Origin of the sequence: Rhodanobacter sp. C06, assembly GCF_002001105.1 — a bacterium.
GTDB lineage: Bacteria > Pseudomonadota > Gammaproteobacteria > Xanthomonadales > Rhodanobacteraceae > Rhodanobacter_A.
The window spans coordinates 56524-169284 of the sequence record NZ_MUNP01000043.1; the positions used below are offsets into that span (position 1 = coordinate 56524).

104 protein-coding genes (2 of these 104 cut by a window edge) are annotated in these 112761 nt (G+C 68.5%); 50 read left to right on the plus strand and 54 right to left on the minus strand.

Annotation, left to right across the window (positions count from 1 at the left end):
- Positions 1-230, plus strand: partial view of a hypothetical protein gene (locus tag B0E52_RS07775; protein WP_077483256.1) — the 3' end only. Its footprint begins 544 nt before the window's first position; only the last 230 of its 774 coding nucleotides appear in the window; the start codon falls outside the window, past its left edge; it ends in the stop codon at positions 228-230.
- A gap of 9 nt (positions 231-239) precedes the next feature.
- Here the strand turns inward: B0E52_RS07775 and B0E52_RS07780 are convergent, their stop codons facing one another.
- Positions 240-1319 (minus strand): polysaccharide deacetylase family protein, encoded by a 1080-nt coding sequence (locus B0E52_RS07780; protein WP_168174159.1) that lies wholly within the window; start codon positions 1317-1319, stop codon positions 240-242.
- Between the two features lie 476 nt (positions 1320-1795).
- Between B0E52_RS07780 and asnB the strand changes: the two genes are divergently transcribed.
- The 6 genes from asnB to B0E52_RS07815 are packed head-to-tail and all read left to right on the plus strand — an operon-like array spanning position 1796 to position 8534.
- Entirely contained in the window at positions 1796-3736 is a 1941-nt protein-coding gene (gene asnB / locus B0E52_RS07790; protein WP_077483258.1) for an asparagine synthase (glutamine-hydrolyzing), read from the plus strand.
- 18 nt (positions 3737-3754) lie between these two features.
- Positions 3755-4021: an acyl carrier protein gene (locus B0E52_RS07795; protein WP_077483259.1), complete on the plus strand. Its 267-nt coding sequence runs from the start codon at positions 3755-3757 to the stop codon at positions 4019-4021.
- A complete protein-coding gene (locus B0E52_RS07800; protein WP_254426739.1) occupies positions 4018-5583 on the plus strand; it encodes a class I adenylate-forming enzyme family protein in 1566 nt (521 codons plus the stop codon). Before B0E52_RS07795 ends, B0E52_RS07800 begins: the two co-directional genes overlap by 4 nt.
- Before the next feature lie 9 nt (positions 5584-5592).
- Positions 5593-6480: a HemK family protein methyltransferase gene (locus tag B0E52_RS07805; RefSeq protein ID WP_077483260.1), complete on the plus strand. Its 888-nt coding sequence runs from the start codon at positions 5593-5595 to the stop codon at positions 6478-6480.
- A 24-nt stretch (positions 6481-6504) separates the two neighbouring features.
- Entirely contained in the window at positions 6505-7482 is a 978-nt protein-coding gene (gene nadE, locus B0E52_RS07810) for an NAD(+) synthase (protein WP_077483261.1), read from the plus strand.
- Entirely contained in the window at positions 7479-8534 is a 1056-nt protein-coding gene (locus B0E52_RS07815) for a hypothetical protein (RefSeq protein WP_077483262.1), read from the plus strand. Before nadE ends, B0E52_RS07815 begins: the two co-directional genes overlap by 4 nt.
- A gap of 56 nt (positions 8535-8590) precedes the next feature.
- On the opposite strand, the gene B0E52_RS07820 is transcribed toward B0E52_RS07815, so the two are convergent.
- From B0E52_RS07820 to B0E52_RS07845, 6 genes are all read right to left on the minus strand, one after another.
- Complete coding sequence (locus tag B0E52_RS07820) at positions 8591-9190, minus strand: nitroreductase family protein (RefSeq protein WP_077483263.1); 600 nt, start codon at positions 9188-9190, stop codon at positions 8591-8593.
- 157 nt (positions 9191-9347) lie between these two features.
- Positions 9348-10175, minus strand: coding sequence for a bifunctional DNA-formamidopyrimidine glycosylase/DNA-(apurinic or apyrimidinic site) lyase (gene mutM, locus B0E52_RS07825; RefSeq protein WP_077483264.1), 828 nt, complete (start codon positions 10173-10175; stop codon positions 9348-9350).
- Positions 10175-10669: a hypothetical protein gene (locus tag B0E52_RS07830; RefSeq protein ID WP_077483385.1), complete on the minus strand. Its 495-nt coding sequence runs from the start codon at positions 10667-10669 to the stop codon at positions 10175-10177. The genes mutM and B0E52_RS07830 overlap by 1 nt, the downstream gene beginning before the upstream one ends.
- A complete protein-coding gene (locus tag B0E52_RS07835) occupies positions 10666-12021 on the minus strand; it encodes a GldG family protein (protein ID WP_077483265.1) in 1356 nt (451 codons plus the stop codon). Before B0E52_RS07835 ends, B0E52_RS07830 begins: the two co-directional genes overlap by 4 nt.
- Positions 12021-12776: an ABC transporter permease gene (locus B0E52_RS07840; RefSeq protein WP_077483266.1), complete on the minus strand. Its 756-nt coding sequence runs from the start codon at positions 12774-12776 to the stop codon at positions 12021-12023. The genes B0E52_RS07835 and B0E52_RS07840 overlap by 1 nt, the downstream gene beginning before the upstream one ends.
- Positions 12773-13534, minus strand: coding sequence for an ABC transporter ATP-binding protein (locus B0E52_RS07845; RefSeq protein ID WP_077483267.1), 762 nt, complete (start codon positions 13532-13534; stop codon positions 12773-12775). Before B0E52_RS07845 ends, B0E52_RS07840 begins: the two co-directional genes overlap by 4 nt.
- A 175-nt stretch (positions 13535-13709) precedes the next feature.
- Between B0E52_RS07845 and B0E52_RS07850 the strand changes: the two genes are divergently transcribed.
- A complete protein-coding gene (locus tag B0E52_RS07850; RefSeq protein ID WP_077483268.1) occupies positions 13710-14900 on the plus strand; it encodes a fatty acid desaturase in 1191 nt (396 codons plus the stop codon).
- 70 nt (positions 14901-14970) lie between these two features.
- Here the strand turns inward: B0E52_RS07850 and B0E52_RS07855 are convergent, their stop codons facing one another.
- The 3 genes from B0E52_RS07855 to rpmB form a co-directional block, all read right to left on the minus strand.
- Entirely contained in the window at positions 14971-15504 is a 534-nt protein-coding gene (locus B0E52_RS07855; RefSeq protein WP_077483269.1) for a DUF3016 domain-containing protein, read from the minus strand.
- Between the two features lie 193 nt (positions 15505-15697).
- The gene (gene rpmG, locus B0E52_RS07860) at positions 15698-15865 is read right to left on the minus strand and encodes a 50S ribosomal protein L33 (protein WP_008211962.1); all 168 of its coding nucleotides are present in this window, start codon (positions 15863-15865) and stop codon (positions 15698-15700) included.
- 10 nt (positions 15866-15875) lie between these two features.
- Positions 15876-16112 (minus strand): 50S ribosomal protein L28, encoded by a 237-nt coding sequence (rpmB, locus tag B0E52_RS07865; protein ID WP_077483270.1) that lies wholly within the window; start codon positions 16110-16112, stop codon positions 15876-15878.
- A gap of 290 nt (positions 16113-16402) precedes the next feature.
- On the opposite strand from rpmB, the gene secB reads away from it, so the two are divergent.
- The 3 genes from secB (at position 16403) to B0E52_RS07880 (ending at position 21091) form a co-directional block, all read left to right on the plus strand.
- The gene (gene secB / locus B0E52_RS07870; protein ID WP_077483271.1) at positions 16403-16915 is read left to right on the plus strand and encodes a protein-export chaperone SecB; all 513 of its coding nucleotides are present in this window, start codon (positions 16403-16405) and stop codon (positions 16913-16915) included.
- 8 nt (positions 16916-16923) lie between these two features.
- Positions 16924-17949 carry an NAD(P)H-dependent glycerol-3-phosphate dehydrogenase gene (locus B0E52_RS07875; RefSeq protein WP_077483272.1) on the plus strand — a complete coding sequence of 342 codons (1026 nt, stop codon included), beginning with the start codon at positions 16924-16926 and terminating at the stop codon, positions 17947-17949.
- Between the two features lie 127 nt (positions 17950-18076).
- Positions 18077-21091, plus strand: a complete 3015-nt coding sequence (locus B0E52_RS07880) for a DEAD/DEAH box helicase (RefSeq protein WP_077483273.1) — start codon at positions 18077-18079, stop codon at positions 21089-21091.
- A gap of 61 nt (positions 21092-21152) precedes the next feature.
- Here B0E52_RS07880 and B0E52_RS07885 read toward each other — a convergent pair whose 3' ends face one another.
- From B0E52_RS07885 to B0E52_RS07930, 10 genes are all read right to left on the minus strand, one after another.
- Entirely contained in the window at positions 21153-21887 is a 735-nt protein-coding gene (locus B0E52_RS07885) for a sel1 repeat family protein (RefSeq protein ID WP_139351619.1), read from the minus strand.
- 123 nt (positions 21888-22010) lie between these two features.
- Positions 22011-22208, minus strand: coding sequence for a hypothetical protein (locus B0E52_RS07890; RefSeq protein ID WP_077483275.1), 198 nt, complete (start codon positions 22206-22208; stop codon positions 22011-22013).
- 99 nt (positions 22209-22307) lie between these two features.
- Entirely contained in the window at positions 22308-23897 is a 1590-nt protein-coding gene (locus tag B0E52_RS07895) for a tryptophan halogenase family protein (RefSeq protein ID WP_077483276.1), read from the minus strand.
- Positions 23898-24051: 154 nt separating this feature from the next.
- Positions 24052-26484: a TonB-dependent receptor gene (locus B0E52_RS07900; RefSeq protein ID WP_077483277.1), complete on the minus strand. Its 2433-nt coding sequence runs from the start codon at positions 26482-26484 to the stop codon at positions 24052-24054.
- A gap of 251 nt (positions 26485-26735) precedes the next feature.
- Entirely contained in the window at positions 26736-28127 is a 1392-nt protein-coding gene (locus B0E52_RS07905; protein ID WP_077483278.1) for a sugar porter family MFS transporter, read from the minus strand.
- Positions 28128-28160: 33 nt separating this feature from the next.
- Complete coding sequence (locus B0E52_RS07910) at positions 28161-30665, minus strand: glycoside hydrolase family 3 N-terminal domain-containing protein (RefSeq protein WP_077483279.1); 2505 nt, start codon at positions 30663-30665, stop codon at positions 28161-28163.
- A 191-nt stretch (positions 30666-30856) separates the two neighbouring features.
- Complete coding sequence (locus B0E52_RS07915) at positions 30857-31873, minus strand: LacI family DNA-binding transcriptional regulator (RefSeq protein ID WP_077483280.1); 1017 nt, start codon at positions 31871-31873, stop codon at positions 30857-30859.
- A gap of 190 nt (positions 31874-32063) precedes the next feature.
- Positions 32064-32747 (minus strand): HAD family hydrolase, encoded by a 684-nt coding sequence (locus B0E52_RS07920; RefSeq protein ID WP_077483386.1) that lies wholly within the window; start codon positions 32745-32747, stop codon positions 32064-32066.
- Positions 32748-32952: 205 nt separating this feature from the next.
- The gene (gene glk / locus B0E52_RS07925; RefSeq protein ID WP_077483281.1) at positions 32953-33972 is read right to left on the minus strand and encodes a glucokinase; all 1020 of its coding nucleotides are present in this window, start codon (positions 33970-33972) and stop codon (positions 32953-32955) included.
- A gap of 168 nt (positions 33973-34140) precedes the next feature.
- A complete protein-coding gene (locus B0E52_RS07930; protein ID WP_077483282.1) occupies positions 34141-35739 on the minus strand; it encodes a S53 family peptidase in 1599 nt (532 codons plus the stop codon).
- A 167-nt stretch (positions 35740-35906) separates the two neighbouring features.
- Between B0E52_RS07930 and hemB the strand changes: the two genes are divergently transcribed.
- Positions 35907-36899, plus strand: coding sequence for a porphobilinogen synthase (gene hemB / locus B0E52_RS07935; RefSeq protein WP_077483283.1), 993 nt, complete (start codon positions 35907-35909; stop codon positions 36897-36899).
- A gap of 139 nt (positions 36900-37038) precedes the next feature.
- Positions 37039-37977 carry an alpha/beta hydrolase gene (locus B0E52_RS07940; RefSeq protein WP_077483284.1) on the plus strand — a complete coding sequence of 313 codons (939 nt, stop codon included), beginning with the start codon at positions 37039-37041 and terminating at the stop codon, positions 37975-37977.
- 6 nt (positions 37978-37983) lie between these two features.
- On the opposite strand, the gene B0E52_RS07945 is transcribed toward B0E52_RS07940, so the two are convergent.
- From B0E52_RS07945 to B0E52_RS07955, 3 genes are read right to left on the minus strand one after another with little or no spacing between them, the layout of a single operon-like run.
- Positions 37984-38364 carry a tautomerase family protein gene (locus tag B0E52_RS07945; protein WP_077483285.1) on the minus strand — a complete coding sequence of 127 codons (381 nt, stop codon included), beginning with the start codon at positions 38362-38364 and terminating at the stop codon, positions 37984-37986.
- 23 nt (positions 38365-38387) lie between these two features.
- A complete protein-coding gene (locus B0E52_RS07950) occupies positions 38388-38951 on the minus strand; it encodes a DUF4865 family protein (protein ID WP_077483286.1) in 564 nt (187 codons plus the stop codon).
- On the minus strand, positions 38948-39265 hold the full coding sequence (locus B0E52_RS07955; protein ID WP_077483287.1) for a carboxymuconolactone decarboxylase family protein: 318 nt from the start codon (positions 39263-39265) through the stop codon (positions 38948-38950). The genes B0E52_RS07950 and B0E52_RS07955 overlap by 4 nt, the downstream gene beginning before the upstream one ends.
- Positions 39266-39371: 106 nt before the next feature.
- Here B0E52_RS07955 and B0E52_RS07960 point away from each other — a divergent pair, with 106 nt between their 5' ends.
- Positions 39372-40250 (plus strand): LysR substrate-binding domain-containing protein, encoded by an 879-nt coding sequence (locus B0E52_RS07960; protein ID WP_077483288.1) that lies wholly within the window; start codon positions 39372-39374, stop codon positions 40248-40250.
- Positions 40251-40269: 19 nt separating this feature from the next.
- Here the strand turns inward: B0E52_RS07960 and B0E52_RS07965 are convergent, their stop codons facing one another.
- A complete protein-coding gene (locus B0E52_RS07965; protein ID WP_077483289.1) occupies positions 40270-41058 on the minus strand; it encodes a glutaminyl-peptide cyclotransferase in 789 nt (262 codons plus the stop codon).
- Positions 41059-41156: 98 nt separating this feature from the next.
- Between B0E52_RS07965 and B0E52_RS07970 the strand changes: the two genes are divergently transcribed.
- Both B0E52_RS07970 and B0E52_RS07975 read left to right on the plus strand, forming a co-directional pair.
- Positions 41157-42995, plus strand: a complete 1839-nt coding sequence (locus B0E52_RS07970; RefSeq protein ID WP_077483387.1) for a monovalent cation:proton antiporter-2 (CPA2) family protein — start codon at positions 41157-41159, stop codon at positions 42993-42995.
- A gap of 104 nt (positions 42996-43099) precedes the next feature.
- The gene (locus B0E52_RS07975) at positions 43100-44173 is read left to right on the plus strand and encodes a glycosyltransferase family 9 protein (protein ID WP_077483290.1); all 1074 of its coding nucleotides are present in this window, start codon (positions 43100-43102) and stop codon (positions 44171-44173) included.
- A gap of 42 nt (positions 44174-44215) precedes the next feature.
- On the opposite strand, the gene B0E52_RS07980 is transcribed toward B0E52_RS07975, so the two are convergent.
- On the minus strand, positions 44216-47698 hold the full coding sequence (locus tag B0E52_RS07980; protein WP_077483291.1) for an ankyrin repeat domain-containing protein: 3483 nt from the start codon (positions 47696-47698) through the stop codon (positions 44216-44218).
- A gap of 88 nt (positions 47699-47786) precedes the next feature.
- Positions 47787-48080: a YcgL domain-containing protein gene (locus B0E52_RS07985; protein WP_077483292.1), complete on the minus strand. Its 294-nt coding sequence runs from the start codon at positions 48078-48080 to the stop codon at positions 47787-47789.
- Between the two features lie 190 nt (positions 48081-48270).
- Here B0E52_RS07985 and B0E52_RS07990 point away from each other — a divergent pair, with 190 nt between their 5' ends.
- On the plus strand, positions 48271-49815 hold the full coding sequence (locus B0E52_RS07990) for an outer membrane protein transport protein (RefSeq protein WP_077483293.1): 1545 nt from the start codon (positions 48271-48273) through the stop codon (positions 49813-49815).
- A 230-nt stretch (positions 49816-50045) separates the two neighbouring features.
- Here B0E52_RS07990 and B0E52_RS07995 read toward each other — a convergent pair whose 3' ends face one another.
- The 6 genes from B0E52_RS07995 to B0E52_RS08020 all read right to left on the minus strand — a co-directional run bounded on the left by B0E52_RS07995 (position 50046) and on the right by B0E52_RS08020 (position 58589).
- Positions 50046-51461, minus strand: a complete 1416-nt coding sequence (locus B0E52_RS07995) for a coniferyl aldehyde dehydrogenase (protein ID WP_077483294.1) — start codon at positions 51459-51461, stop codon at positions 50046-50048.
- Between the two features lie 3 nt (positions 51462-51464).
- Positions 51465-53933 carry a TonB-dependent receptor gene (locus tag B0E52_RS08000; RefSeq protein ID WP_077483295.1) on the minus strand — a complete coding sequence of 823 codons (2469 nt, stop codon included), beginning with the start codon at positions 53931-53933 and terminating at the stop codon, positions 51465-51467.
- Between the two features lie 78 nt (positions 53934-54011).
- Complete coding sequence (locus B0E52_RS08005; protein ID WP_077483296.1) at positions 54012-55157, minus strand: SO2930 family diheme c-type cytochrome; 1146 nt, start codon at positions 55155-55157, stop codon at positions 54012-54014.
- Between the two features lie 4 nt (positions 55158-55161).
- Positions 55162-56397 carry a parallel beta-helix domain-containing protein gene (locus tag B0E52_RS08010; protein ID WP_077483297.1) on the minus strand — a complete coding sequence of 412 codons (1236 nt, stop codon included), beginning with the start codon at positions 56395-56397 and terminating at the stop codon, positions 55162-55164.
- A gap of 207 nt (positions 56398-56604) precedes the next feature.
- On the minus strand, positions 56605-57699 hold the full coding sequence (locus B0E52_RS08015; RefSeq protein ID WP_077483298.1) for an AraC family transcriptional regulator: 1095 nt from the start codon (positions 57697-57699) through the stop codon (positions 56605-56607).
- Between the two features lie 143 nt (positions 57700-57842).
- On the minus strand, positions 57843-58589 hold the full coding sequence (locus B0E52_RS08020; RefSeq protein WP_077483299.1) for a glucose 1-dehydrogenase: 747 nt from the start codon (positions 58587-58589) through the stop codon (positions 57843-57845).
- A gap of 104 nt (positions 58590-58693) precedes the next feature.
- Between B0E52_RS08020 and B0E52_RS08025 the strand changes: the two genes are divergently transcribed.
- Positions 58694-59095 (plus strand): helix-turn-helix domain-containing protein, encoded by a 402-nt coding sequence (locus B0E52_RS08025; RefSeq protein WP_077483300.1) that lies wholly within the window; start codon positions 58694-58696, stop codon positions 59093-59095.
- Positions 59096-59144: 49 nt separating this feature from the next.
- On the opposite strand, the gene B0E52_RS08030 is transcribed toward B0E52_RS08025, so the two are convergent.
- Both B0E52_RS08030 and putA read right to left on the minus strand, forming a co-directional pair.
- Positions 59145-60050 (minus strand): restriction endonuclease, encoded by a 906-nt coding sequence (locus tag B0E52_RS08030; RefSeq protein ID WP_254426740.1) that lies wholly within the window; start codon positions 60048-60050, stop codon positions 59145-59147.
- Positions 60051-60213: 163 nt separating this feature from the next.
- The gene (gene putA, locus B0E52_RS08035) at positions 60214-63375 is read right to left on the minus strand and encodes a bifunctional proline dehydrogenase/L-glutamate gamma-semialdehyde dehydrogenase PutA (RefSeq protein ID WP_077483302.1); all 3162 of its coding nucleotides are present in this window, start codon (positions 63373-63375) and stop codon (positions 60214-60216) included.
- Between the two features lie 210 nt (positions 63376-63585).
- Between putA and B0E52_RS08040 the strand changes: the two genes are divergently transcribed.
- From B0E52_RS08040 to B0E52_RS08060, 6 genes are all read left to right on the plus strand, one after another.
- Complete coding sequence (locus B0E52_RS08040) at positions 63586-64074, plus strand: DUF2244 domain-containing protein (RefSeq protein WP_174575547.1); 489 nt, start codon at positions 63586-63588, stop codon at positions 64072-64074.
- Between the two features lie 101 nt (positions 64075-64175).
- Positions 64176-65108 (plus strand): cytochrome c oxidase subunit II, encoded by a 933-nt coding sequence (gene coxB / locus B0E52_RS08045; RefSeq protein WP_139351620.1) that lies wholly within the window; start codon positions 64176-64178, stop codon positions 65106-65108.
- A gap of 97 nt (positions 65109-65205) precedes the next feature.
- Positions 65206-66822 carry a cytochrome c oxidase subunit I gene (gene ctaD / locus B0E52_RS08050; protein ID WP_077483304.1) on the plus strand — a complete coding sequence of 539 codons (1617 nt, stop codon included), beginning with the start codon at positions 65206-65208 and terminating at the stop codon, positions 66820-66822.
- 73 nt (positions 66823-66895) lie between these two features.
- Entirely contained in the window at positions 66896-67060 is a 165-nt protein-coding gene (locus B0E52_RS18535; RefSeq protein ID WP_168174156.1) for a hypothetical protein, read from the plus strand.
- A 109-nt stretch (positions 67061-67169) separates the two neighbouring features.
- Positions 67170-68057 carry a cytochrome c oxidase subunit 3 gene (locus B0E52_RS08055; protein WP_077483305.1) on the plus strand — a complete coding sequence of 296 codons (888 nt, stop codon included), beginning with the start codon at positions 67170-67172 and terminating at the stop codon, positions 68055-68057.
- Between the two features lie 90 nt (positions 68058-68147).
- The gene (locus tag B0E52_RS08060) at positions 68148-69968 is read left to right on the plus strand and encodes an aspartyl protease family protein (RefSeq protein ID WP_254426741.1); all 1821 of its coding nucleotides are present in this window, start codon (positions 68148-68150) and stop codon (positions 69966-69968) included.
- Positions 69969-70086: 118 nt separating this feature from the next.
- Here the strand turns inward: B0E52_RS08060 and B0E52_RS08065 are convergent, their stop codons facing one another.
- The gene (locus tag B0E52_RS08065; protein WP_139351621.1) at positions 70087-70302 is read right to left on the minus strand and encodes a twin transmembrane helix small protein; all 216 of its coding nucleotides are present in this window, start codon (positions 70300-70302) and stop codon (positions 70087-70089) included.
- 56 nt (positions 70303-70358) lie between these two features.
- On the opposite strand from B0E52_RS08065, the gene B0E52_RS08070 reads away from it, so the two are divergent.
- From B0E52_RS08070 to B0E52_RS08105, 8 genes are all read left to right on the plus strand, one after another.
- On the plus strand, positions 70359-71111 hold the full coding sequence (locus B0E52_RS08070; protein ID WP_077483307.1) for an SURF1 family protein: 753 nt from the start codon (positions 70359-70361) through the stop codon (positions 71109-71111).
- Positions 71108-71677: a hypothetical protein gene (locus B0E52_RS08075; protein ID WP_077483308.1), complete on the plus strand. Its 570-nt coding sequence runs from the start codon at positions 71108-71110 to the stop codon at positions 71675-71677. The genes B0E52_RS08070 and B0E52_RS08075 overlap by 4 nt, the downstream gene beginning before the upstream one ends.
- A complete protein-coding gene (locus tag B0E52_RS08080; protein WP_077483309.1) occupies positions 71677-72831 on the plus strand; it encodes a COX15/CtaA family protein in 1155 nt (384 codons plus the stop codon). Before B0E52_RS08075 ends, B0E52_RS08080 begins: the two co-directional genes overlap by 1 nt.
- 38 nt (positions 72832-72869) lie before the next feature.
- Positions 72870-73328: an EF-hand domain-containing protein gene (locus B0E52_RS08085; protein ID WP_077483310.1), complete on the plus strand. Its 459-nt coding sequence runs from the start codon at positions 72870-72872 to the stop codon at positions 73326-73328.
- A gap of 27 nt (positions 73329-73355) precedes the next feature.
- A complete protein-coding gene (cyoE, locus tag B0E52_RS08090; RefSeq protein WP_077483311.1) occupies positions 73356-74261 on the plus strand; it encodes a heme o synthase in 906 nt (301 codons plus the stop codon).
- 293 nt (positions 74262-74554) lie between these two features.
- Positions 74555-74761, plus strand: coding sequence for a hypothetical protein (locus B0E52_RS08095; protein WP_077483312.1), 207 nt, complete (start codon positions 74555-74557; stop codon positions 74759-74761).
- Between the two features lie 174 nt (positions 74762-74935).
- Positions 74936-77572, plus strand: coding sequence for a magnesium-translocating P-type ATPase (gene mgtA, locus B0E52_RS08100; protein ID WP_077483313.1), 2637 nt, complete (start codon positions 74936-74938; stop codon positions 77570-77572).
- A gap of 87 nt (positions 77573-77659) precedes the next feature.
- Positions 77660-79327, plus strand: a complete 1668-nt coding sequence (locus B0E52_RS08105) for a Na/Pi cotransporter family protein (protein WP_077483314.1) — start codon at positions 77660-77662, stop codon at positions 79325-79327.
- Positions 79328-79555: 228 nt separating this feature from the next.
- Here the strand turns inward: B0E52_RS08105 and B0E52_RS08110 are convergent, their stop codons facing one another.
- The 3 genes from B0E52_RS08110 to dnaG all read right to left on the minus strand — a co-directional run bounded on the left by B0E52_RS08110 (position 79556) and on the right by dnaG (position 83054).
- Positions 79556-80470: a hypothetical protein gene (locus B0E52_RS08110; RefSeq protein WP_077483315.1), complete on the minus strand. Its 915-nt coding sequence runs from the start codon at positions 80468-80470 to the stop codon at positions 79556-79558.
- Between the two features lie 116 nt (positions 80471-80586).
- Positions 80587-81207, minus strand: coding sequence for a DedA family protein (locus B0E52_RS08115; RefSeq protein WP_077483316.1), 621 nt, complete (start codon positions 81205-81207; stop codon positions 80587-80589).
- 62 nt (positions 81208-81269) lie between these two features.
- Positions 81270-83054: a DNA primase gene (gene dnaG, locus B0E52_RS08120; protein ID WP_077483317.1), complete on the minus strand. Its 1785-nt coding sequence runs from the start codon at positions 83052-83054 to the stop codon at positions 81270-81272.
- Between the two features lie 161 nt (positions 83055-83215).
- Here dnaG and B0E52_RS08125 point away from each other — a divergent pair, with 161 nt between their 5' ends.
- A complete protein-coding gene (locus tag B0E52_RS08125; RefSeq protein ID WP_077483318.1) occupies positions 83216-83833 on the plus strand; it encodes a GNAT family N-acetyltransferase in 618 nt (205 codons plus the stop codon).
- A 240-nt stretch (positions 83834-84073) separates the two neighbouring features.
- Here the strand turns inward: B0E52_RS08125 and B0E52_RS08130 are convergent, their stop codons facing one another.
- On the minus strand, positions 84074-84244 hold the full coding sequence (locus B0E52_RS08130) for a DUF1328 domain-containing protein (RefSeq protein WP_077483319.1): 171 nt from the start codon (positions 84242-84244) through the stop codon (positions 84074-84076).
- A gap of 190 nt (positions 84245-84434) precedes the next feature.
- Here B0E52_RS08130 and B0E52_RS08135 point away from each other — a divergent pair, with 190 nt between their 5' ends.
- Positions 84435-84704 carry a hypothetical protein gene (locus B0E52_RS08135; protein ID WP_254426742.1) on the plus strand — a complete coding sequence of 90 codons (270 nt, stop codon included), beginning with the start codon at positions 84435-84437 and terminating at the stop codon, positions 84702-84704.
- Between the two features lie 152 nt (positions 84705-84856).
- On the opposite strand, the gene B0E52_RS08140 is transcribed toward B0E52_RS08135, so the two are convergent.
- Both B0E52_RS08140 and rpsU read right to left on the minus strand, forming a co-directional pair.
- A complete protein-coding gene (locus tag B0E52_RS08140) occupies positions 84857-85303 on the minus strand; it encodes a GatB/YqeY domain-containing protein (protein WP_077483321.1) in 447 nt (148 codons plus the stop codon).
- 182 nt (positions 85304-85485) lie between these two features.
- Positions 85486-85701, minus strand: coding sequence for a 30S ribosomal protein S21 (gene rpsU, locus B0E52_RS08145; protein ID WP_077483322.1), 216 nt, complete (start codon positions 85699-85701; stop codon positions 85486-85488).
- A 130-nt stretch (positions 85702-85831) separates the two neighbouring features.
- On the opposite strand from rpsU, the gene tsaD reads away from it, so the two are divergent.
- The gene (gene tsaD / locus B0E52_RS08150; protein WP_077483323.1) at positions 85832-86854 is read left to right on the plus strand and encodes a tRNA (adenosine(37)-N6)-threonylcarbamoyltransferase complex transferase subunit TsaD; all 1023 of its coding nucleotides are present in this window, start codon (positions 85832-85834) and stop codon (positions 86852-86854) included.
- Between the two features lie 91 nt (positions 86855-86945).
- On the opposite strand, the gene B0E52_RS08155 is transcribed toward tsaD, so the two are convergent.
- The 3 genes from B0E52_RS08155 to B0E52_RS08165 form a co-directional block, all read right to left on the minus strand.
- Positions 86946-87665, minus strand: coding sequence for a pseudouridine synthase (locus tag B0E52_RS08155; RefSeq protein WP_077483324.1), 720 nt, complete (start codon positions 87663-87665; stop codon positions 86946-86948).
- A gap of 104 nt (positions 87666-87769) precedes the next feature.
- On the minus strand, positions 87770-88549 hold the full coding sequence (locus B0E52_RS08160; RefSeq protein WP_077483325.1) for an ABC transporter permease: 780 nt from the start codon (positions 88547-88549) through the stop codon (positions 87770-87772).
- A 56-nt stretch (positions 88550-88605) separates the two neighbouring features.
- Positions 88606-89550: an ABC transporter ATP-binding protein gene (locus B0E52_RS08165; RefSeq protein WP_077483326.1), complete on the minus strand. Its 945-nt coding sequence runs from the start codon at positions 89548-89550 to the stop codon at positions 88606-88608.
- 95 nt (positions 89551-89645) lie between these two features.
- On the opposite strand from B0E52_RS08165, the gene B0E52_RS08170 reads away from it, so the two are divergent.
- Positions 89646-90392: an FAD-binding oxidoreductase gene (locus B0E52_RS08170; RefSeq protein ID WP_077483327.1), complete on the plus strand. Its 747-nt coding sequence runs from the start codon at positions 89646-89648 to the stop codon at positions 90390-90392.
- 393 nt (positions 90393-90785) lie between these two features.
- Positions 90786-91238, plus strand: coding sequence for a spore coat protein U domain-containing protein (locus tag B0E52_RS08175; RefSeq protein WP_077483328.1), 453 nt, complete (start codon positions 90786-90788; stop codon positions 91236-91238).
- Between the two features lie 7 nt (positions 91239-91245).
- Here the strand turns inward: B0E52_RS08175 and B0E52_RS08180 are convergent, their stop codons facing one another.
- From B0E52_RS08180 to B0E52_RS08200, 5 genes are all read right to left on the minus strand, one after another.
- Positions 91246-92217 carry a spore coat protein U domain-containing protein gene (locus B0E52_RS08180; RefSeq protein WP_077483329.1) on the minus strand — a complete coding sequence of 324 codons (972 nt, stop codon included), beginning with the start codon at positions 92215-92217 and terminating at the stop codon, positions 91246-91248.
- Positions 92218-92226: 9 nt separating this feature from the next.
- On the minus strand, positions 92227-93228 hold the full coding sequence (locus B0E52_RS08185) for a spore coat U domain-containing protein (RefSeq protein ID WP_168174160.1): 1002 nt from the start codon (positions 93226-93228) through the stop codon (positions 92227-92229).
- Positions 93225-95519 carry a fimbria/pilus outer membrane usher protein gene (locus tag B0E52_RS08190; protein ID WP_254426743.1) on the minus strand — a complete coding sequence of 765 codons (2295 nt, stop codon included), beginning with the start codon at positions 95517-95519 and terminating at the stop codon, positions 93225-93227. The genes B0E52_RS08185 and B0E52_RS08190 overlap by 4 nt, the downstream gene beginning before the upstream one ends.
- Positions 95520-95565: 46 nt before the next feature.
- Positions 95566-96264, minus strand: coding sequence for a molecular chaperone (locus B0E52_RS08195; RefSeq protein WP_217316671.1), 699 nt, complete (start codon positions 96262-96264; stop codon positions 95566-95568).
- A gap of 64 nt (positions 96265-96328) precedes the next feature.
- Positions 96329-96856, minus strand: a complete 528-nt coding sequence (locus B0E52_RS08200) for a spore coat protein U domain-containing protein (protein ID WP_077483333.1) — start codon at positions 96854-96856, stop codon at positions 96329-96331.
- A 338-nt stretch (positions 96857-97194) separates the two neighbouring features.
- Here B0E52_RS08200 and B0E52_RS08205 point away from each other — a divergent pair, with 338 nt between their 5' ends.
- From B0E52_RS08205 to B0E52_RS08235, 8 genes are read left to right on the plus strand one after another with little or no spacing between them, the layout of a single operon-like run.
- Positions 97195-98130: an alpha/beta hydrolase gene (locus B0E52_RS08205; RefSeq protein WP_077483334.1), complete on the plus strand. Its 936-nt coding sequence runs from the start codon at positions 97195-97197 to the stop codon at positions 98128-98130.
- 10 nt (positions 98131-98140) lie between these two features.
- Positions 98141-98764, plus strand: coding sequence for a hypothetical protein (locus B0E52_RS08210; protein WP_077483335.1), 624 nt, complete (start codon positions 98141-98143; stop codon positions 98762-98764).
- A complete protein-coding gene (locus B0E52_RS08215; protein ID WP_077483336.1) occupies positions 98761-99171 on the plus strand; it encodes a hypothetical protein in 411 nt (136 codons plus the stop codon). The genes B0E52_RS08210 and B0E52_RS08215 overlap by 4 nt, the downstream gene beginning before the upstream one ends.
- The gene (locus tag B0E52_RS08220) at positions 99168-99368 is read left to right on the plus strand and encodes a helix-turn-helix transcriptional regulator (protein WP_174575548.1); all 201 of its coding nucleotides are present in this window, start codon (positions 99168-99170) and stop codon (positions 99366-99368) included. Before B0E52_RS08215 ends, B0E52_RS08220 begins: the two co-directional genes overlap by 4 nt.
- Complete coding sequence (locus B0E52_RS08225) at positions 99365-100936, plus strand: alpha/beta hydrolase (protein ID WP_168174161.1); 1572 nt, start codon at positions 99365-99367, stop codon at positions 100934-100936. The genes B0E52_RS08220 and B0E52_RS08225 overlap by 4 nt, the downstream gene beginning before the upstream one ends.
- Entirely contained in the window at positions 100933-101106 is a 174-nt protein-coding gene (locus B0E52_RS18540; RefSeq protein ID WP_168174162.1) for a hypothetical protein, read from the plus strand. The genes B0E52_RS08225 and B0E52_RS18540 overlap by 4 nt, the downstream gene beginning before the upstream one ends.
- On the plus strand, positions 101103-101837 hold the full coding sequence (locus B0E52_RS08230) for an ATP-binding cassette domain-containing protein (RefSeq protein ID WP_077483338.1): 735 nt from the start codon (positions 101103-101105) through the stop codon (positions 101835-101837). Before B0E52_RS18540 ends, B0E52_RS08230 begins: the two co-directional genes overlap by 4 nt.
- Positions 101834-103039: an ABC transporter permease gene (locus B0E52_RS08235; protein WP_077483339.1), complete on the plus strand. Its 1206-nt coding sequence runs from the start codon at positions 101834-101836 to the stop codon at positions 103037-103039. Before B0E52_RS08230 ends, B0E52_RS08235 begins: the two co-directional genes overlap by 4 nt.
- Positions 103040-103133: 94 nt before the next feature.
- On the opposite strand, the gene B0E52_RS08240 is transcribed toward B0E52_RS08235, so the two are convergent.
- Both B0E52_RS08240 and hemH read right to left on the minus strand, forming a co-directional pair.
- On the minus strand, positions 103134-104003 hold the full coding sequence (locus B0E52_RS08240; RefSeq protein ID WP_077483340.1) for an alpha/beta hydrolase: 870 nt from the start codon (positions 104001-104003) through the stop codon (positions 103134-103136).
- The gene (gene hemH, locus B0E52_RS08245; protein ID WP_077483391.1) at positions 104000-105034 is read right to left on the minus strand and encodes a ferrochelatase; all 1035 of its coding nucleotides are present in this window, start codon (positions 105032-105034) and stop codon (positions 104000-104002) included. The genes B0E52_RS08240 and hemH overlap by 4 nt, the downstream gene beginning before the upstream one ends.
- An 80-nt stretch (positions 105035-105114) precedes the next feature.
- Here hemH and B0E52_RS08250 point away from each other — a divergent pair, with 80 nt between their 5' ends.
- The 4 genes from B0E52_RS08250 (at position 105115) to tatC (ending at position 107332) form a co-directional block, all read left to right on the plus strand.
- Positions 105115-105807: a lipid-binding SYLF domain-containing protein gene (locus B0E52_RS08250; protein WP_077483341.1), complete on the plus strand. Its 693-nt coding sequence runs from the start codon at positions 105115-105117 to the stop codon at positions 105805-105807.
- A 69-nt stretch (positions 105808-105876) separates the two neighbouring features.
- Positions 105877-106137, plus strand: coding sequence for a Sec-independent protein translocase subunit TatA (tatA, locus tag B0E52_RS08255; protein WP_077483342.1), 261 nt, complete (start codon positions 105877-105879; stop codon positions 106135-106137).
- A gap of 21 nt (positions 106138-106158) precedes the next feature.
- Complete coding sequence (gene tatB / locus B0E52_RS08260) at positions 106159-106590, plus strand: Sec-independent protein translocase protein TatB (protein ID WP_077483343.1); 432 nt, start codon at positions 106159-106161, stop codon at positions 106588-106590.
- The gene (gene tatC / locus B0E52_RS08265; protein WP_077483344.1) at positions 106577-107332 is read left to right on the plus strand and encodes a twin-arginine translocase subunit TatC; all 756 of its coding nucleotides are present in this window, start codon (positions 106577-106579) and stop codon (positions 107330-107332) included. The genes tatB and tatC overlap by 14 nt, the downstream gene beginning before the upstream one ends.
- A gap of 96 nt (positions 107333-107428) precedes the next feature.
- Here the strand turns inward: tatC and B0E52_RS08270 are convergent, their stop codons facing one another.
- Both B0E52_RS08270 and B0E52_RS08275 read right to left on the minus strand, forming a co-directional pair.
- Positions 107429-109621 carry an LTA synthase family protein gene (locus B0E52_RS08270; RefSeq protein WP_254426744.1) on the minus strand — a complete coding sequence of 731 codons (2193 nt, stop codon included), beginning with the start codon at positions 109619-109621 and terminating at the stop codon, positions 107429-107431.
- A 101-nt stretch (positions 109622-109722) separates the two neighbouring features.
- Entirely contained in the window at positions 109723-110943 is a 1221-nt protein-coding gene (locus B0E52_RS08275) for a multifunctional CCA addition/repair protein (protein ID WP_077483345.1), read from the minus strand.
- 187 nt (positions 110944-111130) lie between these two features.
- Between B0E52_RS08275 and B0E52_RS08280 the strand changes: the two genes are divergently transcribed.
- Complete coding sequence (locus B0E52_RS08280) at positions 111131-111712, plus strand: hypothetical protein (protein ID WP_077483346.1); 582 nt, start codon at positions 111131-111133, stop codon at positions 111710-111712.
- A gap of 89 nt (positions 111713-111801) precedes the next feature.
- On the opposite strand, the gene B0E52_RS08285 is transcribed toward B0E52_RS08280, so the two are convergent.
- Positions 111802-112761, minus strand: partial view of a transglycosylase SLT domain-containing protein gene (locus tag B0E52_RS08285; protein ID WP_077483347.1) — the end only. The gene runs 1143 nt beyond the window's last position; 960 of the gene's 2103 nt are visible here — the last part of the coding sequence; the start codon falls outside the window, past its right edge; the stop codon is at positions 111802-111804.

Genomic DNA, 112761 nt, shown 5'->3' on the forward strand with positions numbered 1-112761 from the left:
AGTTCGGCCGCCCCGACCTCAGCTTCCGCCAGATCCCCGCGCACGAGCTGGATCGCGCCGGCGTGCTGTGCGAGAAGCTGGTGGAGATGCAGGCACTGGGCACCCGCTTCGCGGCGGGCCAGGCGCTGGAAGTGGAGGGCATGCCGCAGGCGCTGGTCGCGCAGCCGGGCGGCCGCCTCGACGATCCGGAGTTCAACAACCGGCACGTGGAATTCCGCTGGCCGTTCTGAACGGATGCTTCAGGAAATCCGGCTGACGGTGGGGTAGCTCACCAGTTTGGGCAGCGTCAGCATGGCCGCGAACCAGCCGCCGTCCATCTCGCGTTCGACCGGCAGGCGGCGCAATGCGTAGCGATCGATCGCGTGCGCCGGGTTGGTGCCGCAGATGTAGCTGCATGCCGCGCGGTAGCCGGCCGCCATGGCTGCCTCGACCACCCGCGCGTCGAACGAGGCATCGCCGCCGACCGGGTAGGAGAGCAGCGTGACGGGCGCGCCGAGTTCGCGTTCCAGCGTGGCCCGGGAGTCGCGCAGTTCCGCGTCCAGCGCGGGCTGGGGCAGCTTGGCCAGCATGCGGTGATGCACGCCATGCGAGCCGATCTCGCAACCGCCCGCGTGCATTTCTCGCAGCTGCGCCCAGCTCATCGGGCGGCAGTCGGCATGGCCGGCTGCAGAGGGCAAGTTCCAGGCCTGTTCCAGACGTGCGATCAGCGCCATCTGGTGGTCGTCGTCGAGATCCTTCAGCCGATCCAGCACGTCGTGCGCCAGGCCCCGGCGCGCCGTGCGGTCCGCCGGCATGGACCGCATCAGGTCCAGTTCGGGCAGCGCCAGCTCGCCGGCCGGCGCGCGCAGGATCATGTGCACCAGCCAGTCGTAGGCATAGGGGCGGCCGCTGTCGATGTGCCCGGTGGAGACGAAGAAGGCGGCCGGTATCTCCAGTTCGCGCAGGACGGGAAAGGCCTGGTGGTAGTTGTCGTCGTAGCCGTCGTCGAAGGTCACCACCACCGCGTCGGGTGGCAGCCGCTCGCCGGCGTCGATCGCCGCCACCACCTGTCCCAGCGACATCGGCCGGAAGCGCCGCTTGAGCAGCTGCATCTGCTGCCGGAAGCACTCTGTCGACGCACTGACCAGGCCAAGGTCGAAATCGAAGCGATCCGGCGCGTTCACGGTCAGCACGCGGTGATAGGCCAGCAGCCGCAGGTCCCGGTACAGGCAACTGCGTGCCTGTTGCAGCAAGCGCAGCAAGCCGGCGTGGTGGCACAGCCGGCCCAGGCGCCCGCGCAGGCCGAACGGCGTTTCGCCATGCCCGGCGTGATTCAGCACGGCGACTGTGCCGGGCGATCGGCCCGGTCGGGCGCCGCCGACCGGTTCCGGACGTGCCAGCTTCGGTCGATGGCACGGCACGGGCCCGCACGCCGGCCCGCCGGCGAGGCGCCGTGGCCCGACATGGCGATGAGCGCCTCCTGCATCACATCGTGTGACACGTCGACGAACCCCCTGGCCGACTGCCGCCTGCCTGCCGGCAAGCGGGCTACCCCTGTCCAAAGTGTGATGTAAATCACGCTTTCTTGATGCATTCTATAAGCACAAGCACGTGTCCGGGGAAGCACCTGCGCAACCGGCCGCGGCACATGGGGTAGGGGGCCACCATGCCGACCAGGTCATCGATCGCATCGCTTCCCCATGGCCGGCTGGCGCCGACCATGGGTGGCGAGCGCGTGGCCGCATCGGCCGGACTCGGGCGTGCGCTACCGCCGTCACCCGCGATCGGTCGGGCGCGGCCCTGAGGAAACGAAGCGATGTGCGGCATAGCCGGTTTCCTTGGTCCCCCCGATGCACCCGCCGCGGCGCAGGCCACGCTGCAGCGGATGATTCGCACCCTGCACCACCGCGGGCCGGACGGCTACGGCTTCCATGTCGACGGCGGCGCCGGGCTCGCGCACGCGCGGCTGGCGGTAATCGACCTGGCCACCGGGGCGCAGCCAATCGCGAACGAACGGCGCAACGTGTGGACGGTGTTCAACGGCGAGATCTTCAACTACCGCAGCCTGCGCGCGGAGCTGCAGCGCCGCGGCCACCGCTTCGCCACGGCGTCGGACACCGAGGTGATCGTGCACCTGTACGAGGAGCACGGCGACCGCTTCGTCGAGCACCTCAACGGCCAGTTCGCGATCGCACTGTGGGACGCCGAGCGGCAGCGTCTGCTGTTGGCGCGCGACCGCTGCGGCGTGCGGCCGCTGTACCACGTGCGTGCGGGCGGCCGGCACTGGTTCGCCTCGGAGATCAAGGCGCTGCTCGCCGTGCGCCCGGAGCTGGCGCGGCTGGATCCGCAGGGGCTGGCGCAGGCCTTCACGTTCTGGGGGCCGATCGAGCCGGGCAGCGTGTTCGCCGGCGTCGAGTGCCTGCCGCCGGGGCATCTGCTGGCGATCGAGCGCGACGGCCGCGAGACGCTGAGCCGCTACTGGGACTGGTCGTTTCCGGAGCAAGGCGCGCCGCAGCGTCGCTGGCAGTCGGTGGAGCAGGCCGCCGGCGAACTGCGTGAACTGCTCTCCGATGCCGTGCGCCTGCGCCTGCAAGCCGACGTACCGCTGGGCGCCTACCTCAGCGGCGGCCTGGATTCCTCCGCCGTGGTGGCGCTGATGCGCGAGGCTGGCGCGGCTTCGGTGCGCACGTTCTCGATCGCCTTCGACGAGGCCGAGTTCGACGAGAGCGCGCACCAGCAGGCGATGGTGCGCCACCTGGGCTGCGAGCACACCACGTTGCAGTGCACGCGGCGGGCGATCGGCGAGGCGTTCCCCCAGCTGATCCGGCATGTCGAGTCGCCGGTGCTGCGCACCGCCGGCGTGCCCCTGATGCTGCTGGCGCAACAGGTGCGCCAAGCCGGCTACACGGTGGTGCTCACCGGCGAGGGCGCGGACGAGGTGTTTGGCGGCTACGACCTGTTCAAGGAGGCCAAGGTGCGGCGCTTCTGGGCGCGCCAGCCGGATTCGCGTTTCCGCCCGCTCCTGCTCGGGCGGCTGTACGGGTACCTGGGGAATTCGCCGGTGCGGCACGCGGCGCTGGCGCAATCCTTCTTCGGCCGCGGCATGGAGGGCCTCGATCGGCCGGTTTTCGCGCACGTGCCGCGCTGGACGAGTTCGCGGCATGCGCTGCGCTTCCTCGCGCCCGAGCTGCGCGCCGGCATCGACGGCTGGGATCCGCTGGCCTGGTACGAGCAGCGCCTGCCGCCGGCGATCGCGCGCTGGAGCCCGTTGGCGCGCGACCAGTACGTGGAGGCCAAGACCCTGCTGGCCGCCTACCTGCTGCCGTCGCAGGGCGACCGCCCCGCGATGGCGCATTCGATCGAGGGGCGCTTTCCCTTCCTCGACCATCGCGTGGTCGAGTTCGCGAACGCGCTGCCCGCGCACTGGAAGATCCGCGGCATGACCGAGAAATACCTGTTGCGCAAGGCGCTCGCCGGCCTGCTGCCGGCGGACATCCTCGCGCGCACCAAGCAGCCGTACCGCGCGCCCGACCAGTCCAGCTTCTTCGTCGACGGCGAACCGCTGGACTACGTGGCCGACCTGCTGAGCGGCGAACGCATCCGCGCCGCGGGCTGGTTCGACGCGCCCGCGGTGGGGCGCCTGTTCGAGAAATGCCGGCATGGACGCGCGATCGGCTTCGCCGACAACCAGGCCTTCGTCGGCATCCTCTCGACCATGCTGATCGACGAGTTTTTCCTGCGGCGGGCCGCCGCATGACCTTGACCGGAGCACGTGATGTCGACTGAAGCCGCGAGCGTGGAAGCGCGCGTCCGCCACTACATTCTGGAGAACCTGCTGTTCAGCGACGACGGCAGCGAGTTGCCGAACGACGCCTCGCTGCTGGACCGCGGCATCATCGACTCGACCGGCGTGCTGGAGGTGGTGATGTTCCTCGAAGAGGCGTTCGGCATCCGGGTCAAGGCCAGCGAGATGCTGCCGGAGAACTTCGACTCGGTGGACAACATCGTGCGTTTCGTCGAGCGCCAGCGGAGCGTGGCGTGAAAGACCGGATCGCGCCGCGCCGCCTGCTGCACGAGGCGCTGCTGGAACACGGCGCCGACCCGTTGCGTGCGCGGCGCACGGCGGTGGTGGTCGAGGGCAGGGCGTACAGCTACGCCGAATTGCTCGACCGCGCCCTGCGCCTCGCGGGCGCGCTGCGGGAACGCGGCGTGCAGCGCGGCGACCGCGTGGCGATCTACATGGACAACACCTGGCCCTGCGTGGTGGCGATCTTCGCGGTGCTGCTGGCCGGTGGCGCCTTCATGGTAGTCAACCCGCTGACCAAATCGGACAAGCTCGGCTACATGCTCGACGACAGCGGTGCGCGCGTACTGCTCAGCGATGGGCATATCGCGCAGGAGTTCCTGCCGCTGCTGGCCACGCGGCCCGCCTTGCGCGTCATCGCCTCGGGCAAGCTGCCTGCGGGCCACGCCATCGAGGCGTTCGACGTGGTGATCGCCGCGAGCGCGCCGCTGGCCGCGCCACCCGCCACCATCGCGCCGGACCTCGCCGCGCTGATCTACACCTCGGGTTCCACCGGGCAGCCCAAGGGCGTGATGCACACGCACCAGTCCATGCTGTTCGCGGCTGGCAGCCTGATCGAATACCTGCGCCTCGGCCCCGACGAACGCATCCTCTGCGCGTTGCCGCTGGCGTTCGACTACGGCCTGTACCAGTGGCTGATGACGGTGCAGCTGGGCGCCACCCTGGTGCTGGAACGTTCCTTCGCGTTCCCCGCCCAGGTGTTCGCGCGCATGCGCGAGTTCGAGGTGACGGTGTTCCCCGGCGTGCCCACCATCTTCGCGATGCTGCTGTCCGCGCATCGCGGCGAGCCGCTGTGCTTTCCCGCCGTGACGCGGGTGACCAACACCGCCGCCGCGCTGCCCGACGAGCAGGCGCTGCGGTTGCGCGAGATCTTCCCGCACGCGTTGATCTACAAGATGTACGGGCTCACCGAGTGCAAACGCGTGTGCTACCTCGAGCCGGAGTTGCTGGAAGCGAAGCCCGGCTCGGTGGGCAAGGCGATTCCCGGCACCGAGGTGTACCTGCGTTCGCCTGCGGGCGAGCCGGTGCTGCCGGGCGAGGCGGGCATCCTGCACGTGCGCGGCCCGCACGTGATGCTGGGTTACTGGAACCGCCCCGACCTCGGCGCGCAAATGCTGCGGCCCGGTCCGCTGCCCGGCGAGCGCGTGCTGTGCACGCACGACTGGTTCCGCATGGACGCGGAGGGCTTCCTCTACTTCGTGGGCCGCAGCGACGACATCATCAAGACCCGTGGCGAGAAGGTGAGCCCGGTCGAGGTGGAGAACGCCTTGCACGCCATCGACGGCGTGCGCGAGGCGGCCGTGGCGGGCGTGCCGGACGAGTTGCTGGGCCAGGCCATCCGCGCCTGGGTGGTGCTGCAGCCGGGGGCGACGCTGAGCCCCGGGCAGATCCGCGCGCAATGCATGAAGCGGCTGGAGAACTTCATGGTGCCGCAGCAGATCGTGATCTGCGCGGAACTGCCACGCACCGCGACCGGCAAGGTCAGCCGCAAGGCGCTGCTTGAAAATTCACCCGTCTGAAGGGCATCCATGGACGCGTTCTACCGTTCGCTGCACGACCACCTTGCCGGCTCCCTGCAGACACTGCCGGACAAGCCGCGCGAAAATCCCGACAACGCCTTGCGGGCGCTCTGGTATGCCGCCGTCGGCCAGCCGCGTTCGGTGGTGACGGCCGGCGAGGGCGAGCTGCCGCCGCTGGACGACGACGTCGGTCGGCGCCGGCTGCAGCAACTCATCGAACGGCGCCTCGCCGGCGAACCGCTGGCCCATCTCACCGGACGCGCCCATTTCATGGGACTGGACATGCTGAGCGGGCCTGCGGCGCTGATCCCGCGCGTGGAAACCGAGCAACTCGCGCAAGCCGGCATCGAACTGCTGCTCGGGGAGCCGCGGCATCCCGCCGCCCGCGTGATCGACGTCTGCACCGGCTCGGGCAACCTCGCCTTTGCCATCGCCCACCATGTGCCCGACGCCGTGGTCTTCGCCGCCGACATCAGCGCGGAGGCGCTCGCCCTGGCCGAATGCAACCGCCGGCACCTGGGGCTGGAACGGGTGGAGCTGCGCCGCGGCGATCTGCTGGAACCCTTCGGTAGCGAGTTCGACAGCACGATCGACCTCGTTGCCTGCGCGCCGCCCTACATACTCAGCGCCAAGGTGGAACAGATGGCGCCGGAGATCGCCGAGCACGAACCGCGGTTGGCCTTCGACGGCGGCCCGCTGGGCGTGACCATCCTGCTGCGCCTGCTGGAGGAATCGCCGCGCCTGCTGCGCGGCGGCGGCTGGCTGGCGCTGGAAGTCGGGCTGGGCCAGGGACCGGCGCTGGGACGACGACTGCTGCGCGACCCGCATTACGATGCGGTGCGCCAGTTGGCCGATGCACGCGGCGACGTGCGGGTGATCCTCGCCCGTCGCGCCTGAGCGTCAACGCGAAGGAGCACGCACATGGATGGACTGAACGCCAAGGTCTTCGAGCTGGACTGGGAGGCCGAAACCGCGCGCATCGCCGCGCGCCTGCGCGAGGCCACCGCCCGCGTGCTGCACAAGCGCGGCCTGGTGGTGGCGATCTCCGGCGGCGTGGACAGCGCCGTGTGCGCCGCGCTCGCAGTGCGCGCGCTGGGGCCGGACAAGGTGTTCACCCTGATCCTGCCCGAGCGCGACTCGGCCTCTTCCAGCGCGCGCAACGCGCGCGTGCTGGCCGCACACCTCGGCGTGCGCACGGAGGTCGTCGACATCGCCCCGGCGCTGGCCGCGATCGGCTGCTACGCCGCGCGCGACGAGGCGGTGCGCCGGCTGCTGCCCGACTACACCGAGGCCTGGCGCATGAAGATCGCCATCGCCGGCGGCAGCGCGGGCGCCATCAATCACTTCATGCTGATCGCCGAGTCGCCCCAAGGCGTGCGCCGCGAATGCGCGCTGCCGCTGCCCGAATACCTGCAGATCGTCGCCGCCACCAGCTACAAGCAGCGCCTGCGCAAGACGCTGGAATACTTCCACGCCGACCGCCTCAACTACGCCGTGGTCGGCACGCCGAACCGGCTGGAATACGACCAGGGTTTCTTCGTGAAGAACGGCGACGGCTCGGCCGACGTGAAGCCGATCGCGCACCTGTACAAGACCCAGGTCTACGGGTTGGCGCAGCATCTGGGCCTGCCCGACTGCGTGGCCACCGCCGCGCCCACCACCGACACCTACAGCCTCGCCCAGGGCCAGGACGAGTTCTACTTCGCGCTGCCCTGGGCGCAGATGGACCTCGCGCTGTGGGCGCTGGAACACCGACGTCCGGTCGGCGAACTGGCGACCGCGCTGGGCACCACCGAAGCCGCGGCGGCGGCGGTCTACACCGACATCGAGCGCAAGCGCAGCAGCACGCGCTACCTGCATCTGGCGCCGCTGCTGCTGGGGCCGGAGTCATCGACGTGACGGACGGCGATCAAGCCACCACCTACCGGACCGCGCTGGCCGAGCTGCCGCGCGATCGTGCGGAGGTGCTGGCGTTCTGGCGCGACAATCTCGGCGATCCCGCGCGGCACGCGGGCAAGTACGACGGGTTCTACCTCGGCGGCCCGTTCGGGCCGGCCCTGCTGCAGCTGCTCCGCCACGGCGATGCCGTGGTCGGCACCTGCGGCGTGGGCGCGCGGCGCATGCTGTGGCAGGGACGCGAGATCCGCGCGGGCCTGCTCGCGGACATGGCGGTGGACGCGCGCCATCGCACGCTGGGTCCGGCGTTGATGCTGCAGGAGGCGCTGGTCGCCGCGGCGGCGGGGCGCTACGACCTGCTCTACGGCTTCCCCAACCGCAAGTCGTTGCCGGTGGTCAGGCGGCTGGACTATGCGGTGCTCGGCGAGCTGTCGCGCCATGCGCGGGTGCTGCGGCATGCCCACTACCTGCGGCGGCGCCTACCGCACTGGCTGGCCGCGTTGCTGGGAAGCGTGCTCGATGCGAAGCAGGCTTTGCTGGATGGCTTGCGCGCGCCGCCAGGCCGGGGCGTGACCGCGACCTGGACGGAGCGGGCCGACCCCCGCATCGATGCGCTGTGGCAGGCCTCGCCGCATGGCGATGGTCTGCTCGGCGTGCACGACGCGGCGCTGGCGCGCTGGCGTTTCGACCAGTCGCCGCTGACCAGCGTGCGTTACCTGCTCCTCGGCGACCGGCGCGACGGCGCGCTGCGGGCATGGTTCGCCTGCGAGCGCAGGGATCGCGTGCTGCAGGTGCGCGACTACTGGTCGGAGCGCGGCGTCGAAGGCATCGACCACCGACTGGTGCTGGCGCTGGTGCGCGCGGCACGACGCGAGGGCTGCGCCTCGGTCACGCTGGAATGCGCGGCTCCGGCGGCGCGGATGGCGGGCTGGCGTCGTGCCGGTTTCGTCCTGCGCGAAGGCCAGCCGGTGGTCGGCAAGTGGCTGGGCGATGGCCCGGCCCCGGCCGGGCTGGCGCGGGACTGGCACCTGACCGAGGCCGACGCGGACGAGTGAACACGACGAGGACGGCCAACCGGCCGTCCCCGTCGCATGCCGTCGCGTGTGCCGACTCAGCCCGCGACGATGAAGCGCTGGCTGTCGTCCATGAAGGCCTTCTCGCCGAAGCCGCCTTCGTGCGAGCCGAACGGCATCTGCGCGCGCAGCTTCCACGACGCCGGCACGTTCCAGCTTGCGCGGGCGGCCTCGTCCACCAGCGGGTTGTAGTGCTGCAGGCTGGCGCCGATGCCGGCATCGGTCAGCGCCATCCATACCGCGAACTGCGCCATGCCGCCCGACTGCTCGGACCACACCGGGAAATTGTCCGCGTACAGCGCGAACTTCTCCTGCAGGCCCTTCACCACGTCCTGGTCTTCGTAGAACAGCACGGTGCCTGCGCCTGCGGCGAAGCTGTCCAGCTTGGCGGCGGTCTGCGCAAAGGCCTCGGCCGGCACGACCTTGGCGAGTGCCTCCTTGGCCAGCGCCCAGAACTTCACGCTCTGCTCGCCGAACAGGATCACGGCGCGCGAGCTCTGCGAATTGAACGACGACGGCGTGTGCTTGATGGCCTGCTGGATGAGGCTGTTCAGGGCGTCCTTGTCCATGCCCACGTCGCGGCCCAGCGCATACTGGGTGCGGCGCTTCTTGAGGCGTTCGATCACGGGGTAGCTCATGGATGTTCCTCCAGAAAGAAAAGCCGAACCCGCGGAACGACGGGGCGTTCCAGTCTTTTGCATGTGTTCGGTATGGCGCCCATCTTGAGCGCGCCGTGTTGCCACGAGTAGCCGGCAATCCGTGGTTACACCGTTTCCATCAGGAAACGCTGGCTGTTCAGCGTTGGCAGTGCGGGCACCAGAACGTCGACCGCTGCCCCAGCACCGCCTGCCGGATCGGCGTGCCGCAGGCCTTGCACGGCTCGCCCGCGCGGCCATAGACCATCAGCTCGCGGAAGAAATAGCCGGGCGCGCCGTCGGGGGCGAGGAAGTCGCGCAGCGTGGTGCCGCCGCGTTCGATCGCCCAGGCGAGGATGCGCTTCACTTCGGCGGCGAGCCGCGCGTAGCGGGCGCGCGACACGCTGCCGGCTTCGCGGCGCGGGGCTATGCCGGCGGCGAACAGCGCCTCGCTGGCGTAGATGTTGCCCACGCCGACCACGATGGCGTTGTCCATCAGGAACAGCTTCACGGCGGCGGTGCGGCCGCGCGACGTGCGCCACAGCAGGTCGCCGTCGAAGGCGTCGGTGAGCGGCTCCGGCCCGAGTTTCGCCAGCAACTCGTGGGTGGTGCCGGGCGGCTGCCACAGCAGGCAGCCGAAGCGGCGCGGGTCGGTGAAGCGCAGCACGCGCGCGCCTTCGTGCGCGTCGCGCGCCAGCGCGATGTCCACGTGGTCGTGCGGGCCGAGCGGCGCATCGGGCGGCAGCACGCGCAGCATGCCGCTCATGCCCAGGTGCAGCAGCGCGCTGCCGACCTCGGTGTGCAGCAGCAGGTATTTCGCGCGGCGCTCCACCGCCGCGATGCGCTGGCCGGGCAGCAGTTCGGCAAGCTCGTGCGGAATCGGCCAGCGCAGGTCCGGCCGGCGCAGCGTCACAGCAGTCACGTGCCGGCCGACCACGTGCGGTTCGATGCCGCGGCGGGTGGTTTCGACTTCGGGCAGCTCGGGCATCAGTGCGTCCCGGACAGCTCGATGTGTTCGGCCTTGGGCGCCTGCGGCATGTAGCGCAGCGAGACCAGCGCCACGCGCGCGCCGACCTGCACGTAGCACTGCGGGCCGGTGGCCGACATCGCGCCGAAGGCGAGGCGCTGGCCGTCGAGGCTAAGCACCGCCTGCGGCGGCGCGAGGCCGATCTTGGCGGCGTCGAAGTCGCCGGTGGCCCGCCATTGCAGCACGGGGGCGGCGGCGGCAGCGGCCAGGCCATCAAGGTAATGATCGTCGACGCGCTGGCCGTCGGCGCGCCACCAGTGGCCGTCGCGTTTCGCGTAATGCACGACGGGCGCGTCGCCGAGTTGCAGCGTCACTACGGTGATCGCCGCGGGATCGAACGCGAGCAAGGTGCCCGGCGCGGTGCGTTCGTCGCGCTGCCATTGCCACAGTGCCAGCGCGATCAGCACGGCGACGCCGAGCAGCATCAGGAAACGCGAGCGCGTGGCCCGTTTCATGCGCGGCGCCGGCGCCACACGATCAGGCCGCCGAGGATGAGCAGCAGCAGCGGCAGCACCAGCATGAAGCCGATGCTGGCGAGGTTGAGCTCGGCCTGGTCGATGCGCAGCACGCGGTCGGGCACGCCCTGGCGGGGCAGGTCGACCAAGGCGTCGTCGCCCAGCAGCCAATTGAAGATGCGTTCGCCCAGCGCGCGGTTGCCGCCGGTGCCGAGGTAGGCGTTGGAGAGGAAATCGCCGTCGCCGACCACCACCGCGCGCTGCTCGCGCTTGTCGGGGCTGGGCGAGAGCCGCTCCAGCGAGAGGCCGAAATCCAGCGGGCCCTTGAACTCGCCGGCAGCGGCGTCGTAGCGGATCTCGGAGGGATGCGCGCTGTCGATGGCGTGGAACTCGGTCCAGCTCTGCGCGCTGGAGCGCAGCAGCGGCGTGGCCGTCCAGCCACCCGCGCCGGTGCGTGCCAGCGCGGCCACCTGCGGGAAGCGCGTGGCGAGCTGGAAGCCGCGGGTGATCGGGTTGGGCGGGTACTGCGCGACTGCCAGCAGGCGCGGATCGTCAAGGCCGAGCGCCGCGCCGCTGCCGTCCACCAGCACGCCGGGCAGCACCTGGACGCCCAGCGCCTTGGCCAGTGGATCGAGGCCGAGGTCGCCGTCCGCCGGGTCGCGCAGCCACAGCAGGTTGCCGCCGTCCTGCACGTAGGCGACCAGCGCCTGCACCGCGCCCGCGGGCAGCGCCACGGTGGGGCTGGCCAGCACCACGAGGTCGGTACCCTGCGGCACGGTGGCCGCCTGCGCGAAGCTCAGCGGCACCGCGCGCAGGCCGCTCTGCGCGAGCTGACCCATCAGCGTGCCCATGTCGGGCTTGCCTTGGCCGCCGGGCAGGCGTTCGCCGTCGCCGGTGACGAAGGCGACGATGCGGTCGTTGCCGCGGATCAGCCGCTCCAGCGCGTTCGTCACGCTGGCTTCGGAAAGTTCGGTCAGCCGCTGCTCGTGACCGCGGTAGTGCAGGATCAGCTCGCCGTCCACGGCGATGCCCAGCTCGCGCATCCGGGCTGGATCCTGCTGCGGATCGACGAAGCGCAGCGCGAGGTCGGGCCTGGCCTGCCGATAGCGCTGCAGGAAGCCGGCGACTTGTGCGCGCAGATCGTCCTGCGGGCTCGCGTAGCTGACGATTTCCACCGGGCCGTCCAGCTTCGCCAGCACCGCGCGGCTCTGCGGCGACAGGCTCACGCGTCCGTTCGCGGTCCAGTCGGCCACATGGGCGTAGCGCGTGCCGAGGTAGCCGATCGCGCCGGCACCGACGAACAGCAACAGGGTGAACAGCCAGCCGTCCAGATGCTTCCACAAGCGACGCATCAGCCACGCTCCTTGTCGGCCGCGAGGCGGCGCGTGGCCAGCGCGAGGCAGACCACGATCAGCAGCACGAACCACAGGATGTCGGCGGTGGAGACCAGTCCGCGCAGCAGGTTCTGCTCGTGCGTGCTCATCGCCAGCCAGTTGATCGCGCCGTCGTCGATGCCGGCCATCTGCGCGCCGAGGTTCACCGTCCACAACGCCAGGCCGAGCAGTAGCGCCACCGCAGCGGCGATCGCCGGATGCGCGGTGAAGGTGGAAGCGGCCACGGCCAGCGCGGCCAGCGCGGCCAGCATCAGGGCGATGCCCAGCGTGGCGGCGGCGAGCTTGCCCCAGTCCGGCGTGGTGGCGTGCGCCAGCGACAACGGCATCGCCAGGGTCAGCAGCAGCCATGCCAGCAGCCACAGCAGCAGCACGGCGTACTTGCCCAGCACGATGCGCGAAGCAGGCAGGCCCGCGGCGAACAGCAGCGGCAGCGTGCCGTTGCGGCGTTCGCCGGCCAGCGTGGACATGGCGAGCAGCGGCACCACCAGGAAGGCGAGCTGCGCGAGCTGGCCCAGCAGCGGCACGGCCACCAGGTCCACGTAGCCGGGACCGTCCGGCAGCGCGGCGCGCTGGATCTCGCCGGCGAGGAAGTCGCCCAGCAGGCGGGTGAAGCACCAGCCCAGCCAGGCCAGGCTCAGCGCCAGCAGCACCCAGGCCAGCGGCTGCACGCGCAGGCGGCGCAGTTCGAGACGGAACATGGCGAGGAAACTCATGCGGCGTGCGCCGCCAGGGTGGCGCCCTGCATGGCGATCTCGAAGAAGCGGCGCTCCAGCGCGGCGTGGTCGTCGGCGCGCACCGGGCCGTCGTGGCGCAGGCGACCTTCGTGCAGGATCGCCACGCGGTCGCACACCGCGGTGACCTCGACCAGCACGTGGGTGGACAGGATCACCGCGGTGCCCGCGGCGGCCTGTTCGCGGATCAGCGCACGCAGCACGGTGACCTGCACCGGATCGAGCGCGTTGGCCGGTTCGTCCAGCACCAGCAGGGCGGGGCGGTGCAGCAGCGCGCAGGCCAGGCCCAGGCGCTGGCGTTGGCCCTGCGACAACGTGCCCGCCAGTCGCCGCGCCAGCGGCTGCAGTTCCAGCCGCGCCAGCGTCGCGTCACGCGCCGCGCGCAACGCCGTGCCGGCAAGGCCGCGCAGGCGACCGTGGGCGTCCAGATGTTCGGTCACGGTGAGCTCCGGCCACACCGGCGCCCGCTCGGGCAGCCAGCCGATCAGGCGACGCGCCAACTCGGGGCGTTCCAGGAAATCCTCGCCCTTCAGGTGGATCGCGCCGCTGTCCGGCCGCAGGGCGCCGGCGATCATGGCCAGCGTGGTGGATTTGCCCGCACCGTTGACGCCCAGCAGGCCCAGCACTTGGCCGGGCGGCAGCGCCAGGCTCAGATCCTGAACGGCCGTGCGCCCGGCGCGGCGGCGGGCGAGGCGATCGAGCTGCAATACGGGTGGCGCGGAGGCATTGACGGAGGTCATTGCGCGATTGTCGATGCGGCCCCATCTTCACACAACCATCGGCGTTCACGCTTGGCGCTTAACGAAAGCGCAAGTGCCTACGCCTTACGATGGCCGAATCGCCTGTCAACATGCTGGCGAGTACGGCAAACCCTCACCTAGACTGCAACACGAACCCGTTCCGAGTCCCGATCCGATGCTCGATACCGTGCTGAATTTCCTGTCCAACGGCCTCGCCCACGCCGGCTGGGTGGCCATGCTGGTCTACTTGCTGGTGGTGACCCAGCTCACCATCTTCACGGTGACGCTGTACCTGCACCGCAGCCAGACCCATCGTGGCGTGGACTTCCATCCGGCGCTGGCGCACTTCTTCCGCTTCTGGGGCTGGATCAGCACCGGCATGGTCACCCGCGAGTGGGTGGCGGTGCACCGCAAGCACCACGCCAAGGTGGAGACCGAGGAAGATCCGCACAGCCCGGTGATCTACGGCATCAAGAAGGTGTTCTGGGACGGCGTGTCGCTGTACCGCGACGCCTGCCATTCCAAGGAAGACATGCAGCAGTACGGTCGCGGCACGCCGGACGACTGGGTCGAGCACAAGCTCTACGGCGCGCACCCGTACTGGGGCCCGTCGCTGATGCTGCTGATCAACCTCGCGCTGTTCGGCGTGATCGGCGCGGCGATCTGGGCCGTGCAGATGATCTGGATCCCGTTCTGGGCCGCCGGCTTCGTCAACGGGGTTGGCCACTGGGCCGGCTACCGCAACTTCGAGAGCGCCGACACCTCGCGCAACCTGCTGCCGTGGGGCTTCTGGATCGGCGGCGAGGAGCTGCACAACAACCATCATGCTTTCCCCAGCTCGGCGAAGTTCGCGCTGCGCAAGTGGGAGTTCGACATCGGCTGGGCGGCGATCTGCGCCTTCCGCGCCGTGGGCCTGGCCAAGGTGCTGCGCGTGGCGCCCACGCTGGACGTGCGCCCCAACGTGCCGCTGCCCGACGCCGATACGCTCAAGGCCGTGCTCACCCATCGCTTCCAGGCGATGACCGACTACTACCGCAACGTGATCGTGCCCACCCTGCGCGACGAAGCGGCCCATGCCGGCGAGAGCCTCAAGTCGGTGCCGCGTCGCATGCGTCTCGCGTTGGCCGACGGCGGCCGCTGGCTGGACAGCGACGGCAGCAGCAAGCTGCAGGCCGTGCTGGCCAAGCGCCCGACCCTGAAGACCGTGTGCGATTTCCGCACCCGCCTGGCGGCGTTGATGGAGCAGCGCGGTGCCGAGCAGGCGCTCAAAGGTCTGCAGCAGTGGATCGTCGAGGCCGAGCAGAGCGGCATCCGCGCGCTGCAGGACTTCGCGGCCCGGCTCAAGGGTTATGCCGTCGCGGCCTGATCCGCGTCACCGTGCCGCAAATGAAAGGCCCGCCTCGATGGCGGGCCTTTCTGTTTGAGCGTCGTTCGGGCTAGAGCTGATCCGGCCCCTTGCGCAGCCAGCGGTCGATCAGCGCCTTTTCGTAGCGCAGGCTGTCGTTGCTCGAGGCGCTGGTGCTGCCGGACATGAAGCCCGGATCGCGCAGCTTACGCGTGCCTTCGCGGATCGTCTTGCCATCGGCGTCGAGCAGGCGAAAGCGCAGATCGATGCGCGGCGGGTAGATATCTTTGATGATGCGCACCTCGCGCAGCGTGCCGCGGCGCCAAGGTTCGAAGTTGCCGGCGCGGTCGATGTCGGTCACCACGATGTCCAGGCGTTCGCCCGGCGGCAGCATCTTGCCGGCGCGATTCTCCATGTAAGCCTTCAGCACCTTCAGGTAGTCGTTGTCGGCAAGCTGGGGCGCCAAAGAACGCACCTTGCGGGTCTCGGTGAACTGCTCGGGGTGGTCGTAGGTGACGGTGACGTTGGTGGGCGCGGTGGCCGCGGCAGTCGCTGGCGTTCCGGCCAGTGCCGGGACGGCGAACAGGGCGGCGAGCAGGACAAATGGGGCAATCCGGCGGTTCATGGCGGTTTCCTCCGGCGAGGACGATGTCGCCCGGATACCAACGATAACGCTGCTGCGTCGTTGGGGTGTACGGGGGGCTGGCCGTGGGCAAGAAAAAACCCGCCTTGCGGCGGGTTTTTGAGTACTTCACTGGACCCCGGCCTGCGCCGGGGTGAGCAACGATGATCCAAGCGTCAGGCGCTTGGATCGTTGCTCACTTGATCTTGCCTTCCTTGTAGATCACGTGCTTGCGCACGACCGGATCGTACTTCTTGAACTCGAACTTTTCCGGCGTGTTCTTCTTGTTCTTCTGCGTGGTGTAGAAGTGGCCGGTACCGGCCGAGGAAATCAGGCGGATCTTGTCTTGCTTGCTGTTGGCCATGATTGTCTCCTCAGACCTTGTCGCCGCGGGCACGCAGCTCGGCGATCACGGCCTCGATGCCCTTCTTGTCGATGGTACGCAGCGCGTGGTTGGAAACGCGCAGCTTGACCCAGCGGTTCTCGCTGGCGACCCAGAAGCGGCGCTCGTGCAGGTTCGGCAACCAGCGGCGACGGGTCTTGTTGTTGGCGTGCGAGACGTTGTTGCCGGTCTGCACACCCTTTCCGGTGACTTGGCAAATGCGGGCCATGATAGCTCCGTGATGTTCTGTTGACCGCCCGTTGGCCAGGGCGATGGCGGCCCAGCGGCGCTGCGCGCCACGCGATGCTGGAGGTGTTGCGCTGGTCTTGCCGCGAGGCCCGCATCGCATGGCGGGCGCCCCGAACGGGTCGGGTCGGCAGTGACGAGCCGCGCATTATCCTGCAGAAACAGGCCTGTGCGCAATCCCGCCGGCCGGCTTGCGCCCGGTCGCGTATGCACGGGGCCGGCAGGTATGAAACAATCCACCTCTTTTGACGCCAGACCGATAGAGGGATTCCCATGGCAGAAGTCATCGCCAACGGCCAGGCCAGCGCGCAGGGCAACCCGCCGCAGCTGGTGCTGCAGAAGATCTATGTGAAGGACGTGTCCTTCGAGGTGCCGGGCGCGCCGCAGATCTTCCAGGAGTTCTCCGGCGAGAGCGATCAGACCGCGCCACAGGTGCAGCTGAACCTGGGCCACAAGGCCATGGACCTGGGCAATGACCTGTACGAGGTGGTGCTCAGCGTCACCCTCACCTGCACGCTGGGCGAGCGCACCGCCTACCTCGCCGAGGTGGAGCAGGCCGGCCTGTTCGGCATCTCCGGCTTCGCCGACGAGGACCGCGCCGGGGTGATCGGCAGCTACTGCCCGAACCTGCTGTTCCCGTACGCGCGCCAAGTGATCTCCTCGATGGTGCTCGAAGGCGGCTTCCCGCCGTTCCTGCTGCAGCCGATCAACTTCGACGCCCTGTACGCCGAGCAGATGCGCCGCACGACCGGCGGCGGGGACGCACCGGTCCAGCTCAACAGCTGAGCCCGTCCATGACGCAGCATCCGACCCTGGCGGTACTCGGTGCCGGTTCCTGGGGTACCGCGCTGGCCGCCCTGACCGCGCGCAACGGCGTGCCGACCCGGCTGTGGGGCCGCGATCCGGCCACGCTGAAGGCGATGGCCACAGTGCGCTGCAACCAGCGTTATCTGCCGGGCATCGAGTTGCCGGCAGCACTGGTCTACGAGCCGGACCTGGCGGCCGCCGTGCGCGGCGCCGGCGTCGTGCTGCTGGTGGTGCCCAGCCACGCCTTCGCGGCGATGCTGGAGGACGTCGCGCCGCTGCTCGCCGACGGCGCCACGCTGGCCTGGGCCACCAAGGGCTTCGAGCCGGGCACCGGCCGCTTCCTGCATGAACTGGTGGGGCGACGCCTGCCGCACAGCCCGGCGGCCGTGATCACCGGGCCCTCGTTCGCCAAGGAAGTGGCGGCCGGCCTGCCCAGTGCGGTCACCGTGCATTCGGAAGACGCCGCCTGCGCGCAGCGCGTCGCCCACCTGCTGCACGCGCCCAACCTGCGTGCCTACACCGGTGGCGACATGCTGGGCGCCGAACTCGGTGGCGCGATGAAGAACGTGCTGGCGGTGGCCACCGGCATCGCCGATGGCATGGACCTGGGCCTCAACGCCCGTGCCGGCCTGATCACCCGCGGCATGAACGAGATGCTGCGCCTCGGCGTGGCGCTGGGCGCACGCCCGGAGACGCTGATCGGCCTGTCCGGCCTTGGCGACCTGGTGCTCACCTGCACCGGCGACCTCTCACGCAACCGCCGACTCGGCCTTGCACTGGGCAAGGGCGTGGCGATCGACGAGGCGGTACGCCAGATCGGCCAGGTGGTGGAAAGCGTGCTCGCCGCCGACGAGGTGGCGCGGCTGGCCGACCAGCATGCGCTGGATCTGCCGATCAGTGCCGGCGTGCGCGCCGTGCTGCACGGCGAAGTCACCCCGGCCGAAGGGCTGAAGGCGTTGATGGCGCGCGAGCAGAAGCCGGAATACCCGCACGGCTTGTTCGGCAACGCCTGAGCGATAACCGCCGCAGGAGCGGCTTCAGCCGCGATCAGGTGTTGCAGGTCGCGGCTGAAGCCGCTCCTACACGCACGATCTGCCTGCTAAGCTCGACGTTTTGGTCGTCGCCACGGGGCGCATGCGCATGCAGCAACCGGACGGGAAACAGCACGTCACGCCACCCGGCGGCCGCGACGAACGCCTGCCGCCCACTTGGCAGCGCCTGCTGGACTTGCCCAGGGCGTCGGGCGGCGACGAGTCGGTGGTGCTGGGCTTCTTCCTGGAAGTGATGCCGGAGGAGGGCGCCGCTTGGGCGCACCTCGAAGTGGCGCCGGTGCTGCTTGCCGTGGCCGAACACGGCCGCTATGCGCGGCCGGCGCCGCTGGACAGCCGGCAGCTGATCCAGGCACCGCTGCCGCCGCACGAGCAGCGCCTCGCCGCCGCCGTGCTCGGCCTGCCACAGACCCAGCGCAAGGGGCGCAGCTACGCGCGGCTGGGCGGCCACGTCGGTGACAGCCTGCTGGTCGAATTGCTGGACACGGCGCCATGTTTCCTCGGCGGCCTCGCCGGCCTACGCCTGTCGCGCGGCAAGGCGCACCCGCTCAACTGGCACTGGCAACTGGAGACGGACGGCAGCCAGCGCTTGCTGCCGAATCTGCCGCACAGCCAGCGTCTGCTGCGCATCGACGGCCTGTGGTACCTCGACGCCGAGCACGCCACGCTCGGCCATCTGGAGGCCGCGCCCGAGGAAACGGCATGGATGGACCTGCCGGCGCTGAAGCACGAATACGGGCGCCGCCTCGCCGAGATGCTGCCCGCCAGCCGGTTGGCCGCGCGCATCCCGCCGCCGCAGGTGTTCGACGAACTGCAGCGCGCCGAGCTGACGCCTAAGCCGGTGCTGACCATGCACGCGTTGACCCGCCACGCGCGCCTCGCCGCCGGCACGTCGCCGCTGGCCTGGGCGCGGCTGTCCTTCGATTACGCGGGCGAACGCTTGCCCGGCCGCGGCGGCGAGCCGCTGGTGCGCCGCGTGCGCAACGGCCAATTGATGGAGATTGTGCGACGCCGCGCGGAAGAGCTTGCCACCATGGAGCAGCTCGAACGCACCGGCCTCACGCCCGCGGTGGACACCGAGGGCTTGCCCTGGGACATGGCCGACACCATGCCCGACGATGCCTGGCTGTTCCCCGGCACCGGCCACGCCGGTGCGCTGGAAGTGAATACGCCGGCGCGCTGGATGGCGCTGCGACCGAAGCTGGAAGCGGAAGGTTTCGTGTTGGAGTACGCGCCCAGCTTCCCGTTCGAGGTGCTGGAAGGCCCGGTGCGCTGGTACGGCCAGGCCGCCGAGGATGCGGACGACCACGCCTTCGATCTGGAGATCGGCATCGAGTTGGAAGGCAAGCGCCACAACCTGTTGCCCGCGGTGGCGCAGGCGCTGGCCGAGCACCAGTTGAACCTCAGCCCTGCGCCGAACGAGCCGGAGGACGCGGTGTGGTACGCGCCGGTGGACGAGCGCCGCCGCGTGCCGGTGCGGCTCAAGGTGCTGCGTGCCCTGCTGGCGCCGCTGGCCGAATACCTGGAGAAGCCGCGCACGAAGCTCCACCTGCCGCGCGTGCAGGCGGGGCGGCTGGAGGAACTGGTCGAGGCGCTGCCCAGCGACGGCGCGCTGGAGGCGCCCGAGGTGCTGCGCGGCTTCACCGCGCGCCTGCGCGACGCCGCCGAGCGTGCCAGCGACGCGGTGCCCGCCGGACTCACGGTGGAACTGCGTCCCTACCAGCGCGAAGGCCTGCGCTGGCTGAATGCGCTGGCCGAGGCCGGCGTGGGCGGCGTGCTCGCCGACGACATGGGCTTGGGCAAGACCCTGCAGCTGATCACCCACCTGCTCGCGCTGAAGGAACGCGGCGCGCTCAACCAGCCTGCGCTGGTGGTGGTGCCCACCAGCCTGATCCCGAACTGGCAGGCCGAGATCGCCCGCTTCGCGCCCGCGCTCAAGGTGCTCACCCTGCACGGCCCGCAGCGCGCCGACGCCCACGCCCAACTGGGTGCGCAGGACATCGTGCTGACCAGCTATGCGCTGCTGCCGCGCGACGTGGTGCCGCTGCGCAAGCAGCCGTTCGCGCTCGCCGTGCTCGACGAGGCGCAGCAGGTGAAGAATCCGCGCACCCAGGCGCGCCGCGCCCTGCTCAGCCTGCGCACACGCCGGCACGTCTGCCTCACCGGCACGCCGCTGGAAAACCATCTCGGCGAACTGTGGTCGCAGGTGGACCTCGCCGTGCCCGGCCTGCTCGGCGACGAGAGCGCGTTCCGCCGCTACTACCGCGTGCCGATCGAGAAGCAGCGCGACGAGGAATGCCTGGCCCGACTCAATCGCCGGCTCGCACCCTTCATCCTCCGCCGCACCAAGGCGCAGGTCGCGTCGGAACTGCCGCCGAAGACCGAGATCACCCGCCGCGTGGTGCTGGAGGGCCGCCAGCGCGAGCTGTACGAAGGCTTGCGCCTGTCGCTGGCCGAGGAGCTGCGCGAGGTGATCGCCCAGCGCGGCATCCAGCACTCCGGCATCGTGGTGCTGGACGCGCTGCTCAAGCTGCGCCAGGTCTGCTGCGATCCGCGCCTGGTGAAGCTGGAGGCCGCGCGCGGCGTGCACGGCTCGGCCAAGTTCGAGCTGCTGATGGACATGCTGGTGCCGCTGCTCGACGAGGGTCGCAAGGTGCTGCTGTTCTCGCAGTTCACTGGCATGCTCAAGCTGATCGCGCACGAACTGGATCGCCGCCGCATCCCCTACGTCACCCTCACCGGCGAAACGCGTGACCGCGCCACCCCGGTGCAGCAGTTCCAGCAGGGCGACGTGCCGCTGTTCCTGCTCTCGCTGAAGGCCGGCGGCGTGGGCCTCAACCTCACCGCCGCCGACACCGTGATCCACTACGACCCGTGGTGGAACCCCGCCGCCGAGGCGCAGGCCAGCGACCGCGCCCACCGCATCGGCCAGGACAAGCCGGTGTTCGTGTTCCGCCTGATCACCGCCGGCACGGTGGAGGAACGCATCGAGGAGCTGAAGGCGCGCAAGGCCGAGCTCGCCGAAGCCGTGCTCGAAGGCGGCGGCAGCCGCGAGAAGCTCAGCTTCGACCAGGACGACCTGGACGCGCTGCTGGCGCCTGGTTAGCTGACCCGGTGCCAGCAAGCCGACCTGGTGTTCCGCACGAACCGTTAGACGATGTGCTGGATCAATGGGTCACGATGGGCGTGGACGAAGCCGGCGTGTCACCTAGCGATTGCAAGGCGCCCACGGTCACGTTGCCCTGCAGTCCGTCGAAATCCTTGCTGGCGCGCTGGTACAACGCCTGCACCACGTGCATCGCCGGCTCCGGGTAATCGGTGAAATCCGAGACGTACTGGATGCCGCCCTCGTGGGCTGCCACCTCGAACGGCCACATCTCCCGGTTGAAACGGTGGACGGCGCGGGCACCGGCTACCTGGTCGCCGTATTCCGCGCGCAACTGCTTGTAGAGCCGCTCCGCTGCTGCGATTTCCGGTGGCGAACTGCGCAAATAAGCCTGCTTGTAGGCCTGCTGGTAGGGCGGCTGATTCTTTCGTTCGATCGACAGTGCCAGCCAAGCCAAGCCCAACGAGCGGTTCTGCGGAACGCCGGGCACATCGCCGTTGAAATAGAGCAGGCCAAGCGTGTACTGCGCGTTCTTGTTGGCCCAGTGAGCGGACTCTTCGAGATCCACGAGCCCCAGGCGGTAGTGGCCACGCTGGAAGTAGTACTTCGCCCGGCAGGCGTAGTAATCGCCCGGCATGAACTGCTCGAGGCCTTCATGGCAGTAATAGATCTTTTTTCCCATCGGCGGAGCCGCCGCCGGTGGCGAGGCGGCGATGGCTGGCGATGCGGTGAGCAGACAGGTGGCCATCGCGATGGTGTACGGGATAGTGCGCAGACGAATCCTACGCTGCTTCATGGCAACTCCTCCTTGCATGCAGGTGCATATGCGGCGGCTGGATCTGGGTCGGCGAGCCAGCCGCTGTATCACGCATGTCGTTGAGCGGCCTTCCTAGGTTTGTCCAAGGATCTTAGCGCCGACTTAGGCGCGCGCCGCCACCCCGTCGATGCGTTTCAGCATGTCGGCCGAGCCCCGGGACACGCGGAGCGCGCCGGCGCAGGCGCGTTCGCTCTCGCCACCATCGCCGGAAAGCAGGCCGATACCGAGTGCGCGGGCACGCCGGGCGGCGAGCATGCCCCACACGCTGTCGCCGACTACCGCGGCGTGGGTGCGATTCATCCGCCTCGCCAAGGCCGCCGTGGGGCCGTGTTCTCCACGCATCCGGAGCGCGCTTGCCGTCCACGGCCTCGCCCCTTTCCCTTCGCGAATCCGCGCGGTTCAGGCGGTGGCCGCATGCGCGACAGGCGCGTGCGGGCGCCTGCGGTATTCCTCGCACAGGTGCGTGACCAGGGCGCGGTGGTCCGGCAGGTCGTCGAGGGCCTGCGTGGCCGCCTGCCGGATCATGGCGAATTCGCGGCTGGCTTCGACGCCACGCGGATAAGCGCCGCGCACAAGCTCGAGGTCGGTTTCGAACTCCATGCCGTAGAGCATGTATTGCCAGCTGGACACCGGGAACATTTCCAGGTCGCCGACGAAATCGAGGCGGTGCGGCGGGCGGTGCCGCCACTGCGCCAGCTTGTCCTGCAGGCTCTGCGGGATGCCGGCCGGATCGGCGTTGTCGACCCAGAAGGCCGAGTCGCGCCGCCGGCTCAGGCAGTAGTGCAGCTTGATGAAATCGACGATGCGCTCGTAGCGCGCGGACATCATCGCGTTGAAGTGGCGCGCCGCACGGCCCATGTCGTCGCGGTCGCCGGGTAGCAGGTGCGTGACCAGGTAGGCGGCCAGCTCGACCAGTGCGATGCCGGTGGATTCCAGCGGTTCCATGAAGCCTCCGGACAGCCCCACCGCCACGCAGTTGCCGCGCCACGCTTCCGGGCGGTAGCCGTTGTCGAAGCGGATGTGCGTGGCGTCCTGGCCCTCGGCTGCGCTGCCCAGGTAGCGGCGGAAGGTTTCCTCGGCGCGCGTCGCGTCGGTGTGCCGCGAGGAATACACGTAGCCGACGCCGCGCCGCTGCTGCAGGCCGATGTCCCAGACCCAGCCCGATTCCTGCGCGGTGCACAGGGTGAACGAGGGGATGGGCGCATCGGGACGCGGGTAGGGCGCTTGCATGGCGACCGCGCGGTCGGTGAACAGCATATCGCCGCAGCTGCGGTACGGAGAATGCAGCGCTTCGCCGATCAGGCTGGCGCGCATGCCGGTGCAGTCCACGTAGAGGTCGGCCTCCAGTTCGCCGAGTTCGGCGGTGACCAGTCTGGCGATGCCGCCGTGGTCGTCCGGCACAGCGCGCTCCACGGTCGCCACGTGCCGCCGGATGCCCAGCGCCTGCTGGCCGTGCTCGGCCAGCAGCATGGCGAAGCGGCCGGCGTCGAACTGGTAGGCGTGGTTCATCGGCCCCTGGTAATCGGGATCGCGTGCGCGCTTGGGCGCGCGCGAGCGGTCGACCAGCAGGCTTTGCATGGTCACCGCATCGGCGAAACCCAGGCCGGCGGGTGCTGCACCCAGCAGCCAGTACGGCAGCAACTCGGGGCCGCCGGGGCGCTGGCTGGGCACGCTGAAGGGGTGGAAGAAATGTTCCTTGCCGGGCGTGCCGGGTGGCCGCACCCAATGGCGGAAGCGGATGCCCTGCTTGTAGGCGGCGGAGGTCTCCGCCAGGAAGCGCCGCTCGTCGAGCCCGATCGCCGACAGCGTGCCGCGGATCGACGGAAAGGTGGATTCGCCGAAGCCGATCAGGCCGATCCGGTCGGATTCCACCAGGTGCACCTGCACGCTGGCCGGGTCGGCGGCATTCACCGCCTTGGCCAGGTAGCAGGCGGTCAGCCAGCCGGCGGTACCGCCGCCCACCACGAGTACCTTGCGCAAGCGCTGCATGGTCGCTCCTTTGAAGAAGAAACGCCGGGCCCCGTCCGGAGCCCGGCAATGCCATCCCGGGGAGGGAGGGCGGCGCCAGCCCGCTCGGCTGGCGGCGCCACAGAATGGCAAACAGTCAGCGGCGCCGGTCGAACGGCGCCGCCCATTCCTGGTGTCAGAACGAAGTGCCGAACTGGATGCCGTAGGTGCGCGGCGCGAGGTACTCGGACACGTACTCGAAACTGCCGTCGGGCATCTGGAAGCGCCCGGCGTTGGTGCGCACCTTCACGTCGGTGACGTTCTGCGAATACACGCTGATCCACCAGCGGTCCTGCGGCTCCGTGTAGCGCAGCGACAGGTCGCCGCGGAAGTATGCTTTCTGCTGGTCGCCGCTGCCAAGGTTGAACGGGCTCAGCCACTGCATGCTCTGGTACTGGCCACTGAAGCGCGGGGTGAGGCGGCCACCGCTGGGCAGCACGAAGTCGTGCTCGTAGATGGCGGACAGCGAAACCGTTGGCGCGTGCGCCAGGTCGTTGCCGGTGATGTCCATGCAACTGGCGATGCCCGACTGCGGCGCGCATGCCGGCAAGCCCTGGTAGTCGTTGCTGCCGGCGTACACCAGCGTGCCCAAGGTCTTCTTGGGAATGTACGAGAGCACCAGGTTCGCGCGGTCGTTCGGCTGCTGGTACGCCAGCTCCGATTCGAAGCCGGCCACCTTGGTGCTGCCGCCGACGTTCGAGAAGCCCAGGCCGCGGTTGCCGTTCGGGTAGGTGATCGGCGCGGAAAGCTGGAAGTCCTTGAAGTTTTCGTAGTAGGCCGCGCTGTTCCAGGTCAGGTGGCCGTCGAGGAAGGTGAACTTGGCGCCGATCTCGTAGTTGGTCAGCGTCTCCGGCTTGTACAGCGTGCCGGCGTCCTGCGTGCCGCCCGATTTGTAGCCGGTGGACACGCTGGCATACAGCATGCCGTGCTCGCCGATGTCGGTGTCGATCCGGCCCAGCCACGTCCACTGACCCTTGCTGTACTTGGCGTCGTTGTAGGTGGATACCGCGAAACCGGTCGCCGGGCCAGGGATGGTGCTCGGCGCGATCGGCAGTGGCAGCACGTTGGGGTCGTTGTCCCAGCCCCAGCCGCGGCCGTCGATGTTGCGCTTCTCGTCGTTCGACCAGCGCAGGCCGCCGGTCAGGTGCCAACGGTCGGACAGGTTCCAGGTGGCCTGCCCGAACAGGGCGGTGGAATTCACCAGCTCCTTGGGCTGTATGAACGAGCCCTGCCATGACACCGAGCCGTACTGCGTGCCATTCATGATCGGGATGTCGAAGCGGATGTTGTTGTCTTCGTGACCGTAATAGGCGCCGACGATCCAGTCGACCGTCTGCTGTCCGCGCGACTTCAGGTCGAGCTCGTGGCTGTAATTGCTGTAGTTGGAGGAGTTGGTGCGGTCGGCCTGGTAGGACGCGCCCGTGGTGAAGCTGGTGGGCACCTGTACGCCGACGTCCTGGTCGAAGTTGCCCTCGCCGGAGAAGCGGTTGACGCCGGCTATGTAGCTCAGCTCCATGCTGTCGTTGATGTCCCAGTCCATGCGGCTGCGCAGCGTGCCCGAGTTGCGGTGCAGGTAGGGCGGCGTGTCGATCAGCGCCGACCAGAACGACTGGCCGCGGCGCGGCGTCTGCATCAGGCTGAGATCGGGCGTGCCGCGGTCGATGAAGTACTCGTAGGAGAGGTCCCAGGTGAACGAGTCGCTGGGTTGCCAGCGCGCGCTCACGCGGGCGGCGGACTGGTCCTGCGAGTTGTACTTCGCGCCGTTCTGTTCGTACTGGTTCGGATCGATCGCGCGGAAGTTGGCGAGGGTGCCCCCCGAGGCGAGATAGGACGCCTGCTGCTGCGCCACGCTGGGCAGTTCGGTGGCCGGGTTCTGATAGTCGACGTAGCCGTCGTGCTGCTCGTGTACCACCGCGACGCGCATCGCGAAGGTGCTGCTGATCGGCAGGTTCACCGCCGCGCGGACGCCCGACTGGTTGTAATTGCCGGCTTCGATCTGGGCATAGCCCGAAGCATCGCCGCCGATGTCCGGCTTGGCGGTCTGGAAGCTCATCGCGCCGGCGGTGGAGTTGCGTCCCCACAGGGTTCCCTGCGGGCCGCGCAGCACTTCCACGCCGTCCATGTCCAGCAGCAGGCCGGCCGCGGCCTCGGCCCGTGCCGTATAGACGCCATCGACGAAGATGGCGACTTCGGGGTCGGCATATTCGGTCTTGGCACTGTCGTTGCCGATGCCGCGCATGGTCAGGGTGACCACGCCGTGGTCACCTTCGGAGGTGGCCTGCAGGCCCGGAACCAGCGGGGTCAGGTCCTGCACCGTCATCACGCGCTGCTTGTCGAGCGTGTCAGCGGTGATCGCGCTGACGGCGACCGGGGTCTTCTCCAGCGGCGTTTGGCGCTTGGTCGCGCTGACTTCGACGGTGGCGAGCTGCTGGATCTTCTTGTTCGTCTTCACCGGTGCGGCTTGGGCGGTGGAATCCTGCGGCGCTGCGCCTTGCTCCGCGGCCTGGGCCAGGCATGGGGCGAGGGCGAGCGACAGGGCGATGTGCAACGCTGAGTAGCGCAACTTCATTTCGTATCCCCTCGAGCTTTGTTCTTGACTGACGTGTGTGCCATCGGCATGGCCGTGGCGGCTTGTTTCTGCTCCCCTGAATGACAGCGCTGTCCTTGCAAGAAATGACAGCGCTGTCAAATTCATGATAACGCCGATTTGCAGGCAAATCATGTTGCAATGCGAAACATGCTTATTGCCTGTTTTCATCAGCCGGTTTCCCGCTTGCATATGAAGCAGTCGGACGGTTCCCGCGTTTCGGTACGGCGGATTCATCGGCCCAGCATGCGCAGGGGCCGCCCGGACATCAGCTGCCGTTCGATCTGCTCCAGCGTCACGCCGCGCGTCTCCGGAACCCAGGCGCGGGTGAAGGCGACGAAGACGAGGTTGAGCGCCGCATACAGCCAGAACGTCCGCGCCGTGCCGATGCCGTCGAGCAGGCTGAGAAAGCTGGCGCCCACCGCCATGTTGATCACCCAGTTGGCGAACGTCGAACAGGCGATGCCGAAGTCACGCCCCCGGAGCGGTTGCACCTCCGAACAAAGCGTCCAGACCATCGGGCCGGCGGACATCGCGAAGCCGGCGATGAATACGAGCAGCGCGGCGACCCCCGCGATCTGCAGACCGTGCGTCGGCGTGCCCGTCCGCATCAGCGCGCCCACCGTGCCGAGGCTGGCCGCCATGACGGCGAAACCAAGGTAGAGGATGGGCCTGCGGCCCCAGCGGTCCACCAGGCCGATCGCGGCGAAGGTTGCCAGCATGTTGACGAGGCCGACGATGGCGGTGGCCCACATCTGCGCGCTGCCGCCGAAGCCCATGCCTGCGAAGATGCGCGGCGCGTAATACATGACCACGTTGATCCCGGTGAGCTGCTGCATGACCTGCAGCAGCACGCCCAGTCCCACCGAGCGCCGGAAGTTTGCATTGCGCAGAAACAGTTGCCAGCCGTGCTGCGGCGATTGCAGCTGCCGCGCGATGTCGTCTGCCTCGCGGCGGGCCTCTTCCGTGTCCTCGCGCAACCTGCCCAGTACCGCGATGGCCTCGTCGCGCCGCCCGCGCAGCAGCAGCCAGCGCGGGCTTTCCGGCAGGCCCAGCACGCCCAGCAGGAACAGGGCCCCGGGCAGCGCGACGATCCCGAGCATCCAGCGCCACGCGCCGCTGTAGCTCAGCGCCGTGTCGGACAGGAAGGCCATGAAGATGCCGATGGTGATCATCAGCTGGTAAGTGGAAATCATCGCGCCGCGGATACGCCCGGGCGCCACTTCGGCAAGGTAAAGCGGTGCGGTGAAGGTCGCCGTGCCGATCGCCAGCCCGAGCACAAGGCGCGCACCGGCGAGCATCCACGGCGACCATGCGAGACCACACAGCAGCGACCCGCCCACGAACAGCACGGCGCCGAAGACCAGCGAACGCTTGCGGCCCAGCGTCGCCGACAACCAGCCGGCCGCGGCGGCGCCGATCGCCGCACCCAGCATCATCGAACTGACGATCCACTCGATGGCGCGGTTGGACACCTCGAATTCGGCTTGGATGAACCGGGTGGCGCCCGCGATCACGCCGATGTCCAGCCCGAACATCAGGCCGGCGAGGGCAGCCAGCACGCAGGTGAGGATGGCCGCGAAACCGCTGCGTGTGCGTGCCTTCATGGCGATGGCGTCGGTCATGGATTCCCCTTCAGGCAGATGCGGTGGACCGGATTAGCGCGCGCAATCGAGCGCGCGGTCGGCGTTGGTGCCCAGGGCCGCGCTGGTGATCGACAACCGCTCCCCCTTGCCGGCCTCGAGCACGAAGGGCTCCGTGACGTGGCGCATGTTGGCGCCGGCGGCGCGCAGGCATTTCAGCGGTACGCCGATACGCTGCCAGCGTCCCTGCGCGAGTACGGCATCCAGCTTGACGCGTCCGCGGCAGTCATGGCCGCAACCCATGCCGATCCACACCGGCTGGGTGCCTTGCGCGTCCATGCGCAGCGTGACGATCAGCATCATGTCGCCGTTGGCCTGGCGACTGAGGTCGAGCGGCTTGACGGAGGCGAGCGCGAGGGAAGCCGGGCCGTCGATCCACTCGAGCTGGCGCGCATCCTCCTGTGCCTTGTAGTCAAGCGCCGTCACGCGCAGGCCGCCATCCGCGGTGGCAGTCGGCGTCGCGGTCACCACGACGGCCTTGTGGTCCGCGCCGACAAGCGAAAGCGTGTAGCCGCCGACGGCCTTGCCTTTCTCCAGGTAGTCGTCCACGCGCACGGTGTCGCCGCTGATGCCGGATTGCTCCGGCAGCTTCGGCAACACGACTCGGTCTGCATAGGTGAGGCCGTAACCCAGCGGAAACTGCGGCTTGCCGCGGCCGGGCGCGGCGCTGCCGGGCCAGGCGAACGCCAGTTTGCCGCGAAAGTCGAAGTCGACCTGGCCGTCGCGCTTGCGCAGCAGCACGTCGGCCACGCCGCCGCCTTCGCTGCCGGGCAGCCAGGCGGCGACGAAGGCGTTGGCCGCATTGATCTCGCGGTTCAACCACAGCGGCCTGCCGCCCAGATACACCGCGACCACCGGGATGCCCTGCGCTCGCAGGTGGCGGATCAGCTCAAGGTCGTGATCGTCGCCCGGATGGAACAGCAGGTTGGCGATGTCGCCCTGGAACTCCGCGTAGGGCGACTCGCCGAACACCACCACCGCCACGTCGGGCTTGTGCGTGTAGCGGCCATCCGGCGCGATCTCCGCCTCACCGCTGGCGGCCTTCACCTGCTCGGCGATGCCGGTGCCGATCGATTGCGCGCCTGGAAAATCGGCGTTGCTGAGTCCAGTACCCTGCCAAGTCAGCGTCCAGCCGCCGCTTTGCTGCGAGATACTGTCGGCGCCTTCGCCCGCGACCAGGATGCGCTGGTGCGGATTCAGCGGCAGCAGGTTGCCGTCGTTCTTCAGCAGGACCAGCGATTCGCGCACGGCGCGGCGCGCCAGTGCGCGATGTGCTGCGTTGCCGACGATGCGGTCGGAGTCGCGCGCCAGCGGTTGCGTGGACGGCGCGCCGGCGGTGAACAGCCCCATGCGAAATTTCACGCGAAGAATGCGCGCCACCGCGTCGTCGACGCGCGCCATCGGGATCGCGCCGGACTCCACCTCGGCCAGCGTGTGCTTGTACAGGCCCAGCCAGCTGTCCGGCGCCATCAGCATGTCGGCGCCGTTGTTGAACGCGGCGGGGCAATCCTCGTTGCTGCAGCCGGGAACCTGGCCGTGCGCGTTCCAGTCGCCGACCACGAAGCCCTGGAAATCCATGCGCCGCTTCAGCACGTCGGTGAGCAGGCCCTTGTTGCCCAGCATCTTCACGCCGTTCCAGCTGGAGAACGAGGCCATCACGGTCTGCACGCCGGCATCGATCGCGGGCGGGTAGCCGGCGGCGTGCACGGCGATCAGCGTGTGCTCGTCGATCTCGGCATCGCCCTGATCCTTGCCGTCCTTGGTGCCGCCGTCGGCGAGGAAGTGCTTGGCGCTGGCGATGGTGTGGGCGTCGTCGAGGAAGTCGCGCGTGCCGGGCGTGCCCTGCAGGCCTTCCACGATCGCGCCGGCATAGCTGGCCACCACGCGCGGATCCTGCGAATAGCCTTCGTAGGCGCGACCCCAGCGCAGATCCTGCGGCACCGCCAGCGTGGGCGCGAAGCTCCAGTTGAAGCCGGTGGCGCGCACCTCGGCCGCGGTGGCGGCGCCGATCTCGCGTATCAGTCCGGGATCGCGGGCGTTGCCCAGCGCCGAGTTCTGCGGGAACAGCGTGGCGCCGAGGGTGCCGTTGTTGCCGTGCACGGCATCGATGCCGAACAGCGGCGGGATCGCCGCGTGGCCGCCCGCGGTGTCCATCGCCGCGCGGTAGAACGCGTCGGCCAGCGCCTTCCACTGCGCCACGGTGGCGAAGCGTCCGCCGCCCGGCTTGGAGTTGCCGCCGGCGAGGATGGAGCCGAGGTGGTATTCGCGCATCTGCTCCGGCGTGATGCTGGCGATGTCGGCCTGGATCAGCTGTCCCACCTTGTCCCGCACCGACATCTTCGCCATCAGCGCGTGTACGCGCTGCTCCAGCGCGGCATCCGGCGGCAGCGGCCAATGGGCCTTGGGCCACAGGGCGGGATGCACGGTCGCGGCGCCATCGCCCAGCGCGATGCCGATGGGTGCGAGAGCCAGCAGCGCGGCGAGCAGGGTGCGGGGCAGTGGCGGGTGTCGGACGATCATTCGCGCGCTCCTCGGCGGCATGGGCCGCTGGCGAGGCGGTAATGTCCAGCAAAAATGACAGCGCTGTCAAATTTCGATGCGAAAGGTCTGTTCGAACACCCGTCCGGGCCGGTCCATGCGAAGGGACATGGCGGGGGTTCCGCCGGCGCAAGCCCGGGAAGGTGGGCGGATGCGCGTTGCGCGCCGCGCGGTCAGTCCGGCACGGCGGCCGTCGATGCGCGCAGCTGCAGCTCGTAGGGAATCTGCACCAGCCGTGCGTCGCCGCGTCCGCGCAACTGCAACAGCAGCTGTTGCGCGGCGAGCCTGCCCATCTCGCGGCTGGGCTGCCGCACGGTGGTCAGCGACGGCCACAACTGGGTCGCCATCGGAGTGTCGTCGAAACCGCATACGGAGAGATCGCGCGGCACCTTGAGGCCGATTTCGTTGGCCGTCCACATGACGCCGGCGGCCATGTCGTCGTTTGCCGCGAAGATCGCGGTCGGCCGGCGCTTCAGGGTGAACAGCTGGCGCGCCGCGACGACGCCCGAGCCGAAGGTGAATCCGCCTTGCACGATGTACTGGGGATCGATGGCGAGGCCGGCCGCGGTCAGGGCGGCCTTGTACCCGGCCTGGCGCCAACGGCTGGCCCCGTGGTCGGCGATGCCCACGACGTGTGCGATGCATCGATGGCCGAGGCCGACCAGGTGGGTGACCAGGTCGCTGGCCGCCTTCTGCTCGTCCATGAAGACGCCGACGACGTCCTTGTGGCGCACGGGCGAAATGCAGGCGTACGCCACGCCGTGTTCCTGCAGCCGCGCCAGCAGCTTGCGGTTGTCGGTGAGTGGCGGGGTCAACACGACGCCGTCGATGTGATGGTCGGTCACCAGGGCGTCGACGCGCCGGACGAAATCCTTCCCGCGCATGCGCAGCGGACAGACCATCATGCTGTAGCGGTGCGCCTCGCAGGAATCGAGCACGCCATCCTGGATTTCGGCCAGATAAGTCGATGCGGGATTGTCGTTGTTGTCGTACAGCATCGCGACCAGGAACGAACGACTGCCGGCCAGGCCACGCGCGGCGGGACTTGGGCGATAGTTCATCGACTCCATCGCCGCCAGCACCTTCTGGCGCGTTGCCTCCTTGACCGACGGCTCCTCGTTCAGGACGCGGGAAACCGTTTTCGGCGAGACGCCTGTTGCGCGCGCCACATCTTCCAGTCGCACTCGCATGGTGTTTCGAATCTCCTGCCGCTGCCCGGTGGCGTGCGATGGCCCGGATATTAGAGCTTGTCCGGCGAGTGTCTCCAACTGGCCCGCGCCGCCGGGCCGCAACCGCCGGGCGGCAGCCAGCCTTCGTTCTTCCCCGGCTCGTGCGCAAACGGCTCCCGGTGCGGATCGCACGGAGACCGTGGACAGGCCTTCAGGCCCGCGCCGCCACCTCGTCAATGCGCTTCAGCATGTCCGCCGGATCCTCGTACACGCGGAACGCGCCGGAGCGGGCGAGTTCTTCTTCGCCGTAGCCGCCGGAGAGCAGGCCGATGCCCAGCGCGCGGGCGCGCTGCGCGGCGAGCATGTCCCACACGCTGTCGCCCACCACCATGGCGCGGGTGATGTCCACGCCCAGCCGTTCGGCGGCGGCGAGGAACAGGTCGGGGTCGGGCTTGGCGTGGCGCACCTGGTCGCGGGTCACTACTGGCACCTTCGCGGGATCGACGCCGAGTGCTTCGAGGTTGTGGCGAGCGGTGCGCAGCTGGCCGCTGGTGGCGATCGCCCAGGGGATTTCCGCGGCGCTGAGGTAGGCCAGCAGTTCGCGCGCGCCGGGCAGCGGCTTGACCGCGCCCTGCGCATGCTGGCGGTTGAACGCGGCGGCGTGGGCGTCATACAGGCGGGTGCGGCGTTCCTCGCTGATTTCCTGCCCGGTCTCGCGCAGCAGCATGCGGGTGAACAGGCCGCCACTCATGCCGATGCGGCGGTGGATGCGCCATACCGAGAGGTCGATGCCTTCGCTGTCCAGCGCTTCCTTCCACGCCAGCACATGCTGGTAGACGCTGTCGACGAGGGTGCCGTCGAGGTCGAACAGGAAGGCGCTGTCGCGGCGTGGCATGGCGGGTCCGTGGCTCATTTGAAAAGTGCGGCCGAGGATGGCCGCCCGTTTGATCTTCGCAATCAGGGACGATTGCAGGAACATTGAAAAGTGCGGCCACGCATCGCCGCCGGCTTGATTTTGCGACCACCATCCATGGCGGTGGTCTCCCTGCGGGCCATCGCCGCCCCGACGTCAAAAATCGCTCGGGGCGATTTTCTCGCGATCAGGCACGATCGCAACGAACAAGGCTGTGGCCCGCGGCACGCAGCGCGATCGCCGCGGCGCCCAGCAGGCCGGGTTCCGGATGCACGATGGCCAGCGTGGGCACCCGTTCCATCGTCTCGCGGAAGCGACCCTTGGCTTCGAAGCGTTCGCGGAAGCCGCCGCGATGCAGCCACGGCAGCAGGAACGGCAACACGCCGCCGGTGAGGTAGACGCCGTCCCAGCCGCCCAGGCTCAGCACCAGGTCGCCGGCCACGCTGCCGAAGATGCCGGCCAGCGTCTCCACCGTGCGCACGCACAGCGGGTCGCTGCCGTCCTCGGCGTGCGCGGTGATGTCCTCGGGCGTGTATTCCTCGGCCGGCTGGCCGGCGATGTCGGCCAGCGCGAGATAGAGGTTCACCAGGCCGTTGCCGCAGATCATGCGCTCGTTGGAGACGCGGCCGAAGCGCGCGTTGAGCCGGTGCAGGATCTCCACATCCTCGGCGGTGTGCGCGGCGAAGCCGGCGTGGCCACCCTCGCTTTCCAGCACGATCCACTGTTCGTCGCGCCACAGCAGGCCGGCCACGCCGAGGCCGGTGCCCGGCCCCATCACCACGAAGGTCTGCGGCTGCGGCAGGCCCAGCGTTGGCGCGCCCAGCGGACCCACCGGCGCCAGCGCGTCGGTGGCCAGCAGCGGCACCGCCATGCTCTGCGCGGCGAAATCGTTGACCAGCCGCACCGATTGCATGCCCAGTTCGGCCTGCAGCGCATGCGCGGCGATCGCCCAGGGATTGTTGGTGACCTTCACCGTCTCGCCGCCGGCGATGCGCCCCGCCGCGGCGATCACCGCCTGCGCGGGGTGGCAGCCGGTGTCGGCGAAGTACTGCCGCGCGGCGGCGGCGAGCGAGGCGAAATCCTTGACCCGGTAGCGGCGCACGCTGTCCATGACCAGCGGCGTGGCGGTGTCGTCGCCGGCCAGCGCGAAGCGCACGTTGGTGCCGCCCAGGTCGGCAAGCAGGGTGGAGGGGGTTGCGTGGGGCATCGGGGGACAGCCTGCGGCGGTGCACAAAGGACAAGCCTGCCTTGTCAGGCCGGTGCGCGTCTACTGTGTGCATACGTATGGTGCGCAAACGGGGCTTGGAACCCGTCCAGATCCCCCCCGTGGCCCGCGTCAGGACAACGCAGGCCACGGGAGGCTCGTAACCCACGCTCAGGCATGCTTGTGCTTGTGGTGGTGCTTGCCCGATCCGGCGGGCGGCGCACCTGCGGCGGGTGGATTCTGCGCCGCCAGCGCGGCGAGCAATGCCTGGCCGTTCGGACTGCCCAGCCCGGTACAGGCGTCCCAGCCCGGCCCGGCCGCGTAGCTGCCGTTGTTGCCCTGGGTGATGTCGTTGAAGGCCGACTCGCCGATCTGGTAGAGCGCGGCGTGCACGTCGCCCGCGGCACGGCCCAGCGACTGGTTGCAGCGCGCCAGCAGCGCGGCCCACAGCGGCGCCACCGCGCTGGTGCCGCCGATCACTTCGACCTGGCCGTCCACGCTCACCTGGTAGCCGGTGAGCGGGTCGGCGTCGCCCGCCACGTCGGGTACGCCGCGGCCGGCGAAGCCGTTCGGCGCCTGCGGCACGCCGGCGCCCTGCTGCCATGCGGGCAGCGCATAGTCCACGCTGACGCCGCCGCCGGTGGCGCCTTCATTGCCGGCAGTCTCGTTCCACACCGTTTCGCCGGTGATCGCGCTGGCGCTGGCGGTGAGCGTGGTGCCGCCGCAGGCCAGCGCATACGGGCTGGAGGCGGGGAAGTCCACGTGCGGCTGGCCGTCGCTCTCGCCATCGCCGGAACCGCCGTCGCCCGCGGCGGCGGTCACCGTGACGCCGAGCGCGGCGGCGTCCTCCAGCGCGCTCTGCATCGCGGCGAGCGAGGGCGCGCTCCAGCTGTCCTCAGGGCCGCCCCAGCTGATCGAGATCACCGAGGGCTTGCGCGTGGCGTCGTGCGCCGCCTGCGAGATCGCCTCGTAGAAACCCTGGTCGGTGTTCGGCGCGAAGTACACCGCGATCGTCGCGCCCGGCGCCAGCGCACCCACCATTTCGATGTCCAGCATCACCTCGGCGTCGGCCGCGCCGCCGGGGCGGTTCTTGCCGCCGGCCACGGATACCGCCGTCACCGTGGGCGTGGCGATGCCCAGTGCGGCGAAATAGGTGGTGAGGTCGGTCTTGCGGAAGCCGCCGCCCAGCTCGATCAGCGCCACGCACTGGCCGCTGCCGTCGGTGTTCGCGGGGAAGTTGTAGAGCTGTCCCATCTGGGGCGGCGTGTAGGTCTGGTTCGGCGTCGCCAGCGCCTTGCGGAAGTGCGGCTTCGCCACCGGGCGGCGGTCCAGGCCCAGCACGGCGATCACCGAGGGAGCCAGTCCGGGCGGCAACACGGGCGCCTGCGTGTGGCCGACGACATAGCGCCGCGCGCCGGGCGTCCGGTAGCGCCCCAGTTGCACGCCGAACGCGTGTTGCAGCGCGTCCACCGAGCCCTTGAAGTGCAGCACGCGCCGGTGCGAATCGCAGCCGGTTTCCACGAGGCCGTGCGTGCGGGCGTGGGCGCGCACGCGCTCAATGTCGGCCGGATCAGCACCGCAGTGCGCGCCAAACTCGCCGCGCGGCCAGCGTGGTGATTGCGGCCACGCGGCGGGAGCCGGCGCCCGCCCCATGCGCCGCAACACCACGGTGACCCCGAGCGGCGTGTGGCTGCGGTGCGGGCCGAGGTAACGCGTCCCGGCGGGAAAGGGGTGGCCGGCATGGGCAACGCGGTGCGCGGAAGTGTTCATGAGGGTGCCTCCCGTGATGGTCGAGGCGAGCCTGCGCCGAACCGTGTATGCAGGGCGTGGGCCAGATGTTGGCGCTTCGTGCGGCGCGGCTGCGGCAAAGCGTCCGCGGCGGTCGTGGCTGCGTGGCGCGGCGCTAAAATGCACGGATTCCTCCGCGAGACCGCCCCATGAGCTTTCCCGCCATCCGTCTGCGCCGCATGCGCCACGACGCCTTCTCCCGCGCGCTGATGCGCGAGCACAGTCTGCTGCCTTCCGATCTCATCATGGTTGCCTTCGTGATCGATGGCGAAGGCCGGCGCGAGGCCGTACCGTCGATGCCGGGCGTGGACCGGCTTTCCATCGACGAGCTGGTGAAGCTCGCCGGCGAGTGCGTGCGCCTCGGCATTCCCGCGCTGGCGCTGTTTCCGTCGCCGGGGCAGGGCGTGAAGAGCGAGGACGCGCGCGAGGCGTGGAACCCCGACAACCTGATGCACCGCGCCACGCGTGCGCTGAAGAAGGCCTACCCCGAGCTGGGCCTGATCGGCGACGTGGCGCTCGACCCCTATACCACCCACGGCCAGGACGGTCTGATCGACGAAAGCGGCTACGTGATGAACGAGCCCACCGTCGCGGCGCTGGTGAAGATGTCGCTGGCCCAGGCCGACGCCGGCATGGACGTGGTGGCGCCCTCGGACATGATGGACGGTCGCATCGGCGCGATCCGCGAGGCGCTGGAGCAGGCCGACCACATCCACACCCGCATCCTCGCCTACTCGGCCAAGTACGCGTCGAGCTTCTACGGCCCGTTCCGCGACGCGGTGGGCTCGTCCGCCAACCTCGGCAAGGGCAACAAGCACACCTACCAGATGGACGTGGCCAACAGCGACGAAGCGTTGCGCGAGGTGGAGCTCGACATCGCCGAGGGCGCCGACATGGTGATGGTGAAGCCCGGCCTGCCCTATCTCGACGTGCTGCGCCGGGTGAAGGACGCCTTCGGCATGCCCACCCTCGTCTACCAGGTGAGTGGCGAGTACGCGATGCTCAAGGCCGCCGCGCAGAACGGCTGGCTGGACGAGAAGCCCGTGGTGCTGGAAACCCTCACGGCCTTCAAGCGCGCAGGGGCGGACGCGATCCTCACTTACTACGCGGTGGATGCGGCGCGCTGGTTGCGCGGGGAATAGTCGAATCGCTTGCCCGAAAAAAAACACGGCAGCGACCGCGGCGAGTCCGGCGCACAGCGCAGGATGGTGCCGAGGAGTTCCACCTGATTTCCCATCTTGATCGTGCAGCCTTGGCCAAGCGCCGGGGCGAGGGAGTGCCATGAAGCCGTGGATCGTGTCGCTGACGTTGTTGCTTGCATGCGCGAGCCTGCAGGCGAAAGCCGAGGTGTGGCAGCCGGCTGCCGGGCACGTGCAGATACCGCTGTGGCCGGGCACGCCGCCCGACATGATGGCCATGCCGGGGCCGGAGTACGCGAAAACCGGCACCACGCTGCTCGCCGGCAAGACCGTGACCGCGGTGAGCAACGTGTCGCGGCCCACCATGACGGTCTATGCCCCGCAAGGAAACAACACCGGCGCCGCGGTGGTGGTGATCCCCGGTGGCGGCTTCGAGATACTGGCCATCGATCTGGAAGGCACCGAGATCTGCGACTGGCTTACCGCGCGCGGCATCACCTGCGTGCTGCTGAAATACCGCGTTCCGGGCGCGCCCTACGACTGGCACTGCGATTGTCGGCCGCACAATTACCAGGTGCCGACGATGGCGCTGGAGGACGTGCAGCGCACGATGGGTCTGGTGCGCCTGCATGCGAAGGCATGGCACATCGATCCCCACAAGGTCGGCGTGGTCGGTTTCTCCGCCGGCGGTTTCCTGGTGGCGGAAATCAGCACGCACTTCAACAAGCGTTTGTACAAGCCGGTGGATACGGCCGACAAGGAAAGTGCGCGCCCGGATTTCGCGATGGCGATCTACCCCGGACACCTCGCGCATGACGATGGCAGTTTGAACAGGAACGTGCCCGTTACCCGCGACACGCCGCCCACCTTCATCGTGCAGGCCGAGAACGACGACGTGGATGGCGTGCAGCAGGCGCTGACTTATTTCGCCGCGCTGAAAGCCGCCGACGTGCCGACGGAGGTGCATCTGTACGCGCAAGGCGGCCATGCCTTCGGCGTGCGGCGCACGAACCTGCCGATCACCCACTGGACCGATCTGGCGGATGCGTGGATGCGCACGATAGGCGTGCTTCCACCCTGAGGCTGTTCACGCATACTGCGCGATGCCCTTGCCGAACGACCAGTTCTCTTTGGCTGTCTCCAGCAGGTTGATGAAGACGTCCTCGGGGCGCAGGCCGGGATCGGCGGCGAGCTTCTCGGCCACGCTGCGGTAGAACGCCTGCTTCTGCGCCACCGTGCGCGTGTTGTTGCAGGCGATCTGCACGATCACCAGATCGTCGCTGCGCGCGATGCCGAGGTAGTGCGGGTCGTAGTCGAACTCATCGGCCTCATGCTGGTGGATCAGGATGAAACGATCATCCTCGGGCACGTTGAAGGTCTCGCGCATGGCTTCGTAGATGCCGTTGCGCAGTGCGGCGAGCTGGGCGGCGGACTTGCCGCGGCGCAGGGAGATGCGGACGAGAGGCATGGGTAGCTCCGTGGGTGTGGGGTTCAGTGCGGTTGCGAGACATGGCCTACGCGGTAGAGCTGGCGATCCGCGTGGGCAAGATCGGGGCGCAGCGTCGGCCACAGGCGCAGGCGCAGCAGGGTCCAGCCGGCCGGGTCGCAGGCGCTGATCGCGGCCAGCGCGCCGGCGGCGCGGTCCTGCCGCGCCGCGGCGATCTCCGCAGCACGCAGTTCAGCAAGGTCGGCATGCGCGGGAATCACGACGAGCTCACGCGTGGCGCAAACGGCGTCGTGCAGGTCGGCGGCCAGTTCCGCCCGCCACGGTATCCACGTGCGCACCGCGGGGCGGCCGAAGTCGCGCGCCAGCGTGGCGAAGCCGGCGCCGCCGAGGAAGGCGTTCATGCCCTCGCTGTCGTGCCACAGGTAGAACGGCGCGTAGAGATTGTCGCGGCTAGGCAGCGCATCGTCGTTGCGCGAGGCGTGCAACCAGGCCTTGAACGCGAGACCGGGGAAGTCGTCGAGCAGATGACCCTTGTCCGCGATGCGGCGGCGGATGATCGCCATGTCGTAATCGGCAGGCAGCGTGATGGCGTACTGCATCGCGATCATGGCGCCAGTTCCTTGCGCAGCACGCCGATCGCCGAGAACGCACAGGGCCAGCCCGCGTAGAACGCGAGGTGGGTGATCAGCTCGACCAGTTCCGCCTCGATCAGGCCGTTGTCGCGGGCGCGAGCGAAGTGGAACGGCAACTGCTCCGTGCGGTTGAGCGCGACCAGCGCCGCCAGCGTGGCGATGCTGCGCTCGCGAGGAGCGAGTCCGCTGCGCGCCCAGATGTCGGCGAACAGCACCTCGTCGGTGAGTTCGGCCAGCTTCGGCGCGAAGTCGCCGATGCTCTTGCGGGCGTAATGCGGATCGTGGGCCATCTCGGCAGTCTCCGGGGGATTTGACGGCAGCCACCATAGCGCTCCATGATGATCCTGAAAATCGGGAAATTTGGAATTTATTGTCCCGGAAAACAGGATTGTTACCATGCCTCGCGTCAACTTCGACATCGATAATCTGCGCAGCTTCGCCACCGGCATCGAGCTGGGCAGCTTTGCGCAGGCGGCGGAACGGCTGAGCCGCTCCACCTCGGCGGTGAGCGCGCAGCTGAAGAAGCTGGAGCAGCAGGCCGGCACGCCGCTGCTGCGCAAGGTCGGCCGCGGCATGGCGCTCACCGAGGCGGGCGAGGTGATGCTGGGTTACGCGCGGCGCCTGCTGGAATTGAACGACGAGGCCGCCGCGGCGATCCGCGGCGCGGAACTGGAAGGCCGCGTGCGACTGGGCCTGCAAGAGGACTTCGGCGAAAGCCTGCTGCCGGCGGTGCTGGGCCGCTTCGCGCGGGCGCACCCGCGGCTGCGCATCGAGGCGCGCATCGCGCGCAACGCAGAGCTGCTCGATGGCGTGAATCGCGGCCGGCTGGATCTCGCGCTGGCTTGGGAAGCCGGCACGGACAGCCCGCACGCCGAGCGCGTGGGGCGCTGGCCGATGCGCTGGATAGCTGCGGCCGGTGCGCCGGCCGCGAAACTGCGTCGACGCGGCGAACCGCTGCCGCTGGCGGTGCTGGAATCGCCTTGCCTGCTCCGCAACGCGGCGATCGAGGCGCTGGACCGCGCGGGTATCGCGTGGCGCGTCGCCTTCAGCAGCGCCAGCCTCGCCGGCACATGGGCCGCGGTGAGCGCGGGGCTGGGCGTGAGCGTGCGCACGCCGTTGGGCCTGCCGGCCAACGTGCGGGCGCTCACCGCCAAGGAGGCCGGACTGCCCGCACTGCCGATGCTGGGGCTGGCGCTGCATCGCGCCGACGCGGAACCGGCGCCAGCGGTGGCCCAGTTGGCCGGCATCATCCAGCGCACGCTGGCGGCAGGGTGATTGCGCTACTACGGCGTTTTCAATGCCCGCGCTTCGGCGCGGTCAGCCTGATCTCGTACAGCTTCGGCCAGCACTTGCCGGTGACGAACAGGCGGTCGTGCTGCGCGTCGTAGGCGATGCCGTTCAGTACGTCGTTGACGGGATCGGCCAGCGTGCCGGCCGGCGGCACCAGACCAGCCAGTTCGATCCAGCCCACCACCTTGCCGCTCTTCGGGTCGATGCGTGCGATGCGCGTGGTCAGCCACACGTTGGCGTAGATCTGGCCCTTCACCCATTCCAGTTCGTTGATGTTCTGCAGCGGATGGCCGTCGGCGGTGACCTGGATGCTGCCCACCTGCTTGAGCGTGTCGGGATCGAGGATGCGGATGGTAGGCGTGCCGTCGCTCATGTACAGGCGCTTGCCATCGCTGGTCAGCGCCCAGCCTTCGCCCGGATAGTCGAAACGCGCCTGCGGCTTCAGCGTGGCGAGGTCGTAGACGAAACCCTCGTGGCTCTGCCAGGTGAGCTGGATCAGCTTGTCCTTCCACACCGCGATGCCTTCGCCATAGTCCGGCCATGGCGTGGGCGACTGCTGCAGCACCTTGCCGGTCGCCAGTTCCACCTTGCGCACGCCGGAGCTGCCCACCTGGCCGGTGCTCTCGTAGAGATGGCCGTCCAGATACAGCAAGCCCTCGGTATAGGCCTGCGGATCGTGCGGGTAGCCGTGCACCACGCGGTAGCCGTAGACGGGAATGTTGTCGTGCGCGCGCGCCGGGGCGATGCAAGTCAGGGCGAATGCTGCGGCGGCGATGGCGGCGAGGATTTTCATGGTCTTGGATGATCCCATGCTGCGGCCTTGCGTGGCAGCACAGCCGGTGAATGCGGGCGCGTGGAATAATCGGGACCCGCGAACGGAACGGAGTGCACGTGGACAGCCATCATTTCCTGCAGGTTGCCGTGGTGTTCCTGCTGGCCACGGTGATCGCGGTGCCGCTGACCAAGCGCTTCCGGCTGGGCTCGGTGCTGGGCTATCTGCTGGCAGGCATGGCGATAGGGCCGCAGGCGCTGGGCCTGGTGGGCGACACCGAGGGCGTCGCCGCGATTTCCGAGTTCGGCGTGGTGCTGATGCTGTTCGTGATCGGCCTGGAGCTGTCGCCGCAACGGTTGTGGGTGATGCGCCGCTCGGTCTTCGGCACCGGCCTGCTGCAGGTGCTGGCCACCAGCACGGTGATCGGCGTGATCGCCTGGCGCCTGCTCGGCCTCACGCCGGGGGCGGCGTTCATCGTGGGCGGCAGCCTGGCGCTGTCCTCCACCGCGTTCGGCCTGCAGATCCTCGGCGAGCGCAAGGAGGCCGGCACCTCCTACGGCCGGCAGGCGTTCGCGATCCTGCTGTTCCAGGATCTCGCGGCGATCCCGCTGATCGCGGCAGTGCCGCTGTTGGCCAGCAGCACGACCAGCCACGGCTTCGATCTCGCGGGCACGCTGCGCACGGTGGGCGTGATCGTGGCGGTGGTGGTGGGGGGCCGCTACCTGCTGCGGCCGGTGTTCCGCTTCGTGGCGAAGGCGGACGCGGTGGAGGTGTCCACCGCCACCGCGCTGCTGGTGGTGATGGGCGTGGCGCTGCTGATGGAGGTGGCTGGCGTGTCGGTGACGCTGGGCGCCTTCCTCGCCGGCGTGCTGCTGGCCGATTCGGAATACCGCCACGAGCTGGAATCCAACATCGAGCCATTCAAGGGCCTGCTGTTGGGGTTGTTCTTCATCAGCGTGGGCATGTCGATGGACATCTCGCTGCTGCTGCGCGCGCCGGTGCTGGTGCTGGGCCTGGTCGCCGCGCTGCTGCTGCTGAAGGGCGCGCTGCTGTGGCCGCTGGGGCGCATCGTGGGCGGCCTGGAGCGCGGCGATGCGCTGCGCCTCGCGGTGCTGCTGGCTTGCGGCGGCGAGTTCGCCTTCGTGGTGCTGAAGCTGGCCGGCGAGCAGGGCCTGATCAGCGCGCGCCAGCACAACCTGCTGGTGCTGGCGATCACGCTGTCGATGGCGTTGACGCCGCTGCTGGTGACGGGCCTGGCGAAGCTGCTGGGTGCGCACAAGGTGCGCAAGCCGGCACGCGATTTCGACACCATCGTGGCGCACTCGCCGCGCGTGATCATCGCCGGCTATGGCCGCATGGGGCAGATCGTGTCGCGCGTGCTGCGTGCGGAGGGGATCCCGTTCGTGGCGCTGGACCACTCGGTCGAGCAGGTGGACCTGATCCGCCGCTTCGGTCGCGGCAGCGACATCTTCTATGGCGATCCCGCGCGCCCCGAGTTGCTGCGCGCCGCGCAGGCGGACAAGGCCGAGGTGTTCGTGCTGGCCAGCGACAATCCCGAATCCAGCCTGCATGTGGCACGCGTGGTGCGGCGCATGTATCCGCACCTGAAGATCGTGGCGCGCGCGCGCAACCGCCAGCACGTGTGGCGGTTGATGGATCTCGGCATCGACGAACCGATCCGCGAGACGCTCTATTCCAGCCTCAAGATGACCAAGCAGACGCTGATCGCGCTGGGCCTGACGCCCGAACGCGCGATGGATCGCGTGGAACGTTTCCGCCGCCAGGACGCCGAGTTGATCAAGACGCAGTACCTCGTCTACGACGACGAGGCCAAGCTGGTGCAGACCACGAAAGAGGCGCTGGCCGAACTCGACAAGCTGTTCGAGGCCGACGACGAGCCGCAGGCGCGCCAGGCGCGCGAGCGCAATCCGGACACGCCGTTGACCAGTCCGGACTGAGCCGTTCGCAAGATGTTTTCGCCTTATTTTGCGGTGTCTTACGGGTTCCTGCGTACGCAAAAACCTGCCGTCAACGCGGCTCGTCAAGCAGCGTTTCGACGGGCATGCCCAAGCCCGCGCATCCGCTCGTCATCCGCTTCGGTCGCCTCGGCGACACCGTGTTGCTGCAGCCGCTGCTGCACAAGCTGCAGCAGCGCTACGGCCAGCCCTGTGACCTGCTCGCGATCGGTGCTTGGCCGGCCGAGCTGTACGCGAGCCAGCCCGAGGTGGCCGAGGTGCTCGCCTTGCGCGCGCCACGCCGGCCGCTGCTGCTCAGCCGCGAACGCTGGCGCGCGATAGCCTGGCTGCACGAGCGGCGCGAGGCACCGGTCTACGTGTGCGAGCCGCAGCCGCGGGCGCTGCTGCGGATCCAGCGCATGCTCCGGCTGGCGGGCGTGCCGGCGGCGCATCGCGCGTATCTGATCGATCTGCCGCTGCGCGAACGCGAGCACTGGGTCGATCACCTGCTGCGTTTCGGCGACGGCACGCCGACGGCGTTCCAGGGCCGCTGCGATGCGCTGGCGGTCGACCCCGGCGCCGCCCCGCAACTGCAGGTCGACGCGTCGGCCCGGATCGATTGCGAACGCTGGCTGCGCGCCCGCGGCCTGCACGGCCATCCGCTGGTGCTGTTGCAGCCGGCCAACAAGCGCACCCTGCGCTGGAACGGCGTGCGCGCGATTGCGGACGACGACAAGGCGTGGCCGGTGCAGCACTGGGCGGCGCTGGCCTGGACGATCCTGGAGACGCTGCCCTCGGCCCGGGTGCTGCTGTGCGGCAGCCCGCAGGAGGCCGATTACCTGGAAGGTATCCGCGCCATCGCGGCCAGCGAGGCGGTGATCTCGACGGCGGACGAGTTGCCGCTGACGCGGCTGAAAGCCTTGCTGGGTTGCGCGCACAGCATGGTGTCGGTGGATACGGGACCGGCACACCTCGCCGCTGCGCTGGGAAGTCCGCTGGTGGTGATGTTCGGCGCCGCCGCGCCCACGCACTGGGCGCCGCGCGCCGCGCCGGGCAGCACGGTGACGGTGCTGGGCGGGGCGTCATGCCACGCGCGGGTGGATGCCCTCACGGTGGCGCAGGTCGCCGATGCCTGGCGCGGCCTGCCGCCGCGTCAGGTGCGTTGGCGTGCGGTGGCCTGAGGATGCGCCGGCGCTGACCGACGCGTTCCTGTTCGATCCCGCTCACTCCGCCGGCTGGGCCGGCTGGCGCAGGGTCTGGCGCACGCTGGGGATCGCGCTGCTGCGCACCGCCAGTTCGTGGGCGATGTCCACGTAGCCGAGCTGGCGCGCCACGTCGGCGGCGGTGCGGCCGAACGCGTCGGCGGCGGCGCGTTCGGCGCCGCGCGACAGCAGCACGCGGGCGGGTGGCAGCAGCGCGTGCATCGCGCAGGCGTGCAGCGCGGTGACGCCGCGCTGGTCGGCATGCGCCACGTCGGCGCCGGCTTCCAGCAGCACCGGCACCAGTGCGCCGAGATGGGTGGCGTCGCAGTCGCTGCCGGGGCGCAGCTGGGCGCCGAGCAGCAGCAGCAGCGCGGTCTTGCCTTCGCCGTCGGCGTGGTTGATGCCGGCGCCGTGCTTGAGCAGCACGTCGAGCAGGCGCCGCGCGCGCAGGCTGTCGTTGTGCTCGAAACCGTATTGCGCGGCGGCGTGCAGCGCGCTGTGGCCGCGCGCGTCGACGGCGTTGACGTCGGCACCGGCGGCAAGCAGGGCTTCGGCCAGTTCGGCGCGGCCCATCGCGGCGGCCACCATCAGTGCGGTGCTCTGGTTCGGCAGGCGCTGGTCGACCTCGGCCTTGCGTTCCAGCAGTAGCGCCACGGTGCTCTCGCGGCCACCGGCCACGGCGGCGGCCAGCGGGGTGATGCCGTTCGCCGTGGCCAGCGCGGGATCGGCGCCGGCGTAGAGCAGGCAGGCGGCGAGTTCGCGATGGCCGGCGCCGCAGGCGTGCAGCAGCGCGCTGGCGCCGTGCGCGTCGACGGTGTCGACCGCGAAGCCCAGTTCCAGCAGGCGTTGCACCGCGACCAGCGCGCCGGCCTGCGCCGCGGCAGGCAGGTCGTCGGCGCGCAGCGGGCGGCGCGGCCGCGCCCAGCCGCCCCAGTCCAGCCAGCGTTCGATCGCCGGATGTTCCAGCGCGAGACCCAGCGGTGTCTCGCCGTTGGCGTCGGCAGCCTCGGCGTCGGCGCCGTGGGCGATCAGCGCGCGCACCAGCGGCAATGCGGCTTCGCCATGTTCCAGCGCGGCGAACAGCGGCGTGCGGCCGTCGCGGTCGCGGCTGTTCGGATTGCTGCCGCGCACGAGCAGGTCCTGCAGCAGTTCGCTCTGGCCGTTCGCTGCGGCCAGTTGCAGCGGCGTGCGCTCGCGCGCATCGGGGCCGAACGGATCGGCGCCGCGTTCGAGCAAGGCAAGCGGCAGCGCCGCGCCCTGTGCCGAGCCGCCGAGCCGCTGCAGTGCCTGGGCGAGCAGGCCGGCACCGGCCGGAGTGGCGCCGGCCTGCAGCAGGTCATCGATGGCTTCGGTCGAAGCGGGCAGTTGCAGCAGCAGGGCGTCGAACAGGCGGCGCCCGAGCGGCGGCAGCGCGGTGCGCTCATCGTTGGCGACGATGGCTTCGTCGCCGTGCTCATCATCCGGCTGCTGCGCGGCGAGGCGCGCCTCGGCGGCCAGGCCGTGGTCCAGCAGCCAGCGCCGGGCCTGACTCTGGCCGGGTTGGGCGAGGTCGAGATAGAGCTGAGCCAGCTGCGCCTGCGGCCAGTCGCGCACGCGCGTGGCGAAGCCGGAGACGATCGCCCAGTGGCCGAAGCGCAGCGCGTCGAGCAGGTGCGCCGGGGTGTCGGCGCCGGAGGAGAGCGCCGCGTCGCCGAGATTGGCCGGCAGCGGGGTTTCCGGATCGAGCAGGGCGACCAGATCCCAGCGGCCGGTGGCGGCGGCGTGGTCGAGCGCGCTGCGGCCGTCGCTGCCCGGCGTCTTCGGCTCGGCGCCCAGCGCGAGCAGCGCACGCACGGTGTCCGCATGGGCGCGCGGCGACTGGCAGGCGAGCGTGAGTGCGTCGCGGCCATGGCTGTCGCGCGCGCGGGCGTCGGGCTGCGCTTCGGCCAGCCGCTGCACGATGCCCACCGCACCGGCGCGTGCGGCTTCCATCAGTGCGGTGCTGCCGTGGCGATCAGCCAGTGCAACGTCGGCACCGGCGGCGCACAGCGCGCGGGCGATCTGCTCGTGGCCCTCGGCGGCGGCGGCGACCAGCGCGCTGCGGCGGCGCGCGTCCACCGCGTTCACCGCGGCGCGGTGCTTGAGCAGCAGCTTCACGCCGGCGGGATCGTCGTCGGCGATGCCGGCGGCGGCGACCAGGGCGGGCTCGCCGTTCGCCGGTGCGGGCTTCGCACCGCGTTCGAGGAGGAATTTCGCCAGCGGCCAGTTCGCGGCGCGGCAGGCCACCGCGAGCGGGCTGGCACCGGCCTGGTCCAGCGCATTGATCGGCGCGCCGGCGTCCAGCAGCATCGCCGCCACCATCGGTTCCTCGCTGAGCACCGCGCCGTGCAGGGCGGTGCGGCCCTCGGTGTCGGCGGCGAGCGGATCGGCACCGTTCGCGAGCAGGGTCATCACCGCCTCGGAACGGCCGTGCCAGCTGTCGCGGGTAGCGGCGAGCAGCGGGGTGAGCCCGCCGCTGGCGCGGTTGACGTCGGCGCCCTTGGCGATCAGCGCGCGCAGCAGCCGGGTGTCGGGCAGCAGCGCGGCGAGCATCAGCACCGGGCGCTGGTCGCGGTCCGCGGTCAGTGGCGCGGTGGCCGGATCGGCGCCGGCCCCGACCAGGGCCAGCGCGCGCTCGATGTCGCCGTCGCGGGTGGCGGCGAGCAGGGCGGCGGCCTGTTCCGGCGTGCCGGCGGTGCGCTCCTGTTCGCTCAGTGGCGGCACCGGGACTGGTGCCGCGAGCTTGGTGCCTGCCGGCGCGTCGGCGCTGGCGGCGCGCCGGCGATGGCGATCATGCTGGACGCACAGCAGGGTACGCAGCGTGCGGTTGGCCACGACCAGGCAGCCCAGCGGCAGCAGCAGCACGCCGTACAGCGCCAGCGCGGCGATACGGATTTCCGAAGGCAGCATGCCGTACAGGCCGCTCAGCGCGATCGCGCCCCAGGTCAGCACCAGCAAGGCCAGCGCCGCTGGCAGGAAGTGGCTGAAGAAACGTTCCTCGCGCGCCAGATGGCGGCCGAACATCAGGCTGCGCAAGGTGGCGGTGAAGATCCACGAGCCTTCGTGCCGCGCGGGGTAGGCGTCGTCCCATACGAACACCAGGCCGAACGCGGGCCACGGCCGCCACAGCACGGCCAGCGCCAACACCAGGGTGGCGACCAGCGCCAGCGTGGCGGACAAGCTGTGCGATTGCGACAGCGACAGCATCGGCCAAGCCACCAGCGCGAACACGATCATCGCATAGCCGGTGAACATCACCAGGTGCGCCGCACCTCGGCGCAGCACGGTGCGCATGAAGCTGGGCTCGGGTTCGAAACCGACCGCATGGCAGACCGCGGCCATGGTCAGCGCGTTCGCCAGCAGCAGCGGGATCAGGGTCAGCGGGTGGGCGACCAGGCCGGCCAGCGCCACGGCGAGCAGTCCGGGAACGAACCAGGCGAGGGCCTGCAGGAACGGAGGGCGGCGGCGCGATTTGGTCTGGGTCATCGTCACAGTATAGGAACCGTGATGGACACAGACGGTAACCTCGCGTTAACGCGGCGACCGACGCGCGGCACCAACGCGGTACAGCCGCTCAGTCCCGCTTCGCGTCGTGCAGCGTGGCGCCGTAAGCGGGATGGTTGACGCCGGTCAACGCGCTCTCCGGCGGCAATTGCAGATGCCAGCCGCGTTCGCGCAGATGCGCCAGCACCTGCCGGGCATCCTCGCGCGGCAGTCGACGGGTTTCGTCCAGCTGCAGCTCCAGCGCGAAGCGCAGTACGCCCAGCATGTCGCGCAGCGGTTCGGGCAGACCGCCGAAGCCGTCGCGCTCGGCCAGCCACAGGTAGGTATCGGGTTTGCGGCGGCTGGCGTAGACGAAACACTGCATGGGCTTGCCCTCGATGCACGGGTGCAGGAACCGGACATTATCGCGGTGATGCGTCGATTGTTGCGCCAGCACTTGCAACACCCGGTGTGAGCGGGCACAGTGCCGCGAACGAATGTTAAACGCCCGTATGAATTCCGTGTGGATATCGTCGGGCGCGTAAGCCATCCATCCCGATCCGCAGGAGCACGCGATGCACAAGTCCTTCCGTCCCCTCTCGAATGCCACCCGTCCGCTGGCGCTTGCCGCGCTGAGCGTGGCCGTCGCGGGCGCCCTGGTCGCGCCGGGCATGGCACATGCCAGCGCCTTCCAGCTGAAGGAAAACAGCGCCAAGGCCATGGGTCGCGCCTACGCGGGCTCGGCCACGGCCGGCGGCGATGTGTCGGTGGTGGCGAACAACCCGGCCGCGATGAGCGACCTCGACGGCACCTACGTGCAGGCCGACATCACCGCGATCAATTTCAGCGCGAAGTTCAATGGCAGCGCGCACGACGCATTGGGCAACCCGATCAGCGGCGGTAACGGCGGTGACGCCGGCACGACGCTGCCGGTGCCCGCGCTGGCGATCTCCACCAAGGTCAGCGACCGGGTCAACCTCGGCCTCGCGCTCGACGTGCCGTTCGGCTTCCAGACCGAATACGACCGCAATTGGATGGGCCGCTACGACGCAATCAAGACCAAGCTGCAGTCGTTCGACAGCACGCTGTCGGCCTCGTTCAAGATCAACGACCAGTGGAGCGTGGGCGCCAGCGCGATCGCCGAGCGCACCAACGTCGACCTGACCAACGCGATCAACTTCAACGGCGTGGGCAACGGCATCATCAACGGCATCAATGGCCAGCTCGCTGCCGGCGCCGCCCAGGCGGCGGCTGGGATCGCGCAGATCCAGGCCGGCATGGCGGCCGGGCAGATCCCGCCGGCCCAGGGCGCGGCGATGATCCAGCAGATCTTGCAGCAAGCCCAGCAGGGTGCGGCCACTGCCGCTGCCGCGAAGGCTGGTGTGTCTGCCGCCACCCCGCCGGGTTCTGACGGTTATGCCCAGGTCAAGGGCAACAGCTGGGCTTGGGGCTGGCAGGTCGGCGCGTACTGGAAGCCCACCGCGAACGATCGCGTGGCGCTGGACTACCGTTCGCGCATCAGCCACAACTTCGATGGCACCGCGAACTTCACCACCACGCCGGGCTACGACCTGCTGCTGGCCAACCCGGCTCTGGCCTCCAGCATCCCGCCATTCCAGCGCACCGAAGGCAAGGCCCGCCTGACCAATCCGGCCGTCGCCACCCTGAGCTACTGGCACCAGGAAGAGAAGTTCGGCTTGGGCTTCGACCTGGCCTGGACGCAGTGGAGCGTGATGCGCCAGCTCACGCTGAACTACGCGAACCCGCAGCAGCCGACCACGGTGCTGCCGTTCAACTGGCGCAACACCTGGTATGCCTCGGTGGGCGGCGACTACTACGTCACCGACAAGCTGACCTTGCGCGCTGGCGTGGCGATCGACCAGGCGCCGATGAGCGCTTCCAACCGCGACCCGCGCGTGCCTGACGCGGCGCGCCGGATGGCCACCTTCGGCATCGGCTACAAGGCCAGCGAGCACTTCGAGATCAACGCCTCGTACGCGCACATCTTCGTGAGCCATGCGGGCGTGAACGGCGCCACCAGCGCCACCGGCGACGTGCTCACCGGCAGCTTCGACGACTACGGCAACCTGCTGAGCGTGTCGGCGCAGTACAAATTCTGATTGCTTTCAGGCCGGCGGAAGACGGCCTGAAAGCGCGATCCATGGATGGATCGCTCGCGGGCCGATCGCGTCAGTGATCGACTCGCGGAGCCAGGGCCGGGCGCAGTCCGGACTTGGCGAGTCGGGAAAGCGCACCACAGCACTTTCCCGGCATCAGTCAAGCGCTTGGACATCAGATCTGGAAAGGCCTCCCCGTTCGCGGGGAGGCCTTTTTCACAGGTCCGCAGGCTTCAGCCGCGCTTGAGCAACACGTCCAGCATGCGCCGGAAACGCGCTCCGTAGGGCGGGTTGAGCAGGCCGGCGCCGTTCCAGCGCGCCTGGCGGAACACCGGCTTCAGGTGCGAGAAGGTGCGGAAGCCCGCCTCGCCGTGGTAGCCGCCCATGCCGGAGGCACCCACGCCGCCGAACGGCAGCCCGTGCTGGGCGATGTGGTACAGCGTGTCGTTGACGCTGACGCCGCCGGCGTGCGTGTGCGCCAGCACGCGCTCGATCAGCGCGGAGTCGGTCTCGAACAGGTACAGCGCCAGCGGATGCGCGCGGGCGGCGACGTAGGCGATCGCCTCGTCCAGCGTGTCGTAGGGCACGACCGGCAGCAGCGGGCCGAAGATTTCCTCGCGCATCACCGCCATGTCATCGTGCACGTTCGTCAGCAGCACAGGCGGCAGCAGGCGGCGGGTGGGATCGGGCGCGGCGTCACTGAGCGCTTCGACCGTGGCGCCGGCTGCATGCGCCTCGTCGCGCAGCACCGACAGTCGCGCGTAGTGGCGGTCGGTGGCGATGCTGGCGTATTGCGGGTTGCGCGCGAGGTCGGGATACAGCCGCGCCGTCGCCGCACGCGCCGCGTCGATGAATTCGCCCATGCGCGCGCGCGGCAGCAGCACGTAGTCGGGGGCGATGCAGGTCTGCCCCGCGTTGACCAGCTTGCCGAACATGATGCGTTCGGCCGCGTGTTCCAGCCGCGCGCCGGGGCCGACGATGGCGGGCGACTTGCCGCCCAGCTCCAGCGTGACCGGGGTGAGGTTGGCCGCGGCCGCACGCATCACGTGGTGGCCTACCGCGGTGGAGCCGGTGAACAGCAGGTGGTCGAACGGCAGTGCGGCGAAGGCTTGGCCCACGGCGGCGTCGCCGTTCGCCACCACCACTTCCTCCGGCTCGAAGTGCCTGGCGACCAGTGCGGCGAACAGTGTGGAGAAGTGCGGCGTGTACTCGCTCATCTTCAGCATCACGCGGTTGCCGGCGGCGAGCGCGTCGACCAGCGGCCCCACCGCGAGGTAGAGCGGGTAGTTCCACGGCACGATGATGCCGACCACGCCCAGCGGCTGCGGGCGCAGTTCCGTGCGCGCGGGCAGGAACAGCAGGTCGGCGCGGCGCCGCTTCGGCCGCATCCAGCGCCGGCCGTGGCGCAAGGCGTGGCGCACCGCCGACAGGCTGGGAAAGATCTCCAGCAGCTCGGTTTCCTCGGTGGGGCGGTTGCCGAAGTCCGCGTGGATCGCCGCGGCGATCTCCACGCGGTGCGCCTGCAGCAGCTGTCCCAGCGCGTGCAGGCGGGTCGCGCGGACGGCCCAGTCCGGCAGCGGATCGCGCGCATGGGCGTCGCGCATCCGTTGCAGGCCGGTGGGGAGGCTCGTGGCGGCGGGGGTATCCATCGGTCAGAACTTTGCGTGCAGTTCCACGCCCCAGGTGCGCGGCGGCAGGATGTTGGCGTAGGGCGTGCCGAACACCTGCCCGGCGGTATTGTCCACGCCGGACACGTAGCGATGGTTGAACAGGTTGCTGGCGAACACCGCCACGCCCCAGCGGTCATGCGCCGCGTCCCAGCCCAGCCGCACGTCGGTACGGTTCTGCGCGGTTCCCAAGGAGAAGTTGGGGCTCATCTGGCAGGTGCCCTGCGATTGCGACCCGGCGTTGCAGCGCGTCTTCGAGCGGTAGCCGTAGGTCCAGTTGAAGCTCACGTCGCCGTTGGCCACGTCGTGCCAAGTATAGCTGGCGTGGGCGGCGAAGGAATATTTCGGCACGCCGGTGGGCTGGCCGCTGACGTCGATGCCGTTCTGCACGGTGTTGAGATAGGTCTGGTCGATGTAGGCGGCGTTGAAACCGATCTGCAGTGCATCGATCGGTTGCCATTGCAGTTCCAGCTCCGCGCCGGTGGCCTGCTCGTTGCTGCTGCTGATGCCGTAGTGCGGGATGGTGGTGTCGGTCAGCAGGATCAGGCTCTGCTGGTTGAGATACCGGTAGTGGTAGACCGAGCCGTTGAGCAGCAGGTTCGCTTCCGGGAACAGCGTCTTCACCCCCGCCTCGTAGTTCCACACCGTTTCGGGCGCATAGGTCGAATTGAACTGCTGGAAGCCGAAGCCGCCGGCCTGGTAGCCCTTGGCCACGGAGACATAGCCCATGATGTTGGGCGTGAACTTGTAGTCGATCACCGCGCGCGGGCTGACGTCGGTCCAGCTGCGATCGGCGTTCACCAGCACGCCCACCGGCGAGCCGCTGCCCTGGGTGAAGATGACGTTCTGGCCGAACATGGCCAGCGCGTATTGCGCCTGGGGCGGCAGCATCGCGGTAATGCCGGCGTTGTTCAGCGCCAGCACGGTGTCGTCGAACTGCGGCGCCTCGCGCGGCGGGTTGTACCAGCTGAAACTCTTCTGGTCGTGGGTGAAGCGCACGCCGGTGGTGAGGTTGAGGCGGTCGGTGAGGTGCCAGATCACGTCGCCGTACACTGCCCACGACTTGTAGTTCTCGACGTTCAGGATGTGCTCGCGCCACATGTCGCCGAGCAAGGTGTAGGGCACGCCCATCGCGGCAAGCCCGTTGCTGATGTCGGTGAGCGGGGTGCCGGCGCCCAGCACGTTTTGCGCCAGGGTGTCGAGGCTGTCGGTAGTGACGCCGGCCTCGCTGGTCTGGCGCCCCTGCTCGCTGTACCAGCTGGTGCCGGCCACCCAGTCGATCAGGCTGGTGTTGCCGCTCAGCTTGAACTCCTGGTACCAGCTGTTGTTGTGCTCGTAATTGCCGGTTTCGAGGTAGTCGACGACGTGGTTGGTGCCGTCATAGTCGCCCAGGTTCGTCGTGTCGAAGTTGCGCCACGCGGTGGTGGAGGTGAGGCTGCCCCAGCCGAAGCTGTGGTCGATGGTGAGCGTGCTGCCGTCGAAACGCCGCTTCTCGATGGCGTTCACCGTATCGTTGTACAGCGGCGCATGCAGCGGATTCAGGTACGTGGCCGGATCGGCCGGAAAGGGTGCGCGCTGGTTGGTGTCGCTGGTCAGCGGAATCAGGCCGAACGCGGGATGCGGCGGCTGCTTGAGCTGCTCGTGGTCCCAGGACAGCAGCACGCGGGTGTCCGGCGTGAGGTTCCAGCGGTAGACCACGCGCGTGCCCCAGTCGTCGTTGACGCCGTAGTGCTTGCCGGTGGCGGCGTCCTTCACCCAGCCGTCGCTCTGGTTGTCCATCACGCTGACGCGCACCGCCGCGTCCTGGCTGAGCGGGATGTTGACCAGCGCGTTGCCGTAGCGCTCGCCGTAGTTGCCGAAGCGCAGCTTGCCCTTGGCCTCGAAATGGTCGCTGGGCTCGTTGGTGACAACGGAAATGGCGCCACCCGCCGCGTTGCGGCCGAACAAAGTGCCCTGCGGGCCCTTCAGCACTTCGATGCGCTTGATGTCGTTGAAGGCGAGCAGTGCGCCGCCGGTGCTTCCGGCGTAGACGCCGTCGATATATATGCCTACCGGTTGGTCCACGCCCATGCCGAAATTGCCGGAGGACTGCACGCCGCGCAATTCGAACGAGGGTTGGGTGGGCTGGGTGGAGCCCACCACCAGGCCGGGCACGAAGATGTCGATCTTGCTGATGTCGGTGGCGGCCAGCGTGTCGACCTGCTTCGCCGAGACGATCTGCAGCGCGATCGGCACGTCCTGCACTTCCTGGGTGCGGCTCTGCGCGGTGACGGTGACGGCGCCGAGCTGCTTGGCCTTGGCCTCGTCGGTTTTCGCGACCGGCTTGGCCGGCGCGCTCGACGGCGTGGTGTCCTGCGCGGCCAGCGCGGGCAGCGGCGCGCACAGCAGCAGCAGGGCGCCGCCGTGCAGCACTTGGCGCAGGCAGGCGGACAGTGGTCGTTGGCGCATCGTCATCCCGGTTCTCCCCTTGCATCGTCACGCGTGGCGCGCAGCCGCGCCGGAGTCAACATTCGTGTCGTGGTGTGGCGGTGTTCAATGCACGATGTCGCAGTTGCCCTTCAGCGAAAGGATCCAGGCGCGGATCAGCGCCTCGCCCTCGCGGTCCACCGTGCTGCGACCGATCTCCGGCATCATCACGCCGGGCCGGGTGGAGGCCATGCGGTACATCAGGATCGATTCGTCGGGCTTGCCGGGCACGATGTCGAACAGGCGGCCGCCGGTGGCGGGGCCGGCCGCCTCGGGCGACTTGCACAGGCCGAGGCGGTGGTCTTCCGGCGTATCGGGGCCGAGCGAGAAACCGGTGACGCTGGCCACGCCGTTCGGGTTGTGGCACATCGCGCAGTTGATATCGAGGTAAGCCCGTGCGCGCGCGTCGAGCGAGGCGGAAGGGTCGCGCCAATTGGCGTCGCGTGGCACGTCCTTCAGTGCGGGCAGGCCCATCAGGTAGCCCATCGCGACCAAGTGCTCAAGCTGGTTCTGCCGGCCGCTGCCGTAGTCGTAGTCGCGGTTGAGGTGGCGCGCCTTCGGGCCGATCGGCTGGATGTGCCGGCTGAGCATGTCGGCCTCGTGGCAGGTGACGCACTGGCCCTCGTCCGGCACCACGTAGTTGAAGTCCTCGCGTCCGCCCTGGGCGTCGACCAGGGTCAGCGCCTGCACGTCGCCGGTGCGCGCCAGGCTGGCTTCGGTCTGCGCCTCGTTCCACACGTAGGTGAACGGCGTCCAGCCTTCCTTGCGGCGCACCAGCAGGCGCGTCTCGACCATGTGCACGCTGGCAAGGTCCAGGCCCTGGCCGGCGAAGTCGCCGGCGTAGTCCAGCGTGCGCGCCACGTCGCTGAACTTGCCGTCGGCAGCGCGCGGGTAATAGAAGGTCTTGCTGATGATGGTGCCGACCGGGAAATCGAGCGGTCCTTTCGCCGTGTATTTCGCCGATTCGCCTTTCGGCATCCAGATCGTGCGCAGCTTGTGCACGTAGTCGGTGAACAGGTGCGAGTTGAGGCTGTACGGCACCACGCCGGCGTTGAGCTCGAGCTTGCCGTCGCGCGCCTCGACCACGTGCCAGTCGCTGAGCATGGCCGGGCGGCCGTCGGCGTGGAACGCCACCGCCGGCATCGCGCGGTGGCAGCCGGCCAGCAGCAACAGCGCGGCCGGCAACAGGTAGCGGAAGAACTTCACCGGCATGCGCTCAGACCTTCGGCTCGGGGTTCAGCACCACCGCCGGCAACTTCGGCAGCGTGCACTGGAACGGCTTCATGTCGGTGTCGGGATGCTTGTAGCCGTTCGGGCCGTCGGCATTCACCACGCCGCTGACGTCCTGGATGCAGATGCGGTCCTCCGGTGGCAGTTCCTTGCCCTTGAACTTGGGATCGCTGTAGCCGTCCCACAGCACGTCGGGAAAGTGGCCGGAGAGGCCGAACAGCGCGGTCTTCAGCGCCTTGAATTCCAGCCCGCTGGGCGAGTCGCCGCCGCCCTTCAAACGATTGCCGTAGACGAAGATGCCCTTCGGATACGGGTCGTAGTTGGGTGCCACGCCGGTCTTGCTGGCGTAGTTGGTGGAATAGAAGCTGGAGATGATGATGTTCGCCGTCTTGTTGTCGGCGATGTCGTTGTCGAAGATCTCCACCTTCGGGTTGGAGTTCACCACGATGCCCGAGCCGGCCGGCACGCTGGCCACCGCCGAGCCGTTCGCCGCGAAGTTGTCGTGGTTGTTGGCGGTCACCGTGTTCTTGAACACGCGGGTGGAATGGCCGTCCATCAGCAGGTCGGGCATGTTGAAGATCAGGATGCCGCCGGAGTTGTCGGTGGCGGTGTTGCCGTAGACGTCGGCGTCCACCGTGTTCTCGATCTCGATGCCGGCCACGTTGCCGTGCACCTTGTTGTTGCGCACGATCACGTTGGTGGACTGGCCGACGTAGATGCCGGAGTCGGAGGCGCCGATCGCCTCGGAATCCTCGATCAGCGTGTTCTGCGTCTTCACCGGGTAGATGCCGTAGGGGCCGTTGCTGGTCTTCGAACCGTCGGTCCACTGCGTGCGTACGCCGTGGATGGTGATGTTCTTGCCGTGGTTGATCTTCAGCGCATCGCCCTTGGTGTCCTCGATCGTGAGGTTCTCGATGGTGAAGTCGTTCGCGTTAACCAGCAGGCCCTCGGGGCCGACCACCTGGCCCTTGAACGAGAGCACGGTCTGGTCCATGCCGGCACCCTTGATGGTGACGCCGTCGGTGCGCAGGCTGAGCCCGCGTCTGAGGTGATAGTGGCCGGCGGGAATCTCGATCACGCTGCCGGGCTTGGCGTCCAGCAACTGTTCCTGCAGCTTCGCCTCGAAGCCAGCGTCGGTCTGGTTCTGCGGCGCGGGGGCCTGCTGGCTGTTGCAGCCGGCGAGCGCGGCGGCGAAGGCCACGGCAATGAGCGTCTTGCGCATGATCGTTGAACTCCCCATTCGAACGGCGGTGCGGATGGCACCACTGTCGCCCAAGGTGACGCCGCGGGGGAGGGCAAAACGGTCAACTGGCGGGGGGCAAAGCGGCCAGTGTGCGAAGATTTCCGTAGGAGCGCACCCCGTGCGCGAATGCTTTTGCTTCGATCAAGGTACGAAGCATTCGCGCACAGGGTGCGCTCCTGCGGCGCCTCAAGCTGCGGCGCGCCGCGCCTCCTGCGGCGCCATGCCGGTCCAGCGCTTGAACGCGCGGCGGAACTCGCGCGGGTCGCTGTAGCCGACCTCGCCACCGATCTCGGCCACGCTCAGCGCACCGGCCTGCAGCAGCTGCAGCGCGCGCTCGGCGCGCACGCGGTCGTGGATCTCGCGGAACACGCGGCCACTCTCGGTGAGTCGCCGGCGCAGCGAACGCTCGCTGAGGTTGAGCGTGCGTGCCACGTCGGTGAGCGTGGGTTGCTGGCGCAACCGGCTGCGCAGCAGGCGTTCCACCGCGGCGACGATTTCCTGGTGCGGCTCGCCGCCGTCCGCGGTGCGCTGCTGCGCGCACAGCGCCAGCGCCTGCTGCGCGGTGAGCGGGTTGTAGCCTGGCAACGGATGGGCCAGCCAGCGCGTTTCGATCAGCAAGCGGCAACGCGGCGCGTCGAAGCGCAGCTCGCAGCCGAACAGTTGTGCATACTCGTCGGCATGCTGCGGACGCGGGTAGGCCAGTTCCACGCGCAGCGGGCGCAACCCGGCGCCAACCAGCTCGCGCGCGATCATTGTCGAGCTGGCGAACAACTCCTCGCAGAAGAACGGCAGCAGGCTGGCGTCGTCGAACAGCGGCAGCGCGACCATCGCCACGGCGTGCTCGTCGACCGCTTCGAAGGAGAGATCGAGCAGGCAGCCGCAGATCTTGTGGTGGGCGATGCCGGCCAGCATCGCCTCGCCGAAGGTGCGCGAGGTCATCATCGCCAGGCCCAGCAGGCCGAAGCCGCCGATGCTGCCTTCGCGGCCGATGCGCAGACCCGCGTCGCCAACACCTGCGGCCGCCAGCGCGACAAGCGCGCGATGCACGAACAGGCTGGCCTGACGATAGGAGACGCGCAGCGCGGGGTCGGCGATCTGCGCGCGGTTGAGTCCCAGCCCGGCAAACCACGACCGGCTGTCCACGCCGCAGCCATCCGCCAGCTGCACCAGGTAGAGCAGCTTGTTGGTGGGGAATTCCGCCGCGGTATAGCGCGGATCTTCCGTCGCCGGCGTGGCGTGTGCGTGGGAATGGAAGCCGATCATGCCGGCAGGGCGTGCCATGGTGCCGATGCTCCGACGCAGGCAGGCCGAAAGCGGCCTGCAGTCCGGACTTTCTAGCACGCCTGCGCCGCCGGCTGCTTGTGCATTGCGCAAGCAGCCGGCCGAAACGTCGCCTTCCGGTCAGTCACCAGTAGGCGCAGGGCTCAGCGCAAGCCGCCGCTGGCGTAGAGCTTCTCGCCGGTCAGCCAGCCGGCATCGTCGGAGGCCAGGAAGACGGCGATGGACGCGATGTCCTGCGGCTGGCCGATGCGGCCCAGCGGCGTCTCAGCCGCGGCATGGGTGTGGAAGTCGGAGCCGATGAAGCCGGCGCTGTGGGTGCCCTCCGTTTCCACCAGTCCCGGGTTCAGCGCGTTGACGCGGATGCCGCGCGGGCCCAGTTCGCGGGCGAGCGCGCCGGTGATGCCCTCCACCGCAGACTTGGTGGCGGTGTATACCGCCGAGGCCGGCGGCGTGATGCGGCTGACCAGCGAGCCGATGTTGATGATGCTGCCGCCTTGGCCGAGGTGCTTCGCCGCGGCCTGCGTGGTCAGCAGCAGGCCCAGCACGTTGACGTCGAACTGCTTGCGGTAATGCTCTTCGGTGATCGCCTCGATCGGCGCGAACTCGTAGACGCCCGAGTTGTTGACCAGGATGTCGAGGCCGCCGAAATGTTCGACCGTCCGGGCGACGATGGACTGCGCCTCGGCGGCGTCGGCGACGCTGCCCTGCACGGCGAACGCCTTGCCGCCGGCCTCGGTGATCTCGGCCACCACGGCGTCGGCGCCGGCCTTGCTGGACGCGTAGTTCACCGCGACGGCGGCGCCTTCGGCGGCGAGCGCCTTGGCGATGGCCGCGCCGATGCCCTTGGATGCGCCCGTGACGAGGGCGGTCTTGCCTTGCAGCTTGTTCATGAGTGGATTCCTGCGGGTGCGGGGTGGGTGACGGGTTCGTTGATGCCGTAGTTCAAGATATACGAACTATGGAACAATCGTCAAGGGGCGACTAGAATGCCGTCATGCGCCCACTGTTCCATCCCTCGATCGACGACGTCACCGTGGAGGGCATCCTCCACGCGCTGTCCGACCCCGTGCGTGCGTCCATCTACGCCAGGCTGGCGGGGCTGGACTGCGCCGCGACCTGCACCGCGTTGCAGCAGGCCGGCGACCGCACCATTCCCAAATCCTCGTTGTCGCAGCACTTCCGCGTCCTGCGCGAGGCGGGCCTGGTCCGCAGCGAGCGTGCCGGCGTGGAAATGCACAACACCACGCGTTGCGCGGAGATCGAGCAGCGCTTCCCCGGCCTGATTCCCGCCATTCTCAACGCGCACCGCGTGCAGGCGGCGGATGCGCTGCCTTCCCGTACGCCGGGCCGCAGGACGGCGACGGCTGTCGTCAGGAAGAAGGCAAAAGGGCGCTGAAGCTCGGCTTCCAGTCCCCGCAGGCCATGCCGGGACGCGTAATCGAGTCTCAGCTCTCGCGACGGAAATCTTCGAAAAAGGCGTGGTCGATCTCGTAGACCGTCTTCGGTTTCAAGCCGATCAGCTTGTCCTGGAACAGCTCCGCCAATCGCTCGCCGTCGATCAGCTCGATCGGCACCACGCCATCGCGCGTGGCCTCGGCCTCGGCATCCGCAGTGAAGCGACCGGTGGTGATGAACACGCCCTTCTCGGCGCGGCCGAGCAGGGCATTGCGGAACTCGCCCACCGCGCTGCGCGCGACCACGTCCTTGTAGCGCTTGGCCTGGAACGCCACGCGCAGACTGACGAAGGGACTCAGTCGCAGCAGGCCGTAGCCGTCGATGCCTCCGTCACGCGAGCGCTGGGTGACCTCGACTTCCTCGAACCCGTGTTCGCGAAGCAGGCGGCCGCAGATCAGTTCAAAGCCGTAGGGCGGCAGGGATTTGAGTACATCGAGTAGGCCGAGATCCTGTGACTCCTCGGGTGGCTCGGTGTCGGTCAGTTCGGGCTCAACGCGAGGCTCCACGCTTGCGTGCTGCTTGCGTTCGGTCTGCTGAACCTTTACCCGGTCGAGGAAGATGATCCGTGAGGCGTCTTCGTCGAGGTGGGTCTTCCAACCCAGCGGACTCAGAGTCCAGATGCCGCGCCTGCTGTCGTCCAGCAAGCCTTGCCATACCAGGTACTGGCGCGCCCACTGCACCTGGTTGTGGAAGCGATTGGCGCCGGACTTGATGATGGCGTCGGTGATCTCGGGCGGGAGACGCAACTCGCGCGCGATCCAGCGGGAGACCTCCTGCGGCTTCGCCGAGCCGCCAAGTGCGCGCAGGCAATCAAGCAAGGGCCCCATCCAGCGGGTGAATTCAGCCTGCCCTTTTTTTTGTCTCGCCATGCCAACGCTCCGTGCAATGGCATGCAACGTACTCGCAGCATCCGTAGCGTGGCAATGCCGAAGAGCTTCCCCCTCACCCCAACCCTCTCCCCCAAGCGAAGCTTGGGGGAGAGGGAGAAGGGTGCGAGGCTTTCCCGAATCCCGAATCCCGAATCCCGAATCCCGAATCCCGAATCCCGAATCCCGGTTCTTACTCGCCGATCGTCAGCAGCGACGCGTTGCCGCCGGCCGCGGTGGTGTTGATGGTGAGCGTGCGCTCGCCGGCGAAGCGCAGCAGGTAGTGCGGGCCGCCGGCCTTGGGGCCGGTGCCGGAGAGGCTCTCGCCGCCGAACGGCTGCACGCCGACCACGGCGCCGATCTGGTTGCGGTTGACGTAGCAGTTGCCGACGCGGGCGTGGCTGCGGATGTATTCCACGGTGTCGTCGATGCGGCTGTGCACGCCCAGCGTGAGGCCGTAGCCGGTGGCGTTGATCTGCTCGACCACCTGGGCCAGCTCGCTGCCCTTCCAGCGCAGCACGTGCAGCACCGGGCCGAACACTTCGCGGGTGAGCGTGGAGAGCGCGGGGATCTCGTAGGCGCGCGGCGCGAAGAAGGTGCCGTGGGCGGCCACGTCCGAGTCGAGCTTGGCCTCGGCAATCTTCTTGGCCTCCTTGTCCATGCGCGCGGCGTGGTCGACCAGGATCTGCTTCGCGTCCTCGTCGATCACCGGGCCCACGTCGGTGCTGAGCTGGCCGGGGTCGCCGACCTTCAGCTCGGCCATCGCGCCGGCGAGCATGCCGATCACCTTGTCGGCGATGTCCTCCTGCACGAACAGCACGCGCGCGGCGGAGCAGCGCTGGCCGGCGGACTGGAAGGCGGAGGCGATCACGTCCTTGACGATCTGCTCGGGCAGGGCGGAGGAGTCGGCGATCATCGCGTTCTGGCCGCCGGTCTCGGCGATCAGTGCGGCGATCGGCGCGTTGCGCGCGGCCAGCGCGCGGTTGATCGCCCAGGCGGTTTCGGTGGAGCCGGTGAAGGCCACGCCGGCGACGCGCGGATCGCGAGTGAGCGCGGCGCCGACGGTGGCGCCGTCGCCCGGCAGGTACTGCAGCACGGCCGCGGGCACGCCGGCTTCGTGCAGCAGCTTCACCGCGGCATGGCCGATCAGGCTGGTCTGCTCGGCGGGCTTGGCGATCACGCTGTTGCCGGCGGCGAGCGCGGCGCTGACCTGGCCGAGGAAGATCGCCAGCGGGAAGTTCCACGGACTGATGCAGACGAACACGCCGCGGCCGTTGAGGAACAGCTGGTTGCTCTCGCCGGTGGGGCCGGGCAACTGCTCGGGCTGGCCGAACAGGCGACGCGCCATGGTGGCGTAGTAGCGCAGGAAGTCGGCCGCTTCGCGGACTTCCGCGATCGCGTCGGGCACGCTCTTGCCGGCCTCGCGCACGCACAGCGCGAGGAACTCGCCGCGGCGCGCTTCGAGCTGGTCGGCCGCATGTTCGAGGATCGCGGCGCGGCTGGCGGCGGGCAGGCGGTCCCAGTCGGGCTGGGCGGCCACGGCGTTGGCCAGCGCCTTGTCCACCAGCACGGCGTCGGCGCCGACGTAGCTGCCGACGACCTGGCGGCGGTCGGCGGGGTTGGTCACGGTGACGATCGCGGCTGAAGCCGCTCCTGCGGCGCCCGGCACCAGCGGCGCGGCCGTCCACGGGCCGGCCTTGGCGTTGACGGCTTCGGCGGCGGCCTTCAGTTCGTTGTCGTTGGAGAAGTTGATGCCCATGGAATTCTTCCGCAGTTCGCCAAATAGATTCACCGGCAAGGGGATGCGCGGGTGGGGGATGGAGGCGAAGCGGCGCACCGTTTCGCAGGGGTCGGCCACCAGTTCGCGCACCGGCAGGGTCTCGTCCACCACGCGGTTGACGAAGCTGGTGTTGGCGCCGTTTTCCAGCAGGCGACGCACCAGATAGGGCAGCAGGTCTTCGTGCGTGCCCACCGGCGCGTAGACGCGGCAGGGCACGTTCAACTTGTCCGCGCCGATCACTTCGGCGTACAGGTCGGTGCCCATGCCGTGCAGGCGCTGGAACTCGAACGGGCGGCCGCGCGCGATGTGATGCACGGCGGCGATCGAGTGCGCGTTGTGGGTGGCAAACTGCGGGTAGATCAGCTCGCTGCCGGCGTCGAACAGCTTGCGCGCGCAGGCGAGGTAGGACACGTCGGTGTTCGGCTTGCGCGTGTACAGCGGGTAGCCGGCCAGGCCCTGTTCCTGGGCGCGCTTGATCTCGGCGTCCCAGTAGGCGCCCTTCACCAGGCGCACGTACCAGCGACGATTTGCCGCACGTGCGGTCTCGATCAGCCAGTCGATCACGAACGGGGTGCGCTTGGAGTAGGCCTGCACCACGATGCCGAGGCCGTTCCAGCCGGCCAGCGAGGGGTGGGCGAACACGTCGCCGATGATGTCCAGCGACAGTTCCAGGCGGTCGGCTTCCTCGGCGTCGACGGAGAGCGCGATGCCTTGCTTCATCGCCAGCTGGGAGAGCTCCAGCAGCTTGGCAGTGAGGTCGCGGCGGGCGATCTCGCGCTTGGCCACCTCGTAGCGCGGATGCAGCGCGGACAGCTTCACCGAGATCGAGGGTGCGTCGGTGTGGTTGGCGAACGGGCCGCGCGCGCCGATGCGGGCGATCGCGCGGCGGTAGTCTTCCTGGTAGCGCTCGGCGGTCTCGGCGGTGAGCGCGGACTCGCCCAGCATGTCGTAGGAATAGCGGTACACCGCGTATTCCTTCTTCGCGCAGCGGTCCAGTGCCTCGTCGATGGTCTGCCCCATCACGAACTGGTGGCCCATGATGCGCATGGCCTGGCGCACGGCGAGGCGGATCGCCGGCTCGCCGGCGCGACCGGCCAGGCGCTTCAGCGCGCCGGTGAAGTCACGGCGGGTTTCCTCGGCCAGGTTCACCAGATGCCCGGTGAGCATCAGGCCCCAGGTCGAGGCATTGACGAACAGCGACTCGCTCTGGCCCAGGTGCTTCTTCCAGTCCGCATCGCCCAGCTTGTCGCGGATCAGCTTGTCGGCAGTGGCCTTGTCCGGGATGCGCAGCAGCGCTTCCGCCACGCACATCAGCAGCACGCCTTCCTCGGAGGAAAGGTCGTACTGGCGCATGAAGGATTCGACCGCGCTCTGGTCTTTCGCGCGCGCACGCACTCGAGTGACCAGGCCGGCGGCGACGTCGATCACCTGCTCGCGCTCGGCGGGCGGCAAGCTGGCCTGGGCAAGCAGGTCGTTGACCGCTTCGGTCTCGTCGCGCAGCCACGCGGCGGTGATGCGCGCGCGGGCAGGCTCGGCGCCGGCGGGGAGTTCGGGGCTGAGGATGGCTTGGGTCACGGCGGGTCGATGTGATGGGGAGGGCAAACGGGAACGCGCGATTGTACGCCCAGCGCCGCCGCGCCGCCGCAACTTGCGGCCCTGGCGCAAGGTACGCGGAGGTATGTCGTGCATGCCCGGCAGAGTGACTCGGCTCAAGTCCCTGCGGCATTCTTGCCCCTTGCGCACTTGCGACCTATCATCGAAGCGCTCTTGGCACGCCGGATCTCCATGATCGTGCTACGACCAGCCGCCGCCGGCTTGCCTCGCGTGACGATATGGCTCAGGCCGAATCGCACGCTCAGTCGGCGCGGCCTGCGTCGGCTCATCATGCTTCTGGTGGCGCTGGCGCTGACGACCGCCGTCCTGGGTGCGTGGCAGGGGAATGTGTTCGCTCCGCTGTTCGCCCTGGTCGAGTCGTCTGCCGTGGCTGTCGCCTTGTGCGTGGCCTGGCGGGCCGGCGACCGCAGCGAGCGCATCACCCTCGACGACACGTCGCTGGAGGTGCAATCGTTGCCGGGCCGACAACGCGTGCGTTTCCAGCTTTACTGGATGCGCGTGCGGATGGACGAGGGGGAAAGCGGATGTCGCCGCCTGCTGCTGTCTTCGCACGGGCGCGAGCTGGAAATCGGCGGGTTCCTGGCCGAACAGGAACGTGTCGAGCTGTTGCGGAAACTCAAGGTGCTGCTGGAAGAGGTCAACGACCAGTCGCGCGGATAGGTTCAACAAAGGGCGAGAGCATGACATCTGGCAGCATCAGGACTGACGGGACCGGGCCGGACGGACATCGAATCCGTGACGGCCGATCCAGCCGCGGCGGGATGGCCGGCATCAGGCGCGCCGTGGTGGCGTCGACGGCCATCGTGCTGGCGCTGTGCGCCGGGCTCGCGCAGGCCGATCCCCATCCATGGCAGCTCAACATGGGGCGTGGCGCGACCACCTGGTCGGGCGAGCCGTATTTCCTCAACAACGTCGCGCTCGGTGTGTGCGTGGTGATCGGCGTGCTGGTGTTCGGCGCGATGTTCATCGCCATGTTCCGCTTCCGCAAGTCGCGCGGCGCGGTGGCCGAGAAGTGGTCGCACAACACCATGGTGGAGATCATCTGGACCACGATCCCGGTGATCATCCTGATGACGCTGGCATGGCTGGCCACCGACGGCATGCGCACGTTCTACGACACCACCGGCTCGCAGATGACGGTGAAGGTCACCGGCTACCAGTGGAAGTGGCGCTACGACTACGTCGACTACCTCGGCAAGCCGGTCAGCAAGGTCGGCTACATGTCCAAGCTCGACGCGCTCTCCGACAAGACCCGCCAGCTGGATTCGGGCTTGGATCCGTACGCGGTGAAGACCGGCGACGAGAACACCTACCTGCTGAACGTGGACAAGCCGTTGGTGCTGCCGATCCACACCAAGATCCGCTTCGTGATCACCAGCGAGGACGTGATCCACTCGTGGTGGATGCCGTCGTTCGGCTGGAAGATGGACGCGATTCCGGGAATCATCAATTCGGCGTGGACCAACATCAACGCGGCCGGCACCTACCGCGGGCAGTGCGCCGAACTGTGCGGCCAGGATCACGGCTTCATGCCGATCGTGGTGAAGGCCGTGTCGAAGGAGGACTTCGCCAAGTGGCTGGCCGCGCAGGAGCAGGCGAATGCGCCGGCTCCCGCCGCACCGGCCGCGGCCGCCACTGCCGCCGCGCCGGCCACTGCGCAGGTTGTGGCCCCCGACGCCGGCGGGCACGGCTGACGCCACGCAGCGAGCGGGCCGCCACGGCCGCGAGGATCCGGATCGCAGCCGCCCGCGGCTGCGCCCACGACAGAACATCAGGTAGAGGTGCAAGGCCATGGCCCACGAAGCCACCCACGATCAGCACGACGACCACCACCACGCGCCGCAGGGTTTCTTCCAGCGCTGGGTGATGTCCACCAACCACAAGGACATCGGCACGCTGTACCTGATCTTCTCGCTGACGATGTTCTTCATCGGCGGCAGCTTCGCGATGGTGATCCGCGCCGAGCTGTTCAAGCCCGGCCTGCAGCTGGTGCAGCCGTACTTCTTCAACGAGATGACCACCATGCATGCGCTGGTGATGATCTTCGGCGCGATCATGCCGGCCTTCGTGGGCCTCGGTAACTGGATGATCCCGATGATGGTCGGCGCGCCGGACATGGCGCTGCCGCGCATGAACAACCTGTCGTTCTGGATCCTGCCGTTCGCGTTCGCGCTGCTGCTGTCCACGCTGTTCCTCCCCGGCGGCAGCCAGGCCGGCGGCTGGACGATGTATCCGCCGCTGTCGCTGCAGAGTTCGTCGCTGGCTTACACCGTGTTCGCGATCCATCTGATGGGCATCAGCTCGATCATGGGCGCGATCAACATCATCGCCACCATCCTCAACATGCGCGCGCCGGGCATGGATCTCCTGAAAATGCCGGTGTTCGTGTGGAGCTGGCTGATCACCGCGTTCCTGCTGATCGCGGTAATGCCGGTGCTGGCCGGCGCGGTGACCATGCTGCTCACCGACAAGTACTTCGGCACCAGCTTCTTCAACCCGCACGGCGGTGGCGATCCCGTCTTGTACCAGCACGTGTTCTGGTTCTTCGGGCATCCCGAGGTGTACATCATGATCCTGCCGGCGTTCGGGATCATCTCGGAAGTGATCCCGACGTTCTCGCGCAAGCCGATCTTCGGTTACAAGGCGATGGTGTTCGCGATTGCCTCGATCGCCTTCCTGTCGTTCATCGTGTGGGCGCACCACATGTTCGCGGTCGGCCTGCCGATGGGGGCCGAGATCTTCTTCATGTACGCGACGATGCTGATTGCGGTACCCACCGGCGTGAAGGTGTTCAACTGGGTGGCCACGATGTGGGGCGGCTCGTTGTCGTTCGAGACGCCGATGCTGTTCGCGATCGCGTTCGTGATCCTGTTCACCATCGGCGGCTTCTCCGGCCTGATGCTGGCGCTGGTGCCGGCCGACTTCCAGTACCACGACACCTACTTCGTGGTGGCGCACTTCCATTACGTGCTGGTGACCGGCGCAGCGTTCGCGATCATGTCGGCCACTTACTACTGGATGCCGAAGTGGACCGGCCACATGTACAACGAGTTCTGGGGCAAGGTGCACTTCTGGTGCTCGGTGGTGTTCGTGAACGTGCTGTTCTTCCCGCAGCACTTCCTGGGACTGGCCGGCATGCCGCGCCGCATCCCCGACTACAACGTGGCGTTCGCCGACTTCAACATGATCAGCTCGATCGGCGGCTTCCTGTTCGGCGCCTCGCAGCTGATCTTCCTGGGCGTGATCGTGCACTGCGCGTTCTTCTCGAAGAAGAAGGCCACCGACCGCGTGTGGGAAGGTGCGCGCGGCCTGGAGTGGACGCTGTCCTCGCCGCCGCCGCACCACAGCTTCACGGTGCCGCCGGTGGTGCACGACGAGGAACTGGCGCACGGCCACGTGAACGACTGACCATCATCCCGCCGCCGCGGCCGCAGGGCCGCGACGGCGCCAGCGGGGACAGCAGCGCATGACATCGAGTCGCATGACATCAGGCCGCATGACATCCGGCATCGTCGACAACCGGTTCGGGAAGGACCGCTTCGAGCAGGGGCGTCGCCGCGGCGTGCGCCGCACCGTGACGGTGCTGGCGATCGTGGTCGGCGCGTTCTATCTGCTGTCGTTCGCGCAGATCCTGCTGATGAAATAGGCGCAGCGCCATACCGGATTCCACGGACGGCGAAGGCAGGTCGTCCGGCAGATATCCGGCCACGGCATCACCGGGCCGGGTCACCAGAGCAACGCCACGGGGTCAAACCATGGGTCAGCAGCACGACATCTACTACGTACCGAGCAAGAGCCAGTGGCCGATCGTCGCCGCGGTGGTCATGTTCCTCACCGTGTTCGGCGCCGCGCACTGGCTGAATGCGGAGCCCGGTGAGGCCGGCTTCGGCAAGACGGTGATCACGATCGGCGCGATCGGCGTCCTCGGCATGTTCTTCGGCTGGTTCCATTCGGTGATCAAGGAATCGCTGGCCGGCATGTACAACCCCCAGGTGGACACCTCGTTCCGCATGGGCATGATGTGGTTCATCTTCTCCGAGGTGATGTTCTTCGGCGCGTTCTTCGGCGCGCTGTTCTACATCCGCGCGTTCTCGGTGCCGTGGCTGGGCGGTCACGGCCACGGCGTGCTTACCCACCAGTTTCTCTACGACACCTACAGCGGTGCGTGGGGCGCGGCCGGCGGCAACGGCCCGCTGCACATCGGCGGCGCCTTCAGCACCGTGCCGCCGTGGGGGCTGCCGCTGCTGAACACCCTGATCCTGCTCACCTCCAGCGTCACCGTGACGATCGCGCACCATGCGCTGCGTGGCGGCCACCGCGGCCGGATCCTGCTGTTCCTCGGCCTTACCGTGCTGCTGGGCGCAAGCTTCCTGTTCTTCCAGGCGCACGAGTACATGGAGGCGTACAAGGAGCTGAACCTCACGCTGCACAGCGGCGTCTACGGTTCCACCTTCTTCATGCTCACCGGCTTCCACGGCCTGCACGTGACCCTGGGCACGATCATGCTGGCGGTGATCTGGCTGCGCGTGCTGAAGGGGCACTTCAGCAAGGATCACCACTTCGGCTTCGAGGCGGTGGCGTGGTACTGGCACTTCGTCGACGTGGTCTGGCTGTGCCTGTTCCTGTTCGTCTACATCCTGTAATCGCGAGAACGGCGGTTCTGATTCCCACGAGTCAGCACGGCTGAACCTTGCGCCGGGTCAGGCGCGCTTGTCGACGGCATGGAGAGTGCGATGGAAAGCCGTTCGTCGCGATGGATGTGGCTCGGCGCCTGCGCGTGGTTCGCCTGCGTCGGCGTGGTGCATGCCGACGGGTGCAAGCTGGCCAAGTACGGCACCTTGCCCGTGCAGATGGTCGGCGAACGGGCCACCACGCAGGTCAAGGTGAACGGTGTCGACACGTCGTTCATTCTCGACACAGGCGCGTTCTTCAACTTCATGTCGCGCGCCGAAGCCGGGGCATTGAAGCTTCCGCTTTCACCCCCGCCCTACGACATGCGTATGCGCGGCATTGGCGGCTCGAGCGACGTGAAGGTCGCCCGGGTCAACGACTTCGGCATGCTCGACACGGTGTTCCACAACGTCCTGTTTCTGGCGGGTGGCTCGGATGCGGGACGCGGGGCGCTGGGCGCCAACATGCTCGACTCCGCGGACTTGGAGCTTGATCTGGCGCATGGCAAGGTAACGCTGTTCCAGCCCGATGGTTGCCAAAAATCGGCGCTGGCCTACTGGTCGACGGGCCGCAATTACCAAGTCGCCGATCTGCATGCCGGCTACGGCAACGGGAGCGATCGGCGCAGTTTTGTCGACGTCACGATCAACGGCAGGAATTTCCGTGCCTTGCTGGACAGCGGCGCCACAGCCACGTTGATCGACCGCCGCGCCGCTGAACGTGCGGGCATCGATCTCGACGAGTCCGGGGTCAAGGCGGGCCCCCGCATTCACGGCATCGGCGACAAGAGCGATCAAACCTGGATCGTGCCGGTCGACAAGTTTTCGGTGGGAACCGAAACGATCCAGCACAGCCAGATGCTGGTGATGGACGGCAGGATCGGCGACGGCTCGACCGACATCCTGCTGGGCGTCGATTTCATGTTGGCCCATCACATCTACATCGCCAACAGTCAGAAGAAGATGTACTTCACCTACAACGGCGGCCGCGTGTTTTCGTTGGATACCGCGTCGATCGGAACCAACGAGCCGGCCGCCGCCGCGGCGAAGGACGCCGGCGACGAACCCAGGGCGGCGGCCGATTACGCGTTGCGCGGCCAGGCGCGCCTGGCGCGCGGCGAACTAGCCAATGCGCGCTCCGACCTGGATGCGGCCATCCGGCTCGACCCGAACAACGCCAACGATTACCTGATCCGCGCCCGCGACCTGGCCGCGAGCAAGCAGCCCGATGCGGCCTTGGCCGACCTGGACAAGGCGATCCAGCTCGATCCGAAGAACTTCGACGCCTTGCTGATGCGCGCCCGCATGCGGCATGCGAAAAAGGATTTGGCAGGCGCTGCGGCGGACGTCGCGGCGGCGCGTCCGCTCGCGCCGTCCGGTTCGATGCAGTCCTTTGCCATCGCCCAACTCTACGTTGCCATCGGACAGCCGGCCGAGGCGCTGCCGTTGCTGGACGACTGGATTCGCATGCATCGCGACGATGCGACGCTCGGCAACGCACTCAACGCACGCTGCTGGGGGCGTGCATTGGCCAATCAGTCGTTGAAGGGCGCGCTGCACGATTGCCGTGAGGCGATCAAACGCGACGGTGATCGTCCGGCGTATCTGGACAGCCTCGGGCTCGTGTACCTGCGCATGGGCAACGACGCCGAGGCTATCCAGGCCTACCAGCTGGCGCTGGTCCATTTGCCCAAATCGGCATGGACGCACTATGGCCTGGGGTTGGCGGAGGCGCACAGCGGAAAGGCCGGCGCCGGCGAAGCCGAAATTGCCGTCGCACGCGCGCTCGACAAGACCATCGATGCACAGGTCGCCAGGTACGGCCTGCTTTCGGCGGGCGCGCCGGCAGCGACCTCCTCAGCGGGTGCGCCGCCCGCAAAATAGTGTGCCGCGCCAGACTTGCGCCAGCACGCACGCGGCTCCCGCGTCGCGATGACAACGTGCGCGCTGACGACCGGTTTTCATCGTCGTAGCGAACCGGCTGCCATGCCAGCAGCTACAATCACTGGCCGACGTCGTGCGGCTGCAGCCAGCCCATCCAGATGCCGAACACGACCATGCCGATCAGCAGCAGCGACAGCGCGATGCGGCGGGTCAGCGCCCAGGCCATGCGCTTGTCGTTGTCCTTGTCGGTCATCATGTAGTACAGCGCCTGGGCGAGGCTGAAGATCACCACCAGCAGCAACACCACCACCGCGTATTTGTAGATGGGGCCCACGTGATTGATCCGGTCGAATGGGGTGCAGGGAGTATAGCCACGGCAGGTAGCGCATCGTGCTAGGTGGTTTCCGCCGCCCGCCATGGTGGGCGATCCTGCTGACCGCTGCCGCAGCCGTGCTTTTCGTGCGGCTGGGCTTCTGGCAACTGCACCGTGCCGACTACAAGGACGAGTTGCTGCGACGCTATGCCGCGGCGGCTGTCGCGTCGCCGCAGGACTTCGCCGCGGTGGCCGCGCGACCGCCGCCGGATGCCTATCCGCGGGTGCGGGTGCAGGGCCGCTACCTGGCCGACCGCGTCTACCTGTTGGACAATCCGAAGCACGATGATCGCGGCGGTGTGGAAGTCTACGTGCCGCTGCGCGTGCCGGGTGCCGACCGCCTGCTGCTGGCGGACCTGGGTTTCCTGCCCGGCAACGGCACCGACCAGACGCCGCAGCTGCCGGCCCTGCCGGAAGGCGTGCAGGACTTGCACGGGCTCTATGTGCCGCCGCCGGGCCGTGGCTTCGAGATGGGCGGCAACGCGCTCATGCGACAGACACGCTGGCCGAAGAAGACGATCTACTTCGACCTGCGGCAGATCGCCGCCGACCTCGGCGCGAAGCTGTATCCGCGCGTGCTGAGCCTGGATGCGGACCCGGCCTCGATCTACGTGCGCGTGCACACGCTGGACTTCGGCGACATGCCGCCGGCGCGGCATCGCGCCTACGCGTTCCAGTGGTTCTCCTTCGCGATCGCCGTAGTGGTGATCCTGCTGGTGCTGAATCGCAAGCGCGGTTCGCGCAAATCCCGACCGACGGACTCCCGATGAATGCCCTTGATCCCGCCGCGCTCCGCAAGAGTCGCCTGAAGCTGCTGCTGGTCGCCTCGATCTTCGCCGCGCCGTTCGTGCTGGCGCTGGTGCTCACGTTGAGCGGCTGGCAACCCGGTGCGCAGGGCAACGGCTTGCCGATCCTGCCGCAACGCAACTTCGCCCAGGAACAGCTGCCGGTGCGCCTCGCCGACGGCAAGGACTGGGCGTGGCGCGACAGCGAGCCGCGGCTGACCCTGGTGGCGCTGCCCGGGCCGGATTGCGCCGCGCGCTGCTATGCGACGTTGACCGCGATGGCCAAGAGCCGCGTGATGCTCAACCGCAACCAGTCGCGGCTGCGCCTGCTCTACGTGGGCACGCCGCCTGTCGACGAACAGCACGACGGCATGGCCAACTTCTGGCAGCTTGGCCAGGACGTGGACGGCAAGCTGGCGCAATGGCGACCGCAGCAACCGGACACGGTGAGCGCCGTGCTGGTGGAGTCCGACGGCACGGCGCTGGCGCGCTATCCTGCCGGTTTCGATCCCTCCGGCCTGTTCCGGGATCTGCGCAAGGTCATCAAGTAATGTCGTCGCGTGTCGTGCAAATCCTGCGCTGGCTGTCGTTGCTGGCGGCCGTGTTCGCGTTCGGGCTGGTGATGTTCGGCGCCTTCGTGCGCCTGTCCAATGCAGGCCTGTCCTGCCCGGACTGGCCCACCTGCTACGGCGAGGCCACCTGGCCCAGCCACGCACAGGCGGTGGCCAAGGCCGATGCCGCATTCCCGGATCGCCCGTATGAGGCGCACAAGGCCTGGCGCGAACAGGTACACCGCATGCTGGCCGGCACGCTGGGCGTGCTGGTGCTGGCGCTGGCGTTGCTGGCCGCATGGCGACGGCGCTGGACCGTGCTGACGCTGGTAGGCAGTGCGGCGCTCGCCGCGGTGGGTGTGGTGATGTACATGCGCGGCGAGCATCACTGGTCGTCGCTGCTGGCGGTGTGCGCGATCGCGCTGCCGCTGGCCGCCGCGCTGGCGCTGCAACGGCCGGCGGCGTGGCGCATCTGCCTGGTGGCGCTGGGCGTGATCATCTTCCAGGCGATGCTCGGCATGTGGACGGTGACCCTGCTGCTGAAACCCGTCGTGGTGACCGGGCACCTGCTGGGCGGCATGACCACGTTCGCGCTGCTGGGCTACGCGGCGGTGCGCTTCGGCGGCGTGGGTGCGGCGGACGATGCGCTGGCAGGGCTGCGCAAGCTGGTGATCCTCGGCATCGTGCTGCTGGCCTGCCAGATCGCGCTGGGCGGCTGGACCTCGTCGAACTACGCGGCGCTGGCCTGCGGTTTCGGCGACGCGGCGTTCCCGAAGTGCCTCGGCCAGTGGTGGCCGCCGGGCGACTATCACCAGGGCTTCATCGTGTGGCGTGGCATCGGCGTGGATTACGAAGGCGGCATCCTCGACCAGGGCGCGCGCACCGCGATCCAGATGGTGCACCGGATCGGCGCACTGGTGGTGTTCTGCTACCTCGGCTGGCTGTCGCATCGGCTGGCCCGGCGTGGGTTGCGCTGGTGCGGCATCGCCATCGGTGCAGCGCTGGTCTGCCAGGTGCTGCTGGGCATCAGCAACGTGCACTTCGGCTTGCCGCTGCCGGTGGCAACCGCACACAACGGCATGGCGGCGCTGCTGCTGTTCGCCCTCGTGGCGACGCTGGCGCGCACCCAGCGCAGGCAAGGCTGTGAGCCGTGAGGCCTGTCGGACGCTTGCAGCCGGCCCGGCATGCGAACATGGCGGCAGCGAACACGGGGGTGGCTGTGGGCAACGGTACGAGGGTCCTCGCGATACTGACCGGCTTGTCGTCGCTTTCCGCCGCATGGAGCGGAACGACGAACGCCCAGGAACGACCGCAGGCGGGGCGGGACGCCGGAAGGCTGGAAATGCGGCAGCAGGTACAGAATGAAAACCGCGCTTCGTTCGAGACGAAGGCCGCCGAGTCGTTGCGGCGCGCGCGGAAGCAACCCTTGATGACTCCGCAGGAGTCGACGGACGCTTTCCTGGCGCTGGATCGCAACCGCGATGGCTTTTTGAGCCGTTCCGAATTGCCGCCGGAGATGGTTATCCTGCGCTCGCAGTTCGACAAGTACGACACGGACCACGATCATCGCCTGTCGTATTCGGAATTCGCCAACTACACCGATGTCGTGCCGGACGAGCGTGGTTCTGCTGAGCGTGCCGGGCACGAATGAAGACCGCATCCATTGCCGAGTGTCGCCGTGCCTTCTGTTTTCTCTGAATACCTGCAGTTGACCAAGCCGCGCGTGGTGGCGCTGCTGGTGTTCTGCGCGGTGATCGGCATGTTCCTCGCCGTACCCGGCATCCCGCCGTGGCGCGCGCTGGTGTTCGGCACGCTGGGCATCTGGCTGGCCTCGGGTTCGGCCGCTGCGTTCAACCACTTGATCGACCAGCGCATCGACAAGCTGATGGCGCGCACCGCCCGCCGCCCGCTGGCCACCGGCCATCTCAAGCCGTGGCAGGTGCTGGTGTTCGCGATCGCGATCGGCATCGTCTCGATGCTGGTGCTGGCGCTGCTGGTGAACGGGCTCACCGCGTGGCTCACCTTCGCGGGCCTGATCGGCTACGCGCTGGTGTACACCGCCTACCTCAAGCGCGCCACGCCGCAGAACATCGTGATCGGCGGCTTGGCCGGCGCGGTCCCGCCGGTGCTGGGCTGGACCGCGGTGACCGGATCGCTGCATCCGTTCGCGCTGCAGTTGTGCCTGATCATCTTCGTGTGGACGCCACCGCACTTCTGGGCGCTGGCGATCTTCCGCCGCGAGGACTACGCGCGCGCCGGCGTGCCGATGCTGCCGGTGACCCACGGCGTGGCCTACACGCGCTGGCAGGTGCTGTTCTACACCGTGCTGCTGGTGCTGGTGACCCTGCTGCCGGCGATCACCGGCTACAGCGGTTGGCTCTACCTCGGCGGCGCGGTGGTGCTGGGCGCGGGCTTCCTGTACTACGCGATCCGCCTGTTGAATCCGCCGGACGAGTTTTTCGCGATGCGCGTGTTCAAGTATTCGATCATCTACCTGATGGCGCTGTTCGCGTTCCTGCTGGCCGATCACTGGCTGGCCGAGCCGCTGCTGCACCAGGGCCTGGCGTTCCAGCGGCTGGGCTAGCCCGATATTTCTCCGCCGATTCACGTTTCATGCGTTGACTCGATCGCTATCGCACCGCAAAATACGCGGGTCGCGCGATGTGTCACTCTCGCCGGCATCCTGTCCTGACTAACCAAGGCATATGGACGTTTACCCTAGTCGCAACGTCGACATCCGCTCGCATCGGGTGCCGGCAATGCATAACAAGCTGAACGCCTGCGGCAACCGCCAGCGGTCGGCCGGTACTTTCCTCGACTAGGAAACGCCGGCCCATCCTCGACGGCGTCGCACGCCGTAACCGAGGAGATGGGCCCATGAAGCTCCTTCGCGATTTTCTCCGCCTGCGGACTCCCCGCCGCAGCCTGTTCGCCGTACGCCGCGATGCGCGGCGGCGTGTCTACGTCGTGACCGTGCCGGCACCGCTGGCTGCCCTGTCCGTCGAGCCGCCGCGGCACGCCGAGGCGCGTGCCGTCGTGCCGTTGTCGTCGCCGCGTCATCTGCAACTGGCATCCAGTCACTGATGCACGCGTGTGCGCCCCGCAGGTGCTGGCCTCCGCCAGTGTGGCGGAGGCGCGGTTTGTGTCCGGCGGTCCGTGTGGCCGCCGTCGGCTCCACAGCGGACGTTCCACCCAGGTAGCCGGCCGACGCCGACACGCTGCCTCGGCGCGGAGCTTTTCGATCAACGGTAGCGACCCATGAGCAAGTCCTTCTCCCGCCCGACCGTCAAGGTCGCTGCCCCCGCCCCGGCGCAGGTGCTTGCGGCACAGGAAGCGTTCCGCGACAACGACGCGTTGCTGGCCGCGCTCGAGACGTCCGTCCGTGGACTGGACGAGGAGCACATCACCGAGCGCCTGCACCGCGACGGCGCCAACGAGGTCTCGCACGAGAAGCCGCCGCACTGGTCGCTGCAGCTGCTGCGCGCGTTCAAGAACCCCTTCATCATCGTGTTGCTGGTGCTGGCCGGCGTGCAACTGTTCGCCGACGACAGCGACCTTACCGGGCCGATCATCATCGCGGCGATGGTGGGCATCAGCGTGGTGCTGACCTTCACCCAGGAATACCGCTCCTCGCGCGCGGCCGAGGAGCTGAAGGCGATGGTGCGCAACACCGCCACGGTGACGCGGCAGGCCTCCGACGGCCACAGCGAGCAGATCGAGGTGCCGGTGGGCGAGCTGGTGGTGGGCGACATCGTGCATCTGGGCGCGGGCGACATGGTGCCCGCCGACCTGCGCCTGCTGTCAGCGAAGGATCTGTTCATCAGCCAGGCGATCCTCACCGGCGAGTCGCTGCCGGTGGAGAAGGTCGCACCCGCGCATGCGCACGGCGAGGGTGCGACCGGCAATCCGCTGGATCTGCCCACGGTCTGCTACATGGGCACGAATGTGATCTCCGGCACCGCCAGCGCAGTGGTGGTGGCCACCGGCACGCGCAGCTACCTCGGTTCGCTGGCGCACAGCATGACCGGCCAGCGCGTGCAGACCAGCTTCGACCGCGGCGTGAACTCGGTGAGCTGGCTCTTGATCCGCTTCATGGCGGTGATGGTGCCGGTGGTGCTGGGCATCCAGTGGTACAAGCAGGGCTTCTGGGAGGCCTTCCTGTTCGCACTGTCGGTGGCGGTGGGCCTCACGCCGGAGATGCTGCCGCTGATCGTCACCGCGAACCTCGCCAAGGGCGCGATCGCGATGTCGAAGCGCAAGGTGGTGGTGAAGCGGCTCAACGCGATCCAGAACTTCGGCGCGATGGACGTGCTGTGCACCGACAAGACCGGCACGCTGACGTTGGACAAGATCGTGCTGGAGCGCCACCTCGACCTCGACGGCGAGGAGTCCGACGAGGCGCTGGAATACGGCTACCTCAACAGCCGCTTCCAGACCGGACTGAAGAACCTGATGGACAAGGCGGTGCTGGAGCACCGCGACCTGGAGCCGACCGCGGCGCGCTACCGCGTGGTGGACGAGATCCCGTTCGACTTCCAGCGCCGGCGCATGTCGGTGGTGGTGGCCAACGGCGGCGCCGAGCACCTCTTGATCTGCAAGGGCGCGGTGGAGGAGATGCTGTCCACCTGTGCCTGGGCGCAGGTGGGCGGCACGGTCGAGCCCATGACCGACGAGCGCCGCCGCGAGATCAAGGCGATGACGCACAAGCTCAACGAGGACGGCCTGCGCGTGTTGGTGGTGGCGATCCGTCGCGAACCGGCCGCCGAACGCGCCTGGAGCGTGGCCGACGAGAGCGGACTCACCGCGGTGGGTTGCCTGGCCTTCCTCGATCCGCCCAAGGATTCGGCCGCCACCGCGATCGCCGCGTTGCACCAGCACGGCGTCGAGGTGAAGGTGATCACCGGCGACAACGAGGCGGTGACGCGCAAGATCTGCCGCGAAGTAGGGCTGGACGTCAGCCATTCGGTGCAGGGCCGCGACATCGAGTCGCTGGACGAGACCGCGCTGGACGAGCTGGTCAAGCGCACCACGGTGTTCGCCAAGATGTCGCCGTTGCAGAAGGCCAGCGTGGTGCGCTCGCTGCAGCGCCAGGGCCACACGGTGGGCTTCCTTGGCGACGGCATCAACGACGCGCCGGCGCTGCACGACGCCGACGTGGGCATCTCGGTGGACACCGCCACCGACATCGCCAAGGAGTCGGCCGACATCATCCTGCTGGAAAAGAACCTGATGGTGCTGGAGGAGGGCGTGCTGGAAGGGCGCATTACCTTCGGCAACATCATCAAGTACATCAAGATGACCGCCAGCTCGAACTTCGGCAATGTGCTGAGCATGCTGATCGCGAGCGTGTTCCTGCCGTTCGTGCCGCTGCTGCCGTTGCAGATCCTGGTGCTGAACCTGCTGTACGACATCTCGCAGCTGTCGATTCCGTTCGACCGCATGGACGAGGAGTACCTGCGCCTGCCGCGCAAGTGGGACGCCAGCGACATCGGCCGCTTCATGCTGTGGGTGGGGCCGTCGAGCTCGGTGTTCGACATCACCACTTTTCTGCTGCTGTGGTTCGTGTTCGGCGCGAACGGGCCGGCGCACCAGTCGATGTTCCAGTCCGGCTGGTTCATCGAGAGCCTGCTCACACAAACGCTGGTGGTGCACATGATCCGCACGCGGCGCATCCCGTTCCTGCAGAGCAGCGCGGCTGCGCCGGTGCTGGGCCTGACCACCGCGATCATCATCATCGGCATGCTGATCCCGTACACCGTGTTGGGCCACAAGCTCGGCATGCTGGAGATGCCGCCGGTGTACTACGCGTGGCTGGCGGCCACCGTGGTGGCCTACTGCGCGCTGACCCAACTGGTGAAGGTGTTCTACATCCGTGGCTACGGGCGCTGGCTGTAGCTTTGGCTTGACTCCCTCTCCCATCCGGGGAGAGGGGTGCAGCGAGGGGCGGCCCTGCCGCATGCCTGATCCAGCCCGGAGCACATCATGAATGGAACCCTGGTCCTGCTGGATATCGCAGGCTACGTGGCGCTGTTGCTGTGGGGCACCCACATGGTCACCAGCGGCGTGCTGCGCGGCTATGGCAGCGCGCTGCGCCGCTGGCTGGGTCGCTACCTCAGCCATCGTGCCGCCGCGTTCTGTTTCGGCCTGGGCATGACCGCGCTGCTGCAGAGCAGTACCGCCACCGGCATGATGGCCACTTCGTTCGCGGCAAACGGCTTCCTCGGCCTGGTACCGGGGCTGGTGGTGATGCTGGGCGCGAACGTGGGCAGCACGCTGGTGGTGCAGCTGCTGTCGTTCGACATCGCGCTGGTGGCGCCGGCGCTGGTGCTGCTGGGCTTCGTGGTGTACCGGCGCAGCGACGACGCGCGCTTCGAGAACCTGGGCCGCTGCGCGATCGGCCTGGGCCTGATGCTGCTGGCGCTGCACATGCTGGTGGTGTCGATGGGGCCGGTGGAAGGCACTGCCCTGCTGCGCACGGCGCTGCACAGCCTCGCCGGCGAGCCGGTGCTGGCCCTGCTGGTGGCGGCGCTGCTCACCTGGGCCTGCCATTCCAGCGTGGCGGTGGTCCTGTTGATCGCCTCGCTCGCCACCGCCCACGTGGTCGATGCGCAGGGCGCGCTGGCGCTGGTGCTGGGCGCGAACCTCGGTGGCACGCTGCCGGCGCTGTTCGACGCCAAAACCCCGGTGGCGCGCCGGCTGCCGCTGGGGAACCTGCTGGTGCGCGGCTTCGGCTGCCTGGTCTGTCTGCCCCTGCTGCGCCCGCTGGCCGCGCTGCTGGCGCATCTGGGCGACTCGCCGGCGCGCATGGCGGTGAATTTCCACACCGGCTTCAATCTCGCGCTGGCGCTGCTGTTCATTCTGCCGGTGCAGAAGCTGGCGCGGCTCCTGGTGCGGCTGCTGCCCGAGCCGCCGCAGCCGGCCGACGCCGGCGTGCCGCAATACCTGGACGCGGGCGCGCTGGACGCCGCCAACGTGGCGCTGGCGAACGCCGCGCGCGAATCCATGCGCATGGCCGACATGGTCGAGAACATGCTGAAAGGCCTGGTCGAGGTGTTCGGCAAGGACGACCGCGTGCGCGCCGCCGCGATCGGCCGGATGGACGCGATCCTCGACCGGCTCGGCGTGGCGATCCGCGAATACCTCGCCGAGTTGGGCAACGAGGCGCTGAACGCCGAGGATGGCGAGCGCAGCCAGGAGATCCTCGGCTTCGTGATCAACGTCGAGCACGTCGGCGACATCACCGCGAACAACCTGATGGAGTTCGCCGCGAAGAAGGCCGCGCGTGGCCAGGATTTCAGCGCCGACGACATCCAGGACCTGGCGCGCATGCACGCGCAGGTGATGGAAAGCCTGCAGCTGGCCTGGGCGGTGTTCCTGCGCAGCGACCGGCGCGCGGCGCAGCAGCTGGTGGCGCGCAAGGAAGTGCTGTGGCGGCTGGAAAACGAGATCTCCGAACGGCACATCCGCGCGTTGCGCGAGCGCCGCGACGACGGCGGCGCGGGCGATGTCTACTTGCGCATCCTGCGCGACCTGAAGCGCATCCACTCGCACCTGGCTGCGCTGGCCTATCCGGTGCTGGAGCGTGCCGGCCTGCTGCAGGACCGGCTGCGTGCGCCTGCGCAGACCGGCGCAGGCGATGGGACGGGCTGAGCGCTCGGAGCTTGTGAAAAATTCCACGTCGTGCGGAATTTTTCATCGGCGCGTCCGGCGCGTGTGTGCACGCCATTCATGGCATGCCCCTTTGGGCCAGCCTTCGGCTGTCCAAATCCGCTCCTGGCAGATTTGTCCGTACGCGCCTCCGCGAATCAGTCACTTGCACGACTGCTCCGCGACCGGCCATCCGTGGCCGGCCCGAGAGTTTGAAAAATCCGCAAACCCTCAGCCCGCGGGACGCACGTCCAGCGTCATCGCATGGAAGTCCATCGTCACCACGCTGTGCGCGAAGATCGGGTTTCCCACGGTGGCCTCGAACAGGCCGTCGGGCTGGTGCACCGGGTTCTTGCCGTGCCCCGCGAAGTAGATCGTGGGGTCGGCGCCCAGCAGGCGATGGCCATCGAAGCCCAGGCTGCGGGCCGTCGAGGCCAGCATCTCGACGCCGTTGTCGGTGAAGTCGAACAGCTTGGGCGTGCCTTGCTTGTGCAGGCCCAGTTTGGCCAGCGCGGTGTCGTAGACCACCATCGTGCCGGTATACATGGTGTCGATCTGTGCGTGGACCGGGTGGCCGTCCACGTCGAACGGCCCGCCCACCACGATGGGTGGGCCGTAGTGCCCGAAGTGGATCAGCTGCAGCGTGCCGGGAGCGTGCGCGGCCGGGGCGCCGGCGGCGACGGGCGCGGAAATCCGCAGCAGATGATGCGGGTAGTCGATCTGCAGGACGCGGTCCTTCAGCGCGGTATAGGCCAGCGTGCCGTCGGCGGGCAGGCGGGCGGGGCCGAAGCTCGCGGGGCCGACCACGGCGAAATGGACCGGGAGCTGTGTCGTGCCCAGCGTGAGCACGTGTCGTCCGCCGTCCTCGAAGCCGGGAACGGGTTTGCCGTGGGTCAATACCGGCTTGGGCTGCCACCTCATGGTCTTGGCGGCGCTGGCCAGCATCTGCGAGTCGACATCGCCGGTGTCCAGTGCCAGCGTGCGTGGCGGTCCGCCGTCGATGCCGGCCTGGAAGCAGATCAGGCCGGCGCAATCGTGGAACGGCACCGTCGCGGCGAACCTTGGCGCGCTGTCCGCGGCGCGGACTGGCGTGATCGGCAGCAGGGCGGCAAGTGCGGCGAGGGCAAGCAGAATCTTTCCGGACACGGTCAGTACTCCTGCATGGGGAGTCGACAGTTCATGGCGCCGGCGGCACCGGCACCAGTGCGGGAAGTCACCGGGCCATGCGCCGCTGCCGGCATCCGGCACGGCCAGCCGGGAGTTCAGTCGTCGCTGCCGATGCACCGGCGGCGATGGCGCCACCACAGCCAGGCCACGCACAGCAGCGCCAGCGCCAGCAGGAACCACATGCTGTTCTGTCCGCGCTGCATCCACTTCATCAGCCAGACGTGGTTGTCGGCGCCGAAATAGCCCAGGTACACCCACACCGGCACGCTGACCAGCGCGGCGATGCCGTCGATCAGCAGGAAGCGCAGCAGCGACACCTGGCGCGTGGTGCCGGCGGTGAGGTAGATGGTGGTGCGCATGCCGGGCAGGAAGCGGGCAGCGAACAGCACGCGGTTGCCATAGCGCGCGAACTTGTGCTGCACCACCTGGTAGCGCTCCGGCGTGAGCACGCGGGCGACCCAACGCCACTTGAGCATGCGCGCACCGTAATGATGGCCGAGCATGAACACGGTGGCGTCGCCCAGCAGCACGCCGACCATGCACAGCGCGAACATCGCGTGCACGTTGGCGTAGCCCAGGCCGGCGATCACGCCGCCGGCGACCAAGGTGACGTCTTCCGGCAACGGCAGGCCGAGGCCGCAGATCGTCAGCGCGATCCACACCGCGACGTAGCCGTTCTCGGCGAAGATCGTGATCAGTCGTTCAAGCAGATCCATCGGCGTCCCTGCGGCGCATGTGCGCGGATGATCCCACATTCGACGGAGCGGACGGCATCCGCTCAGTCCGGCGCGTCGACGGGCCGCACGCGCGCGGCCAGCAGTTCGCGCAGTTCGGCTTTCTCGGCGTCGGCCAGCGGGCCGCTGCGCATCTTCGCGTGCAGCGTCTCGCGGCGCAGCGCCACGGCCTGCTCGTCCATGCGTCGCAGGGCGTCCATGAACTCGATGCGTTGCGCCTCCGGCTCGCCTACCACGGCGGCGGCCATCAGCTTCTGCAGCGAAGGGTATTCCGGGCGTTCGGCGAAGTGTTCCACCAGCGTCGCCGGATTGATGCCGGGGCGGCTGCGCACCAGGTCCAGCAGTTCCGCAAGCAGGCCCACGCCGGGCTTGTCCAGGTTGAGGAAGCGGTAGGGTTTCTCCACTTGGTCGGCCACGCCGGGCTGGGCCAGCAGCAGGGCGATCGCACTGCGTACCAGCGAGCGCTGGGCCGTCGTCGGTCGCTGCACCGCGCGACGTGCGGCGGGGTCGGCTTGCAGGCGGGCGCTGGCGCCGCTGCGCTTTTCCAACTCCTGCGCCATCAGGTCGCGGAACGCACCGTCGGGCAGGCGGGCGATCAGCGGGCGTGCGCGCTCGGCGAGGCGGGCACGGCCATCGAGGCTGGCCATGTCCACGTCGCGCGCCAGTTCATCGAAGAAATAGTCGGACAGCGGCGTGGCGTTTTTCAGGCGCTGCTCGAAGCCGGCCTTGCCTTCCTTGCGGACCAGCGTGTCCGGGTCCTCGCCGTCGGGCAGGAACAGGAAATACGCCTGGCGACCGTCGCGCAGCCGCGGCAGTGCGGCATCCAGCGCCTTCCACGCGGCGGCGCGGCCGGCGCGGTCGCCGTCGAAGCAGAACACCACGTCGGGCGCGGCGCGGAACAGCAGTTCGGTGTGCTCGGGCGTGGTGGCGGTGCCCAGCGTGGCCACCGCGATCGGCAGGCCGGCCTGGTGCAGCGCGATCACGTCCATGTAGCCCTCCACCACCACGATGCGTTGCAGGTTCGCGTTCGCCTGCTTCACCTGCCACAGCGCGAACAGCTCGCGGCCCTTGTGGAACAGCGGGGTCTCGGGGGAGTTGAGGTATTTGGGGCCGTCACTTTTGCGCGCGTCCTGCGCGGGATCGAGAGCCGGCAATCCCTCGCCGGACTTTTGAATAATCCTTCCGCCGAACGCGATCACCCGCCCGCGACGGTCGAGGATGGGGAACATCAGCCGTTCGCGGAAGCGGTCGTACTTGCTGCCGCGCTCGCCGGTGGAAACCATGCCGGCTTCGCCGAGCAGCTCCATTCGCCGCGGCGTGTTGCCCAGCGCCTTGGTGACGCCGTCGTAGCCGGCCGGCGCCCAGCCGAGGCGGAAGCGCGCGATGGTGTCGGCGTCGAGCCCCCGCTTCTTGCAATACGCCTGCGCCTCGGCGTTCTTCGGCAACTGCTCCTGGTACCAGCTGGCGCTGGCGTCGAGCAGGGCGTAGAGGTCGGTCTTGTCCTCGCGCGGGCGCTCGTCGCGGGCGCCCTCGCGCGGCACGGTGAGGCCCACCGACTGCGCCAGTTCCTCCACCGCGTCGGGAAACTCCAGCCGCTCGTAATCCATCAGGAACTTGATCGCGCTGCCGTGCGCGCCGCAGCCGAAGCAGTGGAAGAACTGCTTGGCGGGGCTGACGTAGAACGAAGGTGTGCGTTCGTCGTGGAACGGGCAGCACGCAGTCCACTCGCGCCCGGCCTTCTTCAGCGGCACGCGCCGCTCGATCACGTCGACGATGTCGACGCGGGCAAGCAGTTCGTCGATGAAGCTGTCGGGAATCAGGCCGCGCATGGTTCCCGTAGTTTAGAGGGTCGATCCTTCCCGGGGGCGAATCGGCCAGCAGGGGTGGCAGGCCGGCCAATCCGCCGGCCGAAGGCCGGTGGCGGCCGAGCCGCTGGTTAGCATGCAATGGGGTTACGGCGGAGGTGACAACGATGACGGATGGTTCGGCAATGTGTTTTCGCGCGGCCACGGCGCAGGACGCGGCGGCCGCGGTGCCGTTGATCCACAGCTCCGGCCCCGCCGCGTTCGACTACGTGTTCGCGCTGCCGGGGCGCGGCGGCGCCCAGGCCTTCCTGCAGCGCGCCTTCGTCGATGGTGCCGGCGAGTTCGGTTGGCGCAACCACGTGGTGGGCGAGCTGGAGGGCGTGGTGGTGGCGGTGGGCGCAGGATTCGGCGGCGAGACGGCGCTCAAATTCACGCTGGCGACGGCGCGGCAGATCCTCGCGCATTATGGTCTGCGCCACGCGGCGGGGGTGATCGCGCGCGGGCTACGCGTGGAGCGGGTGATCCCGCCGCCTGCGCGCGGCATGCACTACCTCGCCCACCTTGGCGTATCGCCGGTCCTGCGTGGGCAGGGCATCGGGCAAGCACTGATCGAGGAACTGATCCAGCGCGGCATGCAGGCGGGTCGTCGACGCATGGTGCTGGACGTGGCCGCGAGCAATCCGCGGGCGCAGGCGCTGTACGAGCGGCTGGGCTTTGCGGTGACGGGCGAGCGACGCTCCGCACTGGCCAATGCGCAGGGCGCGGTGCCGGATCACCGGCGGATGGAGCGGATGCCTGCTTGAGGCTTGTCCCTTCTGCCTGCCGGACGAGGGCAGGACTGGCGAAGGCCGCTCGCCGGTCCGCGCTTTGCTCGGGGATGTCACGAGCACCCGCCGCGCACCCCGGTCTTCCCCGCCCCTCGAAGCCGATGCCATCCATGGCATCTCCCCGCGTCTTTCCGGAAGAGGGAAAGGGTGAATGCACCGGGCGGGTTCAAACTGCCGGCGTCGCGGCGAATGTGGCGCCGGCGATGTCTCCGGGCGTCACAGGATATGGAACACCCCGATCACGGCCAGCACGGCGACCAGGAACAGGATCAGGAAGACCGCGAACAGGAACCGGGCGATGGTGCCGGTCACGCCGGCAATGCCGCGGAAACCGAGCAGGCCGGTGACCAGCGAGATGATGGCGAAGATGATGGCCCACTTGAGCATGCGCTACTCCTGCGGCTGACGATCCGCCGCGTGCAAGGGGAAGTGGCCGCGGGCGGGGATGTGCGCGGCTCTTTGGTTGTAGCGGTGCGTTCGTGAACGCGATGCATCCGGCTTGCGCGTGGCCACCGCCCCCGGCAAGCTGCGGCGGCGATCGATTCGAGGGGCGGCGATGCTGTTGACGGCAATGCGGATGCGCAGGCAGCGCACCATCGTACGCGCGTTCGAGCAGGCCGGTGCGCTCGCGGCGGACAGCGCGCGCAGGGCGGAGGAACTGGGCACGCGCGTGGACTTCGCCTGGCAGCAGCTGGCCAGCCTCGCCGTGCTGCGCAGCCCCGCCTCGGGGCGCTGGTTCCTGGATCGGCCCAATTGGCAGCGCCTGTGCCGGCGCCGCTGCGCGCTGGCGGTGGTGGCCGGCCTGCTGCTGGTGCTGCTGTTCGCGTACTCGATGAGCTGGCGCTGACAGGTTGTCGAGAAACAGCCTGGCGGCGCGATCCATGGATGGATCGCACGCCAATCAAGCACGCCAGCGCTTGATTGGCGGAGCCGAGGCCGGACACGCGCCGGGCTCGGCGAGTTGAGAAAGTGCAGGAAAGCACTTTCTCAACCCAAGGGTTACCCCGCCAGCTTCGCCTTGATGCGTGCCGAGACCTGGGCCATGTCGGCTCTACCGGCGGCCTGTTCCTTCACGGCGGCCATCACCTTGCCCATGTCGCGCGGCGAGCTGGCGCCGGTGGCGGCAATGGCCGCGGCGACCAGCGCATCCAGTTCGGCCGAATCGAGCTGGGCGGGCAGGTAGGTCTCGATCACCGTCATCTCGGCGCGCTCCACGTCGGCCAGGTCCTCGCGGCCGGCAGCGGCATACTGGCTCACCGAATCGCGGCGCTGCTTGAGCATCTTCTCCAGCACGGCCAGGGTCTGGGCGTCATCCAGCTCGATGCGCTCGTCCACCTCGCGCTGCTTGATCGCCGCCAGCACCAGCCGGATCACGCCGAGGCGTTGCTTGTCGCCGCCGCGCATGGCGGCCTTCATGTCGTCGGTGAGCTGCTGCTTGAGCGTCATGGCAGGCGTTCCGGTGGGTGGGGGTCGATTTTACGGAAACGGCGAAGCCGGCGTTGCCTTGCGGCAACACCGGCCTTCGTATCCGGATGCGGTCGGTGGCTGCGAGGGACCGCGCCAACCGTGTTGCTGAGCATGCGGCGCGAGCACGCCGCTGTCCGCCGGGAACCGGCGGAACCGGGAACTCAGTACAGCCGGGTCTTGCGCGAGACGTCGCGCGACAGGCGGCGCAGGTGGCGCTTCACCGCAGCGGCACGCTTGCGCTTGCGCTCCTGGGTCGGCTTTTCGTAGAACTCGCGCTTGCGCGTTTCGGCCAGGACACCGGCCTTCTCGCAGGTACGCTTGAAACGACGCAGCGCGATTTCGAACGGCTCGTTCTCGCGGACTTTGACGTTGGGCATGGATACTCCGGGTGGTAATCTGTCCCGCTTCCGGGACTGTTGAATACGGCGAGCCGCGAAGTATACCGTGCCTGACGAGCAATTTTCAAAGCCGACCCCCACCCCCCGCCTGCCCGTAATCGGCAAGCCGGTGCTGGGCATCGAATCCTCCTGCGACGAGACCGGCGTGGCGATCCTGCGCTGGCAGCCGGAGGCGCCGGGCCAAGGCCTGCTGGCCCACGCCCTGTACAGCCAGGTGAAGCTGCATGCCGACTATGGCGGCGTGGTGCCGGAACTGGCCAGCCGCGACCACGTGCGCAAGCTGCTGCCGCTGGCGCGCGAGGCACTGAAGCAGGCCGGGCTGACCCCGGCCGATCTGGGCGGGGTGGCCTATACCGCGGGTCCCGGCCTGGTCGGTGCCCTGCTGGTGGGGGCGGCGGCCGGGCGGGCGCTGGCTTGGGCGCTGGGCGTGCCGGCCATCGGGGTACACCACATGGAGGGCCACCTGCTGGCTCCGCTGCTGGAGGACGACCCGCCGAAGCCGCCGTTCGTGGCCCTGCTGGTCTCCGGCGGGCATTCCATGCTGGTCGAGGTGAAGGCGATCGGTGAGTACCGCATCCTGGGCGACACCCTGGACGACGCCGCCGGCGAGGCCTTCGACAAGACCGCCAAGCTGATGGGCTTGCCGTACCCCGGCGGCCCGGCGCTGGCCAAGCTGGCCGAGCAGGGCCGGCCCGGCGCGTTCCGCTTCTCGCGACCGATGACCGACCGGCCCGGGCTGGATTTCAGCTTCTCCGGGCTCAAGACCCAGGTGTTGCTGGCCTGGCAGCATTCGGACCAGAGCGAGCAGACCCGCGCCGACGTCGCCCGCGGCTTCGAGGAGGCGATTGTCGACACCTTGCTGATCAAGTGCCGCCGCGCGCTGCAGGCCACCGGCACCCATAGCCTGGTGATCGCCGGCGGCGTGGGCGCCAACCGCCGCCTGCGCGCGGAACTGGCCGCGGCGGGCGAGAAGGACGGCTTCCGCACCTATTTTCCGCGCCTCGCGTTCTGCACCGACAATGGCGCGATGATCGCGCTGGCCGGAGCGATCCGGCTGGCCGCGGGCCAGCATCAGGATGAGTCGGTGCAGGTCCATCCGCGCTGGGACCTGCAGAGCCTGCCAGCGGCATAGCAGGATTCTGTAGGAGCGCCTTCAGCCGCGATGTCTTCCCGCCGACCTCGAAAGCATCGCGACTGAAGCCGCTCCTACAAAGGCAGCAACCTCACCACTGCGTGCGGCCGGGCAGCAGGCCCTTCAGCTCCGCGTCGGTGAGGTTGCGCCACTGGCCGGGCTTCAGGTGGCCGAGCTTCACGTTGACGATGCGCACCCGGCGCAGTTGCGTGACGCGGTAGCCGAACGCGGCCGCCATCAGGCGGATTTGCCGGTTCAGACCCTGGGTGAGCACGATGGCGAAGCCGAACTTCGCGATCCTGCGCGTGCGGCAGGGCTTGGTCATCTGGCCGTGGATGCGCACACCCTTGGCCATGCCGGCGAGGAATTCCTCGGTGACCGGCTTGTTCACCGCCACCAGGTATTCCTTCTCGTGGTGGTTCTCCGCGCGCAGGATCTCGTTGACGATGTCGCCGTTGCTGGTGAGCAGGATCAATCCCTCGGAGTCCTTGTCGAGTCTCCCGATCGGAAAGATGCGCTGCGAGTGGTCGACGAAGTCCACGATGTTGCCGGCTATGCTCTGGTCGGTGGTGCAGGTGATGCCCACCGGCTTGTTCAGCGCGATGTAGACCGCCTTCTTCGCGGCCGGCGTGGCGGCCAGGATGCGCGCCTTGACGATCTCGCCGTCCACGCGCACCTCGTCGCCTTCCAGCGCCTTGGCGCCGGTGCCGACGACCTCGCCGTTGATGGTGACGCGGCCGGCCACCAGCCATTCGTCCGCTTCACGGCGCGAGCACAGGCCGGCTTCGCTGATGTATTTGTTGACGCGCATGAAAGCAGGCCTTTCCTGTAGGAGCGCACCCTGTGCGCGATGGCTTTCCGCGAGGCGTGGATCAAGAGCAATCGCGCACAGGGTGCGCTCCTACGCAAATGCGATTACGACCGCAGCCCCACGCCGCGCTTCAGCAGCTGCAGCCCGAACGCCGCGAGCGCCACCACGAAACCCAGCATCACCACGAACGCCACGCCCACGTGCACGTCGCTGATGCCGAGCACGCCGTAGCGGAACGCGTTGACCATGTACAGGATCGGGTTGATCCGCGAGATCGCCTGCCATGGCTCGCCCAGCATCTGGATCGAGTAGAACACGCCGCCGAGATAGGTGAGCGGGGTGAGGATGAAGGTGGGGACCAGCGCGATGTCGTCGAACTTCTTCGCATACACCGCGTTGACGAAGCCGGCCAGCGAGAAGATCACAGAGCCAAGCAGCACCGAGGCGAAGGTGATCAGCGGGTGCGCGATGTGCAGCGAGGTGAAGAACAGCGCGATGCCCAGCACCAGCACGCCCACCGCGAGGCCGCGTGTCACCGCGCCGGTGACGTAGCCGGTGAGGATCACCCAGTTCGGCATCGGCGACACCAGCATTTCCTCCACCGCGCGGCTGAACTTGGCGCCGAAGAAGGAGCTGGAGATGTTGCCGTAGCTGTTCGTGATGATGCTCATCATCACCAGGCCCGGCACGATGTACTGCATGTAGGTGTAGCCGCCCTGGATCGTGCCGATGCGGCTGCCGATCAGCTTGCCGAAGATCACGAAGTACAGCGTCATCGTGATCGCGGGCGGGATCAGTGTCTGCGTCCAGATGCGCAGGATGCGCACGATCTCGCGGCGCACGATGGTGTGGAGGGCGACCAGGTTGGCGGCGGCGTTGCTCATGCTTGTGCCCTTGGCTTCCTCTCCCCCAACGCGCTGGGGGAGAGGGGGTATTCGCGTCACGCGGCTCGCACCTGCCCGTTGCGGCCCTGTTCCACCAGCCGCACGAACAGCTCCTCCAGCCGGTTCGTCTTGTTGCGCATCGAGGTCACCGTGATGCCGCGCGCGCTGAGCGCGGCGAACAGCGAGTTGAGGTCGTGGGTGCGGGCCATCTCCGCTTCCAGCGTGTGCTCGTCCATGCGGCGCAGCGTGACGCCGGGCAGCGCGGGCAGGCCGTCGGGCACTTGCGCGGCGTCGAGCACGAAGGTTTCCACGTCCAGCGTGGCGAGCAGGCGCTTCATCGTGGTGTTCTCCACGATCGTGCCGTGGTCGATGATCGCGATGTTGCGGCACAGCTGCTCGGCTTCCTCCAGGTAATGCGTGGTGAGGATGACCGTGGTGCCGGCCGCGTTGATGCCGCTGACGAACTGCCACATCGAACGGCGGATCTCGATGTCCACGCCCGCGGTGGGTTCGTCGAGGATCAGCAGCTTCGGCTCGTTCATCATCGCGCGGGCGATCATCAGGCGCCGCTTCATGCCGCCGGACAGCATGCGCGCCTGGTGCTGGGCCTTGTCCCACAGGCGCAGTTCCTTCAGGTACTTCTCCGCGCGCTCGGCGGCGATCCTGCGCGGAATGCCGTAGAAGCCCGCCTCGTTCACGCAGATGTCGAACGGCTTCTCGAACTGGTTGAAGTTGATCTCCTGCGGCACCAGGCCGATCAACTTCATCGCCTCGTTGCGCTGCTTGTTGACGGAGACGCCGAACACCTGCGCGTCGCCCCCGCTGGAGTTCACCAGCGAGGAGAGGATGCCGATCAAGGTGGACTTGCCGGCGCCGTTGGGGCCGAGCAGGGCGAAGAAGTCGCCGGGTTGCACGGTCAGCGAGATGCCCTTGAGGGCCTCCACGCCGTTGCCGTAGGTCTTGCGCAGGTTGTCGACGACAAGCGCGGGGACGGAGCTCATGGGCTGCACCGGAGGGGGTCAGCCTCTTATTATAGCGGGCCATCTTTCGCCGCCCGGTGCCGCCGGGTGCACACACCGTTTCCCGGAACCCGTTCATGGCCGACCATTTCCAGCTACGCCTCGTCGACAGCCGCATGCTGGCGCCCACCGTGCGCCACCTCGCGTTCGAGCGCGTGGACGGCCAGCCGCTGGCCTTCGTGCCGGGGCAGTTCCTGCAGGTCCATTTCCACTACGACGACGGCACGCCGACCAAGCGCAGCTACTCGGTGGGCACGGTGGGCGACGGTTCCTCGCCCGTGCAACGGGTCGAGATCGCGGTGAGCTACGTGGACGGCGGCGCGGCCACCAAGCTGCTGGGCGAGCTGCCGATCGGCGGCGTGATCGACGCCAGCGGCCCCTACGGCCGCTTCTGCCTGCAGGCCGGCGACGTGCATCCGCGCTACCTGCTGCTCGCCACCGGCACCGGCGTCACCCCGTACCGCGCGATGCTGCCGCAGATCGAGCAGCTGCTGGCCAAGGGCGGCCGCGAAGTGGTGCTGCTGTACGGCGCGCGCAACGAGACCGAGCTGCTCTACGGCGAGGAATTCGAGGCCTTCGCCCAGACACATCCCGGCTTCACCTTCCACGGCTGCCTCAGCCGCCAGCCGCGCGCCGTGCCGCGCGCCTCCGACCGCAGCGGCCACGTGCAAGGCGTGCTGGCCGAACTGGCGCCGCACGAAGGCCGCGACATCGCCTACCTCTGCGGCAACCCCAATATGGTCGACGCTGCCTTCGCGGCGCTCAAGGAATGCGGCCTGCCGGTGCCGCAGATCCGGCGGGAGAAGTACATCTCGTCGCGTTGATGAAGATGGCCGCTTTCACGCCGATATGACGTCGGGCTCGGCACCGCGTTATATGAGGTAGCCAAGGCGGTGTTATTCCTGCACGCGCAGCTCACGGCAGTAAGGGTAAAGCAGCGGACTGGACTGGTGGCTGCGGCGAAGTCCGGCTCACATGTGCCATTTAGTGTGACGCACATCACGTTTCGCGACATGGGCTGCTTCAAACCGGTAAAGCCCAGGCGGAGCGCGCCGACAGCCACTCAAGGAACCCCGTAATGGCCGGGGGCACCTCGAGAGGTGAGCGGTGTGAAATGGTCAGTCGGTTTGTTGGCGGGGTGCCGCCGTTGCTGGGGAGCCATCCGTCGCGGATATGGTTGCGACGGGCAGGCTGGCAAGTCGGGAGCACAAATCCTGATGAGGCGCCTGTCTTCTTCATCCATTGCATTTGCTCTGGTCCTTGTGCCCACGCTGGCCGGCGCCAACGAAGCCACCGGCACCTTGCGGATATCCTTGACCGTAGTGGCCTCATGCAGCGTGCGAACCCAGCCGCTGACTTTCGCCACGTACACGGCCGGTGGCTCGGCCACGGGCACCGCCACGCCGGGCGCCATTGACGTGAGTTGCACCCGCGGTATCCCGGCGGCCGTCTATCTCGACGGTGACCGCACGCTGGCTGGGCCGGCAGGCGCACGGGTGGCGTATACCGTGCAAGCGAACGGGCAGGCGTGGCCGGCCGGTGCATCGATTGCGGTGCTGGGCCAAGGGGCGCAGCCGATTCGCCTGCAGCTGTCCGGCAACGTGCCCGCGGGTCAGAACGTGACGCCGGGCGAGTATGCCGACGCGGCCGTGGTGCGCGTCGTCTACTGAGCGTTGTTCAGTAGTTCACGTCGATCTGGACGATGTCCGTGTACCTGTCGGGCGTGACGTCGGTACTGCTGGTGGTTTGGGCATGGACGGTCAGCGATTGCGCCGTGCCGGTGCCCGTGCCATGCACGCCATTGCCGGCAGCGGCGCGCGTGGCGGTGTTGCCCCAGACCTGGGTCAGGGCGGAATTCGAGTAGAGCTGATACTGCACGGTATCCGTGTTGCCCCCGGTTCCTTTCATGATGCCAGCGCCGGCGGTATTGCCATCGAAAGGCAGCAGGCCCACGTTGTAGGGCTTCTTGTTCGGGCAGGTCACGGTGATGTTGTCGCTGCCGGTGACGGCGGCGGCGCCGGCCGCCACACCGCCCGCGCTGCCGAAGATCAGATTGGGTCCCGCGCTGACCACGCAGGCATTGCCCACTGTGGCTTGGACGTTGAGCGCGAAACTGGCGAACCGATAACCCGGCTCGGCGCCGCAACTGGATCCAGCGAGGTAGCCGAGCTTGGTTGTACCGAAGCTCGATTTATAGGTACCCGCTACCGCGCTGGTCTGATTACCGGGAATGTGGCCGTAGTAGGGGATGGTGCCGGTCAGCGTGGCACGTGCCGCTATCGATAGCGGTACTGATAGCGGGTGGGTCGCATCCCAGGTGTCGCTGGACAGTGGATCGGCGGAGAGGTTGAAGTCGAGGGTGCTGGCGCGTGGCCCCAATAACGCGGGTTGATTGGGCATGCCCGGCATGCTCGGCGTGCCAATCGCCACGCACAGGGTGAATGCAACTGTGGCGGCACCGGCATTCTTGCAGTTGTAGCCGATGGAGCCGTTGTCGGATGCACCGGAACCGGTGCTGACCTTGATGGTGCCGAAATTGAGGGTGGGGTGGGTGGCGGTGCAACTCACCTGCGCATGCACCCTTCCGGGCATCAGCAGGGTGCCAGCGAGCAGCAGCAACAGCATCAGCGGCAGTCGGAAAGGGCTCATGCCGGCAACTCAGTAGTTCACGTTGACCTGGACCGTGTCCGAATACGTGTCGGGCGTGACGTCGGTGCTGCTGGTGGTCTTGGCGTAGACGTTCAGGGTCAGCGGCGAACCGGTGCCGCTGCCGGCCACGCCATTGCCCGTGCCGCCCACGACCGCAGTGTTGCCCCAGACCTGGGTCAGGCCTGGATTCGAGTAGAGCTGATACTGCACGGTGTTCGTGTTGCTGCCGGTACCTTTCATGGTGCCAAGCCCGGTTGTGCTGGTCACGTTCAGTGGCGCCAGGCCGACCGTATAAGGCGTGCCGACGGTGCAGGTGACGCTCAGCGTGGTGCTGCCCGGTGCGGTGGCCGTGCCGGCGGCGACGGCGCTGAAGGTGAGGTCGTTGGCCGCGACCGTGCAGTTCTTCTGCACCGTGGCGGAGACCAGGAACGGGAAAAACACGTTGATTTGGGGGCCGCCGCAGCTGCCGGGGGCCGTGTTGCCCTGGGCATCGTTGACCGTGACCGCCGTGTCGCCGTTCTGGTAGTTGTCGTTGTAGCTGCCCGCAGCCGCCGTGGTCTGTCCGTTGAGCACCTTGGCGTACAGCGTGGCCTGCGCATTGTTTGTGGATGCGCCCTTGGCGAGCGTGAGATTCACCATGAGGGGTGTAAGGGAGGAACCGAAATACGAGCTGCCCCAGACTTGGGTATACCCGGGATCCTGGTAAAGCTGGAAGTTCAGCTTGTTGCTGCCGCTGCTCATCTGGCGCGGATTGGTCTGTGCGCCACCGGGCTCGCCGATGCTGAAGCAGATCGTGGCCGAATGGGTCTTGTTGTCGGTGTTGGTGCACGAATAGGTCAGGGTGGCCGTGGTGGTGGTCTGGCTCGACAACGGGTTCACCGTGCCGAAGCTCACCGCAGTCATGCTGGCCGAAGTGCAGGTGATGCCGGCGGCATGTGCAGGCGCAACGTGGAGCAGGCCGCCGACGGCCAGCAGCAGGACGGCAAGAAAACGCAGCAGCGACTGGTTCATGGCATCACCTTGCGGCAGGTCAGCGGCCCGATCTGCGGGATGCCGCCGCCTTGCTTGCGGTAGTCGAAACTCGCGTGGCATACGCCGGTCGGCGTCGTCACGTCCAGCACGTTGCGCGTGTCCAGCGTATCCAGATAGACCGCGCCGTCGAAGCCGACCAAGGCCGGTTCGCCGGCATGCCCATGCAACCTTACCGCGCTGCCCACCGGCAGCGGCTTGCCGGCCTCGTCCATCAGGATGACGGAGGCGGCGCGCACGGGCACGATGCCGAACTTCACCAAGGTGCCGGCGCGATCGGTGGGCGTGGCGTCCGCGTTCACGCGTTCGATGCGCATGTCGGCCGGCAGGCTCATCGGATCGATGCTGAGCTTGTTGTTCTGATAGGCGTTGAGCGGGGTCACCAGCAGCATGCCCTTGCTGTCGGTGACACCCACCGGATTGTTCTGCAGGCTCACCGGCACCCCGGCCACGCCTTCGGCGGACACCACGGCGAAACCGGTGTTGATCTGCCGTGCCGCGAATACGTCGCCGCCCATCAGCACCAGCGCACCCATCGCGCCCGCATAGCCGTAACGGGTGCCGCCGAGGTCATAGGCGCCGGCCTGCACCTGGCCGTAGCGGCCCAGATAATCCAGCTCGCCCTGGCCACCATTCTGCCCGTCGCCCTGGCTCAGCGATGCACGCCAGCCCAGGCCGCCCTGGCTCGGCAGCGACTGCGTGGCGTTCAGCGCCAGGCCGGTGCGACCGTTCTCGCGTTGCAGGCTGCCGCTGACCGAGATGTTGTGGTCCAGCGCCAGCGTGATGATGGCGAAGGCGGTGCGGTTGCGCGAGTTGTCCAGGTCCTGGTTGACGCTGAGGTTCAGCATGGCCCAGCGGCCCAGCGACTTGTACCAGTAGGCGCTGCCATAACGCTGCGCGGCCTGTTGCGGGATGGCCAGCTTGATGTAGCTGATGCCGAAATTGCCGATGCGATTGAAGTTGTAGCTGAAGTAGCCCTGCGTGCTGACGCGCGGCATGACCGAGCCGTACAGCGTGCCCAGGTCGCGGTAATCGCCGCGGGTGCGGGTGCTGTTGAAGCCGGCATTGAAGCGCTCGTTGCTCCAGTTGTAGCCCAGGCTGTACTGCTCGCCGCTCTGGCCGTGGTATTCGCTGTGTGCCAGCGAGGCGGACAGCACGCCACCACGCTCGCCGAGCAGCCAGCTGCCGCCCACGCCGGCGTCGCCCAGCCCGGCGGTGAGCTCGGCGTGCGCTTCGGCGGTGAAATGGTTGCTGACGCCGTAGCGCCAGGTACCGCTGCCTACCGCGTCGTTGCCGTAGTCGAACGAATCCACGCCGTAGTTCTCGCGCACCTTGCCGACTTCGACGGACCAGTCGGACAGGCCTTGGCGCAGCAACTGGTTCTCGCCGTACAGCGAGAAGTTGAGCGTGGTGGTCTGGCCCAATGCGTTGGTCAGCACCACCTGGGCGTTGCCCGCACCATTGATGTTGGGAATGGTGCTGAGCTGGAACGGGCCGGTGGGCACCTGTCCGCTGTACTGGCGCAGGCCGTTCACGTAGAGCTCGATGGACGAGGGCATCGTCGCCGAGCCGAGGAAGGCGGGCAGCGGTGCGGTGACCAGATAGGGCTGCAACGCGAAATTGGTGCCGAACTGCACGCCGCCGATGCGCGTGGAGCGCGACCAGCTGAGGGCGTCGGTGAGGGTGTCGCCGAAACGCAGGGTCAGCAGGTGCTCGGGAAACGACATGCTCCAGCTGGTATCCAGGCGCACCGAGCGGTTCTGCGAACTGCCGTCGTCGGCGTGGTTGTCCTGCGTGAGCGAGGTGGTGCTGAACACGCCGGCGGCGTTGAATGCGCGCAGTTCGGCGAAGGCGTTGAGGTTGCTGGTGCCGTGCGTGCCGTAGGTGCCGTAGAGGTTGTAATTCAGCAGTGCGCCGGGCGAGACGCTGGGCGTCGGCCGCTGGTTGGCGGCGGTGGAAAGCATCGTGGTGCCCAGCTTCAGCAGCTGCAGCGGTGCGGCGAGGTTCAGGGTTTGCTGGCTGGCGTCGTAGCTCACCTTCAGGCCTTGCAGGCTGTCCAGCCGCACCGGATCGGCGCTGCCTGCGGGCAAGGCGAAGCCGAGCTCGTGCAGGGTCGCCTGGCTGGCCCACAGCTGGCCGTCGCGGTAACCGAAATGGGCGAGACCGACATGGGTGCCGTTGAGGGTCACGTCGAGGTAGAGGTCGCTGGCGCCCGGGATGGTCTGGCCATTGCCATCGGCGAGCAGGGCCGGGGTCGCGGCATCCGGGTTCATCGCGGCATGGCTCGCGGGGATGAGCAGTCCCTGCAGCAACAGCCCCTTAAGGAGATCCGCTGGCCAGCGACAGGTTTTGCGTTGTCTTCTGACCATTGATCAAGACCTCGAGAGTACCGCCCTGGGTGAACACGGCGGCGGGCGGCTTCAATGCCCAATGCATGGTCGATCCGGGCAGCACATAGCCGAGCAGACCGGGATCGATCGTGGTGCGGTGGCCGGCGGCATCGACGAAGGACAACTCCGCCACCTGGGCGTGGCCGTTGCCGTGGTTGCTCACCACCAGCATGGCCTGCTGGCCCGTGCGCTGCAGGGTCCATTGCAGCTGTGGCGCCACGCTGGCCAGGCCGGCCGGTTCGACGAACACCGGCACCGAGTAATGCACCACGAAGTGCAGTCCGGGGGTGTTTGGCGCATCGACCGGCAACTCGTCGATGGCCAACCGGTAGGCATCCTCCACCGCACCGGTTCCGCTGGGCGGCGCCCCGACCCGGATCACCCGGATCAACTGTTGACCGCCGGCCGGGATCTCCAGCATCGGCGGGCTGATGACCAGGCCCTGCGACGGCGTGCGCTGGTCGCCGGATGCATCCTGCGTCCAGTGGTACACGCGCACCTGCGCATGCACCACGCCGTCACCGGTGTTGCTGAGCCACAGGCCGTCGGCGTTCTGCACTGCCTTCAGGCTCAGGCTGGTGGGCGACACCTGGAGTCCGGTGGCCGCCGCCCAACTGCTCGCTGCCATGAGGCAGGCGAGCAGAGCGAATCGCCAGTTACGTCGCGGCAGTGCTCGGGTCATCGGTGGTCGGTTAGTAGTTCACGTTGATCGTGACGGTATCGGAATAGGTGTCCGGCTGCACGTCGGTGGTGCCGGTGGCATTCGCGTAGACGGTGAAAGACTGGGCCTTGGCACTGGCCATGCCGGCACCCGCGCCCGACTCGCCGTTGCCCTTGGCGCTCGAGGTAGCGGTATTGCCCCAAGGCGTGGCACCACCGGCATCCTGATAGAGCGCGTAGGCGATGGTGGCCGGGTTGCCCGCTGTGCCCGCGAGGGCGCCGATGCCGGTCGTGGCGCCATTGCTCGGAGCCAAGCCGACGTTGAACGGGGTCTTGTTCGAGCAGTTGACCGTGAAGGTGCCCGGCAGGGTCGCGGTCGTGGTGCCGGCATTCACGGCAGCCAGGGTGATGTTGGAGGCAGCAGTAGTGTTCACCGCGCAGGTCGAGTTGACCTTCAGCGAAACCGTGAAGGTGCCGGTGGCAACGGTGGCGGTCGCACTGGTGCCGATGGCGCTGGCAGCCAGCAGGGCGGCGACGAGCAGGGACTTCTTGAGCAGCATTTGGATGACTCCCTTGGAGGGTGGGTTTAGGTTTCGCTGAGTCAATAAGCAACCGGCATGCCAAACACTGCACTTGCGCGCAGAGCCTTGTGGCGCCGCGCTTTTCGGGGGAAAAGCCGGGGTGGGCAGCACAGGAAATCGCCAATCTCGCGCCGACTGGCGCGGTCAGCAAAATGCCGATTGCGTCACATTTTAACTGGTCAATTCTGCCAACGGCGTCGTGTATGCGTGGCCGATTCGGTCAAAAGTCAGGCGAATGTAAAGCACGCTTGACATGCGAGATATCTCGACCTAGGCTGCCCATGTCAAGGCTGCTTGACATATTTGGGAGGGGTCGCATGCGCACGGTTCGCAATACGGTCAAGACGGTGCTCCACATCCTGCTGGCGTCTTCGCTGCTCGTTGCCGGCAGCGCCTGGGCGGCGCCGGCGCAAGCGGCGGCCGCGGTCGGCCAGGTCGGCACGCTGAAGTTCGAGGTGCACGGTACGCACGGGCGGCCGGTGATCCTGATCCCGGGACTGGAGGGTGGTCCGTGGGTGTGGAAGGACACCATCGCCCGGCTGGAAAAGAACCATGTGGTCTACGCGGTGACGCTGGCCGGCTTCGACGGCATGCCGGCACCGATGCGCAAGACCGGGCTGATCGATCAGGCCGACGCCTCGCTGCTGGCGCTGATCGAGCAGCAGCACATCGACAAGCCGGTGCTGGTGGGCCACAGCCTCGGCGGCACGCTGGCGCTGCGCTTCGCGGGCGAGCACGCGAAGCTGATTTCCGGTGTGGTGGCGGTGGACGGCCTGCCGATCTTTCCCGGCATGGACCGGGTGAGCGCCGAGCAGCGTCAGGTGATCGCCGAGCGCACGCGCACGCAGATGAGTGCGATGACGCCGGCGCAGTTCCAGGCGGCGGCGCTGGGCTACATGCAGCACGTCGGCGTGATCGATCCGAAGCTGGCGGAGCAGTACGCCCCGCTGAACGCGCGCAGCGACATCGCCGCCACCGCCGGGTACGCGGCGGAGGACATGGCGGCCGACTATCGCCCGCTGCTGAAGCAGGCGGACGTGCCGATCCTGGAGATCTCGCCGTATTACGCGCCGGATTTCGCCCAGCCGCCGCTCAAGCTCAGCGAGGCGCAGAAGGCCGCGTACTACCAGGGCCTGCTGGCGGGTGCGCCAAACGCGAAAGTGGCGTCGATCGCGCCCGCGCGGCACTTCGCGATGCTGGACCAGCCGGCGAAGTTCCAGCAGGTGCTGGACGATTTCCTGAAATCGCTCTGAGGGGGCGCCGATGCGACGTTTCACGGAAAAGCAGTACCAGCGCCAGCTGATGATCGCGATGGTGCTGTACGTCGGCGTCATGCTGCTGGCGTGGCCGTCGGCGAAGACCACCGGCAGCGTGCCGCTGAAACTGGCGTTGGCCCTGCTGCCGGCGGCGCTGATGCTCTACGTGATCGGCCTGATGGCGCGGCGCATCCTGCACAGCGACGAGCTGGAGCAGCGCACGCACTTGGCCGCCCTGGGCGTGGCCACCGCGGTGGTGGGTGCGGCGAGCCTGGTCGGCGGCTTCCTTGCTGCGGCGAAGCTGGTGCAGCTGGACGGCACCGTGCTGATCTGGGTGTTCCCGCTGCAGCTGTTCGCTTATGGCGCCACGCGCTGGATTCTGAACCGGCGCTACGGCCACGACGGCGTCTGCGGCGAGGGCGGTTTTCCGTTCCGTTACCGCTTGCTGCTGATCCTCGCGCTGATGGCGGCGGTGGCGCTGGCCGCGTACTGGCGGCATGACGATTTCGATGTCGGCATGCTGGCCGGCATGGGTTCGGCGCTGGTGCTGGTGCTGGCGTGGCAGGGATGGCGGCACTGGCGGAAACGCCATGCGCCGCCCGGCGCCCGGGATGCGGGGCACGTGCGATGAGCGGCCGCGACCCGAACCGCATGCTGCAGCGACGCTACCTGCGCGAGTTCCTGCCGGCCATGCTCGGCTACGTGTTCGTGCTGCCGATCTCGATCATCCTGCTGCTGCGTGTCGACCTGCCGACCGGGTGGAAGGTGGTGGTCGCCTTGCTGCCGGTGCTGCCGATGGCCTTCGTGGTGCGCGCGATGCTGCGGCACATGCTGCGCCAGGACGAGCTGCAGCAGCGCATCGAGCTGCAGGCGGTGGCGATCACCTGCGCGGTGATCGGCCTGGCCAGCTTCAGCCTCGGCTTCCTGCAGAACGTGCGCGTGCTGCCTTCGCCGACGTGGGCGATGTTGTGGGTGCTGCCGCTGATGATCGGCGTGTACGGCATGGTCCGCCTCCTGCTGGCGCGCCGCTACCGATGAACAACCAGGTGCGCGAATTGCGCGGCGAGCAGGGCTGGTCGCAGGCGGATCTCGCCGAGCGGCTGGAGGTGTCGCGGCAGACGGTTAACGCGATCGAGACCGGCAAGTACGATCCCAGCCTGCCGCTGGCGTTCAAGATCGCGAAGCTGTTTGGACGCCCGATCGAATCCATTTTCGAACCAGGAAGCGATGCATGAGCATGAACCCCAGGAAGCGCATGGCCGTCATCGTGGCCGTGGCCACCGCGATCTTCGCGGCCAACCACGCCAGGCGGCACTCGGCGGGGCATGAGGCAACGGCACCAGCGCAGGGCAAGACTGCCGCGCAAACGGAAGTGAAGCCGGCACCGCCGCGCACTTGGAAGCTCGGTTCGCTCACGCTGACGGCCTGCAGCCTGGGCCAGCCGAACAGTGGCCTGAGCACCGCGGCCTGGTGCGGCACGCTGGCGGTGCCGGAGAACCGCGCCGAGCCGCAGGGCCGCAGGATAGACCTGAAGCTGGCGGTGCTGCGCTCGAACGCGCAGGTCGCGAAGCCGGACATGCTGGCCTTCCTCGCCGGCGGCCCCGGGCAGGCGGCCACCGATTACGCCGGGCCGATCGCCGCGATGCTGGAGCCGTTGCGCGCACACCGCGACATCCTGCTGCTGGACCAGCGCGGCACCGGCGGCTCGAATGCGCTGGACTGCAAGAGCGACGACAAGAGCACGGCGGGCGACGACACCGGCTTCGATCCCGCCAAGCTGCGCGCCGAAGCGGCGGCCTGCCTGAAGCAGGTGGAGACGCACGCCGATCCGCGCTACTACACCACCACCGACGCGGTGCAGGACCTGGAGGACGTGCGCAGCGCGCTGGGCGTGCCGGAGTTCGACCTGGTCGGCGTCTCCTACGGCACGCGGGTGGCGCAGCAGTACGCCGGTCGCCATCCCGACGCGGTACGCAGCATCGTGCTGGACAGCACGGTGCCGAACAGCGTGGTGCTGGGCGAGGACTTCGCGCAGAACCTCGACGATGCGCTGAAGGCGCAGTTCGCGCGCTGCGAGGACGATGCCGCCTGCAAGCAGCGTTTCGGCCATCCGTACCAGACCCTGGTCCAGCTGCGCGATGCCTTGCGCGCGAATCCGCACCCGGTCAGCTTCCGCGATCCGCAAACCTACCAGACGGTGCAGCGCGTGCTGAGCGAGGACGCGCTGGTCAGCGTGGTGCGCATGTTCGCCTACACGCCGGCGACCGCCGCGTTGCTGCCGCTGTCGATCGACGCCGCCGCGCACGGCGACGTGGGTCCGCTGCTGGGGCAGGCCAAGCTGCTGACCGTGGACATGGCCGACCTCGCCGGCAGCGGCATGTCGTACTCGGTGATCTGCAGCGAGGATGCCGACCTGCTCACCGCGCGCCCGCAGGACGCGGACACCCTGCTCGGCAACCACATGGTCGACGCCTACAAGGCGATCTGTTCGGTCTGGCCGAAGGGCACGCGGCCGGCGGATTTCCACCAGCCGCTCGCGACCGCCAAGCCGGCGTTGCTGCTGGCCGGCCAGTACGACCCGGTGACGCCGCCGCGCTATGCCGAGGAGGTGGCGAAGCACCTGTCGAACGCCCGCGTGCTGCTGTTCAAGGGCCAGGGCCACAGCGTGCTGGCTGCGGGGTGCGGACCGCAGCTGGTGCAGCACTTCGTCGAGCAGCTCGATCCGAAGACGCTGGACGCGAGCTGCCTCGATCGCCTGCAAGCCACGCCGTTTTTCATCGACTTCAACGGAGCCACGCCATGAGCAAGCCCCAAGTGCCGGCCACGGCCATGCTGCTGGCCGCGGCTTTCGTCGCCGCCGCCGTGCTGGATGCACCGCATGTCATCACACAGGTTCTGCTGCCCTTGCTCGTCGCGTTTTCCGTGCTGGGCACCCGGCGCGGTGCCTGCTTCAAGCGGGGAGAACAGCCGTGATCGAAGTCAGGGATCTGCACAAGGCCTTCGGCGCAGTGAAAGCCGTGGACGGCGTCGGCTTCACCGCCCGCGACGGCGAGATCACCGGCCTGCTCGGCCCCAACGGCGCCGGCAAGACCACCACGTTGCGCATGCTCTATACGCTGATGGAACCCGATAGCGGCCAGGTGCTGGTGGACGGCATCGACGCCGCGGTCGATCCGCTGGCAGTGCGCCGCACGCTCGGCGTGCTGCCCGACGCGCGCGGCCTGTACAAGCGGCTCACCGCACGCGAGAACATCGAGTATTTCGCGCGCCTGCAGGGCATCGACGGGGCCACGCTGCGCACGCGCCACGAGGCGCTGGTCGACGCGCTGGAGATGCGCGACATCCTCGACCGCCGCACCGAGGGCTTCTCGCAGGGCCAGCGGGTGAAGACCGCGATCGCCCGCGCGCTGATCCACGACCCGCGCAACGTGATCCTGGACGAGCCCACCAACGGCCTCGACGTGATGGCCACGCGCGGCCTGCGCCGCTTCATGCAGCAGCTGAAGGACGAAGGCCGCTGCGTGCTGTTCTCCAGCCACATCATGCAGGAGGTGGCGGCGCTGTGCGATCGCATCGTGGTGATCGCGCGTGGCCGCGTGGTGGCCGACGAGACGCCCGATGCCCTCAGGGCACAGACCGGCGAAACCAACCTGGAGGATGCCTTCGTGAAGATCATCGGCAGCGAGGAGGGCCTCGCCGCATGAGTGCCATCCCATCGAAAGTGCGCCGCCCCGGCGCCATGCTCACCGTGTTCCTGAAGGAGGTGCGCGAGAACCTGCGCGACCGTCGCACGCTGACCAGCGCCTTCCTCACCGGCCCGCTGCTGGGCCCGCTGATCTTCGTGATGCTGGTCAGCATGCAGGTCAACCGCGAGCTCAACAAGGCCGACCAGCCGCTGCACGTGCCGGTGGTCGGCGCGCAGTACGCGCCGAACCTGGTCGATGCGCTGAAGGAGGGCGGCATCGTGCCGGATGCGCCGGTGGCTGATCCGGGCAAGGCCGTGCACCAGCAGGATGCCGACGTCGTGCTGCGCATCGCCGCCGACTACGGCAAGGCCTGGCGCAAGGGCGAGCCGGTGCAGGTGGAGCTGTTCTACGACTCCTCGCGGCGCGACACCGGCGGCGCGGTGGAGCGGGTGAGCAGGCTGGTGGAAACCTACGCCCGCCAGCAGGGCGCGATGCGACTGGTGGCGCGCGGCCTGTCGCCGGGCACGGCCTGGCCGGTGCAAGTGGCCCGGCGCGACCAGGCCACGCCGCAGTCGCGCGCGGTGCTGATGTTCGCGATGCTGCCGTACTTCTTCGTGATCACCTTGTTCATGGGCGGCATGTACCTCGCGATCGACCTCACCGCGGGCGAGCGCGAGCGGCAGTCGCTGGAACCGCTGTTCGCGAACCCGGTGGCGCGCTGGAAGATCCTCGTCGGCAAGCTCGCGGCGATCTGCGCGTTCTCGCTGGCCAGCCTCGCGATCACCTTGCTCGCGTTCGCGGTGGTGGGCCGCTTCATCCCCGCCGAGAAGCTGGGCATGGAGCTGGATCTCGGCTGGCATTTCGCCGGTACCGTGCTGCTGCTGATGCTGCCGCTGGTGCTGCTGCTGGCTGCGCTGCAGACGCTGGTGGCCGCGTTCGCGAAGAGCTACCGCGAGGCGCAGACCTATCTCTCGCTGCTGCTGATGGTGCCGCTGATCCCCAGCGCACTGCTGGCCTTCCTGCCGATCAAGGCGCAGGCGTGGATGTACGCGGTACCGCTGCTGGGCCAGAACCTCGGCATCATGCAGCAGCTGCGCGGCGACGGCGTCAGTGGCGAACAGTTGCTCCTGTGCCTTGCCGGCACGCTGGCAGCGGCGCTGGTCGCGATGGGTATCACCGCGCAGCTGTACCGCTCGGAGAAGCTGGCGATCTCAGGCTGATCTTCAGAGGCATGCAGGAGCGCACCCTGTGCGCGATGGCTTTGGCCTCGATCAGCGACGAGGCCATCGCGCACAGGGCGCGCTCCTACAACCATCAGGTTGGGTGTTGGCCTGAACCTGCGGCGTGACGCAACACCCATTGCGCCACCGCCTGCGGGTGCTCCAGCTGCAGGTGGTGGCCGCCTTCCATGTGCTCGACGGCGATGCGCGGCACGCAGGCGGCGCGTGCCTGCATCGTCGCCGCAGGCAGGTAGGGCGTGGCCGGCTGCGACAGCAGCAGGGCGGTGGGTGCCTCGATGCCGGCGAGCAGGGCGTGGATCTGCGTTTCGGCCAGCCGCGCCGCGCTGGGCCGGACGAGGCGCGGATCGCTGCGCCATTGCCAGCCGCCCTCGGCTACGCGCAGGCCGCGTTCCACGATGGGGCGCGCGAATTCCGCACGCAGGCCGCTGGCGATGGCGCGAGCGCTGATCGCCTGGTCCAGGTCACGGAACACGCGCAACGCCTTGCCGTCGGCCGGCGGCGCGGCCAGCGCGTCGCGGTAGCGCCGCAGCGTGTGGCCACCGTCGTCGCCGAGCGGGCCCAGGCCCTCGATCACGTGCAGCCGATCGATCCGTTCCGGCGCGGCGGCGGCCACCAGCGCAGCGATGCCGGCGCCCAGCGAATGGCCGAGCAGGCTGCAACGCGGCAGTTCCAGTGCGTCGAGCGCGGCCAGCACGGCGCGCACGTAGTCGAGGAAGTGGTAAGCGGCGCCCGCCGGCAGGTGGTCCGAGTGGCCGTGGCCTGGCAGTTCCAGCGCGATCACGCGGCAGCGTGGCGCGAGCAGCGGTGCCAGCGCGGCGAAACTGCCGGCATTGTCCAGCCAGCCGTGCAGGGCGAGCAGCGGTGGCGCGGCGGGATCGCCCCATTCCTGCGCGGCCAGCGCGAGATGGGGCAGTGCGATGCGCCGTTCGCGCGGCGTGTTCACACCGGCCAGCCTTGCAGGTGGCGGCGCACCAGCGCGGCGAGGCTGTGCACCTGCCCCGCGCCGTCGTTGAGCGCAGGGATGTAGCGCAGCGACTCGCCACCGGCGGCGAGGAAGAAGTCGCGGTTCTGCAGCGCGATCTCCTCCAGCGTCTCCAGGCAATCCACCGCGAAACCGGGGCAGGCCACGTCGAGTTTCCGCACGCCCTCGCCGGCGAGCTGGCGCACGGTGGCGTCGGTGTACGGCGACAGCCAGGCCTCGCGGCCCACCCGCGACTGGAAGCTCACGAGCAGCTGCGATGCGTCGAGCTTCAGCCGTTCGCGCAGCAGGCGTGCGGTGGCGCGGCACTGCGCAGCGTAGGGATCGCCGAGGCGCACGTAGCGCTCGGGGATGCCGTGGAAGGAGAGCAGCAGCTTGTCGCCGCGACCGTGTTCGCTCCACCAGCGCTCGATGCTCGCTGCCAGCGCCTCGATGTGGCCGGGATCGTCGTGGTAGTCGTTGACGAAGCGCAGCTCCGGTGGCCAGCGCAGCGCCTGCATCGCGTCGGCCACCGCGTCGATCACCGAGCCGGTGGAGGTGGCCGAGTACTGCGGGTACAGCGGCAGCACCAGCAGGCGGCGCACGCCTTCGCCTTGCAGCTGCGCGATGGTCGACGCCACCGCCGGCGCGCCGTAGCGCATCGCCAGCGCGACCCGCACACCGGTGCCCAGCTCCGCCTGCAGCGCGCGGGCCAGCGCCTCGCTGCGCCAGCGCAGCGGGGAACCTTGCGCGTCCCAGATGCGGCCATAGGCATGCGCGGAGCGTCGCGGACGCAGGCGCAGGATCACCCCGTGCAGGATCGGCCACCACTTCCAGCGCGGGTAGTCGATCACCCGGCGGTCGGACAGGAATTCGGCCAGGTACGGTCGCAGCGCCTTGGCGGTGGGCGCCGTGGGCGTGCCCAGGTTGACCAGCAACACGGCAGTCTGAACGGATGCCGCTGCGTCAGGGACGGAATGGCCGGCGAGGCCGGTATAGTTGGCGAGGTCAGGCATCGTGGCAGTGGCGGTGAAACTGCCGTGAGTCTGCCACAAGCGCGACGTGCATCCCCGCCACTTCGTCTACGGAGCTGCCCATGTTCATGACATCCCTGTATCGCATGCTGCTGGTTGGCGCGGCCCTGCTGTTGCCGACGATGGCCGTGCATGCCGACGACGTTACGCCGTCGCAGCGTGCGCAAAACGCGGTGCGCGTGCTCAACGAGATCGAGCAGGCGCCGGACAAGGCGATCCCCAGCGACCTGCTGAGGGACGCGCGGGCGATCGCGGTGATTCCCGACGTGCTGAAGGTCGGCTTCGTGTTCGGCGGCCGCCGCGGCGAGGGGCTGATCTCGGTGAAGAGCCCGGACGGCACCTGGTCCAACCCCAGCTTCATTTCCTTCGGCGGCGGCAGTGTGGGCTTCCAGATCGGCGTGTCGTCCACCGACGTGATCCTGGTGTTCCGCACCCAGCGCGGCGTGGATTCGATCGTCAACGGCAAGTTCACCATCGGTGCCGACGCCTCGGCCGCAGCCGGCCCGGTCGGCCGCACCGCCTCGGCCGCTACCGACCAGCAGTTGAAGGCGGAGATCTATTCCTACTCGCGCGCGCGCGGCCTGTTCGCCGGCGTGGCGCTGGATGGCTCGGTGCTGAAGATCGACCAGGACGCCAACGCGGCGGTGTACGGCCCCGGCATCACTCCGCGGCGGATCTTCGAGGGCGGCGTGAGCAACGTGCCGCCGGCGGTGGTGAAGTTCCGCGATACGCTGGAAGAGTACACTTCCAAGTAACCGCCTTGTGCGAAGATCGGTGGTTCGCGGGCGGAGCCGTTTCCGCCCGGGATCGCCTCGAGGAACATCATGGGTTTTGACAGCATCTGGCATTGGCTCCTGCTCCTGGTCATCGTGCTGCTGATCTTCGGCACCAAGAAGATCGGCAACATCGGCTCGGACCTCGGCAATGCCGTGCGCGGCTTCAAGAAGGCCATGCACGGTGACGAGGACGAGAAGGCGAAGGAGTCGCAGCAGACGAAGGAACAGCTGCGCGCCGATCCGCCGCCGGCCTCGTCGGCGAACGCCGGCACGCAGGAACAGCCGCGCGACTCGCACGAGTCGAAGTAAGCGCGGTCGGGCCTTGCGGCGATGATCGAGATCAGCTTCGGCAAGCTGGTGCTGCTCGCGCTCATCGCGCTGATCGTGCTCGGCCCCGAGAAACTGCCCGGCGCGGCGCGCACCGCGGGCGCGTTGCTGCGCCGCGTGCGCAACGGCTGGGACAGCGTGCGCGCCGAGGTGGAGCGCGAGCTGGAAGTGGAAGAGATCAAGCGCGCCGCCCGCGAGGCCGCCGCGCGTGCCGAGTCGGCGCAGGCCGAATTCAAGGACAGCGTGCAGCAGGTGCGCCAGCCGCTCGAGGAAGCGGCTTCGACACTCAGGACCGCGACGACGCCGGAGCCGGTCATGCCGGCGCCGGCCACGCCGGTCGCGTCGGACATCGAGTCCGAGACGCAGCAGCAACTGCCGCCGAGCGAGCCTGCTGCCGCGCCGGCCGTGAAGGAGTCCGCGCATGGCGGCCACTGACCCCGACGAACTCGGCGACGACTTGCAGCAAGGCCTGTTTTCGCACCTGATCGAGCTGCGCTCGCGCCTGCTCAAGGCGACCGCCTGCGTGCTGCTCGTGCTGGTGGCGCTGGTGCCGTTCGCGAACCGGCTGTATTCGGAACTGGCCGCGCCGCTGGTGGCGCGCCTGCCGCAGGGTGCGCACCTGATCGCCACCGAGGTGGCCAGCCCGTTCATCACGCCGTTGAAGCTGGCGTTCTACGCCGCGCTGTTCATCAGCATGCCGGTGATCCTCTACCAGTTGTGGGCCTTCGTCAGCCCGGGCCTGTACAAGCACGAGAAGCGCCTGGCGCGCCCGCTGCTGGGTGCCGCGCTGGCGCTGTTCTACTGCGGCTGCGCGTTCGCCTATTTCCTGGTGCTGCCGGCGGCGTTCCGCTTCCTCACCGCGGTGACACCCGCGGGCGTGGAGATGATGACCGACATCACGCATTACCTCGATTTCGTGATGCTGATGTTCTTCGCCTTCGGCCTGTGCTTCGAGGTGCCGGTGGCGGTGGTGATCCTCGCCGCGACGGGCATCGTCGACATCGCCAAGCTGCGCAATGCGCGGCGCTACGCGATCGTGGGCGCGTTCGCGGTGGCCGCGATCATCACCCCGCCGGACATCACCTCGATGATCATGCTGGCGATCCCGATGTGCCTGCTCTACGAGCTGGGCATCCTGGCGGTGCGCTGGCTGCTTCCGGGCAAGGCGGCGGGCTGAGCGCCACCGGTTTGCGCGTGAGGGTTGTGCAGGAGCGGCTTCAGCCGCGACACGACGTCCTGCCGTCGCGGCTGAAGCCGTTCCTGCACCTCGTTCCTATGGTGTCGCGGTAGCAGGTGCGGCCGTCGTCGCCGCTGGCGCGGGCGACGAGCTGGCGGGCGCCGGCAGCGGTTCCACCTTGGTGCTGTCGCTGGGTCGCAGTGCCAGCCCGCCGTGCTTGTACAGGTCGCTGGCCACCTGGTAGTAGGCAATCGCGGTGTCCACCAGATCCTGCTTGATCGGCACCACGGGGGTAGCGTCGCCGGTGGCGAAGTCCGGCTTCAGCTGTTCCAGCCGCTTGCGCGGTTCGAGGATGGTTAGCGTGTCGCCGCGCACGTAGCCCAGCTTCTCGTAGGTGCCGGGGAAGGCGTGGCCTTGGTCCGGCGTGCGCTGGAACACGTCCTGGCCGAAGAAGCGCGAGCGATAGCTGAAGTCGAGCAGGCCGAGCAAGGTGGGCGGGATGTCGAGTTGGCCCATCAGCGCGTTCACGCGTTCCGGCTTGAATTGCTCCGGCGCGTAGATCCACAGCGGGATGTGGTAGCGGTTGATCGGGATGCTGGTCTTGCCCGCGCTGGAGGCGCAGTGGTCGGCGGTGATCACGAACACCGTGTCGGCGAAGTAGGGCTTCGCGCGCGCACGCTTGATGAAATCCTCGATCGACCAGTCGGTGTAGGCCACCGCGCCCGGTCGCGACGGTGCCTGCCACTTCACCCGTCCGGCCGGATAGGTGTACGGGCGGTGGTTCGAGGTGGTCATGATGTGCAGGAAGAACGGCTTGCCCTCGTCGTGGATCTTGTCCATCTGGCTCAGCGCCAGCGTGTACAAGTCCTCGTCGGACACACCCCACACGTTCTGGCTGTGGATCACCGCGTCCTTCGGGATCGCGCCGCGGTCCACCGTCTGGTAGCCGTTGTGGCTGAAGAAGTAGTTCATGTTGTCGAAGTAGCCGTAGCCACCGTACACGAACTGCGACACGTAGCCGCGATCATTGAAGATGCTGGCCAGCGAGAACAGGTTCTCGTTGCCCTTCTCGCGCACCAGCGAATCGCCCGGCGTGGGCGGCACCGACAGCGACAGCGCTTCCAGCCCGCGCACCGTGCGCGTGCCGTTCGCGTAGAGGTTGTCGAAGAAGATGCTCTTGTCCACCAGCGAGTCGAGGAAGGGCGTGAGGTGCTCGGTGTTGCCGAAGGTGCCGAGGTAGTCGCCGGACAGGCTTTCCACGCTGATCAGCACCACGTTGAGGTGCTTCTCCGGGCCGCTGGCGCGGATCTCGCGGGTGAGGTCGCGCGGGTCGTTGCTGACGAAGCTCGCGTTCGGGGCCTTGAGATCCTCGCGGATCAGCTTGAACGCCTCCGCGTCGGGCAGGCTGCGGTAGAACTTCTTGTAGTCGAGATGGCTGGAGCGGAACGCCGCGAAGAACTGGTAGATGCCGTTGCCGGCCAGCTCGTTGACGTAGTTGTTGGCGCTGCGGTCCTTCATCTCGCCGTTGACCGCGGCCACCGAGATCACGGTGAGCACCAGCCACACCAGTGGCACGCGGGCGCGCTGCATCAGCGTGCTGCCGTCGTCGCGCGCACGCAGGCCACGCCGGGAGAGTACGAACACCACCAGCGCCAGCACCACCAGCAAGGCCAGCCAGGTGCCGACGGGGTAGGACTCGCGGATGTTGCCGATCACCTCGGTGGTGTAGACGAGATAGTCCACCGCGATGAAGTTGAAGCGCGAGCTGAACTCGTTCCAGAACACCAGCTCCGACGCCGCCACGAACAGCAGGCCGTACAGCAGGGCAAGGCCCAGGACGTACAGCCCCCACTGCCCGCTGGCGCGGCTGTAGGCCAGCGCAGGCAGCGGCAGGAAGAACAGGAACACCGGGATCAGCGGCCGCACGTCCTTCAGGTGCGCGTGCCACATGAGGTGCAGCACGCCGAAGCAGGCGGCAAACAGCAGCACCAGGATGGCGAGCCAGGCCAGCCAGCGCCCCAGCCCCGCCACCGTCGCGCGCCGGGTCGGTACCAGCCACAGGAACAGCACCATCGGCCACGCCAGGTACAGGTAGGTGACCAGGTCGTAGCCCAGCCCCACGCCGAACGCGTAGAGCCAGTGCAGCGGGTTCGGCGCCACGTTGCTGCCGGACATCACCAGCAGCACGACGCGGGTGACGAACGAGATCGCGAGATAGGTGATGCCCAGCCACCACAGCGGCCGGAACCGCTGGCGCAGCGGCGAAGAGTTGAACAGGGCGCGCGACACGGGCAGCTCCAGGCGACGAGGGAAACGAAGACGTGCCGGCACGGGGCAGGCCGGCGTCCATGCAGGCGTTATACCTGCATGGGCTTAGATGTTACATAGTTTCATTTCGGGAGGTCGGCGATCGCGGCAATGCGGGCCCGCTCCATCGCCGCGCCGATCGCCGGCCCCGCGAGTCCCTGCGCCACGAACGGCGCCGCGGTCACCGCGGCCGCGGCCGCACGGGCGCGGCGCAGCCGGTCGGCCTGCGGGTAGTCGTCGCGCTCGTGGCCCAGCCGGCCGCGCTTGTCCGCGAGGCAGGCGGCGAGAAAGGTTTCCAGCCGTTCGGGCCGGCGCAGCGCGTCCAGCGCGGCCAGCAGTTTCAGCACCGTGGCGGCCTTCAGCTCCAGCGCGCGATGCGCGTTCAGGTGCTCACGGCAGACCAGTTCGGCCAGCGCCGCATGCTCGGCCGGCACCTTCAGCCGCGCCGCCAAGGCACGCAGCGGCGCCACGCCGCGCTGTTCGTGCATCACGTGCCGCGGCAGTTCGGCGGCCGGCGTCAGCGCCTTGCCGAGGTCGTGGGTGAGCGCGCAGAAACCCACGAGGTCGTCGCCTGGCGCGATCATCGCCGCAGCGTCCAGCACCATTTCCACATGGATGCCGGTGTCGATCTCGGGGTGGAACTCCGCACGCTGCGGCACGCCGTACAGCGCATCGACTTCCGGAAACAGCACGCGCAGCGCACCCGTCTCGCGCAGCACGCGCAGGAAGGCGGACGGCTGCTCCTCGGCCAGCGCCTTGCGCGTCTCCGCCCACACCCGTTCGGGCACCAGGTGATCCACCTCGCCGTCGGCCACCATCTGCCGCAGCAGCACCATGGTCTCGTCCGCCACGGTGAAGCCCAGCGGCGCAAAGCGCGCGGCGAAGCGCGCCACCCGCAGCAGGCGCACGGGATCTTCCACGAAGGCCGGCGAGACATGGCGCAGCACGCGCGCCGCGAGGTCGCGCACGCCGCCGTAGGGGTCGATCAGCGCGCCGTGTTCGTCCTGCGCGATCGCGTTGATCGTGAGGTCGCGCCGCGCCAGATCCTGCTCCAGCGTCACCGCGGGATCGGCGTGGAACTCGAAGCCGTGGTAGCCGCGCCCGCTCTTGCGCTCGGTGCGCGCCAGCGCATGTTCCTCGCCGGTTTGCGGGTGCAGGAACACCGGGAAATCCTTGCCCACCGGCTTGTAGCCCAGCGCCAGCAGGTCTTCAGGGCGCGCGCCGGTCACCACGTAGTCGCGGTCGCCCTCCGGCCGTCCCAGCAGCTTGTCGCGGACCGCCCCGCCGACGAGATAGATGCGCATGGCGGAATTGTGGCATGTGCGGCGTCGGGGTTGCGGATAAGGGAAACCTAAGCCCGGCGACCTAGGTTCAGGCGTGGCGTCGGTTGCATGACCCAATCGATGGTTGTGCACCACGGTCCATGCGATGCGTTTGCTACGCTTGTCACTCGGCGAATGGGGTTTGTGTCGTCATCCACAGGAGGTGTCTATGAAGAAGCAGATCGGGGTTGTGATGTTGGCCGGCGCGCTGGCCATGCTGGGAGGCACGGCGATGGCGTCTTCCGGTGCGCTCTCCGCACCCAAGCCCAAGGTCTTGGCGGTGCTGGTCCAGGTGGATGCACAGGGACACGTCACCAAGGCGCTGCCATCCCTGCCGTTGGACCCTGAATTTCAGCGCATGTTGGTCAAGACGCTGGATGGCTGGATCACCCGTCCCGCCAGCATCAAGGGCCACCCCGTGACCAGCCAAATGATCATCAACGTGGCTCTGCAAGCGAAGCCGCGCAAGGATGGCGATTACGACGCGAACTTTGCCTATGTGTCGAGTCTGCCATCGCCATATGGCGCGGCGGCACACTGGGTGTGGAGCAGCAACGGCAATCAGCTGGCGCTGGTGAGCGACTCTGGCACCACGAACATGGCGCATTGGCACCCGCAGCCCGAAGAGCGCTACAGCCAGTCCAGTTTTGCATCGAGCCGTACCTCGCAGAACATGCCCAGTTCAGCTAGTCAGCCGACCGCTGCTGGCAATGCCTCGGCCGGGTCAGGCACGACCAACAGCAAGCACTGAACTTAGAAGATGGAAATCGGGAGGGTCTTCGCAGCGCGAAGGCTCGCCTGCCCCCTTATCATGTTGGGTACGATCGATCCATCGTCGCATCAATGGTGGCTGCTGCCCGCAGTCGTCGGCGTGGCTCGGAAGCTGCCGCCCGTTGATGTCGCGATCGCCGGGGGCTGCATCGAACCGGCGGGTGCGGGTGGTGGCGCGGGGCAATCCACGGTCTTGCGCGGCGTCATGCCGTTCGGCAGCGCGTAAGGCTGCCCGATCGGGGTGAGCCGGTCGGACATCGGCAGCACCTTGCCGTGCAGGCGCCAGTCGTACATCACGCTGTAGTCCATCACGCGCGCCACGTATTCGCGGGTTTCCTTGTACGGGATGGTGGCGATGAACAGGTCGGGCGGTAGCGAACTGCGCGCGCTCACCCACTGGTCGACGCGGTTGGGGCCGGCGTTGTAGGCGGCGCTGGCGAGCCAGGGCGCGCCGTTGAAGCGCGCCGCCACCTGCGCCAAGTAGCGCGTGCCCAGCGCGATGTTCACCGCGGGGTCGTACAGGCTGTCGCCGCCGGTCCACGCCAGGCCGTTGCGCTTGGCCACCAGGGCGGCGGTGGCGGGCACCAGCTGCATCAGGCCGCGCGCGTCGGCACCGGAGCGTGCATCGCTCATCCAGGCGCTTTCAGCGCGCAGGATGCCGTAGGCCCAGGCGGGATCGATGCCGGCCTGCTCGGCCTGCGGCACCAGGCCGTCCTGGCTGGCCAGCGGGAAGCGCAGCGTGTAGTAGCGCATCGCGTCGTCGTGGTTGAGGGTGAACGCCGCGCGGTCGTACCAGCCGCGGGCGTCCGCCAGTTCGACGGCCAGAACCTGCGTGCGTTCGTCGGCGCCATCCAGTGCGCGCGACCATTCGCGCCGCGCCAGCTTCGGCAGGTCCACCGCGAACAGCTCGAACGCACGCAGCAGGCCGGGCTGCGCGAGCAGCGCCTGTTCCTGCTGCGGGTCGTCGGCATGGGTACGCGGGCAGATCGCGTAGGGTTGCTTGATCTGGTCGGCGGCGAGGAAGCCGAA

Excerpts from the sequence above, each read along its gene's own strand:
- B0E52_RS18540 (WP_168174162.1), top strand. The coding sequence starts at position 100,933 with ATGAGCAAGCCCCAAGTGCCGGCCACGGCCATGCTGCTGGCCGCGGCT.
- mgtA (WP_077483313.1), top strand. The coding sequence starts at position 74,936 with ATGAGCAAGTCCTTCTCCCGCCCGACCGTCAAGGTCGCTGCCCCCGCC.
- B0E52_RS08105 (WP_077483314.1), top strand. The coding sequence starts at position 77,660 with ATGAATGGAACCCTGGTCCTGCTGGATATCGCAGGCTACGTGGCGCTG.
- B0E52_RS07950 (WP_077483286.1), bottom strand. The coding sequence starts at position 38,951 with ATGATCGCGATGCAGTACGCCATCACGCTGCCTGCCGATTACGACATG.
- secB (WP_077483271.1), top strand. The coding sequence starts at position 16,403 with ATGGCAGAAGTCATCGCCAACGGCCAGGCCAGCGCGCAGGGCAACCCG.
- B0E52_RS08015 (WP_077483298.1), bottom strand. The coding sequence starts at position 57,699 with ATGGCACGCCCTGCCGGCATGATCGGCTTCCATTCCCACGCACACGCC.
- B0E52_RS08095 (WP_077483312.1), top strand. The coding sequence starts at position 74,555 with ATGAAGCTCCTTCGCGATTTTCTCCGCCTGCGGACTCCCCGCCGCAGC.
- B0E52_RS08010 (WP_077483297.1), bottom strand. The coding sequence starts at position 56,397 with ATGCGCAAGACGCTCATTGCCGTGGCCTTCGCCGCCGCGCTCGCCGGC.
- B0E52_RS07930 (WP_077483282.1), bottom strand. The coding sequence starts at position 35,739 with ATGAACACTTCCGCGCACCGCGTTGCCCATGCCGGCCACCCCTTTCCC.
- B0E52_RS07805 (WP_077483260.1), top strand. The coding sequence starts at position 5,593 with ATGGACGCGTTCTACCGTTCGCTGCACGACCACCTTGCCGGCTCCCTG.
- coxB (WP_139351620.1), top strand. The coding sequence starts at position 64,176 with ATGGCCGGCATCAGGCGCGCCGTGGTGGCGTCGACGGCCATCGTGCTG.
- B0E52_RS08005 (WP_077483296.1), bottom strand. The coding sequence starts at position 55,157 with ATGCCGGTGAAGTTCTTCCGCTACCTGTTGCCGGCCGCGCTGTTGCTG.
- B0E52_RS07905 (WP_077483278.1), bottom strand. The coding sequence starts at position 28,127 with ATGACCGACGCCATCGCCATGAAGGCACGCACACGCAGCGGTTTCGCG.
- B0E52_RS08160 (WP_077483325.1), bottom strand. The coding sequence starts at position 88,549 with ATGAGCAACGCCGCCGCCAACCTGGTCGCCCTCCACACCATCGTGCGC.
- mutM (WP_077483264.1), bottom strand. The coding sequence starts at position 10,175 with ATGCCCGAGCTGCCCGAAGTCGAAACCACCCGCCGCGGCATCGAACCG.
- B0E52_RS08165 (WP_077483326.1), bottom strand. The coding sequence starts at position 89,550 with ATGAGCTCCGTCCCCGCGCTTGTCGTCGACAACCTGCGCAAGACCTAC.
- B0E52_RS07795 (WP_077483259.1), top strand. The coding sequence starts at position 3,755 with ATGTCGACTGAAGCCGCGAGCGTGGAAGCGCGCGTCCGCCACTACATT.
- B0E52_RS07980 (WP_077483291.1), bottom strand. The coding sequence starts at position 47,698 with ATGACCCAGACCAAATCGCGCCGCCGCCCTCCGTTCCTGCAGGCCCTC.
- B0E52_RS08040 (WP_174575547.1), top strand. The coding sequence starts at position 63,586 with ATGATCGTGCTACGACCAGCCGCCGCCGGCTTGCCTCGCGTGACGATA.
- B0E52_RS08190 (WP_254426743.1), bottom strand. The coding sequence starts at position 95,519 with ATGAACCCGGATGCCGCGACCCCGGCCCTGCTCGCCGATGGCAATGGC.
- B0E52_RS08170 (WP_077483327.1), top strand. The coding sequence starts at position 89,646 with ATGGCCGACCATTTCCAGCTACGCCTCGTCGACAGCCGCATGCTGGCG.
- B0E52_RS08125 (WP_077483318.1), top strand. The coding sequence starts at position 83,216 with ATGTGTTTTCGCGCGGCCACGGCGCAGGACGCGGCGGCCGCGGTGCCG.
- B0E52_RS07850 (WP_077483268.1), top strand. The coding sequence starts at position 13,710 with ATGCTCGATACCGTGCTGAATTTCCTGTCCAACGGCCTCGCCCACGCC.
- tatA (WP_077483342.1), top strand. The coding sequence starts at position 105,877 with ATGGGTTTTGACAGCATCTGGCATTGGCTCCTGCTCCTGGTCATCGTG.
- B0E52_RS08250 (WP_077483341.1), top strand. The coding sequence starts at position 105,115 with ATGTTCATGACATCCCTGTATCGCATGCTGCTGGTTGGCGCGGCCCTG.
- hemB (WP_077483283.1), top strand. The coding sequence starts at position 35,907 with ATGAGCTTTCCCGCCATCCGTCTGCGCCGCATGCGCCACGACGCCTTC.
- B0E52_RS08195 (WP_217316671.1), bottom strand. The coding sequence starts at position 96,264 with ATGGCAGCGAGCAGTTGGGCGGCGGCCACCGGACTCCAGGTGTCGCCC.
- hemH (WP_077483391.1), bottom strand. The coding sequence starts at position 105,034 with ATGCCTGACCTCGCCAACTATACCGGCCTCGCCGGCCATTCCGTCCCT.
- B0E52_RS07955 (WP_077483287.1), bottom strand. The coding sequence starts at position 39,265 with ATGGCCCACGATCCGCATTACGCCCGCAAGAGCATCGGCGACTTCGCG.
- B0E52_RS08025 (WP_077483300.1), top strand. The coding sequence starts at position 58,694 with ATGCGCCCACTGTTCCATCCCTCGATCGACGACGTCACCGTGGAGGGC.
- B0E52_RS07960 (WP_077483288.1), top strand. The coding sequence starts at position 39,372 with ATGCCTCGCGTCAACTTCGACATCGATAATCTGCGCAGCTTCGCCACC.
- B0E52_RS08280 (WP_077483346.1), top strand. The coding sequence starts at position 111,131 with ATGAAGAAGCAGATCGGGGTTGTGATGTTGGCCGGCGCGCTGGCCATG.
- B0E52_RS08180 (WP_077483329.1), bottom strand. The coding sequence starts at position 92,217 with ATGAGCCCTTTCCGACTGCCGCTGATGCTGTTGCTGCTGCTCGCTGGC.
- B0E52_RS08175 (WP_077483328.1), top strand. The coding sequence starts at position 90,786 with ATGAGGCGCCTGTCTTCTTCATCCATTGCATTTGCTCTGGTCCTTGTG.
- B0E52_RS07985 (WP_077483292.1), bottom strand. The coding sequence starts at position 48,080 with ATGCAGTGTTTCGTCTACGCCAGCCGCCGCAAACCCGATACCTACCTG.
- ctaD (WP_077483304.1), top strand. The coding sequence starts at position 65,206 with ATGGCCCACGAAGCCACCCACGATCAGCACGACGACCACCACCACGCG.
- rpmB (WP_077483270.1), bottom strand. The coding sequence starts at position 16,112 with ATGGCCCGCATTTGCCAAGTCACCGGAAAGGGTGTGCAGACCGGCAAC.
- B0E52_RS08225 (WP_168174161.1), top strand. The coding sequence starts at position 99,365 with ATGAGCATGAACCCCAGGAAGCGCATGGCCGTCATCGTGGCCGTGGCC.
- B0E52_RS08000 (WP_077483295.1), bottom strand. The coding sequence starts at position 53,933 with ATGACGATGCGCCAACGACCACTGTCCGCCTGCCTGCGCCAAGTGCTG.
- B0E52_RS07875 (WP_077483272.1), top strand. The coding sequence starts at position 16,924 with ATGACGCAGCATCCGACCCTGGCGGTACTCGGTGCCGGTTCCTGGGGT.
- B0E52_RS07900 (WP_077483277.1), bottom strand. The coding sequence starts at position 26,484 with ATGAAGTTGCGCTACTCAGCGTTGCACATCGCCCTGTCGCTCGCCCTC.
- B0E52_RS08140 (WP_077483321.1), bottom strand. The coding sequence starts at position 85,303 with ATGACGCTCAAGCAGCAGCTCACCGACGACATGAAGGCCGCCATGCGC.
- B0E52_RS08115 (WP_077483316.1), bottom strand. The coding sequence starts at position 81,207 with ATGGATCTGCTTGAACGACTGATCACGATCTTCGCCGAGAACGGCTAC.
- glk (WP_077483281.1), bottom strand. The coding sequence starts at position 33,972 with ATGCCCCACGCAACCCCCTCCACCCTGCTTGCCGACCTGGGCGGCACC.
- B0E52_RS08060 (WP_254426741.1), top strand. The coding sequence starts at position 68,148 with ATGGAAAGCCGTTCGTCGCGATGGATGTGGCTCGGCGCCTGCGCGTGG.
- B0E52_RS08155 (WP_077483324.1), bottom strand. The coding sequence starts at position 87,665 with ATGCGCGTCAACAAATACATCAGCGAAGCCGGCCTGTGCTCGCGCCGT.
- B0E52_RS08210 (WP_077483335.1), top strand. The coding sequence starts at position 98,141 with ATGCGACGTTTCACGGAAAAGCAGTACCAGCGCCAGCTGATGATCGCG.
- B0E52_RS07965 (WP_077483289.1), bottom strand. The coding sequence starts at position 41,058 with ATGAAAATCCTCGCCGCCATCGCCGCCGCAGCATTCGCCCTGACTTGC.
- B0E52_RS08055 (WP_077483305.1), top strand. The coding sequence starts at position 67,170 with ATGGGTCAGCAGCACGACATCTACTACGTACCGAGCAAGAGCCAGTGG.
- B0E52_RS08215 (WP_077483336.1), top strand. The coding sequence starts at position 98,761 with ATGAGCGGCCGCGACCCGAACCGCATGCTGCAGCGACGCTACCTGCGC.
- B0E52_RS07945 (WP_077483285.1), bottom strand. The coding sequence starts at position 38,364 with ATGCCTCTCGTCCGCATCTCCCTGCGCCGCGGCAAGTCCGCCGCCCAG.
- rpsU (WP_077483322.1), bottom strand. The coding sequence starts at position 85,701 with ATGCCCAACGTCAAAGTCCGCGAGAACGAGCCGTTCGAAATCGCGCTG.
- B0E52_RS08085 (WP_077483310.1), top strand. The coding sequence starts at position 72,870 with ATGGCGGCAGCGAACACGGGGGTGGCTGTGGGCAACGGTACGAGGGTC.
- B0E52_RS07835 (WP_077483265.1), bottom strand. The coding sequence starts at position 12,021 with ATGCGTCGCTTGTGGAAGCATCTGGACGGCTGGCTGTTCACCCTGTTG.
- dnaG (WP_077483317.1), bottom strand. The coding sequence starts at position 83,054 with ATGCGCGGCCTGATTCCCGACAGCTTCATCGACGAACTGCTTGCCCGC.
- B0E52_RS08275 (WP_077483345.1), bottom strand. The coding sequence starts at position 110,943 with ATGCGCATCTATCTCGTCGGCGGGGCGGTCCGCGACAAGCTGCTGGGA.
- B0E52_RS08020 (WP_077483299.1), bottom strand. The coding sequence starts at position 58,589 with ATGAACAAGCTGCAAGGCAAGACCGCCCTCGTCACGGGCGCATCCAAG.
- B0E52_RS07920 (WP_077483386.1), bottom strand. The coding sequence starts at position 32,747 with ATGCCACGCCGCGACAGCGCCTTCCTGTTCGACCTCGACGGCACCCTC.
- tatB (WP_077483343.1), top strand. The coding sequence starts at position 106,159 with ATGATCGAGATCAGCTTCGGCAAGCTGGTGCTGCTCGCGCTCATCGCG.
- B0E52_RS07910 (WP_077483279.1), bottom strand. The coding sequence starts at position 30,665 with ATGATCGTCCGACACCCGCCACTGCCCCGCACCCTGCTCGCCGCGCTG.
- B0E52_RS08205 (WP_077483334.1), top strand. The coding sequence starts at position 97,195 with ATGCGCACGGTTCGCAATACGGTCAAGACGGTGCTCCACATCCTGCTG.
- nadE (WP_077483261.1), top strand. The coding sequence starts at position 6,505 with ATGGATGGACTGAACGCCAAGGTCTTCGAGCTGGACTGGGAGGCCGAA.
- B0E52_RS08130 (WP_077483319.1), bottom strand. The coding sequence starts at position 84,244 with ATGCTCAAGTGGGCCATCATCTTCGCCATCATCTCGCTGGTCACCGGC.
- B0E52_RS07845 (WP_077483267.1), bottom strand. The coding sequence starts at position 13,534 with ATGACCTCCGTCAATGCCTCCGCGCCACCCGTATTGCAGCTCGATCGC.
- B0E52_RS07975 (WP_077483290.1), top strand. The coding sequence starts at position 43,100 with ATGCCCAAGCCCGCGCATCCGCTCGTCATCCGCTTCGGTCGCCTCGGC.
- B0E52_RS07990 (WP_077483293.1), top strand. The coding sequence starts at position 48,271 with ATGCACAAGTCCTTCCGTCCCCTCTCGAATGCCACCCGTCCGCTGGCG.
- B0E52_RS07895 (WP_077483276.1), bottom strand. The coding sequence starts at position 23,897 with ATGCAGCGCTTGCGCAAGGTACTCGTGGTGGGCGGCGGTACCGCCGGC.
- rpmG (WP_008211962.1), bottom strand. The coding sequence starts at position 15,865 with ATGGCCAACAGCAAGCAAGACAAGATCCGCCTGATTTCCTCGGCCGGT.
- B0E52_RS18535 (WP_168174156.1), top strand. The coding sequence starts at position 66,896 with ATGACATCAGGCCGCATGACATCCGGCATCGTCGACAACCGGTTCGGG.
- tatC (WP_077483344.1), top strand. The coding sequence starts at position 106,577 with ATGGCGGCCACTGACCCCGACGAACTCGGCGACGACTTGCAGCAAGGC.
- B0E52_RS07820 (WP_077483263.1), bottom strand. The coding sequence starts at position 9,190 with ATGAGCTACCCCGTGATCGAACGCCTCAAGAAGCGCCGCACCCAGTAT.
- B0E52_RS07855 (WP_077483269.1), bottom strand. The coding sequence starts at position 15,504 with ATGAACCGCCGGATTGCCCCATTTGTCCTGCTCGCCGCCCTGTTCGCC.
- B0E52_RS07940 (WP_077483284.1), top strand. The coding sequence starts at position 37,039 with ATGAAGCCGTGGATCGTGTCGCTGACGTTGTTGCTTGCATGCGCGAGC.
- B0E52_RS08185 (WP_168174160.1), bottom strand. The coding sequence starts at position 93,228 with ATGAACCAGTCGCTGCTGCGTTTTCTTGCCGTCCTGCTGCTGGCCGTC.
- B0E52_RS07880 (WP_077483273.1), top strand. The coding sequence starts at position 18,077 with ATGCAGCAACCGGACGGGAAACAGCACGTCACGCCACCCGGCGGCCGC.
- B0E52_RS07840 (WP_077483266.1), bottom strand. The coding sequence starts at position 12,776 with ATGAGTTTCCTCGCCATGTTCCGTCTCGAACTGCGCCGCCTGCGCGTG.
- B0E52_RS07995 (WP_077483294.1), bottom strand. The coding sequence starts at position 51,461 with ATGGATACCCCCGCCGCCACGAGCCTCCCCACCGGCCTGCAACGGATG.
- B0E52_RS08075 (WP_077483308.1), top strand. The coding sequence starts at position 71,108 with ATGAATGCCCTTGATCCCGCCGCGCTCCGCAAGAGTCGCCTGAAGCTG.
- B0E52_RS07830 (WP_077483385.1), bottom strand. The coding sequence starts at position 10,669 with ATGAAACGGGCCACGCGCTCGCGTTTCCTGATGCTGCTCGGCGTCGCC.
- B0E52_RS07885 (WP_139351619.1), bottom strand. The coding sequence starts at position 21,887 with ATGAAGCAGCGTAGGATTCGTCTGCGCACTATCCCGTACACCATCGCG.
- B0E52_RS08080 (WP_077483309.1), top strand. The coding sequence starts at position 71,677 with ATGTCGTCGCGTGTCGTGCAAATCCTGCGCTGGCTGTCGTTGCTGGCG.
- B0E52_RS07890 (WP_077483275.1), bottom strand. The coding sequence starts at position 22,208 with ATGAATCGCACCCACGCCGCGGTAGTCGGCGACAGCGTGTGGGGCATG.
- B0E52_RS08135 (WP_254426742.1), top strand. The coding sequence starts at position 84,435 with ATGCGCAGGCAGCGCACCATCGTACGCGCGTTCGAGCAGGCCGGTGCG.
- asnB (WP_077483258.1), top strand. The coding sequence starts at position 1,796 with ATGTGCGGCATAGCCGGTTTCCTTGGTCCCCCCGATGCACCCGCCGCG.
- B0E52_RS08235 (WP_077483339.1), top strand. The coding sequence starts at position 101,834 with ATGAGTGCCATCCCATCGAAAGTGCGCCGCCCCGGCGCCATGCTCACC.
- B0E52_RS08200 (WP_077483333.1), bottom strand. The coding sequence starts at position 96,856 with ATGCTGCTCAAGAAGTCCCTGCTCGTCGCCGCCCTGCTGGCTGCCAGC.
- B0E52_RS07915 (WP_077483280.1), bottom strand. The coding sequence starts at position 31,873 with ATGCGAGTGCGACTGGAAGATGTGGCGCGCGCAACAGGCGTCTCGCCG.
- B0E52_RS08220 (WP_174575548.1), top strand. The coding sequence starts at position 99,168 with ATGAACAACCAGGTGCGCGAATTGCGCGGCGAGCAGGGCTGGTCGCAG.